Genomic DNA, 115,343 nt, shown 5'->3' with positions numbered 1-115,343 from the left:
CTAGCGTGCTGAGCAGCGTCGGGTCAAACGGTTTTCCAGCGGCGGCGTCATCGATTGCACGGCGATACACCTGTGCGGTACGGGCGCAGTAATAGAAGGATTTGGTGCGGCCTTCTATTTTCAGCGAATGCACGCCCATTTTTGTCAGGGTTTCCACGTGCTGAATGGCGCGGAGATCTTTGGAGTTCATGATATAGGTGCCGTGTTCATCTTCGAACGCACTCATATATTCGCCGGGGCGCAGCGCTTCTTCTAGCATAAAGACTTCGTCGGTCGGCTGGCCGATGCCCAGCGTGGGTTCAGGTGCTGCTTCTGCCGCGACCTGTTGCACGGGGATCGGTTCGTACTGATGCACGATATTACCAAGATCGTCCTCTTTACCCGGCTGCACTTTGTATTCCCAGCGACAGGCATTAGTACAGGTACCCTGATTCGGGTCGCGTTTATTAATATAACCGGAGAGCAGGCAGCGACCTGAATACGCCATGCACAGTGCGCCATGCACGAAGATTTCGATCTCCATGTCTGGCACCTGAGCACGGATCTCAGCGATCTCTTCGAGTGAGAGCTCGCGTGAAAGAATCACTCGCGTCAGCCCCATTTGCTGCCAGAATTTCACGGTGGCCCAGTTAACCGCATTCGCCTGCACCGAAAGATGTATATCCATCTGCGGGAAGGCTTCGCGGACCATCATAATCAGCCCAGGATCGGACATGATCAGCGCATCTGGCCCCATATCGATCACCGGTTTTAAATCACGCAAAAAGGTCTTTAGCTTGGCGTTATGTGGGGCAATGTTCACCACCACATAGAATTTTTTGCCCAGCTCATGAGCCTCATTGATGCCGATCGCTAAATTCTGATGGTTGAACTCATTATTGCGCACGCGCAGGCTGTAACGGGGCTGGCCGGCATAAACTGCGTCTGCACCGTAAGCAAAGGCGTAGCGCATGTTCTTAAGCGAACCGGCCGGAGAGAGTAATTCCGGAGTAAACATAGTCATTCTCAGTCTGATAGCAAGTCAGGGCCGCCCCTAAGGGACGACGAAAGGCCCGGATTGTAACGTCTGAAAAAGGAAAAAGCAGCCTGTTAGTGTGGGTATTTAAACGATCAAAGGCTTGGATCAATTTATACCCGTCATACATCAAGCTGCGTAGGTGTGTTGGCGGCCAATCTTACTATTTAGCCTATAGCCCTGGAATCGTTGCCTCGGGGAAGTAAAATCTCAATTAATGGGTGAGATCCCGGACCTCGGTCGAGGAGCCATTATTCATCACAGAGGCCATGCCTTTACGCGCCGCCGCGTCAGAGGTGTACATCTCGCTGATGCCAATGACCTGATAGTTTTTGGCCTTGAGGACAAAATAGTGTTGTCCGTTTTTGCCTGGTTTGACTTCAAATTGGCTTTCTTCGGTGCAATTGCTCTGTACGGAGGCGATGCCATTTTCTGTTGACGCCTTGCTGGCATACATCTCACTGGTGAGAATAATCTCGCCATTACCGGCCTTCAGGTTAAAGTGAAATTGTCCGTTCTTCGCTTTTTTAAGTTCATAGTGGCCTGTCGCCATACGATTTCTCCCATGAGTGATTTCATCCAGAGATAAGTGTAGTTAACGACAAGATTTTCGGTGGCGGGCGATCCTCTGGCTGTGGGATTTAGCTGCAAAACTGTGATGCAGCTTACAGACTTAAGCCAGATTTACATTTCTCAGCATATCAAGCCGATGTCACACTATCCTGCATGGCTCCGCTTCCCAGCGATAGCCCACGCCGTAAACTGCGCGAATAAAGGCCTTATCTCCGTCAATAGACTCTAACTTACGGCGTAAATTCTTAATGTGACTGTCGATGGTGCGATCGGTCACCACGCGATAATCGTCGTACAGATTATTCAGCAGGATTTCTCGGGTGAAGACATAGCCCGGTTTCACCGACAGTGTTTTCAGCAGCCGGAATTCTGCTGGCGTCAGATCTAATTCGTGACCCTTATAGCTGGCCTGAAAACAGGCTTCGTCAATGTGCAGACTGAAATCTTCTGCCGGGTTGTCGCTGGGACGCATGCAGCGGCGCAGGATCACTTTGACTCTGGCGACCACTTCACGCGGGCTGTAAGGTTTGCAGATGTAATCATCCGCGCCAATTTCAAGCCCCAGCAGTCGGTCGATCTCTTCAGTTTTGGCGGTAACCATCATGATCGGGATATCGGAAAACTGACGGATATCGCGACAAATACTGAGACCGCTGCTGCCCGGCAGCATCAAGTCCAGTAGGATCATGGCGGGCGGATTCGCTTTCACCAGCGGCACCACGTCACTGCCGTTGGACAACCATTGGGTGGCATAACCGGCGGCTTCGAGGTAGTCAACTAACAACTGGCCGAGTTTCGGCTCATCTTCAACAATCAAAATTTGCAGCGGCGCAGGGTCAGATATCGTAGAGGAATTCATTCAGTTTCTCGGTCCAAGTTGAATAGAAAGTGGCAGATTAATGGTCATACAGATGCCGCCGGAAGGTGACTTGCTGGCATTTATCCGTCCGCTGTGGGCTTCAACAATATTTTGGCAGATCGCCAGGCCCAAACCGGAACCGCCGCTGGCGCGGTTACGCGATCCTTCAGCACGGTAAAATCGTTCGAAAATATGCTGTAGTTGTTCGTCATTAATGCCCGGTGCAGTGTCCTGAAAAATAATACGCAGCGATTTATCCTGTTTGTTGGCAATAATTTCCAAACCGCCCCCGCCATCAGTATAGCGCAGGCTGTTTTCCAGCAAATTATTGAACAGCTGTGACAGGCGCTGCGGGTCACCAAACAGCATGACTTTCTCCGGTAGCGAACTCGAAAGCGTCAGTTGCTTCTGCCGGAAGCGATCACGATAACCGGCTTCCGCCAACTGAATCAGATGCACCGCATCGATCTCCTCTTTACGGTAGGCCAACGCACCCGCGTCAGAGAGCGAAAGCTGATGCAGATCATCCACGAGCTTGGTCAGAATGGAGACTTCTGACTGCAACGAACCCAGCGAGTCTAGCGTCATCTTTCGAACGCCGTCCTGCATGGCTTCCAGTTCGCCGCGCAGTACCGCCAGTGGCGTGCGTAGCTCATGAGAAATATCGGCCATAAAGGCACGCCGCATCTGCTCATTCTTTTCCAGCGTCATCGCCAACTGGTTGAAGTCCTGCGCCAGTTTTCCAAGCTCATCTTGACTGTCTACTTTGACCCGGCTGCTGAAATTTCCCGCTGCCAGTTGGTGCGTCCCCTGAACCAGCCGTTTGACCGGTGCCAGCATGCCGCGTGACAGCAGCCAAGTGACGGCGGCGGCTAACAGCGTGGTGAAACCGACAATGATCCAACTGGTGCGGTTTTGCTGACGGTCAAAGTTAATATCGGCGTTGCGCGTCAGGCGCTCGGCGGGCGTGGAGAGCACCGTACCGATGTTCATACCGTCAACGATCATAATGCGCCGGAGACCTCTCAGATCCGCCGGGATGGGCGCTTCGGAGCCGCCAATGCGTTGATTGTGGCTGTCGAGTATCCAGAATTTTGTCCGCCAGCCCTGAGGCGGTAGCATCTGACTGCTGGCGCTGTTCTGCTCAAACGAACGCATGATCTGATAGATCAACTTGTCATTTTTTTGCAAAAACTCCCAACTGCCGTGCTGTTTGTACTGTTCCTGCAAGGTATCGGCCAGCAGCTCCATCCGTTGCTCATTACTTTGACGAATATAGTCGATAAATCCGTGTTCAAAACTCATTCTCACGCCCCAGTTCATGGTGATTAACACCAGCCCGCAGGTGAAGAAAATGGCCATAAACAATTTGGCTGTAATTCCAGGTTTCATGATTTTCTCATTGGGTCGGATGAACCAGCCTGCGCGTGGCGGCGATCAGTTAGGGTTTGTTTTCGGCCATCTTCGGGGACGTGTAAGAACACCCAGGCAGGTAGGGCGATAACCAGGGATATACATAAATAAGAATAAATAAAGGTGTTGTGCATACCATTGCTACCTGCAATGACGTGTTGATGCGCAAACAGACCAAGAAAAATCCCCACAATGCTGACACCAAGACTCATCGACAGTTGCATCACCATCGACAGCAAACTGTTGCCGCTGCTTGCCAAACGTGATGGCAGATCTTTGAGCGTCAGCGTATTCATCGACGAGAAGCGCAGTGAGTTGACCATGCCCTGGAAGAACAGTATCACCGGGATCATCCAGAATGCGCCATAAATGGCAACGAATGGAAAGATCAGGGTGATCAGCGCCAGTAGCAATGTGGCTGTGACCAGCGCCTGGCGATAGCCGAGTTTATTCACCAGCCTGACCACGATGCGCTTCATGCCCATGCTGCCGAGCACCATCGGGACCATCATCAGGCCGGCATTGAACGGCGTAAACCCCATGCCGAGTTGCAGAAATACCGGCGTCATAAACGGCAACATACCGCTGCCGATACGGCCGAGGAAGCTGCCGATTAGACCTATTTTAAACGTTGGGGTATGAAACAAACGCAGTGAGAACAGCGCGGACAGATTGCCGCGTGCGTGCAGCCAGTAAACCCCCAGCGACGCGATACCCACCGCTACCAGCAACACCAACTGCCACGACGAAAGGCCGAGCCCACGGCTGCCGTCCAGCGCCAGCGTCAGGGTCGCCATGCCGACAGCCAGCATCACGAAACCGCGAATATCAAAGCGTCGGGTCTGCATCTGGTAATTGGGCATGATCATCAATGTGGCGATGCATCCGGCCAGGCCTACGGGCAGATTAATCAGGAAAATCCAGTGCCAACTGGCGTACTCCACCAGAAAACCGCCCAGCGCAGGACCCAGCAGCGGGCCGATCTGACCGGGCAGGGTCACCATGGTCATCGCGGCCATATATTCGCTGCGCGGTACGATTTTCAGCACGGTCAGCCGCCCGACCGGCACCATCATCGCGCCACCGATTCCCTGAACCACGCGGGACATCACCAGCGTCTGTAAACTGGACGATTGCGCGCACAGCAGCGAGCCAAGGGTAAATAGCACAATCGCCGAAAAGAACACCCATTTGACTCCGACGCGGTCCGCCAGCCAGCCGCTGGCGGGCAGCATCACCGCCACGGTCAGCACATAAGCCACTACCACGCTGTGCATATGCAGCGGATTTTCACCGAGGCTGGCCGCCATTGATGGCAGCGCCGTGTTGACGATGGTGGTGTCCAGTGCCTGCATGAAAAAGCCAAAAGCCACGATCCACAACTGCCAGCGCACTGAAGGTGGGAGCGGGGCAGGTGGCTTAGCGTCTGTTATCTCTGAGGGTGATGTCATCGATCTGTCTCAGCAAGTGATGTTAGCCGCGGCTGTCGACTGAGTCGGCCGCGTAACCGGTCAAAAAACAGATACACCACTGGCGTGGTGTAAAGCGTTAATAGCTGGCTCAGGACCAGACCGCCGACGATGGTAATGCCAAGCGGTTGGCGCAGCTCAGCGCCGTCGCCTGATGTCAGCACTAGCGGCAGTGCCCCAAACAACGCAGCCAGCGTGGTCATCATGATGGGCCGAAAACGCAGCAGGCAGGCCTGAAAGATCGCTTCCCGGGCGGTAAGGTGCCCGCGTCTCTGCGCGTCGAGGGCGAAATCCACCATCATGATGGCATTTTTTTTCACGATACCTATCAACAGCATGATGCCAATCAGGGCGATCAGGCTGAACGGCGCACTGAACAACTCCAGTGCCAGCAGCGCACCGACGCCCGCTGAAGGCAGAGTCGACAGAATGGTCAGTGGATGAATATAACTTTCGTACAATATGCCCAGCACAATATATACCGTAGCGATGGCGGCGATAATCAGCAGTAACTGAGATTTCAGCGTGTCTTGAAACACCTGTGCGGTACCGGCGTACTGTCCGTGGAGGGTTGCCGGTACGCCGAGTTGAGTCATGGTGCGATCAATGGCTGCGGATGCCACCGACAAGCTGCCGCCCTCCGGCAAGTTAAAGGAGATCGTTGCTGCCGCCGACATTCCCTGGTGGTTCACCTGCAACGGCGCGTTGGCAGGTCGCCATGTGGCGAACGAGGAGAGTGGCACCGACGCCCCTGCACTATTAATCATGAACATTTTACTGAGTGAACTGACATCCTGTGTATATTGCGGTGCGACTTCCATCACCACTTTGTACTGGTTTAGTGGCTGATAAATCGTAGAGATCTGCCGCTGGCCGAAGGCGTTATTGAGCAGCGCGTTGGCAGCGGAAATCGAAATGCCCAGGCGGGCCATCGTGGCGCGGTCGTAGGTCAGTTGCATCTCTGCACCGTGATTTTGTTGATCTGAACTGACATCCGCCAGTTCCGGTAGCGCGCCGAGCGCTGCGGTAACTTTCGGTTCCCACTGGCGTAAATCTTGCAAATTATCCGATAGCAACGTGTACTGATAACTGGCATTTCCCTGTCGCCCACCGACACGCACGTCCTGCACGGCCGAGAGATAGAGCCCGGCACCGGCTTCCTGAGATGCGGCGGTGCGGATACGTGCAATCACTTCCTGTGCATTACTTTTACGCACTGACAGTGGCTTGAGAGAAATAAACATCATTCCACTGTTCGTGCGTGAACCGCCGGTATAACCGGTGACATTGGCGACATCGCTATCCTGGCTGACTAAGCGGATAAAGTCAGACATTTTACTTTTCATCGCCTGAAACGAAATGCTCTGATCTGCCTGAATAAAGCCCATCAGGCGGCCAGTGTCTTGTTCAGGAAAGAACGTTTTCGGGATGGCAATATACAACCAGACATTAAGCGCGATGGTCGCCAGCAGCACCACGCCGACCCAGCGTGCATGATTGAGCACCCAGTTCAGCGAACGGCCATAACCTTGTTGCATGCGCAGCAGCAGTCGGCTGACACCGCGCTTTTTCGGCGGCGGAGGCAGGGCTGACGGTCGCAGTAGCCATGCACACATCATCGGCGTTAACGTCAGCGACACCAGCAGAGAAATACCTATCGCCACGGACAGCGTCACGGCAAACTCGCGAAACAGCCGCCCCGGTAAACCGTTCATCAGCAGCAGCGGAATAAACACTGCCACCAGTGACAGGCTCATTGACAACACGGTAAATCCGACCTCTCTGACACCCTGTAACGCGGCGTTCATCGGCTTCATTCCGGCTTCGATATGCCGTGAAATATTTTCCAGCACCACGATGGCGTCGTCGACGACAAAACCGGTGGCGATGGTCAGCGCCATCAGCGACAGGTTATTCAAGCTAAAGCCGCACAGATACATGGCGGCAAAGGTGCCGATCAGCGACACCGGCACGGCGACGGCTGGGATCAACGTCGCACGCCACGAGCGCAGGAACAGGAAAACCACCAGGATCACCAACGCCACCGCGATACTCAGCGAGATTTCCACCTCATTCAGTGAGGCGCGAATGGTGGGTGAACGGTCCTGCGCCACCTGCAAACTGATGGCAGCCGGAATAACCTCACGCAGCAGCGGTAATTCCGCCCGGATACCGTCCACGGTGGCGATAATATTGGCGTCTGCACTGCGGCGCACAACCAGCAGGATCGCCGGTCTCACGCCTCCTTTGCTCAGGCTGGTTTGCCCGGCGTTACGGTGATCCTGCACGTCGTCGCTGACGGTGGCGACATCACGCAGATGCACGGTATTACCGTTACTGACGTGAATCACCAGCGGTGCGTAATCTTTAGCGGTCTTGAGGGCATCATTGGTGCGGATCTGCCAGCGCTGGTTCTTATCTTCCAGCGCGCCTTGTGGCTTGCGTACGTTGGCAGCGGCTATTGCCTGACGCACGGCGTCCAGCGATACGCCCTGATTGAACAGCGCTTCAGGATTGAGATCAACCCTGACCGCAGGCAGGGAACTGCCGCCAACCGTGACATCACCCACGCCGTCCAACTGCGAAATAGTTTGCGCCAGTTGTGTTGAGGCGAAGTCATACAGCTGGCCCTGACTGTAGGTATCCGACGTCAGGGTTAAGATCATGATCGGCGCGTCGGAAGGGTTAGCTTTGCGATAGGTCGGGCGGTTTGGCATTCCCGTCGGTAACAGACTTTGCGCCGCATTGATCGCTGCCTGCACATCGCGCGCAGCACCGTTGATATCGCGGTCAAAATCAAATTCCAGCGTGATACGCGTGCTGCCGAGCGTACTGACGGAGGTCATCTCATTGATACCGGCAATACGGCCCAGAGTGCTTTCCAGCGGCGTCGCCACTGACGCTGCCATGGTCTCAGGGTCCGCACCGGGCAGTGTGGCGGTAACCGAAATCACCGGGTAATCCACCTGCGGTAGCGGTGCCACCGGCAGTAGACGGAAACCCAGTATGCCTGCCAGCACAATCGCCAGTGTCAGCAACATGGTGGCGACAGGTCGGTGGATGAACAGTGCGAAGACATTCATCGCGGCGGTCGCTCAGTGTCTGGCTGCGGTAGCCCGGTGTGAGGATAAGCATGTGGGCGTATGCAGCGAGCCAACCGGTCAAACAGCAGATAAATCACCGGTGTGGTGAACAGGGTCAGTACCTGACTGACCACCAACCCGCCGACCATACAAATCCCCAGCGGACGCCGCAGCTCTGCGCCAACGCCGGTACTGAGCATCAGCGGCAATGCGGCAAGCAGCGCCGCCAGCGTGGTCATCAGAATCGGTCTGAAACGCAACAGGCAGGCCTGATAAATAGCATCATACGGCGTCATACCCTGATCGCGCTCGGCGGCCAGCGCGAAGTCGATCATCATGATGGCGTTTTTCTTCACGATACCGATCAGCAAAATAATGCCGATGATGGCAATCACATCTAACTCGCTGCCTGCCAGCATCAGTGCCAGCAGTGCGCCCACGCCTGCCGTTGGCAGCGTCGACAGAATCGTGACCGGGTGAATAAAGCTTTCATAAAGCACGCCAAGCACGATGTACATTGCCACCACAGCGGCCAGAATAAGCCACAGCGTACTGCTGAGCGCAGCTTCAAATGCCAGCGTGGCACCCTGAAAATGCACGCTGATATCGGCGGGAAGATCCAACTGCTGTTGGGCCTGTTTTATGGCGTTAACCGCTTCGCCGAGGGAATAACCGGGGGACACGTTAAATGACACGCTGGCCGACAGGAACTGGTCGAGATGGTTGACCGAAAGCGGCGTTTTGCGCAGCTCAAACTGCGCGATGGCACTAAGCGGAATGCTGGTGCCATTGCTGCCAATCAAGCGGATATTCTGCAAGGCGCTCAGGCCGGGCGTTTGTGCCGTGTCCTGTTCCAATACCACGCGGTATTGGTTGGCCTGGGTATAAATGGTAGAGATCAGCCGTTGGGCGAATGCGTTGTACAACGCGTTGTCGACGTCAGTCATGCTGATGCCCAGACGGCTGGCACTGTCGCGATCGACCTTGATGTAGGCTTCCAGCCCCTGATCCTGCCAGTCGCTGCTCACATCCTGCAACTGTGGCAGGGCGCGCAAATTATCCAGCAATTGCGGCACCCAGCGACCGAGTGAATCGGCCGTTAGCGTCTGCAAGGTGAACTGGTATTGCGTGCGGGCCACCTGAGTATCGATGGTCAGATCCTGCACTGGCTGCAGATAAAGCGCGATCCCCGGTACTTTGGCGACGGCCTTCTGCAAACGCGGAATAATGGTGTCCACTCTGTCACTGCGGTCGCTCAGTGGTTTGAGGGCAATCTGTAAGCGGCCGGTATTGAGCGTCGGGTTGGTGCCGTCCACACCGATAAACGAGGTCAGACTTTCCACATCCTGATCCTGCAAAATAATGGCCGCCGCCTGCTGCTGACGGCTAGCCATATTACTGAATGACACCGACTGTGGCGCCACCAGTGTGCCCTGAATCAGCCCGTTATCTTGCACCGGGAAAAAACCTTTGGGGATCAAAATATAGAGCAGGGCGGTCAGCGCCAGAGTACCGAGCGCGACGCCGAGCGTCAGCCACTGATGGCGTAGCACCACCGTCAGGCCGCGACCATAAGTGGCAATAATGCGCTCAAACATCCGCTCGGAGGCGCGTGAAAAACGATTCTGTTTACGCAGCGATTCATGGCTGAGCATACGTGCGCACATCATGGGTGTCAGGGTGAGCGAGACGATGGCGGAAATCAGAATGGCTACCGCCAGCGTCACGGCAAATTCGCGAAATAAACGCCCGACGATATCACCCATAAATAGCAGCGGAATTAGCACGGCAATCAGCGAAAAAGTCAGAGAAATGATGGTAAAGCCGATTTCGCCCGCCCCTTTCAGCGCAGCATTGAGCGGTGTTTCGCCTTTCTCGATATAACGCGAAATATTTTCGATCACCACGATGGCGTCATCAACCACAAACCCGGTGGCGATGGTCAGCGCCATCAAGGTCAGGTTGTTGACCGAGAAGCCCAGAAAATACATGGCAGCAAAGGTGCCAATCAGCGACAGCGGTACGGCCACGCTGGGGATCAGCGTCGCGGCGACATTGCGTAAAAACAGATATATCACCATGACGACCAGCGCCACCGAGAGCAATAACTCGAACTGTACGTCGCTGACCGAGTGCCGGATGGTGACGGTGCGGTCGGTCATCCGTTCGATGTGGACAGATTTCGGCAGATTCTGTTGTAGCGATGGCAACATCGCCCGGATGCTGTCAGCGGTGGTGATCACATTGGCACCTGGCTGGCGTTGAATACTCAACACAATGGCCGGATGTGTGTCGGCCCATGCCGCCAGTTTATTGTTTTCGGCCCCTTGTTCGACGCTGGCAATATCGCTAAGCCGCACCGGTGCGTCGTTTTTATAACTGACCACTAGCGCGCGGTAATCGGCGGCGGTTTTCATCTGGTCATTGGCGGACAGCGTGACTGAGCGCTCCGGGCCGTCAAAGCTGCCCTTGGCTGAATTGACGTTAGCCGCCGCGATGGCTGCACGCACTTCTTCGCTGGTCAGCCCGAGGGCCGACATGGCCGGTGCATTGAGTTTCACTCGCACTGCCGGGCGCTGCCCACCGGAAATACTGACCCGTCCTACTCCGTTGACCTGGGCCAGCTTTTGCATCACGCGGGTTTCCACCAGATCTTCCACCGCCGTCATCGACAGGGCGCTTGATGTCACCGCCAGTGTCATGATGGGCGGATCGGCAGGATTAACTTTGCTATAAACCGGCGGATTTGGCAGATCGGTGGGCAGCAAATTGGTGGCGGAATTGATGGCCGCCTGCACTTCCTGCTCGGCGACATCCAGTGGCAGTTCCAGGGCGAACTGCAGCGTGATAACGGATGCGCCACCGGCGCTTTGCGACTGCATCTGCTTCAGGCCCGACATCTGCCCGAACTGGCGTTCCAGAGGCGCAGTAATCGCTGAAGTCGTGACATCTGGGCTGGCACCGGGATAGAGCGTAATCACCTGAATAGTCGGGTAATCAACCTCTGGCAACGCGGCAACCGGCAGGGCACGGTAGCCGATAATACCGGCCAGAAGAATGGCGATCATCAGCAGCGTGGTGGCCACCGGGCGCAGAATAAACAGCCGTGACGGCCCGCCCTGAGGTTTATCCGGCATCGCTTGCATTAGGACTTCCTTTGGCGGTGATGTTTTTCAGGCGCTTTATCGGCCACCGCTGCGGTTTCTGGCCGGATAACCTCGACGGTAGCGCCTTCGGTCAGACGGTCAATACCATCGGTCACCACGTTAACCCCGGCACTCAGCCCGGCGGTGACCACGGTTTGCTGACTGTCTTGTGTGCCGGTAGTCACTATGTGTTTACTGACTTTGTTATCGCTCCCCACCACCCAGACGAAGTGGCCATCGTTGCCCATTTGTACTGCGGCGGTAGGTACGACGACGGCGTTTTGCAGTGTGCCGATTTTCAGCCGTGCATTGACAAACTGGTTGGGGAACAGCGCGTTGTCCTGATTGCTGAAGCGCGCTTTCAACTTGATGGTGCCGGTAGTGACATCGATTTGGTTATCGAGGGTCAGCAAGGTGCCCTGCGTCAGCTGATGCTGATTGGTGCGGTCCCAGGCCTCCACCGTCAGCGGCTGGCCGCTTTTCTGCGACTGGAGGATGGCACCGATGGTGGCTTCGGGCAGGGTGAAAATCACGTCTATGGGCTGCGTTTGGGTCAAAACCACAATGCCTGTGGTGTCGCTGCTGGAGATGATATTACCGACATCCACCAGTTTGAGGCCTACACGGCCATCGATCGGCGAAGTGATTTTGCTGTAGGTCAGTTGCAGTTTGGCACTGTCAACCGCGCCCTGATCTACCGCCACCGCACCTTCACTCTGGCGCACCAGAGACTGCTGGGTGTCGAGATCCTGACGTGAAACCATGTTGGTTTTAACCAGTTGTTGGTAACGCGCCAGATCACGGCGGGCGTTATCGAGCGTGGCCTGATCTTTGTTGATCTGCCCCAGCGCCTCGGTAAGTTGGACCTGATACGGACGCGGGTCGATCTCTGCTAACAGGTCACCGGTTTTGACCTGCTGGCCCTCAGTGAAATGCAGCGACATCAGTTGACCGTCAACCCGGCTGCGTAACGTCACGGTATTGGACGCCGTCACGGTGCCAAGCCCGCTGAGATACTGTGGTACGGATTTCTCTATGGTCATCGCGGCTTGAACCGGCGGCAGCGGCATATTGCGGCGTCCCCCGGCATGCCGTGCAGCATTTTTCGCATCGGGAGTGTCAGCTTTTATGCTGTGTGAACCGGACTTATCCACATAGAAATACCAGATGCTTGTCGCCGCAATCACCAGAATCAGCAGGATAATTAAAAATCGCAGAGGGCTTTTTCGCACAATCTTACTCTTTATATTGATGACCAAGGCAACGGCATTTTGAGCCGAGTCGGAGGCGATAGTGTAGTCATTGCCAGCGCATGAAAAATGGAGGAAATAAGGAGTCACTTTTATCTTCTAACACATTAACATCTTCCCTAACCTGATATTACGAGCCGGAGTGCTACTGTTATTCTTTTTCCGTTAATGCATCACAGACAACGCCATTTTAATCTGTTCATAAAAAGGGAGTACGTCATGAGTAAATGAGAACTGGGCCGTTCCGGTATTCAGGTACCGACATTAACGTTCGGCGGTAATGTATTGGGTTGGACCGTTGATCAATCGACATCTTTTAGCCTTCTCGACGCCTTGCTTGAACATAAACTTAACTTTATTGATACCGCCGACATCTATTCTCGTTGGGCTGAGGGCAATAGCGGTGGTGAGTCTGAAACGATTATCGGCAACTGGTTTAAAAAAAGTGGCAAGCGCGACCAGATTATCCTGGCCACCAAGGTGGGTAAGCCAATGGGGGAAGGCAAAGTGGGGCTTTCCCCTCGTTACATTAAGCAAGCGGTTGAAGCCTCACTCATCCGTTTGCAAACGGACTATATCGATCTGTATCAGTCCCATGATGATGACGCCGATACGCCACTGGCGGAAACGATGGCAGCGTTTGATGCGCTGATTAAAGAGGGCAAAGTACGGGCTATTGGGGCCTCAAACTACAGCGCACCGCGTCTGAGTGAAGCGCTAAAAGTCAGCCAGGATAATGGTCTGGCACGGTATGAAACCCTTCAGCCACTCTACAATCTGTACGATCGCAACGTGTATGAAGACGATCTGGAGAAGGTGGTCTCGGACAATGGTCTGGGAGTTATCAACTTTTTCGCGCTGGCCAGCGGCTTCCTCACCGGCAAATACCGGACTCAAGCCGATGCCAGTAAAAGTCAGCGCGGCGGTCAAGTTGTCGAGAAGTATCTCAATGATCGCGGGCTGAAGATTCTTGCTGCGCTCGATCAGGTGGCGGAGAAACAGGGTGCTAAGCCGGGACAAATCGCGCTGGCATGGCAGATTGCCCGCCCGAGTGTGACCGCTCCTATTGTCAGTGCGACCTCGCTGCAACAGTTGGATGAACTGGCCAAAGCAGCTGATCTGACGCTGGACGATGCGGATATCCTCACGTTGAACGAGGCCAGCAACGAGTAATTCTCTCTCTGTGTTCAAAATAAAAACCGCCTGTGGCACGAGCACACAGGCGGTTTTTTACTTTCAGAGGATAGGCCGTTAACGGAACAGTGTTTGCGCCCAGCGGGCCAGCCCGGCAGTGACTGAGCCAAAATCATTACCCCCGACCAGCGGGATACCGGGTAGCTGCGCTTGTAATGCTGCACGCAGCAGCGGTGAACGTGCGCTGCCTCCAGTCAGGTAAATCAGGTCCGGCGTGATATTGCTGGTGGAGAGTGCCAGATTCACCTGCTCCTGAATGCGCGCCAGCGGTTGTGATATTGCATCACTTAACTGCTGCTGGCTGATATTTTCTGTCAGGCCGGCTTCGATAAAATCCAGAGCCGTTGTGACGTTTTCACGCTCAGACAGCGCGATTTTGCTCTCTTCCGCCATCCGTACCAGCCGGTAGCTCAGACGCTGTTGATGTACTTTCAGCAGGCGTTTTACCTGCTGTGGCTGGGCAGCATAGCGGATTAGATCCCGCAACATACGACCATTGGCTACGCTGTAGAAATCCAGCTGGGCAGGCACGTCGTTGGTCGCGACGGCGTTCCAGTAAGGCAGGGATGGAATAGCAATGCCCTTCGCCGTTTCGCTACCCATACCAAACAGCGGGGTCAGCTGCTTAAATGCGGTCATAATATCCAGATCGTTTCCGCCTACGCGGCAGCCGCTGTGGCCAAGCAAACTTTGCTGGCGTTCGGCTTTGTCGCGCCACTGTGGACCCATCAACAGCACTGAACAGTCGGTGGTTCCACCACCGATATCGACGACCAGTACGGTTTTTTCTTCGCTCAGCGTCGCTTCAAAATCAAGACCCGCGGCGACAGGCTCAAACTGGAAAGCGATATCGCGAAAACCGGCCCGCTCGGCAGCGCGTTGCAAAATTCCTTGCGCCTGGCGGTTGGCTTCTTCGCCGCCCATGCCCTGAAAGTTAATCGGACGGCCAATCACCGTCTGTTCGATGCTTTGTTGCAGAGCGTTTTCCGCCTGACGTTTGATATGAAACATCATGGCGCAGACCAGATCTTCAAACAGTGCAATCTGCTGTGGTTTCAACCCATTAGCACCCAGGAAGGATTTTGGCGAGCGCACAAAGTAGACTTCTTCCGGGTCTTCCATATAGGTCGAAAGAGCACGTAAACCAAAATTCACGCTGTTGGCATTAACCGGGATATCTTCCTCACGGTTGAAACTGATACTGCGGCGCAACAGCGCAATGTTTTCGTCACTGCCCGGTGGAACCTGCCCGTGACGGTTCAGCCATTCGCTGACCGCTTCACGCGTAGGCGCACACAGCATGGAGGGTAAATAAGGATCGTTGTTTTCTAACGCCAGTAGGTGGGCGTTATTATCGCGCATCACGGCGACTGAACAATTTGCGGTGCCGTAGTCAAATCCAATAAACATCACTGTTCCCCATGCCAAAGAAGGGGCAGGACTGTATGTGGTTTTGGTTTTAATTTCAAATTCAATTTTGAATTCAACTTCAACTTCAAGGTCGTGGGCGTCGGCCCACACCGACCAAAGGCCCGCAGTCGCTCGGGCCTTTGGAATCCGAGCTTTTTAAAAACAGCAGCTTCGCAAGTGGGGATGGCCGTGTTTCAGAAGCCTGCGTGATAGCCGCAAACTCCGCCGCTGCGCGGTGCTCTCTGTTCGGGCTTCAACCCGCGTAAAAACCCACGCGGTTTTACGCCTCTCCCTCGACGTCGTTTTGAACGCGGCCTCGGCTTCTTTAAATTCAAATTCAAAACCTGGTCTGCTTTTATCTTTAAAGAAGTTTTGTCTTTTAAAAAAGTGTCGGCCGCATTCAAAAATGACGCTGAACGAGAGGTGGAAAACCGCGGGTCTTTTTACGCGGTTGTAACCCGAAGTGAAGGGACCGCCTAAGCGGCGACATTTTGCGGCTATAACCGAGGTAACTGAAACACGGCCATTGTGACTCGCGCAGCTGCTGTTTTTAAAAAGCGGGGATTCCAAAGGGTCGAGCGACTGCGACCCTTTGGGCCAGTTTGGGTGGCAACCCAAGGTCTTGACCTTAAAGCCAGTTTGGGTGGCAACCCAAGGTCTTGACCTTAAAGCCAGTTTGGGTGGCAACCCAAGGTCTTGACCTTAAAGCCAGTTTGAGTGGCAACCCAAGGTCTTGAAGTTGAAGTTAAAGCATTAGCCGGTTTGGGCAGCAGCCCCCAGATCCTGCCCGCCATGGCTTGTCTCCACATACCCATATCTTTTCCCCTGCTGAATAATCCGGTGCGCCCAATTGACGTGTGTCGCGGGTTCACACATAGCGCCGTCGGATTTATAAACCGCGCTGTCTGCATTGAGGATGCGTAATGCTTCCTGATAGTCGCGGGGCGCCACGCGCAGGGCATGATGGATGACCGGGATCTGGCTGGGATGGATTGCCGTTTTCCCCACCAGCCCGTGCAGAACATCCTGTTTGAGTTCGCGTCTGAGTATGTCGTCGGGTTCGATTAACTCACACACCGGAGACGTCAGGGCAAAACCCTGTGCGCCGAACACACTCACCAGCATTTTGATCACATAGCCGAGTGGACCTTCGTACAAGGTATATTCTTTACTCCGGCGCAAACCCAATACACTCATCAGATCGTTACCCCCAATACGCAGCGCCAATACGCGGTCGGCGGCTTTGGCTTTCAGCGCTTCCGCCATCTGCTGCATTTTGGTGACGTCATACACTTCGGCATCTTCCAGTGTGGGCATCCATAGCAGATGAGTGCCAGCGGTAATACTCAGCCAGGTATCGAGTGAGGATAACCTAAACTTTGGCAACACCAGACCGTCAGCCGCATGCAATAAAAAGGTTTTATCAGCCACCAGTCTGGCGGCCATGGCAGTGCTTCGTGGTCGGATAAATACTAGCGGTCCATCGTTGAAATGACGCGGGCTTTTGAGCGCGAGCAGGGTATCCCGCAGATTATTCAACGCTTGCGGGATATCACGATCCAGCACGGCATCTTCCAGACAGATCACCATCGACAACAGTTCCGGATATTTTTCTCCGCAGGCAATGCGCGTCAGTTCTGGATGCGTGGCAGGAACATACATGGTGGCCCCGAGGTCATTGGGCGTGATTTTTTTCATCAATTTATCTCCGGCTCAAGGAATAGGCTTAATCAGGGTGACGGCGCGATATACCCCAATGTCAGATCCGACTTCTTCTACCGGGATCCCCAAACTTTCGGCCAGATGAACCAGCAGTGCGACGTCGGCATCTTGCTTACTGGTGACCAGAACATGATCCGGTACACGGCGCATTACCGCGCGGGTCGCTTCGGCGATACCGGGTTTTATATGGTTGATCGAACCAACATTAAAGCGTTCGGCAAGCCGGTTTATGACCTGCTCACTCAACCGTTGCAGGTCATTTTTTTCGTCCTCACGCGGATGGGCCGCGGGGATATTCCCGGTTTGCTGATGACGCAGGGAGTCGACCGCCGTGACAAAACTTGCGCTGAGATCGAAAGGCTGAAGATGTTGGCAGAACATCGAACCATGGAAACCGCTTTCACGCCAAAGTGAACGGCTGACCAGTCCGGAAACCGGTGCGCCGAGAATGCCGAAGGGCATCAACCAATCGTCCCCGCTCGCCGACAACCACGCACATCCTCCGGGATCAGCCAGCACGGCCAGCCTGGGCGGTGAGCCGAACTCAGGCCGGTTGGCCAGGGAGGCTGTGAGTTGGCGTGAAATGGCCCCTTTTCCGGTCCAGCCATCGATAAACACCACCCCCGCGCTGCCGTGTTGCCGGGTAATGTGCGTCAGCGCGGTTTCGTCCAGCCCGCGGTCGCGAATAATACTGATGCCGTAATGCACGGCCTCGACTTGCATATCGCGTAGAGCGTGCAGTAGGCAAACTCCCAGCGGTACACCGGCCCTTACCAGTGAGGTCAGCACAATCGGTCTGGCGGTCACTTGTGCCACCAGACCTTTCGCCAGCGCAGTGATCTCATGGGCCAGACGTGGGCCAAAATCTGTCATGGCATGCTGGTAGAGCGACAAATGTTTGTGAGAGGGTGACGGCTCTTGCGACAGCATCTCAGAATAGTGCTTTTCACCGCTCTGAATCAGGCGCTCTTTCTCTTCCACCGCGGTGAATGCAATCTGTACCGGAGCGAGCAAAAAGTGAATATCGCCAGGCGGGTAGGAACCCGAAAGCAGCGTTTGTGGCGTTGATTCAGGTTGCAGTATGTGGCTCTCCGATGAGAGGACGGCGGGCAGTGCTCTTTCCAGTGTATTAAGCAGCTGGCTACGCTGCGGTATTGCCAGAAAATCGCACTGCTGCATAAAACTCAAATCTGAAAGGCTGTCGCCAAAGCCCAGCGCCGGGCGGGCGGGGTTTTCTGCACGTAGTTTTTCCAGCAGGAATTTCACCGCATGGGCTTTCTCAATGCATTTCGGCAGCCAGGCGACGTTATTGCCATTGCGGTGCACATAAAACCCGTCGAGATCGAAGGTCTGACTCACCCAGTCGGCATAGTGATTCAGCGCGATAAGGTGCTGACTATCGTTAACCTTCATCACCAGATAGACCGGCATACCGTACTCTTCATTCATCCGGCACCATCCTGCTTCAACAGGTAAGTGCGGCGAGACCGCCTGCGGGTCCGAGAGCATTCGGCTGAGGTGCTGTTCTAACGCAAGCAACCTTGGCAGAAAACTGCGCATTTGCTCAGTGATCAACTGCTGCCACTGCGGGTCGGCTTGACCTGTAGGGGTGAGAATCACCGCGCCGTGGGTGGTGATTGCCCATGAATCAAAGGGAATACAAACACGGGCAATTTCCTCTGTGCCCCGTGCTGTCACCGGGATAGTTTCTGCACTGTCCAGCATCCACTGGACTAAGTTATGCTGACGAGGTGTCATGAAACTGCGTGGCGCAAGGCTTCTGTCGAGTGCGCCCGGCACGCTTAGCTGGCGTTCGCAGGCATCGGTGATTTTGCGGCCGGTCTGAAACAGTGTGTCATCAAGATCGGTGAAGATCAGCGGGCGCGTGGCGATGTTAGCAGTCATGATGAGCCTCGTTGATTTCCAGATTTTTAAATTGCGCCAGAAAAGCCGGATCCCACGCAGCGGCCGGTGTCTCTGAACATAGAATCACCCGATCCCACTGTGCGGGATCGACGTTATAGACATACATCGGCACGCCCAGGCCGTAGTTATCGGTAAAACTCATGGCACAGCCAATGGCGTTGCCGATGGCGACCGGTGAGCGAGTGGTCGAACTGAAACAGACCTCGGCTCCTTGCTCCTCCAGCCATTGCGCCAATAAATAGGGCTGCCAGACATATTCGCCGGAACCCAGTACCAGAATGCGCTGGCCTTCCTGCGGTGGCATGGTTGTCAATAATCGGGTATGAAATTCGACCCCTGTTCGTCCCCACCGATTCGCAATGGCGTTGAGTGGCTGTGATCCGCAGGCCGTGACATTGACGTCGGGCGTATTGATGGGCGGCGGACAGGCTGCCGGCTCCCACTGCCAACGGCCGCTGGCAAGCGAGACGGCGGTGACGGGCAGGTTGATTTGTCCTGACAAGGCGTTTTCCGACCAGTCGGTGAGCGTCGCGGTAACGACGTGTTCCAGCTTGCTCATTCCGGCTTCTTTCAACGCATTAAATAAATTGATAAAGGTTTTCCCGGTTGTCGCTTCATCATCCACCATGACCAGCGTGCGGGCCTGTAACAGCTTTTCCCGCAGTGCTGGGTCTGTTGGGAGATGAACTAAATGCGCGGTGGCATGGCTATGTTCCTCCTCGAAACGGCAGAACAAATCACTGCCGAGTGGATGGCGGGTGGTGGTCAGCAGAATGCAATCGGCATAGCGCTGTGAGAGGGCTGAGTGCACACCAGCAGCCAGCCCGACGGCGGTTTCTGCCATGCCGGTGACCAGAATCGGGCCGGGGAGTGCATCTGGAATACTGTCTGCAAGATCAGTAAAGGCCTGGCGGATGACCCTCGGAGAGCAGGGAATATGACGGCCTAAAATTTTACTGACGAATAAGAATGCCCGGCGCGGATTGCGGCGTTGGGCCATATCGAACAGCGTATTTGCGCTCCAGCCCGACTGGCTGCGCAGTTGCAATGACATCACACCCGCGCTGAGCACGGCCTGATAGTGTTCATCTATTCGGCGTTTATCCGGACAGATGTCGTCAATGACGGGTTTATTTTTCATGAGTTAACTCGTGGGCTGGGAATGTGGACGGCATGGTCGAGGATGCGGACGTTACAGTGATGGAGTTTCTGTGCAGACAGCGGTAAACCCAGACGCGAAGCCACCATGATGGCAGGTAAATTAATGCCACTTTCAAGCCCATAAGGCACACCGCCGCTCGGACGCAGATTGCATTCCAGCACGCGCGGTTTTCCCTCATGATCCGCTCGAGTTTGAACGTTAATCAGGCCGTCAGCATGCAAAAGTGCCGCGACCCGGCGGGCCAGTTCGACCTCTTCACCTTCGGTAAAAAACTGCTGCAGGGCATTATTTTTACGTCGGCCCAGTACAGCCAGCGTGTGGCCCTGTTCGGTGACCATATCGATGCTGCATTCCGGACCCGGCAGGTAAGGCATCACGAGCATGGGTTGTGACAGCCCACCGCTTTTCTCCACAATATCCAGATAAGTTTGGGTATTTATCCGCCGGGTTTCGGGTTTTCGCAGCACCAAATCTGCTGATGCATGATCATCCAGACGCCAGTAACCGCAGCCATAAATACCCTGATTGGGTTTGATACACAGCTCGGTAAAATCAGATTTAATGCTTTTTAGTGCTGCTTTCAGAGCGGGAAGAGAGTCCACCAGACAGGCAGGAGTATGGGCGATGCCGTGTTGCGCAAGTTGCAGGCTAAAACGGTATTTGTCGTCAGCCAGTAGCAGGTTCTCAAGGCTCCGCGTGCCGGTAATCAGGACTACGCCTTGGGCTTCTATCTGCGAACGATGCTCTTCGAACCACGGGTCCGCGCGGCCAGCATGGATCAGCGTGACCGAATAGCGGGCAATAGTGTCCAAAATAAATGCCAGTTTCTGGGTTGGATCCGCCGGTTCGCGTAGCTCAACATCGGCCAGGTGGGTAATTTCCGGCCGAAAATGCCGGTGTGATGCCATCAGTTGCAGAGGTGTTCCCTGACGGTTACACCACTTCTCTGCGGTAAGGGCACAACGTAACGCCTGGAGAATGCCGCGTTGTGAAGCAAAACCTTCCATAAGCCAAATCATTGGGCTATTTCTCCCGCCGGTTTTTCGCGATCAGCGCTGATAAATTCGGTTGAGGCTCAGGCAGATTCCCCAGGGAGTGCGCCACATAGCCGCGTAACCATAGCCCATTCTTTTTTACGCCCGACAGTTCCCCGAGCTGTTTAGCACTGTGCGTTTTCAGAGTATTAACCAGCATGGGAATCTCCATCTCTGGTGACATAGTTAGCTGAAGTTCTACCCCTTCGGAAAGCATGTTTATCTGTTCGATACTGAATGCCGAATTCTTACCGCATCGCGGGATTATCTCGCTCAGTAACTGGCGATCTTTTGCCTGTACACTAAGCGGAGAGCTAAAAGCGAAAATAAGCTGCATGCGAATGTTAAACAGGTTGTATCTATTAGAGTTTATCAATGAAAAAACCACCAAAATAACGTTACAACTACGCTGTCAGCCAGGTAAATTTATTGCACCAAAGGTCGCTGAGTAAAAAATAATATTCAGAGGAAAACATGGGCAATATTTTTATAAATTAACAGCGTGTTTTTATCATGAATTTTTCATAGTTGGCAGTAAATAAAATACTTTAAGCAATATTATTTACGTTTCTTTGCAATGCACCATCCTAAATCAAAGGTTACGTCAGTACAGCGCTGAATTGGGATTATTTATGTAATTTGGAATCCAGATTCACAAAAAACGCCAATGGTCATGGAATGTGTGTTATTTAAATTAAAACAGTATGTTATGATTTCAGGGTTTCACGTTTTATGAGCAGTGAAGTGAAAAATCATACAGGTTTTATGTATTGCATGACTTAAAAAATAATAAGCATGGTAATAGTTATGGCTATTGTAAATTTATCTATCAAAAGTGTGTTTCTGTGTAAAACAATAAACCTTCCCTAAACAAAGTGAATGAAAAGAGTGATACTGTCGCTCGCAGCACTAGGGAATATATCTCACCATCATGTGTATTTTGTATGCGTTGTTATTTATGCGTCGGTCGAGTTTATATTCCGTTAAATTTAAAAATAATTCGAGCTTTGCCATTATATATTTTGTGGTTATTGAATCGGCCGGCGATGAAACCGGTAATTATTTAAACTAATCGATGTTTAATCTGATTTTTCACAAAAGGAGCTTTCGTGGCTATTTCACTCAGTAAAAATCAATCCGTCTCCCTGGCAAAAGAGTCCGGCGCTTCCGTGACTGCTGTGCATATCGGTTTGGGATGGGATGCAGCGAAAAGCAAAGGGTTGTTTGGTCTGTTTGGCGGCGGCGGCGGTGAAATTGATCTGGATGCCTCCTGTGTGATGCTCGACAGCGACGGCGAAGCAGTCGATACCATTTGGTTTCGTAAGTTGCAATCCAGCTGCGGTTCAGTCAAACACAGCGGCGACAACCGTACCGGTGCTGGAGATGGCGACGACGAAGTGATCCTCATTGATTTGAGCCGCGTACCTTCCGACGTCGAACATTTGGCTTTCACGGTGAACAGTTTCACCGGCCAGAATTTCACCAAAGTTGAGAACGCCAGCGTGCGCATTCTTGACCAGCGCAGCAAAGAGTTGGCGAATTTCAATCTGTCGGAGAAGGGCGCTCACTCGGCGTTGTTTATTGCATCACTGTCCCGTAAGGGCAATGACTGGAGCTTCAAGGCTCACGGTCAGACTTCCGACGGACGAACGGTGGAAAGCATGCTGCCGCTGGTTATTCGTGAGCTGGTGGGGTAAGCATGGCAACTCAACTTATAGCGGGTGGCAACGGGCCTGTTCCTGAAACGACACTGATCATTCGGGTTAAAAGCGCCATTGCCGCCGATGTGTCAGCCTTTCGGTTAGACGCCAACGGTAAAACCCAATCCGATGATGATTTTATTTTCTACGGGCAGAAACAGAGCAATGACCGATCGGTTCTGTTGCTGACGGAAGGGGATAACAGTTCATTTTCTGTCAATCTTAGTGCGCTACCTGCCAGCGTGCAGAAGGTCGCTTTTACCATTACGCCGGAAGCAGGCCATAACATTCAGACGTTGCGTACGTTAGGCATCAGCGTGGAAGTTAATGGTAAGCCTCATCTGACCTGCCCGGTAGATTTAAACGGTCGCAACGAGGCCGCATTAATCCTTGGTGAACTATACCGGCGTAACAGTGAGTGGAAATTCCGCTTCGTTGCCCAGGGGTTCAACGGCGGTTTACAGCCGCTGGCTGAGCACTTTGGTGTGACCATCGATGCACCTACTGAAGAGGTGTCAAAACCAGCGCCGGTTCCCCCTCCGGCACCGGCAGCGAAACCGATCAATCTCAGTAAAGTCACCCTAACGAAAGAGCAGCCGAGCGTTAATTTAACCAAGCCGGTTAATCTCAGCAAAGGCCAGGGGTTTGGGCGTATTCGCGTCAATCTGAACTGGAACCAAGCGTCCGGCGGCGGCTTTTTCAGCAAGCTTAACGCCATCGATCTGGATTTGGGGGCCTACGTGCGCTTTAAAGATGGCCATCAGGATTTAGTACAAGCGTTAGGCAATCGCTTTGGCGATTATCAGAACGTTCCCTTTGTGCATCTTGAAGCTGACGACCGCTCCGGCTCAGCTTCAGAAGGTGAGTGGCTCAATATCAATGGCGCCAAGTGGGACGATATCGCAGAAGTGGTGATCTTCGCCTTTATCTACAAAGGCGTTCCTAACTGGGCGAAAACCGACGGCGTTGTGACGCTGCAATTACCTGAACAGCCACCGATTGAAACCCGCCTGAATGCGGACGGTGGCAGTCAGTCAATGTGCGCGATTGCTCGTCTTGAAAACATCAATAACACCTTAAAAGTCGAACGTCTGAATGCCTACTTTGGCGGCCATGAACCTATGGATAAAGCCTATGGTTGGGGTTTCAACTGGCGCGCAGGCAGCAAATAAATTTCACAGAGGAAAGCAATATGTTGGATTGGGCTAAAAACAAATTTAATCAGGGACGCGACACTCTGTTGTCGGAAGTCAGTCGTTATAAGGGCAAGGACTTCATGCAGGGATGTGTGGCTGTAGGCACTTACATTGCCTTCGCCGATGGCGTGGTCAGCCCGCAGGAAAAACAAAAACTGATTAAGTATTTTGAAATTAGCGACACCCTGAAAGTGTTCAGTACCGAAGAGGTGATCAGTGAGTTCCAAAAACTCTCTGCCAAGTTCGATTTCGATCTGGATATCGGGCGTTCCGAGTGCCTGAAGACCCTCGGTAAATTGCGTAAAAAACCGGAAGAGGCACGCGCCGCCGTTCGCCTGGGGGTAATGATTGCCAAGAGTGACGCCAATTTTGATGAAGATGAGAAGCGGGCGCTGCTGGAAGTGTGTAATGAGTTGGGCCTCAAGCCTGAAGAATTTTTCTGATTGTTCGTTTTGATTGAGAGTAATGATGGAATCTACCCTGATTGGTTTTCCGCCGGTAACTGTCGCCGTGTTTGTGGTACTGGCGATTGCTGCCTTATTGATCGACTTGTTGGCGCATCGTGGTGATAAAGCCATTGGGTTAAAAAATGCGGTGCTGTGGTCGTTGTTCTGGATTGTTACCGCGTTAGGTTTTGCCGGGTTCCTTTATGTCAGCCACGGCGCTGAAGTTGCCAGTCTGTTTGTTACCGGTTATGCCCTGGAAAAAGTGCTATCGGTGGATAATCTGTTTGTGATGATGGCTATTTTTGCCTGGTTCAACGTGCCAGATGGCTACCGTCACCGTGTGCTGTACTGGGGAATCATCGGCGCCATTGTGTTCCGCGCCATTTTTGTTGCCATCGGTTCCGGTTTATTGATGCTCGGCCCGTGGGTAGAGATGTTGTTCGCGGTGCTGGTGGCCTTGACGGCAGTGATGATGCTGCGCTCCGGCGATGATGATGGCGAGACGCAAGATTATTCAGATCACTTTGCAAACCGTCTGGTACGGCGCTTCTATCCGGTGTGGCCAAAGCTGGCGGGTAACCGCTTTATGCTCAGCGCCAAAGAAGTCAGCGCTGAGCTGGAAAAACCTGAAAACAAAGGCTTCAGCTTTGATGTCAAGAAAGGCGCGAAATACGCCACACCGTTACTGCTGTGCGTGGCCGTGGTTGAACTTTCAGACATCATGTTTGCCTTCGACAGCGTACCCGCCGTCATTGCGGTCAGTCGAGAACCGCTGATCGTCTACTCCGCCATGATGTTTGCCATCCTGGGCTTGCGCACCATGTATTTCGTACTGGAAGCACTACGCAAATATCTGGTGCATCTGGAGAAGGCTGTTATCGCACTGCTGTTCTTCATCGCCTTCAAGCTGGGCTTAAATGCCAGTGACCATCTATGGGGGCATGGCTTTGGTATCAGTGCGACTGCCAGCCTGTATGTGGTGTTGGTTGTACTGGCAATGGGTATTGTTGCCAGCGTGATGTTCCCGGCTAAAGACCAGCCAGCTCAGCCGTAATGTTGAGCCGTTGACAGTCCGGAGAGACGTTCACTTTTCGCTTAACGGTACTGCTGTGTAGTGCAGTGCCTTTCAAAAATGTAATTAAGGAGTCGAATTATGGCTGTATCTTTGAAAAAAGGTGGCAATGTTTCCCTGACTAAAGAAGCGCCGTCGATGAAATCGGTGATGTTTGGTTTAGGCTGGGACTCCCGTAAAACTGATGGCGCGGCTTTTGATCTCGATGCCTCGGCATTCATCGTTGGCGAGGATGACAAAGTTCTGTCTGACAGTAGCTTCATCTTCTTCAATAATATGACCAGTACTTGTGGTGGCGTTATACATCAGGGCGACAACCGCACTGGTGAAGGTGACGGCGATGATGAACAGGTGCTGATCCATCTCGATAAAGTCGATGCAAAGGCCAAGAAAATAGTTTTTGCCGTGACAATTTACGAAGCGGAAGAGCGCAAACAAAACTTCGGTATGGTCATCAATGGCTTCATCCGCGCGATGAACAACGATGACCAGAAGGAGTTGACCCGTTATGACCTTTCTGAAGATGCTGCAACGGAAACCGCGATGATTTTCGGCGAGCTTTACCGTCACAACGGTGAGTGGAAATTCAAAGCCGTAGGTCAGGGGTTTGAAGGTGGACTCTCCGCACTCGCGAAGAATTTTGGTGTAAATATCTGAGTGTGAGTTAACGTCACGCCTTGAGCCGGTGATTCAACCCGGCATCGCAAGCCCTCATCCCGACGGAAATCACGTTGGGATTTTTTTTATCTTTTATCCTACCTGCTACACTGCTGACAGCGTTGTACTCTCATTTATATTCTGTATTTCACTCCAGGAACCGCCATGTCTGCGAAAACATATCTCAATTACGCACCGCCCTATGACTGGCAGTGGATGATGGATTTTCTTGGTGCGCGCGTGTTGGCGGGTATCGAGCAGAAAGAGGGGGAGTTTTATCAACGTACGCTGGTGGTAGAGTCCGGCGCTGAAACGTATTCCGGCTGGTTAAGATTGAGACCAATAGCCGAGAGGAACTGCGTTGAGCTGCAGCTCTCACCCTCATTGCAGAGGGTGGCGGCCCAGGTTGAGCTGCAGGTCCGGCAGTTACTGGATTTGGACGCCGATCCTTTGCTTATCGCGGCCGAACTGGGGACGCTGGCAGACAATGCTGTCGGACTGCGACTACCGGGTTGCATTAACCGTTTTGAACTGACCGTCCGGGCGATTCTCGGGCAGTTAGTGAGCGTGAAAATGGCTGCCACGCTGGCCACCCGACTGACGCAGAAGTGGGGGCAACCCATCACCACGCCCTTCAGCGGGCTGACGCATTTGTTCCCTACGCCGGCGTGCATTGCCCGGCTGTGTGTCGATGACCTGCGCGGGATAGGCATTCAGGCCAAACGTGCAGCCTGTCTGATCGGTGTGGCACAAGCCGTTGAACAGGCTGCATTGCCGTTGGATGCGATAACGAATGTGCAACAGGGCATAAAAACATTGCTGGCGATGCCCGGTATTGGGCACTGGACTGCCTGCTACGTCGCCATGCGAGCGTGGTCAGCGCCGGATGTTTTCTTAAGCAGTGACTATTTGATTAAACAGCGTTTTCCGGGAATGACTCCAGCGAAAATTGCGCGTTATGCCGAAGTCTGGCAACCGTGGCGGACTTATGCCACGTTGCATTTGTGGTTTAATGACCGCTTCATACCAGAGTGACGGTTAACAGGCTACTGCGACGATCAGTGGATACCGAATCGGTATTGAGCAGGCCTGCATCATCAGTCATCAGATTGGCCGGGGAGAGAGGCGTTTTTGCTGCGCTTCATAGTTAAATACCTGGCCACGCCCGCTATTTTTGGCGGTATAACAAGCGACATCTGCCTGGGCCATATATTCGCTGCCGTTGACCGAGGTGTCGACGATTCGGGTGATCCCGGCGCTGGCACCGATGCGGTAAAGCTGATTATTCCACGTAAATTGAAACTCGTTTATTTTACGCACCAGCTGTCGTATGACCTGTAACCCCTGTTCTTGTGGGCAGTTGAAAAGAATCAGCGCGAACTCATCACCGCCCAGCCGTGCCAGCTTGTCGCTGTTACGAATCTGGTCTTGCATGAGATAGCTTAACTGACGCAATAACTCGTCGCCCGCCGCATGGCCTGCTGTGTCATTGATGGCTTTAAAGTAATCCAGATCGATAAAAGCTAAACTGTGATGCTGGTGTTTATCCGCGGTCAGTTGCAGCGCACTTTTTAAACTCTCTTCGAAACTGCCGCGGTTGGATAAGCCGGTGAGTAAATCATGGGATGCGGTATAACTGAGCTGACGCATCAGTTCCCGAGATTTACTGACATTCTGTATGACCAGCACGATGCCTATGGGGTCATCTTTAAGGGTGCGCAGCTGCGATACTGCCACTTGTACGTCAAACTGACCGGTGTGATGGCCATGCAAGATCAGTGATTGATCGACCGAAAGCGGCAGGTTTTTATTGATCTCGAACTGCATCAGATTGTCGACCCGTGGGCCGTCGCGGCCGACGCTGATATGCACAATGCTGCTGACGAGTTTGCCTTGCGCCTGTGGCTCTGCCCAGCCAGTCATCTTCTCCGCCACTGGATTCATGAAAGTGATATTCATGTGACGGTCAGTGGAGATCACGGCTTCGTTGATTGCATTCAGCGTGATATACAGTCGCTCTTTCTCTTCGTGTAATGCTTCTGAAAGGCGCTTATTGGTGATTTCGGTCCGTTTCAGCTCACTGATATCTTTGATTTGCGAGATGAAATAGAGCGGATTTTGATTGTCATCCCTGACCAGCGACATCGCCAGCAGTGCCCATACCCTCTCGCCGTTGCGGCACAGATACCGTTTTTCTATCTGGTAGCTTTGAATCTCGCCATCCAACAGTTGCTGTAACAGGGACTGGTCTTTGCTCAAATCTTCCGGATCAACAATTTCCTGGACAGTGAGTGTCTTGAAATCATTCGCCTCATAACCCAGCAAGTTACACAGTGATTTATTCACCTGCAGCCATTTACCCAGAGGCGAGACCAGCGCCATACCGATGGCCGAATACTCCATCGCATTACGAAAACGGCTTTCACTTTGGGTAATATAGGACTTCTCCACTCGCAGTGCATGCATTGCCATCGCCATGGCATTGGCGGGCAGCAGGATCAGGATAAGAGGCGTAAATAGCAAACTCTCGGGAAAGGGGGTGAAATGTAATTTCACTGAGATAGATCCCGTGCTTTGCAGCAGCGTAATCATCAGCGTCATACAGAGAAAGATGAAAAAAGCTTCAACGCGAGGCAAGCGGGCTGCAGTCCATAGCAGGGGAAGAATAATAAAAGCAAAAGGATAAGGCAGCCATTTCAGCGCCAGGAAACCGCTCAGTAGGGTAAGCACCAGCGTCAGCAGCAGCTTATACAGTCGTCGAGAATGACCTAACTGTTGCCAATAACCGCGTTGATAAATCAGACCGAACTGCGCCAATGATAAAACTCCCACGGCTTCTGAGATATACCAGGTGGCAAAATGCTGCTTCAGTTCCCGCGCCGAGTGTGAATGCATAATCAATAACGTAGAAATTGCTGAGCTAAGCAGCGGGGAAAATATAACGGCAACTGCCAGGAATTTTATCCAGTTTGTCGGCCCGGAGAGCGGGTCCTGAGCAGGTAGCAGTTTGCGGAGTAATAACACGCAAATACCGGCCTCAATGAAGTTGTTGAGGATATAAGGCCAGTAGGATAAAAACGGTGCGCCTGCTAAGGTTTGAGCGGCGGCAAGCCCCAGCGCGGCGGCACAAAACAACGGGATCCAGTCGCGGTAGCGATAATGGAAAAGCACCGTTATTAACAACGCGGTGGGCAACCAAACGGAGGCCAGATTTGACGTTTGCTGGACGAATTTCATACAGACAAGGGCCAGTACGCCAATACTAAAACCCAGTGCCAGCAACACTTTCCAGATATTCTGTGATGCTGAGAACAGACTAAGCATGTTTTTTTCCATGGTGAAAATCTTTCTCAGATTCATCCCGAAATAGATTGATAACCAAATGAATTACATATCTGTAATTTATTGATAATAAATGATCAGTAGGGACTGTTAAGCCGCATTTATTGCCTCTGTTATCTGAACGGCATAATGGTAAAGGTTTTCCCCCGCAGATGGGCGGGGAATGACATTCCGTCAAAAAAGCGAACTTAAAGAGTGTCTAATCAAAGATTAGCCCAATAAATAGCTTACAGCAGGAAGATGGTGGCCAGTCCGAGGAAAATGAAAAAACCACCGGTGTCGGTAATGGCAGTGATCATGACGCTGGCGCCGATCGCGGGATCACGTCCCATACGTACCATCGTTAAAGGAATGATGACGCCCATCATTGCTGCGACCAGCAGATTAAGGACCATTGCCAGCGTCATTACCGCACCCATTTCCCAGTCACCGTAAAGTAGCCAGGTCACCACGCCCATCAGGCCGCCCCACACCAAACCGTTGATCATTGCGACCCCCAGTTCTCTGAATACCAGGAATTTAAGGTTGCCGACTTGCAACTGGTGCAATGCCAGTGCGCGAACAATCATGGTAATGGTTTGATTGCCGGTATTCCCCCCAATACCCGCGACGATGGGCATCAGTGCGGCAAGCGCAACCAACTGCGAAATCGTTCCTTCAAAGAGACCGATCACCCTTGAGGCAACAAATGCTGTACAAAGATTAATGGCTAACCATGCCCAGCGATTGCGAACGGCTTTACCGACCGGGGAAAAAACGTCTTCCTCAGGGCTGAGTCCCCCCATACGGCGCAGATTGCTATCGGTATCGCTGTTAACGAAGTCGACAATTTCCTCGACTGTCAGACGCCCCATCAGCTTGCCTTTTTTATCGATAACGGGGGCAGTGATGAGGTCATAACGTTCGAAAGCGCTGGCTGCATCTTCAGCCTTATCATCAGCCTCAAAATAGGTTTGGTCTTCATTCATGACCTCTGACACCAAGCGATGTGGAGGATTGAGTAAAATCGTGGTCAGCGGTAGTTCACCAAGCAGGGTATTGTTACGATCGGTGATGAACAATTTGTCACTGGCTTCTGGAATATCTTTGCGATAGCGCAAGTACCGTTGAACCGTGCCCAAGGTGACATCCGGACGGACGGTCAACAGCTTGAAATCCATGATCCGCCCGACGGTATCCTTGCCAAATTTGATGACTTCACGCACCTTTTCCCGCTGGCGTGGGTCAAGTGATGTGAGAACGCGCCCCATAAGATCGCGCGGTAAGTATTCTGCGAGGTAAAGCTGATCATCCACATCAAGCAGTGACATGGTTTTCAGCAGATCTTTGTCACTCATTTCCTCAATGAGGCTGTCCCATACCGTTTCTGAGACTTCTACCAGCGCTTTACCCCGGTCGGCAGGGTTAACCAGTCGCCATAAGGCCAGGCGTTCATGGTTAGGTAAGGCCTCCAGGATATCTGCAAGGTCGGCGGCGTGCAGACCGGAAATCAACCGGCTGAGTTCTGCCGTCTGATCCATCAATAGCGCATGGGTCTCAGCGTCTATCTCTTTGGATTCGCCAAGAATACTGTCGGCAAGCTGATCACTGTCCAACAGTAGGTTGAGGATACGGCTACGTGTTTTCGCCAGTTTTTGTATATGGTATCGATGTTGAGTGGCAGACATGCTGAGTCGTTATCCTTTGAATTCTTAAGAGATCTTTCAGAGAGCAGGGGTTGTGGGTTGCTCCAACTGAGTCTGTTTCTGATTTTGGTGGTGGGACCAGGCGCCGAGCGCTGAGTAAACCAAGCGTCCGAACAGGATAACGAAACTGATCGTCAACACAATTTTTATCATCTTGATTTTTGTTTTTTTAGACATAATGATTTCAACTTATTAAGTCTTTGTTCCTAAGATTAAAATAATGAATTAAAACAATCCTATCGACGATAACAATATATCACATCAACTTTATCAGCCAGAAAAAGCCTGATTTGGCGGGAAAATCTTATGTTTGTATAAGAAACTACTGTTTTTTTAGTGCTGTTTGTCGCCGACAGAGTACGAAAGCCAAGTGAATGATAACCCTTTGAAATTGATAGGTAAGGATATTGACCTACAGAATAACTGACTTGGAATGCTTTTGTGAAAATTAACCAATTCGCAGTTTATTGATCACCATCAAATGGTTTAATATAGACCAAACTAGAATTTGGTGTTAATTACTCTGAAATGTAAAAAACACTTTTTTATCGCATTTGAGTCAAGTCCTGTGAGATCTTCCGAAACATATCTTTTATTGGGGCATCGGTGGGAATCGATGACTGATGACGGCTTTTCTCGATGTTCACCCGACTGCTCATCGACTAAGTTTGGCAGGTATTGCGTGAACTTCATCCGGGAAACATAATCGATTTTATGAATAAATTCTTTTCATGGCGTGAGTTTAGCCGTCAATATTGGGGGCTGCCCGTGCTTAGCGCGTTGGTATTGATTAACGCCGCCTCCTACTTATCACCGGTTATTTTATTGCCGCAAGGTCGTACTTATTTGATGTACATGCCGATAGCGGCATGTGTGGCACTGCTTATGGTCTTTGACTGGCGTGCCATGCCAGGTATCGTTTTGACACTATTCATTCGTTACGACATGCGTATTGACACAGCGATGGCGATAGTAATGACGCTGATTTGGCTGTTTTCGCTCACCGTTGCCTGGGCGGGTTATCGATGGCATGCGGGTAGGCGTTGGTCAGCGGGCTTCGGTTTACTGCGGATGCCTGGGCCGTACGTGCTGTGGCTGGTGTTAATATTGTCTGTGTTATTTGAATCGCTATTGCAGATCGTGGCGGATATGGGCTTGTTGCCTAATTACATGGGCCTGGTCACTCGTGAATTTATGAACCTGCGTACGCTGATCAACTTCCAGGCTACGATGTTAGGTATTTTGCTCAGCAGCCACGTGTGGTACCTGCTACTGCGTATTATCCGTAAGCCGCGCTATCTGCGGGTGATTCTGGCTAACATACGCAATGAACGAACTTCAGGACTGAAAACAGCAGAAGTTATTTTGTGGCTTATATTGTTGGCCTCGATGGTTTTCCTACTCTGTATGAAAGGGATTACTGGCCCGGTCGCGAAGATTATGCTCAGTGATTACACTTTGGCGCTAATGTTGCCTGTGATGCTGTTTGGCGCGATGCGCTACGGTTATCACACGGTCGTTATAGTATGGACGGTGGTGATCACGGTGTTGTTTACCCATCGCAGTGGCTTTATCAGTGAAAAAGGGTTTATCCACAATTTAGTCTTTGTTTCTACGCTCATGCTGGTATTTACGCTGAGCTTGCTGCTGATGTCGGCTATCTCCTCCCGCCAGCGGCGGTTACTGCAGAAAACCCGTTCCGCGTCTCTGCTGGACCCTATCTTTGGCTTGCCTAACCTGCGGGCATTCTCCCGTGATCTCTCTCTATACCCGCGCTCTTTACTCTGTTTCGTCCGTGTTTCGGAGATGGACGTGCTTAGCCGTAACTACGGCATGCAATTGCGCATCCAATTTAAGCAACAGCTGGCCATGGGTTTGAAGCTTTTGATGCAGCCTGGCGAAAGGGTTTACCATCTTCCCGGCTATGATTTGGCATTGCGCTTGAATTGTGATGATAGCGAACAAAAACTAGAGCGGATTCAGCATTATGTCGATAATTTTCGCTTGATTTGGAATGACTTACCGCTGCACCCAAATATCGGTTTAGCTTACTGTACCGTCTTCTCTCCGGTTGAACATCTGCATATGTTGCTGGGTGAGCTGAGTGGTATTGCTGAAATATCGTTGACTACTGGTAAACCGGAGTCAAATAAAAGCGATCATCGTCAGGTACAGAACGAGATCAAAAACAAAGTTGAGATGCTGCATAAAGTTCAGCGTGCATTAGATGAAGATCTATTCGTTCTTATGGCTCAGCCCATTGCGGGGATTCGGGGAGATAGCTATCACGAAGTGTTGATCCGTATGTTGGACGAAAGTGGTGAGCTGATGTCACCTGATAAATTCCTGCCTGTTGTCCATGAATTCGGTCTGGCCTATTTGCTGGATATGTGGGTGCTTAAGCACACGCTGATGTTTATTCATGAGCATCGCGAGAAAATGCCGAGCGTGCGCTTTGCGGTAAACTTCTCACCTTCAACCCTGTGCCGTCCAGCATTCAGCTCGGAGTTTAAAGCACTGATGGCTGAATACCAGGTAGAACCGTATCAGATTGTATTGGAGGTCACTGAGTCACACTTGCTGCATAATATAAAATATGCCGATTATTCGATGCGTGACTTGCGCAATTACGGTTGCCGTATTGCTATAGATGATTTTGGCACCGGCTACGCCAGCTATGATCGCCTTAAGCTGATTCAGGCCGATATTCTGAAAATTGATGGCAGCTTTGTGCGCAATATGTTGACCGAATCTTTGGACGCTTACATTGTACAGTCGATTTGTCAGGTTGCCCGAATGAAACATCTGTCAATAGTGGCCGAATATGTGGAGACCGAAGAGCAGCGTGACGCACTGCGTGCGCTGGGGGTTGATTACATGCAAGGGTATTTGATTGGTAAACCTGAGCCGCTGATAACCCTCATCTCGTGAGCTGTGTGAAGTCAGTCATTTTCATCCTTCCTGGATAGCGACAATGGCGCACATTAACAACCCTCAAAAAGAGGGTTTTTAATGTGCTGCCTGAACTAAGCTTTCACCGACTCATTCGGCTGAGTCTTCCTGATTGGGATCCTCTTCTTCAATCATCAACTTCCAGCCAGTGACATCATCCCAATAACTCTGCTCACGTTCGAAATCCAATTGAACCAGATTATTTTGTGTCAGATATCCGGCCGGGAAGCACAGCGTCCAGTGACTGTCGTCAGTATGCAGGCGCAGAGTTTCTGGCTTGGTGGTTGACTGACGCTGGTTGTTCAATAAGGCGCCCAGACGTAATAGTTGGATCAACGGCAGATAATGTTTTTTCTTGAACAAGTTCAGTCGTGGTAACTCTTCCAGTTTCACCGCTTTGCGATGGAACCGTACCAGCGTCGCCAACAGCGTTTGTTGCTCCTGATTGAATCCTGGAAGATTGGTGTTTTGCAGGATATAGGCTGAATGTCGATGCATGCCGGTATGATTAATGCTCAGACCGACTTCATGCAGCATAGAGCCAAACTTCAGCAGAGATTCAAGTTGAGGCTGAACCAGTTTGCTGTTTTGTGCCAGCCACTGTGCGTACAACAGCTCAGTGGTCTCCAGCACTCGGCGAGCCTGTTCGCGGTCAATATTATAGTGTTCAGCCAGACTTTTCGCCGTGCGAGTGCGGATATCCTGATGACGGAACCTGCCTTCCATTTCATACAGCACGCCCTCGCGCAGCGCGCCGTCTGAAAGGCGCAACTCTTTAATGGCCAGGGCGTCGAAAACCCCGCAGAGAATCGCGAGTCCTGGCACAAATACTGATTGTCGGTCTTCAGACAAACCCGGTAAATTCAGTGATGAGAAGCTTTTAAAATTCAACACCTCTTCGGTGAGCATTTTCAGTCGCTCAGGGGTGATTAGGCCGTCTTTTTCACCCATTTCCACCAGTACTTCGTAGGTGGCTTTGATGGTTCCCGAGGCCCCAAGCGCATATTGCCAGCCCTGCAGGCGATACTGCCAGGCGAGGGTTTCGAGCTTTTGCGCAGCGGCCAGTTGGGCTCGCTTGAAATTGGCGCGGCTGATTTCACCCTCAGGGAAGAATTGCTGTGCGAAGCTGACGCAACCCATGCGGCGGCTTTCTGCCAGCAGAGGTTCGAAATCTTCGCCAATCACCATTTCGGTTGAGCCACCACCGATGTCGATAACCAGTTTACGGCCTTTCTCCGGCTGTGTGTGCTCGACGCCCATGAAGATCAGGCGCGCCTCTTCCTGTCCGGAGATTATCTCAATCGGGTAGGGGATGACTGCGGCCGCGCGTTTTAAGAACTCTTCTGTATTCACCGCCTGCCGCAGGGTGTGGGTACCGACGATGGTGACGTTCTCATCGGCGAAGCCCTGCAGACGCTCTGCAAACAGTGCCAGGCAGTCCAGCCCGCGCTGAATGGCCTCTTCGCTGAGAACATTATTACTGTCGAGGCCGTCGGCCAGATGGACTCGCTGTTTCAGACGGCCTAACACCTGCAACGCGCCATTGACGACGCGGGCGATCACCATATGGAAACTATTCGACCCAAGGTCGATAGCGGCAATTTCCTGTGGTTTGGCATTCATGGTGTTTTTCAGGGGCATAATAGGTGGTGCTCCAAAGTGTCAGGCCTGATCTTTCTGTTGTTTATTATTCCCGTGCTCAAACGCTTTCAGGTATTCATAGATAGCGGATTGCGCGCGCACCTTACGACGATTTCCGCGAGGAACATAACGATTACTGAGATCTTTATCAAGATATCTGGCTTTAACCGTGTCGCTGAACAATAGCTCAAGGATATCCAGTACCCGTTGCTTGATTTTCGGATCCAGCAGCGCTACCGCGACTTCAATACGATAATCAATATTACGCGTCATCCAGTCAGCCGAGGAGAGATACACCTTCTTGTCGCCACCGTTTTCAAAAACATATACCCGGTCGTGTTCTAAAAAGCGGTCAACAATACTGGTCACCTGAATATTTTCACTCACACCCGGTAACTCGGAGACCAGCGAACACATACCGCGGATCAGCAGGCGGATTTTTACCCCAACATTCGACGCAGCGTAAAGCCGATCAATCAAGCCTTTATCCACCAGATTATTGATTTTTAGAACAATAGCGGCTTTCAAACCGGCCTGCGCGTTGGCGATCTCCTGATCGATCAGTGCATATAACATGCTTCTGGAGTTTTGCGGCGATACCATCAGATGCTCGAAGGTAACCGGTCGGTAGGGGTTTTCGATAAAGTTAAATACCCGGCGAACTTCATTGGTGATACGGCTGTCCGCGGTCAGCAAAGAATAGTCAGTATAAAGACGCGCGGTTTTTTCGTTGAAATTGCCGGTACCTATATGAGCATAGCGGACAATTTCATCGCCTTCGCGGCGTGAGATAAGAAACAGCTTAGCGTGAATCTTCAGACCCGGAGCAGAGAAGATAACGTGAACGCCCGCTTCGGTCAGACGTTTGGCCCAGTGAATATTGGCCTCTTCATCGAAGCGCGCCTGCAGTTCGACCACCACTGTAACTTTTTTACCGTTGTGCGCGGCGTGGATCATCGATTCAATAATGCGCGAATCTTTTGCCACGCGGTAAATATTGATTTTGATCGACAGTACGTTCGGATCAAATGCCGCCTGGCGCAGCAGTTCAAGCACATGCTCAAAGGTATAGTACGGATAATAGAGCAGCACATCTTGCTCGCGGATCGCGGCAAAGCCATTGCGGAATTTATTGAACCACAGATGGTGCAAGCGTGGCAGCGGGCGGTTGACCAGATTGGCTTTTCCTACATTCGGGAAGCCGATGAAGTCTTTAAAGTTATGGTAGCGACCGCCAGGGATCACGGAATCATAGTTGGAAATACCGAGTTTCTCGCGCAGCAGTTCCACCATGTCATCTGGCATATCGCGCTGATAAACAAACCGTACCGGTTCTGCGGTCAGACGCTGTTTAAGACTGGAAGACATCAGTTCCAGCAGGCTAGACTCCATCTCCGTGACCAGATCGTATTCGGCATCACGGGTCATTTTCATCGAATAGGCGTTGAGCGTATCGTAATCGAAGAAGCCTTTGAAAATATCATCCAGACAGTAACGTAGGATATTATCAAGTAATATCATTGGCTTGCGGCGTCGCGGGGCTTCCGGTGGCAGATTGACAAAACGTGGAACTTTGTCTGAAGGAATTTCCAGCAGCGCGTACTGCACCTCTTTGCCACGGAGAATCTCGACGGCAAGATAGGTGTAGTCGTCCTTGAGGAACTGTACCAGGTTGGTATCGCGGTTAATCAGAATTGGGGTGATGAACTGGCGTAAATGATGCTTGAAGTACTGACGAAGCCAGTTTTGTTGGTTTTCAGAAACCTGACGCTCATTGATCAGGAAAATCTGATTGCGGGCCATCTCCAGTAGCAAGTCGTTGTACAGACTGTCAAATTCCTGGTCAATACTCAGTACTTTAGCCTGGATCTTTTTCAGCAGATGGCGAGATGCACCAATAAAACCTTGTTCCTCGCTGATCAATATCCGACGCTTGAGGTCAGCAAAACGGACTTTGTAAAATTCATCCAGATTGTTGGAGTAGATGCCCAAAAATCGCATGCGCTCAATCAGTGGGTTACTTTTATCTGCTGCTTCCTGCAGAACACGTTCATTAAAAGACAGCCAGCTTAGCTCTTTTTCTATGTAAAGTTTTTCCTGACCCATTTAAACCCCATTCAGTAAACTTGAAACTTGGCCCAACATTCAGCGTTATCGCTACAACAGCAGGGAAAACTCTCGTCATTTCCAGCTCACACCCGAGGGTGCTCGACATATCTCTGATGAAAATCCGAAGAGAGAGGGGCCTAGTGTCTATGAACAATATTGCGAAAGATTGACAGGAATGTCCAACATAAAGCGGAGGTTTAACCAGATAGAGTGATAACGGCAGAAAAGACGATAAGAAAAAGAGAGAAAAGTCTTACTGGTGAACAAGATATCCTTTTTTCTTCAGCTCACCTTCGAATTCAAATCCTAATTTGCTGTCATGATGAATCGCCTTTTTATTTTCCTTATTGACGATGAAATACAGTTTGTTGAGGCTGAGCACGGAGAAGGCGTAATCCATCGCCAGACGCTCTACCTCGTCAGCAAATCCCTTACTCGGATGTAAACACGCGTCAAAAGAGCGAAAACAAAAAAACCGGCAGGTGGCCGGTTTTTAGTGAAACAATCTCGTTAAGTCGTTTAATCTGCGGCGTAACCCTGCTGCGGCAAAGGGTTGCCGTCGAGAAAGGCCTGACCCTTTTTGAGCTGTAACCGGCCATCAACAAACCAACTGATCACCAGCGGATAGATGCTGTGTTCCTGCGTTTGCACGCGTTCTATCAGGTCTTGCTCGGTGTCATCGCTGAATACCGGTACTTTGGCCTGTAAAATGACCGGTCCGCCATCCAACTGTTCAGTCACAAAATGAACTGAGGTGCCATGTGTTTCATCTTGGTTTTCAATCGCCTGACGGTGAGTGTGTAAACCTGGATATTTTGGCAACAGGGAAGGGTGGATATTCAGCATCCGTCCAGCAAAGCGCTGGACAAATTTGGCATCCAGAACCCGCATATAACCCGCAAGAACCACCAGATCGGGGTTGTAAGCATCGATGGCGTCGGCCAATGCGGCATCAAATGCCGCACGGTCAGCATAAGATTTCACGTCCAACGCATGAGCAGGAATACCTGCCGATTGTGCCCGTTCCAGCCCGAACGCGGACGCCTTATTACTGAAGACGGCGCTGAGTTTCGCGTACACTCGTCCCTGTTGGCTGGCATCAATCAGCGCCTGGAGATTACTCCCTTCGCCGGACACCAAAACCACAATCCTTTTCATCTCAACACCCATCTTTAGTCAAAGTTATTTAATGATAACGCGTTCTGAGGAGTCAGACTCTTTAATCCTGCCGATTTTCCACGCTTTCTCACCATTATCATTCAACAGGGCAACCGCCTCGTCAGCCCGTTCAGCAGGCAGTGCGACCAGCATACCGACGCCACAGTTGAAGGTACGGTACATCTCATGGCGGGTGACGTTACCGGCAGTTTGCAGCCAGGTAAAGACGTCAGGCCACTGCCAGCTGGCTTCATCAATGATGACTTGAGTATTTTCCGGCAGGACGCGCGGAATATTTTCCCAGAAGCCGCCGCCAGTCAGGTGAACGATGCCGTGAACTTCGACGTTTTCGATCAATTTCAGGATCGATTTTACGTAGATTTTGGTCGGCGCTAGCAGGTGATCGGCCAGGGATTTACCTACCAGATCAGTGGCTTCCGGATTGGTGTTGCTGACTTCAAGAATTTTGCGTACCAGGGAGTAACCGTTAGAGTGCGGGCCGCTGGCGGCCAGAGCAATCACAACGTCGCCGTCAGCGACTTTGCTGCCGTCGATAATTTCTGACTTTTCCACTACACCGACGCAAAAACCGGCCACGTCGTAATCTTCACCGTGATACATGCCCGGCATTTCAGCCGTTTCACCACCGACCAGCGCACAGCCAGACTGCTTACAGCCTTCGGCAATCCCCGTAATCACACTGGCGGCGATATCGACGTCCAGTTTACCGGTGGCGTAATAGTCAAGGAAGAACAGGGGTTCAGCACCCTGAACAATCAGATCATTGACACACATGGCGACCAGGTCAATGCCGATGGTGTCGTGGCGTTTCAGGTCCATAGCCAGACGCAGCTTGGTGCCAACGCCGTCGGTCCCTGAAACCAGCACAGGTTCACGATATTTTTGCGGTAGCGCACACAGGGCACCAAAACCACCCAATCCGCCCATGACTTCAGGACGACGAGTCTGTTTTACTACGTTTTTGATGCGATCTACCAACGCGTTACCAGCATCGATATCTACGCCTGCGTCTTTATAGCTGAGAGAGGTTTTGTCGGTCACTGCGGAGTCCCCACGGCGGTTTGGGTTAGTGGTTGAAATGAAGCGCCGCAATTCTAACAGCCCATGCAAACGTTTGCGAGGGGCATGTGCGGTGTGAGGATAAATCTCCTGTCTATACTGTTTATCAGAATTCTATTGGTGCTTATGAGGATTCTATTGATACCGATCAAGCTAATGGCTGTGGTGTTCAAAATAAAAGGCGTTATAATCTCGCGATTTTTTTGCAGCTCAACCACCTTAGGAGAATTAAAAATGAAGATTGTCGAGGTGAAACACCCGCTGGTGAAACACAAGCTGGGCCTGATGCGTGAAAATGACATCAGCACGAAACGTTTTCGCGAACTGGCTTCTGAGGTGGGAAGTTTACTAACGTATGAAGCGACCGCTGATTTAGAAACTGAAAAAGTGACTATCGAAGGATGGTGCGGCCCGGTTGAAATCGACCAGATTAAGGGCAAGAAAATTACCGTAGTCCCTATTCTGCGAGCGGGTCTCGGCATGATGGAAGGCGTGTTGGAAAACGTGCCAAGCGCGCGTATCAGCGTGGTCGGAATCTATCGCGATGAAGAAACACTGAAGCCTGTGCCATATTTCCAGAAGCTGGTTTCCAATATTGAAGAACGTCTGGCGCTGGTGGTTGACCCCATGCTGGCAACGGGCGGCTCAATGATTGCCACTATCGACTTGCTGAAAAAAGCGGGCTGTCAAAGCATTAAAGTGCTGGTGCTGGTTGCGGCACCAGAAGGTATTGCTGCATTGGAGAAAGCCCATCCTGATGTTGAGCTTTACACCGCTTCAATCGACCAGGGCCTCAACGAGCATGGTTACATCATCCCGGGGCTAGGGGATGCAGGCGATAAAATATTTGGTACTAAGTAAAGCAATGGGCCGACTAATGAGTCGGCTTTTTTTTGATTATTTTACTCATCATGACTTCAAGCTGCAGATACGCAGGCTGCGCCTGATCACCCCGGTTACATCGTTATCTATGCTCCCGGGACTCACGGACTTGCCGCCTTTTTACCACTCGAAGTAGGTCGAGTAAAAACTGCGATTTAATTATTTCACAAAGGATCAATCCATGACCCGTCGTGTCATCGGGGTAAGTGAACGTTTGCCGATTTTGCAGACTATCCCCTTGAGCTTACAGCACCTGTTTGCCATGTTCGGTGCTACCGTACTGGTGCCGATATTATTCAAAATTAATCCGGCGACGGTACTGCTGTTCAACGGTATTGGCACCTTGTTATACCTCTACATCTGTAAAGGTAAAATCCCGGCCTACCTTGGCTCAAGCTTCGCTTTTATTTCGCCGGTTCTTTTGCTATTACCGATGGGCTATGAAGCTGCGCTGGGCGGGTTTATCGTCTGCGGGCTGCTGTTTTGTCTGGTGGCGCTGATTGTGAAAAAAGCCGGGATCGGCTGGATCAACGTGGTCTTTCCTCCGGCGGCGATGGGGGCGATCGTGGCTGTCATCGGACTAGAGTTGGCAGGCGTGGCAGCCAATATGGCGGGGTTATTACCGGCTGAGGGTGTGGCGGTGGATTCCACCACCATTATCATTTCGATGGTGACCTTGGGTGTGACCGTACTGGGTTCTGTGCTGTTTCGCGGCTTTCTGGCGATCATCCCGATCCTGATCGGCGTATTGGTTGGCTATCTGTTGTCGTTCTTTATGGGCGTGGTCGATACTTCAGCGATTGCAGAGGCGCACTGGTTTGCTTTGCCGACGTTTTACACTCCGCGTTTTGAATGGGTGGCGATCCTGACGATTCTGCCTGCCGCGTTGGTGGTGATCGCTGAGCACGTTGGGCATCTCGTGGTAACAGCCAATATCGTGAAAAAAGACCTGCTGCGCGATCCAGGCCTGCACCGCTCCATGCTGGCGAACGGGTTGTCCACGGTATTATCCGGTTGCTTCGGTTCTACGCCGAACACCACTTACGGCGAGAATATTGGTGTGATGGCGATCACCAAGGTTTACAGCACTTGGGTGATCGGCGGAGCGGCAATCCTGGCGATTATGCTCTCGTGCGTCGGTAAGCTGGCGGCCGCGATTCAGGCCGTTCCGGTGCCTGTGATGGGGGGCGTTTCCCTGCTGCTTTATGGTGTGATTGCCGCTTCGGGTATCCGCGTATTGATTGAGTCCAAAGTGGATTACAACAAAGCGAAGAACCTGATCCTGACGGCTGTGATTCTAATTATCGGCGTCAGCGGTGCAAAAATTCACATTGGTGCGGCTGAACTGAAAGGTATGGCACTGGCGACCATTGTCGGTATTTTCCTCAGCCTGCTGTTTAAGGTGATTGAAATGGTGCGCGGTGAAGAAGAAATCATCGACATTGAAGATGAGCGGGAAAATCCACCGGCGTGATCCCAGGCGCGAAACGATCGCCGGAGAAGATCATTGCTCCGGCGGTTGTTATTGTTCGCAAGGGGTTGTGCGGCATACAGTTCAACTCCGGGCGGATCCTATGCTAGAATTCTGCCCGTACATATCCGTCTGGTTAACAGTTGAGATAACAACTTTTTGTTGATGATAATATTCGCGGTTTTCAGACCGCATTGGTTGAGGTGCTTCTGAATACGCCGGCACAGCTTTCCCTGCCACTTTATCTTCCCGATGATGAAACTTTTGCCAGTTTTTATCCGGGCGAGAACCCCTCTCTGCTCTCAGCCATTCAAACCGCGCTGCAACAGGAGCATGGCTCTTATATCTACTTCTGGTCACGTGAAGGTGGCGGCCGCAGTCATTTGCTGCATGCGGCCTGCGCTGAGCTTTCTCAGCGAGGTGAAGCGGTAGGCTACGTGCCGCTTGATAAGCGAGCTTATTTTGTTCCGGAAGTGCTGGACGGGATGGAACATCTGGCGTTGGTATGTATAGATAATATTGAAGGCATTGCCGGGGATGACGAGTGGGAAGCTGCGGTATTTCATCTATACAATCGTATTTTGGAAACTGGCCGCACAAGACTGTTTATTACCGGGGACCGTCCGCCGCGGCAGCTCAATCTCAGCCTGCCTGATTTAGCCTCTCGGCTGGATTGGGGGCAAATTTATAAGCTCCAGCCGTTGTCCGATGAAGAGAAACTTCAGGCATTGCAACTGCGCTCGAAACTGCGGGGCTTTGAACTGCCCGAAGATGTCGGGCGTTTCCTGTTGAAGCGTTTGGATCGCGAGATGCGCACGTTATTTACCACGCTGGATCAGCTTGACCGTGCGTCTATCACCGCCCAGCGCAAACTCACGATCCCTTTCGTGAAAGATATTCTGAGCCTGTAGAAACAAGCCTTCACCAGTTTATAGGATCTCCAGTACTTTCTCCGGCGGACGCCCGATCCGTGCCTGGCCATTTGCCAGCACGATGGGCCGTTCTATCAGCCGGGGATGGTCGGCCAGCGCCTGGATCAGTTGCTGCTCGTTAATTGCCGGATCCGCCAAATTCAGCTCTTTATATATCTCCTCACCTTTACGCATCAGTTCGCGCGCAGAGCTGAACCCGAGCTTACTGATCAGCGCTTTCAGCGTATCGGTTGACGGCGGCGTTTCCAGATACAAAATCACGTCCGGGTTCAGGTCTTTCTCTTCCAGTAATTTCAACGTTTCACGGCTCTTGCTACAGTGTGGGTTGTGATAAATGGTGACATCATGGTGTGGCATGGTCATAACCTCATATTTAGGGTGAACTTAGCCTCTCTGATATTGACGGAAACGCCGTTGCAACTGGCGCAACTGGTCAATACGGGCGTCGTAACGTGCCTGCTCCAGACTTCCCAGTTTTTGCAACGCACTGGCGTTACTTAATAACTCTATCGCCTGATCAAAACGCCCAACCAGCGCCATACTTTCTGCTCTGGCTGCCAGTTCTTGCGCGCGTAAACCTTGCGCGGCGGCGGCCTGTGAGAGTAAATCCCAACCATTCGGGTCATTAGGGTAGTTAAACGTATAGCGGTTGAGAATGCGGCTGGCGTTAGCGGGCTGGCCACCTTCCACGTAAGCATTGGCCAGGTTCAGTAACAGTACCGGGTTTTTACTGGTTTCGGCGTTGGCTTTTTCCAGTCGTGCAATGGCCTGTGGAGCATGTTTTTGATCAATATCGACGTCGGTAGATAAATCCAGGAACCAGTCGTTGCCCGGATTCTGAGCCAGCAACGCGTCCAGAATGGAGCGCGCTTGATCGTATTTCTTCGCTTTGTAGAATTGCAGAGCCTTCCCGTAACGGGCGGCCAGCTGCTCACGCACGTTGCCGTTGCTCAATTTGTGTAGGTAGTCATCGCTCAGCGGATAGGATTCTGAACCGTACATACCCAGTATTCGCACTTTGGCTAACAGGAAACTTTGTGACGAGTGGATCGTTGGATGTGACATTTGATTGGCGCGGTTACGAATATCCGCCAGGCGACTGTCAGGTAAGGGATGCGTTAGCAGCATTTCCGGTGGTTTGCTCGAATAGCTTGACTGATCGGCTAGTTTTTGCAGAAAAGCGGGCATCGCCTGTGGGTCAAATCCGGCGCGTTGCAACACCTGAATACCGATGCGGTCAGCCTCTTGCTCATTCCCCTGAGTGAAGCTGATCATACTTTGTTGTGTTCCGGCGAGGGTTCCGGTCAGCGCGGCCATCCCGGCTTGCGGGCTGGCCATCGCCAGCAGAATTGAGCCGAGTGCACCAACCCAGGTCAGCGGGGCGTTTTTTTGCTGATCTTCCATCGCACGCGCAAGGTGGCGCTGAGTCACGTGAGATATTTCGTGCGCCATCACTGAAGCCAATTGGCTTTCATTGTCGGTATAACGGAATAGCGCAGAGTGCAGCACGACATTGCCACCAAAGAAGGCGAAGGCGTTCAATTCATCATTATTGACGATATAAAAATGGAAAGGGGTTCGCACCGAGTAGGCGCTGGCAACCAGACGCAGTCCCAGTTCATTGATGTACTGATTGAGCAGCGGATCGTTAATCAGCGGGGTACTGGCACGCATCTGGCGAGCATAGAAATCGCCCATTTGCAGTTCCTGATCGATACTCAGGATACCCCCGGCAGTGGTGCCCATGTCCGGCAGTTGATCAGCGACAGAGGGTTTGTTTGGGTTAGTTGACGGGATGGGCGTCGTCCAGAATGAACTGTCATCTGCGAGAGCGGGTGCTATTGCTCCTGCCAGCAGGGTGCCCATCAAAAGGGCGGTCACCGTTTTGTTAAACCGCATTGCCATAATTAAACCATTCCTAATGAATAATTGATCGCTCTGACGTAAACAGCGATAAGAGCTCTTCTTCCGTGAAACGGACTCCAGTACACTCTTTCACTGGCACATTCTTGGCTATTTTTCTGACACTTAATAGTAGTCTCATCAGAAACTTTTGAAGCGACTCACCGTTACTCTCTGTGACAACATATTCAGCATAACATTACATTAAGGCTGAATCAGGGACAGGGATGCAGACAGACTGTTTGCTGGCCCGTTATACCAGGATCTTACAGGAGCGATATCCGATGTTAGAGATGTTATTACAATGGTACCGCCGACGATTCACCGATCCTCAGGCCATTGCCTTATTGGCTATTTTGGTCGCAGGGTTTTGTATTCTCTATTTTTTTAACGGTATTCTTGCCCCGTTACTCGTGGCGATTGTGCTGGCGTATCTACTCGAGTGGCCGGTGGCTAGGCTGCAATATCTTGGGCTTTCCCGCACGCTGTCTACCAGTGTTGTGTTACTGATTTTCGCGGGTGTGGTGATGCTGGCGGTATTTGTTATCGCGCCGGTCACCTGGCAGCAGAGTATCAATCTGATGGCTGACTTGCCCAGTATGCTCAACCGCTTTTACGATTTCGCCGCAACCTTACCTAAACGCTACCCGGCGCTGGTTGATGCGGGCATCATCGACATGATGGCTGAAAACTTGCGCGCCAAACTGTCGGGCGTTGGTGATAATTTAGTAAAATTCTCCCTGGCATCACTGGTCGGTTTACTGACGTTGGCGATTTATCTGATTCTGGTGCCGATGATGGTGTTTTTCCTGCTCAAAGATAAAGAACAGATGGTCAGCGCAGTACGCCGCGTGCTGCCACGTGATCGTGGTCTGGCGGGGCAAGTCTGGCTGGAGATGAACCAGCAAATCACGAATTATATCCGTGGAAAAGTACTGGAGATGATCATCGTCGGCGTGGCGACCTATCTGGTGTTCTTCATCATGGGCATGCGCTATTCGTTGCTGTTGGCCGTGCTGGTCGGCCTCTCGGTCCTCATCCCTTACATTGGTGCCATGCTGGTGACTATTCCGGTGGTGGTGGTGGCGCTGTTCCAGTGGGGCATGGGGGCGGACTTCTGGACACTGTTTGTGGCATACCTGGTGGTGCAAGGGCTGGATGGCAACGTCATTGTGCCGCTGCTGTTCTCCGAAGCGGTGAATCTGCATCCGTTGGTGATTATTCTGTCTGTGGTGATCTTCGGTGGGCTATGGGGGTTCTGGGGCGTGTTCTTCGCCATTCCGCTGGCAACGCTGGTCAAAGCCGTGGTACACGCCTGGCCAGATGAATTGCTCAATGAGGCCCCCTAGGGCTGCGTCGTTGATGGGGTGGTTTATATCAGTCGAAAAAAGAAAATAAAAAAAGCGCGTCTGCGCTTTTTTGTCGGTTTCATCCGTCGCTGAGGCTTATTTCTCGTTGATATAAGCCATTACGATGTCGTGATGGTTGCTGGTTTTGAAATCATCGAACACTTTTTCAACCTTGCCGTTACCGTCGAGCAGGAAGCTGATGCGATGGATGCCGTCATAGGTTTTGCCCATGAAGCTTTTCTCGCCCCAGACACCAAACTGTTCACAGACCTGGTGATCTTCATCAGACAGCAGCGTGAAATTCAGCAGCTCTTTATCAACAAAGCGTGAAAGTTTTTCGGGTTTATCGGTGCTGATCCCCAGCACTTCGACACCGGCTTCTTTCAATTGATCCATATTGTCACGCAGGCCGCAGGCCTGAACGGTACAACCCGGTGTCATGGCCTTGGGGTAGAAATAGACCAGGACCTTCTGTCCCTGGAAGTCGGCCAGATTAATCTGTTCACCGTCTTGGTCGGGCAAACTAAATTGCGGCGCAGGATCACCGGCTTTCAGTGGGCTCATTTTCATATCTCCGTCAATTGTCTTCATGCTGAGTGTTGCTAACGACGTTAATACTGCCTTGCGCATTCAATTCTGTACATAGCTGATAAAAAGCTTGTTCAATAATTGTCGCATCGGTGTTTGCCGCGCTGTGAGCCGTCATCTGTATCGACAACTGAGCGGGATTAGTCCCCTCTGCCGGATGGGTCTTGGATGCCAACTCTGCAATGTTCATTTGATGGGTATCGAATAAATCGGTAAAGCGCTCGATCAAGTGCGGGGAATCTTTGACGTCGACTTTAACCCACACGGTGGCAGGCATCGGTGGGCGTTCGTGGGCGCGGGTGCGTTTCATTACAATCAGAAGCTCCAGCTCTGCCCCTTTTTGCGACAACGTGGACTCAATCAGAGTAATGGCATTCCAACTGCCGGAAAGAAGCATGATAAAGGTGAACTCGTCACCGAGCATCGCCAGACGGCTGTCTTCGATATTACAATCGCAACTGCTGACCTGACGGGTAATGGTGTTTACGATACCTGGGCGGTCAGCACCTAATGCGGTGATAACAAGATAGTGTTGTTGTGGCTGCGGCAAAGTTGCTCTTCCTGTCATGCTTGGGAGTATTCCCAAGGAAAACATAAAAAAAACCGCCGGACAAGCGCTTACAACACGTTGATTGCTTGCTTTTGCAGTGGTGTCAAAAGTACCATGAGTGACCTGTTTGTGGAGGGGAAGGTCAATGTTTACGGGAAGTATTGTTGCACTGGTTACGCCGATGGACGACAAAGGTGCCGTCGATCGCGCGAGTTTAAAAAAACTGATTGATTATCATGTGTCCAGTGGTACTGCGGCGATCGTTTCCGTAGGCACAACCGGTGAGTCAGCGACCTTAACGCATGACGAACACGGTGACGTGGTCATGCAAACGCTGGAACTGTCCGATGGGCGCATCCCGATTATCGCCGGAACGGGCGCTAATTCCACCGCGGAAGCGATTTCTCTTACTCAACGCTTTGAAAATACAGGCATTGTTGGCTGTTTGACCGTCACGCCTTATTATAACCGCCCGACTCAGGAAGGTCTGTTCCAGCATTTTAAAGCCATCGCTGAGCATACGTCCCTGCCGCAAATTCTCTATAACGTGCCTTCACGTACTGGCTGCGACATGTTGCCGCCAACCGTGGCGCGTTTAGCAAAAATAAAGAATATTGTTGCTCTTAAAGAAGCCACAGGGAACTTAAGTCGTGTTAGCCAGATCCAAGTGCTGGTTGATGATGAAGACTTCATTCTGCTGAGCGGCGATGACGCCAGTGGTCTGGACTTCATGCAACTCGGTGGCAAAGGTGTTATTTCCGTGACAGCCAACGTGGCAGCACGTGAAATGGCACAACTTTGTGAGCTGGCCGCGCAGGGCAATTTTGCCGAAGCGCGTCGCTTAAATCAGCGCTTGATGCCGTTGCATCAGCATTTGTTTGTAGAAGCAAACCCGATCCCGGTGAAATGGGCCTGTAAGGCACTGGGATTGATGGCAACCGATACACTGCGTCTGCCTATGACGCCGTTAACAGATGCTGCCCGTCCGGTAGTGGAAAACGCATTAAAAAGCGCCGGTTTGCTGTAACTCTTAGGGAGATTTGATGGCCTGTTCATTAGTTCAAAAAACCAGATTACAAAAGTCTATGGTTGCGAAAGTGGTGGGGGTATCCCTCATTATGCTGTTGGCAGCATGTTCCAGCGATCAGCGCTACAAACGTCAGGTAAACGGCGATGAAGCCTACCTGGAAGCACCGCCAGTCAGTGAGCTGAAAGCACCCGCAGGAATGATTCTGCCACTGCAAAATGGCACTTATGACATTCCTCGCGGCGAGCTTAACGGCAACATTGGCAAACAACTGGATATCCGTCCGCCAATGCAGCCGCTGGCGCTGTTCAATGGTTCACGTACCCAATTTACCGGCGACAGCGGTACCGTGTTGTTGGAAAAAACGCCGCAAAACAGTGACCTATGGAACAACGTAGTTAAAGCGGTTCAACAAAATAACTTCAAAATCGCCAGCCGCGATGATGCTAACCAGACGTTGTCTACCGACATGGTTGACTGGAATCGTGCTGATGAAGACTTCCAGTATCAAGGTCGTTACCAGATCAGCGTTCAGCAGCAGAACTACCAGTTAGCCCTGACGGTGAAAACACTCGAGCTGAAACAGCAAAATAAAGTCATTACTTCACCGGCTGAGATCCAGCGTTATAACAGCCAGATGCTGAACGTCATCACCGCAAGTCTTGATAAAGTGCAGCAGGATGCGCAAGCCCGTCTGGATAACCGCAAAGTCGGTGAAATCGACGTGCAGAGCGGCGCTGATGACACCGGTTTACCTGTGCTGATCGTACGTACAACCTACGGCGTTGTGTGGGATCGCCTGCCGAATGCCTTGGCTAAAGCGGGTATGAAGGTGACCGACAGCAGCCGCCCTCAAGGTACGCTGTCTGTGACTTACAAACCATTGAGTGATGGTGAGTGGGATACCTTAGGTGCGAAAGATCCGGGACTGACCTCCGGGGATTACAAACTTCAGGTCGGCGACCTCGAAAACCGCAGTAGCTTGCAATTCCTTGATCCTAAGGGGCATGCCCTCAGCCAGTCGCAGAACGACGCGATGGTAGCGGTGATGCAGGCCGCGTTTAACCAGAGCAGCGCGACGAAGTAAGACATGATCAGAAAGGGGCTTCGGCCCCTTTTTACCTCCTTTTATTTTATCGAGTGATGTTACAAGTATTACCACTACATATTGGAGTAACTTAAGATGCAAAAGTTAGCTGAGTTGTATCGCGGAAAGGCGAAAACCGTCTTCACCACCGAAAACCCAGACCTGCTGGTGTTGGAGTTTCGCAATGATACGTCAGCACTGGATGGTCAGCGCATTGAGCAGTTCGACCGTAAGGGTATGGTTAACAACAAGTTTAACCACTTCATCATGAGCAAGCTGGAAGAAGCCGGTATTCCGACCCAAATGGAACGCCTGTTGTCTGACACCGAAGTGCTGGTGAAAAAGCTGGATATGGTCCCGGTTGAATGCGTGATCCGTAACCGTGCGGCGGGGTCGCTGGTAAAACGTCTGGGCATTGAAGAAGGTCTGGAACTGAATCCACCGTTGTTCGATTTGTTCCTGAAAAACGATGCGATGCATGATCCGATGATCAACGAGTCTTACTGCAAAACTTTCGGTTGGGTTAACGAAACGCATCTGGCGCGTATGAAAGAGCTGAGCTACCAGGCTAACGATGTGCTGAGCAAACTGTTTGATGATGCCGGTCTGATTCTGGTCGACTTCAAACTGGAATTCGGTCTGTTCAATGGTGAAGTCGTGCTGGGTGATGAGTTCTCTCCTGATGGCAGCCGTCTGTGGGATAAGAAAACCCTCAATAAGATGGACAAAGATCGCTACCGCCAGAGTCTGGGTGGCCTGATCGAAGCTTACGAAGAAGTTGCTCACCGCATCGGTGTTAAACTGGATTGATCGGCAACGATTTTTCAGCCTGACAACGCAATCGTTTACGCAGCGGTAATATGCATGTTGTCAGTGAGAAGGGCGGTCATTTGGCCGCTTTTTTATTCTCCGCATCACCTGGTTCAACGCATTTTTGATACCGGTAATCCGGATCACTGCAACACTTTTGCCAGTCGTTAATCCTGCGACACGGCCGTGATTGAGTTCTGGTTTACCTGCAAAAACTGTTCAATAATCAATGGCCGATCCAGAGAGGCCCCACGGAGTCTCTTTTTCTTTCTTATATTGAATCGCAGGGAATGCTATGGTCTTTCTCGACCCAACCCTTTTGATCTTACTGGTCTTTGCCGGGCTGGGCATCATCAGCCACAACAGTGCTGTCACTATCGCAATGTTTTTCCTCGTGACGGTACGTATTACACCGCTTAACAGCTTCTTTCCATGGATTGAAAAATACGGCCTGACCATCGGTATTATTATTCTGACCATTGGTGTGATGGCACCGATTGCCAGCGGAAAAATCAGCGCCAGTACCGTGGTGCACTCCTTCCTGCATTGGAAATCCATTGTCGCCATTATGGTGGGTGTGCTGGTGTCATGGCTTGGCGGGCGCGGTCTGGTCTTGATGGGCTCTCAGCCTCATCTGGTGGCTGGCCTGTTGGTCGGAACGGTGCTTGGCGTGGCGCTGTTTAAAGGTGTGCCTGTCGGACCGCTGATTGCCGCTGGCCTATTATCTATGCTGGTGGGGAAAACCTGAACGCAATGGATATGGCGCTGAAACTTACCTTGCAACAGCAGATGCATAAACAAGGTGTCCGCCGTTTACTGATCATCAGCGGAACGGCCGACTGGTGTGTTGAACAGGCGATGCAGTTCAGCGCAGGGCAGCCCGGTGATTGGCTCTGGATAGGCGAGAGCCCACCGCCGGAAGTGCAGTCCGTGAGTTTTTCTGCGACGCAAACGCTGCTTGGACAGGAAAAAATGCACGGCGTATTTGATGCGCGCTTCGGGCTGAACGTCGACGCGTTGGCGGCATTCTCCGGTACGCTGAAAGCCGGAAGCTGGCTGGTGCTGATGATTCCACAATGGCATCTCTGGGCGCAACAGCCGGATGCCGACAGTCTCCGCTGGAGCGAGCAATCACAGGCGATCCCCACTCCCCGTTTTATTCATCGTTTTAGGTCTTTATTGCCAGACCATCCGCATATTGCGATACACCGGCAGAATCATCCTTTTGAACTTTTGCCTTTACCCTATGCCGCAGACTGGCTGCCGCCTGACGGCCAGCCGACGCCGGAACAGCATCAGATCCTGCAACGGCTGAAGCAGGCCAAATCCGGCGTATGGGTACTGACCGCGCCGCGTGGGCGGGGAAAATCGACGCTGGCGGGAATGCTGACACAGCAAACGTCAGGCACCTGCTGGGTAACCGCGCCGGGTAAAGCATCGGCCAGTCAAATCCTTAACCCGCTCGCAGATTGCGTGCGCTTTATCGCGCCGGATGCCTTGCAGGTACTGTGTCGCGAAAAGCCGGTCACCGGTGTGGATTGGCTGATCATCGACGAAGCCGCAGCGATCCCGGCACCGGTGCTGGCAGAGCTGATTGCCGCTTTTCCTCGCGTTCTCCTGACCACAACGGTTCAGGGCTACGAAGGCACCGGGCGTGGATTTTTGTTGAAGTTCTGCGCCTCATTGCCGCAGTGGCACGACCTGCGCTTGTCCGCCCCGATACGCTGGTCAGCACAGGATCCACTGGAGCCGTTTATCAGCGAGTTGTTGCTGTTTGGTGACGATCTGCCGGAGATAAGCGCCGTGGGCGGAACGTCGGAAATATTCTCGATCCACGCCGATGACTGGTTGCGCGATTTGGCGTTGTTAAAGGGTTTCTACGGCTTACTGACCAGCGCGCATTACCGCACATCGCCACTCGATTTACGTCGTTTACTGGATGCGCCGGGTATGACGTTTACCGCAGCACGACAGGAAACAATGCTGACGGGAGCACTCTGGCTGGTTGACGAAGGGGGATTATCCCCGGAACTTGCACATGAAGTCTGGGCAGGACGCCGCCGCCCGCGCGGCAATCTGGTGGCACAGTCCCTGGCAGCACACGCCGGTTTCCCGCAGGCTGCGGTGCTACGTTCACGCCGCGTCAGCCGTATTGCGGTGCATCCGGCGTTCAGACGCCTCGGCATTGCCCGGGAATTACTGGCGCAGCAAAAGCTGTTCACGCGAAAGCAAGGGCTGGATTTCCTGTCGGTGAGTTTTGGCTACACGGAAGCATTGGCAGCACTGTGGCAGCAGGCCGGATTCCGGCTGGTGCGCGTCAGTACGCAAAAAGAAGCCAGTAGCGGATGTTATGCCGCGATGGCCATATTACCGCTCAGCGATGCAGGGCTGGAACTGGCGGATACGGCAGAACGACAGCTCCACCGCGACTGGCGCTGGCAGGCCGCGCAGGTGGATGTCACGCTGCCACTCCCGCTAACTGGCGACACGCAGCCTGATGAGGCCGACTGGCGCGAACTGGCCGGATTTGCCTTTGCACATCGTCCGCTGGAAAGCAGCTTGCCTGCTTTGAACCGCCTGCTGCTGTACAGTCAACTGCCGCTGGTAGCCCTGCGAGCCTCGCTGCAACAGGGAAAAAATACCGCTGAAGTCATACAGACGTTGCAACTTCCCAGCCGGAAAGCGCTGATCACGCTCTGGCGGCAGGAAACTCAGCAGGTGCTGAAAGCGAGCCATCCTGTCGCCTGGGAACGCTGGCGGCAGTTTGCGGCAGCGCCTTTACGGTAAAGGATCCAATGGTTTCATTGCAAAAAATGAAAAGACTCGTTCAATAAAACCCGGCTATCACTGACCGTCGGGCGGCGTATAGTGACCGGATTAACCTAAAACGGGAGAAACCTATGAGCTCAGAGCAGGTCATCGTGCAGCAGCCGGAACAAAGAGCGAACCAACTGATTTTACTATTTCACGGCGTGGGTGATAACCCGATCTCCATGGGCGAAGTAGGGAAGTTTTTCGCGATTTCCTTTCCGCAGGCGCAGGTTATCAGTGTCGGCAGCCCTGATGTCTGTGATTTTGGCCGTGGCTTCCAGTGGTTTTCCGTGCAGGGTGTGACTGAGCAAAATCGTCAGTCGCGTATCGACGCCGCGATGCCAGCGTTTATTGAGATTGTGCGTGACTGGCAGCAAAAAACCGGTGTGTCACCGGAACACACGACACTGGTGGGTTTCTCGCAGGGTACAATCATGTCGCTGGAATCGACCAAAGTGGAAGAACATCTGGCCTCGCGGATTATCGCCTTCAGCGGGCGTTTCGCAAACCTGCCGGAAAAACCGATTGCCACAGGCACCGTGGTGCATTTCATTCATGGCGAACAGGATCCTGTGATCAACCCGTTCCAGTCGAAAAGTGCTGCTGAACGTCTGAAATCACTGGGCTGCGACTGTACACTCAATATTCAGGCGGGAATGGCCCACGGTCTGGATTCGCATATGATCAACACTGCGATTGCCCATTTACAGAACGACGAGTTGCAATCGCAGCAACACTGATCTTGCTCTCTGGTTTAAACAACAAAGCCCCCGAACGAGAGATCGTCGGGGGCTTTTCATGGCAAGTGAAGCCGATTACTTGGATGACTTGCGATTGTTACGCATGAAGTCGTCCATGAAGTTGGTCAGCTTTTCAGCCGCCGGCAGTGAAAGCGCGTTGTAGATAGACGCACGGATCCCACCAATCGCGCGATGCCCGGCCAGACCGGAGAAACCGGCCTTCTGGCTTTCGGCCAGGAATTTCTTCTCCAGTTGTTCATCAGGCAGTGTAAATGCCACGTTCATTTGTGAGCGGTCTTCCTTGCTGCTCCAGCCGTTATAGAAACCGTCACTGTTATCAAGCATGGCATAAAGCAGCTCGGCTTTGTGGCGGTTGGTTTGCGCCATATTATCCAGTCCGCCGACATCATTGAGCAACCAGCGGGTGACCAGCAGTACGACGTAAATCGCGAAGACCGGCGGCGTATTCAGGTTGGAATGAGATTCAACCTGACGGCGGTAATTCAGAAACGACGGCAGTTCCTCTGGTGAGGCTTTTACCACGGTGTCGTGAACCAGCACAATAGTGACGCCTGCCGGACCGATGTTTTTCTGTGCGTGGGCGTAAATCACCGAGAATTTATTGGCATCGCAAGGTTTTGACAGGAAATCCGAGGACATATCACAGACGCGCGGCACATCGTCGCGGCCGAGTACGCGCTGAAACTGTAACCCTTCAACGGTTTCATTCGACACGTAATGCAGATACGGGGCATCCGGTGAAAACGCCAGTTCGTCATCTGCAGGCAGACGGTTAAAGTGGCAGGACTCTCCGCTCCAGAGCACTTTGACTGGACCTTCGCGGCGTGCTTCGGTGATCACTTTGCTGCTCCAGTAACCGGTATCGAGATACTCCGCCGCCTGTGTTTTACCACGCAGTAGGGTCATGGGCACCATAGAGAACTGCTGAGTCGCTCCGCCCTGCAAGAACAAAATGTGGAAATCTTTCGACAACCCGAGCAGGGTGCGGATATTGTTTTCCGTTTCTTCAACAACCGAGGCAAACCAGTCGGATCGATGGCTGATGCCGAGGATGGAAAGCCCCACTTCCGGCACGTCGTTAATGGCGGCTTCAACCTGCGCCAGAACCACTTCTGGCAATGCGCCGGGACCCCCAGAGAAATTCAGAGCGTTACGTGAAATCATACTAATTCTTGTCCTTTTAACACATCAGCGGATGCGTTGGCGTGCGCGAATGCACGGGATAACAGCAAATCGCGGCATGCTGTTTTAACTTTATTCATGTGAATTTGTTTGTGCGGGAACATGACTTCGAGATCCATCGCGTGGATCACCATCGCCGGGTCGATCTCGAAGACCAGCAAGGTACCTTCCGGCGTCTCGCTGCAATCAATACCCAGATAATCAAGCTGTGTGATGTCGAAAATTGCTTTCAGCGCGTCCCGGTGGCGGGCGGCAAACTCACTGAAACCCGTGAGGAAAGCGGCTTCTTCTTCACGCTTTTTCGGATCTTCGTACATGAAAGCATTGACGTAATGCACCATCCAGTGCGACGAAATCGCCATATGGCAGGCATAAGGTACGCCGTCGATCAGTGAAATACGGTACTTACGAAACTGGCCGTCTTCGTTGCTATAGTCGATAAATTTCGAGAGGAAATACTCTTCGACCTGAACACGGGTTAGATAACTGGCCAGCTCGGCCTGAGAAGTCACCCTTTCCAGACCGTGACCGCCGTGCGAACCGGCAGGCCGCAGAATCACCGGGAAATCGCTGTCAGGCAACGCGTCATTCAGCGTGATTTGCCCGGCAACAACCGCCGATAGGGTCGCCAGTGTCACAGGATAGGCTTGCGCAATGGTTAAACCCGGTTGATTTTGTAGCACGCGGCTGGCGATATGGCGCTCAGAGTTCGGGATGTGCTGTGGTGCATTGATCACCGGTACCGGCCATTGGCGGGTGACACTTGCCAGTTGCTGTAGCAAGAACAGATTTTCGGTGGTGGCACTGATGCCAATCATCAGCACATCGTGTTCAGGGATCGGCGCGTCAAACGGGGCTTCCGGCGTGATGTAGTAATAAATCAATTCGATGTCGCTGTTTTCCAGCAGGCAGTCGAGCGGCACGTTGGCAGACAGTGTGCCGGGCACCATTAGCATCAGCAAACGCAGTTTCGCGGGCGGGTGTGCAGCCTTAAGGGTGTATACCTGCTGCATCGCCAGCGCCTGATTCTGAATCGTTAGGCCAAGCTCGGTGCGTTGCAGGCACAGCATCACCGTGGAGAGGTTCATCCACAGTACGGCATCATCAGGGTTTTGTTGCGCGCGCGTGATCAGTTCCTGCGCAAGGGCCGTACATTCGTCACCGGCAATACTCATGCGTAAAAAAGGAGCCAGCCCCAGAAATTGCGTCGCGTCGAAAGTCTCAGGCGTTAGATTCTGATCCGGCGAAAGCGGATTTAATGTTTGCAAGGGGGTCATCTCTCCGGGCATCGGTTTCACGTCATATCATAACGACCGGAGAGCGGGGCAATCGGCAGAGAATCGCTACATAACCCGCCGACTAATAGTGATTAGATAAGTTATTACCTTTGTGGCTGGCGTTACTTCTTCTTCGGCCAGTCATCATCTTCGTCCCATTCGGCATTATTATCGCGATGCGGCGGGACTTCAGGTTTGTCGTTCAGGTATTTCTTAACATCAACGCGGCTCAGTTCTTTGACACCGCTGATAATGATCCCGGCCAGAATGATCAGAATGATCCACCAATAATCTTTAATCCACTCCATGGCTGACTCCTTAATTAATTGCGATAAAACGCGGGAAGATCGTTGCCAGATGGGCGACTACCCAGTCGGCACCTGCAACATCTTTTCCTTGCCATGAATTGATAAGAACCTCCGGGGTGAGCTGCGCTGCGCACAGTTCTGCCAGAGGACGATAACTCAAGTGCCAGGGTTCGACGGCGACACCGCCTCGGTCCACGGCAAAGGGCCGGTAAAAACAGAACTCTGTCATATTAGCCGTAATCCACTGATTCAGCGCAGCGAAATAACCATCGGTTTCATATTCCCATGGTTCCAACTGAAGTTTACTGCCCGCCGGTAGCAAGGTCGGATCATAGATATCCAGATCGCTGCCCCAGTGGTGGCGGCTGGCACCTGGCAAGGCTGACCAGCGCAAGATCAGCTCACACCGCGCCGAAACCGGGAGCGCACTGACCTCAACCGGTTGACTCTGCTGATCTAATACTGGCCGCTCACCGCGAAATTTGCCATTCCAGATGGCCTGTTGCCGATCAAAATCACGAAAGGTACTGGCGGGCTGTAAATCAAACCCCGCTGCGCGCGCGGCCTGCTGCATGTTGCTAAAGGCCTCTGCCGCTTGTTGTTGCAAACGATGCGGGCTGCCATGTAATTTCACCAGATGTGCGTCTGAGCGGCCGGTTAGCATTTCGTCGGTGATCATGCGACTAACTGTTCCATGATGCGCTGATACATGCGGCTGAGGACCTGTAAATCGGCAGCATGAACGCACTCATTTATTTTGTGAATAGTGGCATTGACTGGCCCCAGTTCCACCACCTGTGCGCCCATCAGTGCGATAAAACGCCCGTCAGAGGTGCCACCGGTAGTTTGTAGCTCAGGTGTGATTTCGCTGTAATGGCGCACCGCGTTAACCACCGCGTCGACCAGTTCACCGCGTGACGTCAGGAACGGTTGTCCGGATACCACCCAGCTTAACGTGTATTGCAGATTATGCCGGTCAAGCAGTTCGGCCACGCGCTGTTTGATTAGGTTGTCGGTTAACTCAGTGCTGAAGCGGAAATTGAACTGGACATACAATTCGCCTGGGATCACGTTATTGCTGCCGGTACCGGCGTTGATGTTGGCAATCTGCATGCTGGTCGGCGGAAAGAACTCATTGCCCCGATCCCACTCGGTTGCCACCAGTTCATTTAGGGCTGGCATCGCGCGATGTACTGGGTTGTCCGCCAGATGCGGATAGGCGACATGGCCCTGAACGCCATGAACATGAAGATTGGCTGTCATGGAGCCACGGCGTCCATTTTTGACGATATCGCCGACGCGGCTGGTGCTGGAAGGTTCACCGACCAGACAGAAGTCCAGTCGTTCGCGGCGTTCCATCAATGTATTAACCACTTTCACCGTACCATTGACTGCGCTGGCTTCTTCATCAGAGGTGATAAGAAATGCTAAGCGCCCTTTGTGGTTTGGGTTATGTGCAACAAAACGTTCTGCAGCGACCACCATGGCGGCCAGAGAACCTTTCATATCTGCTGCCCCGCGGCCGTATAACATCCCGTCGCGCAGTGCCGGTTCGAACGGGCCAGTAACCCACAGTTTATGGTCGCCGGTCGGCACCACGTCGGTATGTCCGGCAAAAGCCAGTGTTTTCCCTTCACCCCGCGTGGCCCAGAAGTTCAGGGTATCGCCAAAATTCATCGGCTCAATATGAAAGCCGATAGCTTTTAACCGGGCGATTAAGATCTCCTGGCAGCCTGCGTCATCAGGGCTAAGGGAAGGACGGCGGATTAACTGTTGTGCTAAATCGAGAACCGGGCAACTCATGTTACTTAATCTCCGCGAGGAATTGCTGATAGCTTTCAGGCTTGAAACCCAAGAGAGACTTGCCGCTGGCGGCGAGTAGCAAAGGGCGTTTAATGATGGCCGGATGCTCCAGCATCAGGTTTTTGGCCGCCGCCTGATTATCGCAGGCGGTACGTATTGTCTCATCGAGCTTGCGCCAGGTGGTGCCTTTCGTGTTGAGCATCGCCTCCCAGCCCTGTTGGTCGATAAGTTGCTGCAAGAGCGCGTCATCCAGGCCGTCGGCCCGGTAATCATGGAAGCGATAGCCCGTACCGTTCTCGTCCAGCCAGCGGCGGGCTTTTTTGACGGTGTCGCAATTTTTGATGCCATAAAGGGTGAAGGGAACCGCTGAGGATATCTCTGCCATGGAAAATGTTACCTGTGATCATCATGTATCGCCGGGCTAGTTTGACTGCCCAATGTTATTAACAATAATGCGGGAAAAGTGACACAGGGTCCAGACAGAGAAGGAGGGAAAACGCGAGTAACCTGTGTAGGTTCAACTGTTCAGTCGCGATCGCAAAAATGCTGTTTCAATCAGGAGGCTCTTAGAAGTGCCGAAGGTCATGCCAAACAGTCATTCTGTATCATTCATTCCCTGATCCGTTTCTTTGGGAAACAGGGCAGTCAGATGAGATGAAATGATTCTAACGGTTAATTTATTGCGGAATCAATTCATTGGCGCAGCGCCAGTCAGCCTTTGTTTAGCATGAAAATAATCATAGGTATTATTTGAAATAGGGACTGTACAGTTTTACTAATCAATTTGGTGGCCGGGCAAGTAGGAAATTCACAATCTATAGCCGTGATAAATAAGAAACTATGACGTCTTTTATTCAATGCGATCGAGGTCATCACAATAATAAGCAATGACTTTTTTATAACGATTTATTTCCTGCGGTGCACTGTTTTCCGTCATCAATAATAATAATTGCGATATCGCTTGTTTGGCATGGCCTAGATTATAAAGCGTCATGGTACGGAACACGCGTATATCATTGGCCTCGGGGAAATGGCGCAACCCTTCATCGAAGGCATCCAGCGACTCCTGATAGCGCCCCAGCGCGCGGTACGTACTGCCAAGGCCAAGATAAGCATCGCGTAAATCCTGGCCGCAAAGATGGTGTTTTATGGCCGCCAAATAGAAAGGAATGGCCTGTTGTTCCAGCCCGAGAATGTCGTACAAAGAGGCCACTTTGTAAAGTAGCTGCGGGTTCTGCGTTTTCGAAGACAGCATGTTCAGCGCGTTTTGCAGAGCATCTTCATAACGGCCTTGACGGCTCAGTTTCTCAATGGTTTGTAGCATATACACTGACCTTACTTTTTCTTTTTAGCTGGAAGCAGGAATGATTAAAGAAATGCTGCTTAATTGCCGATAATAACTAAAGTCAAATAAAATAGCGCGTCATGGACGGCAGGGCAATAACTCCCAGATTTTTAGGATTAGTGCTAACATTTTGATTTGGCTGATTACCGGTTTTCCAACTGTGATCTCGATTAAAATATCGATAATTAGAATTGGTATGGTTAAATTTTCGCTGTATGATTGCCTTCGTTAAATTTAAGGGGAGTATTATGCTCGAGCAAGAGTTAGGTAACTGGAAAGACTTTATCGATGCCATGCTGCGCGGTTAAACGTCCAGAGGCTTAGAAAGATAAAGAGTATTCAATATTGCGTTTATTGTGTCCGTTGTCATTGTCTTATTTAGTTTTTTATTAATATGGCACCCGTGGGAACCCATATAAACATCCTTATCCTAGAGTCACATACGCAGTAATATAAAAATTTATGTCAAGATGATACAAAGCGAAACGCTTATTACAACGCAGTTTAATGTTCCGTTTTACATAACGCGGCACAGAAATTGCGGTTTAAATGACAGTAACTAAAAAGGCGCTAACCAAAATTAGCGCCTTTTTTATCGATCTTTTTCGTCTTTATTTATGCGGATCCTTCAGGGTTTCGACGCTATCACCCATCAGCGGTGTCACCGAGTTTTTTGCCGGGAAGCGGCGTCGCACCAGTACAAAGAACAGTGGAACGAAGAATATCGCCAGTACAGTAGCGGAAATCATCCCACCAATAACACCGGTCCCCACGGCGTGCTGACTGGCTGAGCCTGCGCCCTGGCTGGTTGCCATCGGCAGTACGCCGAAAATAAAGGCCAGTGATGTCATCAGGATAGGGCGTAAACGCTGGCGTGATGCCTCGAGTGTGGCTTCCATCAATGTCTTGCCTTTCAGGTTGAGATCATTGGCAAATTCGACGATCAGAATAGCGTTTTTTGCCGACAGTCCGATGATGGTCAACATGCCGACCTGGAAGTAAACGTCATTTTCCAGTCCGCGCAGCCAGGTAGCGATCAGCGCGCCGACCACGCCAAGTGGGACGACCATCATCACCGAGAAGGGAATTGACCAGCTTTCATACAGCGCCGCCAGGCACAGGAAGACCACCAGCAGGGAAATGGCATAGAGCGCCGGAGCCTGTGCACCGGATAAGCGTTCCTGATAGGAGAGGCCAGTCCATTCCAGGCCAAAACCGCTCGGCAGTTTAGCGACCAGCTTCTCCATGTCATCCATTGCTGTACCGCTGCTGACGCCTACGGCAGCTTCCCCCACAATTTCTAACGACGAGTAACCGTTATAACGCTCAAGACGTGGCGACCCGGTTTGCCAATGAGAAGTTGTGAATGCTGAGAAGGGAACCATGGTCCCTGCGGTATTACGCACAAACCATTTGTTCACGTCATCAGGCATCATGCGGAACGGGGCTTGCGCCTGTACATAAACTTTTTTCACCCGACCACGGTCAACAAAGTCGTTTACATAAGTCGAACCCCATGCAGTACTGAGCGTACTATTTATATTCGTGATCGAGACGCCGAGTGCCTGTGCTTTGGTTTGATCGATGTCGATCTGCAACTGTGGGCTGTCGTCCAGACCGTTATGGCGAACACGGCTCAAATTGCTGTCTTTAGCAGCCATTTCCAGCAACTGATCGCGTGCTGCCATCAGCGCGTCATGGCCTTTACCGGCATGATCTTGCAATTCCATATCGAAACCGGCTGAAGTCCCCAGACCATTGATCGCCGGTGGGCCGCTGGCAATAACCCGCGCTTCATTAATGTGCTTAAATTCTTTGGTTGCCCGTTCGATGATATCAAACACCGAGTTTTTACCTGAGGTGCGTGAGTCCCAGTCTGTCAGCCTGATAAAAAGCCTGGCAACGTTCTGACCGTTACCACCAGGACCAGCACCCAGCGTGGAGAATACTGAGACAACGTCTTTTTTCTCATCCGTCAGGAAGTAGTGTTCGATTTTCTCGACCACTTTCTGCGTTTGTTGCAGGGTGGAACCCGGTGGCAACTGGACCTGTACCGTCAAAACGCCCCGATCTTCCTGCGGCAGAAAAGAGGTCGGCAATTTGACGAACAGGAAAGCCAGGATACCCAGGATCAGCAGATAGCCCAACATGTAGCGGATACTGTGCTTAAGAACGCTGCCGACGCCTCTTTCATAACGATTTGCGTTGCGGTCAAACATGCGGTTAAACCAGCCGAAGAAACCGGTTTTACCGTGGTGATGCCCTTGGGCGATAGGTTTTAATAACGTAGAACACAGGGCTGGAGTCAACGTCAGGGCCACAAACACGGAAAGCACCATAGCGGCAACAATGGTGATTGAAAATTGTCGGTAAATGGCACCAGTCGTCCCGCCAAAGAAGGCCATCGGAATAAATACCGCCGACAACACCATAGTGATACCGACCAACGCACTCTGAATTTGACCCATCGATTTACGCGTGGCTTCTCTGGGGCTGAGTCCCTCTTCGCTCATCACACGTTCGACATTCTCCACCACTACGATGGCGTCATCCACCAGCAGTCCGATGGCGAGTACCATGGCAAACATCGTCAGGGTGTTAATCGTGTAACCGAACTGATGCAGCACCACAAAAGTACCGAGCAACACCACTGGCACGGCGATCGTCGGGATAAGCGTGGCACGGAAGTTTTGCAGGAACAGGTACATCACCAGGAATACCAGCACGATCGCTTCAAACAGCGTTTTAACCACGTCGGTGATGGCCGCTTTAACGAAAGGAGTGGTTTCGTAGGCAATGCGGGTTTCCAGACCGTGTGGGAAATATTGCTCCAGTTCGCTAAGCCGTGCGCGAACCAGTTTATCGGTTTCCAGCTCATTGGCGCCGGAAGCCAGTTGTACCCCCATTCCAGAGGCTGCTTGCCCGTTGTAACGACTCAAAATGCTGTAGTCTTCAGCACCCAATCCAATAACCGAAACATCACCGAGCTTTACCTGCGAACCATCCTGATTCACCCGCAGGGTAATATCGCGGAACTGTTGGGGTGTTTGCAGCATAGACTGGGCGTTAACGGTGGCATTCAGCGCCTGAAAATCAACGGACGGCGCACCGCCCAATTGACCGACGGCGACCTGGCTGTTCTGCTCCTGAATTGCCGAGACCACATCGCTGGTTGTCAGTTGGTAGTTATTGAGTTTGTTAGGATCGAGCCAGATTCGCATAGCATATTGCGAGCCGTAGGCGGTAATACTGCCTACCCCGTCGATGCGGCTTAGTGGATCTTGAATATTGGAGGCTACATAGTCAGCAATATCCTGCTTATCCATACTGCCGTCCGTTGAGACGAACGCGACGGTCATCAGGTTGGTATCACCGGTTTTCGACACGGTCACGCCCTGGGTTTGTACCGCTTGTGGCAAACGTTTGAGAGCCTGTTGCAGCTGATTTTGCACCTGTTGCAACGCTTCGTTCGGGTCAGTGCCTGCCACAAAACTCAGGGTTATCTGAGATTTACCGTTGCTGCTACTCTGCGAGGACATGTACATCAGGTTATCCAACCCGGTCATGTTCTGCTCAATAATTTGAGTGACGGTATTTTCCAGCGTCTGGGCTGAAGCGCCAGGATAAGTTGCTGTAATGCGTACGTTTGGCGGAGCCAGATCGGGATATTGCTCAATAGGTAAAGAGTGAATAGCCAGCACACCGGACAAGGAGATGATGATCGCCAAAACCCAGGCAAAAATGGGGCGATCAATGAAAAAGTTGGCCATGTGTCAAAAACCTCGTTATCACTCGAATAGAGTGGCAAACATCAGTAAATAAACAGAATTCCTGTCACCGACTCTGTGACTTGAATTATTTAGGGTATAAACGCTGGAAGGAGAGATTCCTCGCTGCGCCGATGTCTTCGCATCGAAAAAGAGTTCCGCAAGCCAAAGTGATGCTACATCAAGCTTGATATGGTGCCACAACATTGTGCATTAGCACTTTACCTGCAGGTCAGGAATAAAACGTGGAGAAATAAAGGAGATAATGTAAAAAAGAACCTAACTAACACATTACCCTACCGGAAAAGTACTGACTATCAGGCTACTATTTGACCAGCGGGTCATGAAGCAAAACAATAATGCGATTAAAAATTAGAGCAAAGGAGCTATTCATGGGGCTGAATTCGGTATTTGCCCGCCGGTTGTATATATGCTGGTTATTGAAAAATGAACAGCGGCCAAACGTACCCAAATTAATGGTGCTTACCGGTTGGCCAAGACGGACCTTGCAGGACGTTTTGAAGGCGTTGCCAGGTATGGGCGTTGAGCTGGAATTCATTCAGCAAGGTGTCCGCAATAATGACGGGTATTATCAGCTTATCGACTGGGGTCCACTGGACGCGAAGTGGATTGATCTCAATCGCGAGCAGATCCTCAACACCATTACGCAGGGATAACCTACGTCGCCATACCGCAGGATAAAACAGAATATTTACATTGTTATGCTTTATGGAAGGGACCTATTATGACGGGCTTCTCTCATCCACCTTTTGAGCGGGGACGCAGTATGTCATCGAAGATTGAAAACATAAAAAACCAGCTACTTTCTGATAACTGGTATGTTCTGCGCAAATACACCTATGATTTGATCAAACGAAACGGTGAGCGACAGCCCCAGGTTCGTGAAGTCTACGACCGTGGCAATGGTGCGACCATTTTACTTTATAACCGCAGTAAAAAAACCGTCCTGCTGATAAATCAATTCCGCATGCCGACGTATGTCAACGGCAATACCAGCGGTATGCTCCTGGAGACCTGCGCCGGCCTGCTGGATAACGACTCGCCAGAAGATTGCATTCGTAAAGAAGCCATTGAAGAAACCGGTTATGCGATCAGTAAGGTGAAAAAACTGTTTGAGGCTTACATGTCTCCTGGCAGTGTTACTGAAGTCGTGCATTTCTTTGCCGCCGAATATGACGACTCTCAACGTGTAACTGCTGGTGGGGGTATCGATGATGAAGACATCGAAGTCCTTGAGCTGCCTTTTATTTTGGCCCTTGAGATGATACGAGACGGCCGCATCAAAGATGGCAAAACCATCATGCTGTTACATTACGCACAAATTCAGGGCTGGATGGCATAAAGCATCTGGCAGAAATTCTCCATGGGTATAAAAAAGGGCCAATGGCCCTTTTTCGATATCAAATGCCATTGTATAGGGCCCACTGTGGCCGTATTAATCCCCTTTCGGTAATTTCAGCATCAATCTGCCGGTATGCCCTGTCATGGCAGACCAGGGCAATATTGACCAGTCGGGGCTTTCGCATGTGCGCATAACACGCGGGAATGTAGGTCCGAAATAGATCCCTTTCGCTGTAAAGTACCAGGTAGGAAAGTGCCAGATTTGAGCGTCGGAGTAATCACAGTCATCGTCGCTATCCTCGCTAGGTTTGACCATCTCCTGCGGATGGGCGAGCGTCATCTGTTTTACCAGCCAAAGGGCAAAAAACTTTTCACGATAGGCTGCGAAGGTATCGAAATCGACATCAGGGTTTCCAGCCGATGTACGATCTTCAGTCTCGACATAGTGCAGGGGTTTACCTTCGCCGACCCAAAGCACATCTTCGAGTGTTAATGGCTCAGCCGATTTAGCATCGAGATTGATCGGCATTTCGCCGAAATCAGGATGAGCACCGCCGCAGTCATAGTGGGTAAAAATACTGATACTTACCACATCCGCACTCAGGAAGGTTGGGGTCACAGTCTGGCTGTACTCGCCCTGACCAAACCGGCTGGCACTTAGCATACAGGCATGCCAGCTAACGACTTCTTGCCAGAGGCGGGCGCGAAGTTTTTGATTGATGGCTGCGCGTTTTTTCTCCGGGTAGCCCGCAACAATCTCGAACAAGGAAATGTGCGATTGGGGTTCAGTCCACCATTGCAGGGTATATCCCATGAACGCCTGACTTTTCCCTTCCACCAGACTCAGACCCGATAAGCGTAGATATTCGTAAGGTTCACTGTGCACCAGTGATCCGGGATAACTTTGCTCAGGAGGATCAGGTAACACTGCCGGCGTCAGCACCAGTGGTAGCGATTTACCCGCCGTGTCAGTCCAGGTTCCCTGCCAGTTTCCCTGCTCATCATGATCCAGCGTCAGCGTCGGACGGGGCGTATCATCGAAGTCATCGGCTCCTTCATTCAGACTCAATTCGTTATCCTTCAGCGTCCCGTTGAGCGGTAAGTCCAGACGGTACTTTTGATAAAAATAGCGGCCAGTAACTTCATCGGGTTTATTCAGATCCAGTTCCATCACAATGTTGGATTTGCCCAACGTGCCTGTGAATACTGAAAGTGGCTCTTCGGCAAAAGCAGATAATGAAAAAAGTGCCAGCGATACTATCCAAAACTTCATCCGTTTCTCCTGAAAAAGGCGTTTTATTATTTTGGTGATTTTTTATACTTTCGAGGTAAAGAGGAGCCGATACAAGATACCAGTCTAGCGGCAGCCTTAATGTGTCATTGCCTATTTTTTTGTTGGGGATTTGATTATTGTGCAATTTATGCCATTGGCTTCATCCGCATACGCTATCATCAAGACGATAAATTCGAAAATGAGTTGAACGTGATGATATCTAATTGGCTAACCGCCCCACTATTTTTGCTGATGTGCCTGCTGGCCTTAAATGTGCAGGCCGAACCGATGCAGGCTATCCACAATGACTGGCAGGTGAGTTGCGACAACCTGAATAATTGTTCCACGCGCAATTCGCAGGATGGCCAGGATCTGGTGTTGAACATCACCCGAGCAGCCGGTGCAGAAGGTCACTCATCAGTTAACATTGAGTATCAGCGCAATGGTGACGAACAAAGCATCGGGCAACCTATCGTGAATCGTTTACAACTTGATGGCAAAACGTTGACGTTTAATCATCGAGAATGGGATGTCAGTAAAAGACAACTTTCCACCACCAATCGTTTGGTGGTTAATGAGTTCATCAACATTATTCGCGAAGGAAAAGCGATTCAGTTGGGTGGGAAATCGGTGTCATCCCAAACTGCGCATCCCACGATCTCGCTGAAAGGACTTAAAGCTGCATTGCTTGCGATTGATGCCCAGCAAGGGCGGGTTGGCACAAAATCTGCATGGGTCAGCCGGGGTTCTAAACCTCAGAGTGCAGTTCCTGCTGCTCCGGGAGCACCGGTTAAACCGCGCTTTAGCGAGCCACATCCTCTGAGTGACAGCGAAATTTCTGGTATAACCCAAAACGCCGCCGCCACCATCAATAACAATGATTGCAGCCTTGAACCTTCGGAGCGGGAAGTGCATCTGTTTGCGCTGAGCAATGACAAAGCGCTGATGACAGTCAATTGTGATATGGGCGCCTATAACCTGTTTGTGCTTGGTTTTACCGTTTCGCGTCAGGCGCCTTATAAAACGGAAGATTTGGTGTTGAACATGCCTTTCAAGCTGGGGGAGGGCGAACAGTCCCCGGAGCTCATTAATGCTGATTTCGACCAGAAAAACGGCGAACTTTCAACCTTTGATAAAGGGCGTGGAATTGGCGACTGCGGCGTTTCTTCTCGCTGGATTTATGATGGCAGGCAGTTCCAGCTGATTTCATTTGCTTCGGAACCTAGCTGCGATGGCTACAATAGCAGCGGCGAATGGCCGGTGCTATGGAGAACGCAATAGTACGGAGAGTCGCGCCTTCCAGAGATAAAAAAAAGCACCTATCGAGGTGCTTAGTAGGGTGAATATGACGTTAACGGTAGAGATGTCGCATTATGCGCCTCTACCGTTAATGATTAAGCCAGCAAACTTTTTGCTTTGGCCACGACATTTTCCACAGTAAAGCCAAACTCTTTGAACAGCTCTTCCGCCGGAGCAGATTCGCCGAAGCGGGTCATGCCGACGATGGCGCCGTTCAGACCAACATATTTGTACCAGTAGTCAGCAATGCCCGCTTCTACTGCAACGCGTGCGCTCACGGCTTTCGGCAACACGGATTCACGGTACGCGGCGTCCTGCTTGTCGAAGGCGTCCGTTGACGGCATGGACACGACGCGCACTTTGGTGCCCGCTGCGGCCAGTTTATCGGCAGCTTCTACCGTAATACCGACTTCAGAACCAGTGGCGATCAGGATCACTTCAGGTGTGCCGTCGCAATCTTTCAGCACGTAACCACCGCGCGCCACGTTAGCCAATTGTTCGGCAGTACGCGGTTGCTGGGTCAGGTTCTGACGAGAGAAGATCAGCGTAACCGGACCGTCGTTACGTTCGATAGCGTATTTCCATGCCACCGCAGACTCAACCTGATCCGCAGGACGCCAGGTGCTCATGTTTGGCGTCACGCGCAAGCTGGCCATTTGCTCAACCGGCTGGTGGGTCGGACCGTCTTCGCCCAGACCGATGGAATCATGGGTGTAAACGAACACGTTACGGATTTTCATCAGCGCAGCCATACGCACCGCGTTACGGGCATATTCCACAAACATCAGGAAGGTCGCCGAGTACGGCAGGAAACCGCCGTGCAGCGCGATGCCGTTGGTGATCGCGGTCATACCGAATTCGCGTACACCGTAGTGAATGTAGTTACCGGCGACATCGTCGCTCAGTGATGTCGAGCCAGACCACATCGTCAGGTTGCTTGGCGCGAGGTCAGCGGAGCCGCCGAGGAATTCTGGTAACACTTTACCGAAGGCTTCCAGCGTATTTTGTGACGCTTTACGGCTGGCAATATTGGCAGGCTTAGCCTGCAATTCTTCGATAAATTTCTGTGAATCGGCTTGCCAGTTAGCAGGCAGTTCACCGTTAACACGGCGTTTGAACTCTTTTGCCAGCTCAGGGTGCGCCTTCGCATAGGCCGCGAACTTCTCATCCCATGCGGCTTCTTTGGCCTTACCGGCTTCTTTCGCATCCCACTGAGCATAAATGTCCTGCGGAATTTCAAACGGAGGATAATTCCAGCCCAGTTGTTTGCGGGTTGCCGCCACTTCGTCATCACCCAGTGCTGCACCGTGTGCACCGTGAGTACCGGCTTTATTCGGTGAACCGAAGGCGATCACTGTCTTACATAGCAGCAATGACGGCTTGTCTTTCACGCTGTGCGCGTCATCGATAGCTTTTTTTATAGCGGCAGAATCATGGCCATCAATACCCCGGATGACGTGCCAGCCGTAAGCTTCGAAACGTGCGGCGGTGTCATCGGTAAACCAGCCTTCAACGTGGCCATCGATAGAGATGCCGTTGTCATCATAAAACGCGGTCAGTTTGCCGAGCTTCATGGTGCCCGCCAGCGAGCAGACCTCGTGGGAGATCCCTTCCATCATGCAACCGTCGCCCATAAAGGCGTAAGTGTGATGGTCGACAATGTCGTGACCCGGTTGATTGAACTGTGCAGCCAGCGTCCGTTCAGCAATAGCGAAACCGACGGCGTTGGCGATACCCTGACCGAGCGGGCCGGTGGTGGTTTCAACGCCAGCCGTGTAGCCGTATTCCGGATGGCCTGGGGTTTTAGAATGCAGTTGACGGAAGTTCTTTAGCTCTTCCATCGGTAAATCATAACCCGTGAGGTGCAACAGGCTATAAATCAGCATTGAACCATGACCATTTGACAACACGAAGCGGTCGCGGTCAGCCCAGTGCGGGTTAGTGGGGTTGTGGTTCATATAGTCACGCCACAGAACTTCGGCAATGTCTGCCATGCCCATCGGGGCGCCAGGGTGGCCGGAATTGGCTTTCTGCACGGCGTCCATACTTAAGGCGCGGATAGCGTTTGCTAACTCGTTACGAGAGGGCATTTTTTACTCCCAAATTAAAGTTCGGCGGACAGCATGTCTTCCAGCTTCTGCTGGTCAACGGCGAAGGCGCGGATACCCTCGGCCAGCTTTTCAACGGCCATAGGGTCCTGATTATGCTCCCAGCGAAACTCTGCTTCAGTCAGTGAGGCAGGCTTATGCAGGCCTTTCGCTGAGGGTTGCAGTTTACGTTCTACGGGTTGATTGCTGGCTTTCAGCTCTTCGAGCAGGTTCGGCGAGATAGTCAGGCGGTCACAACCTGCCAGGGCCAGGATTTGTTCCACTTTACGGAAACTGGCACCCATGATCACCGTCTGATAACCGTGAGATTTGTAGTATTCATAGATATCGCGGACAGATTTCACGCCTGGATCTTTTTCCACGTTATATTCTGCGTCGGGCTCTCTGGCTTTGTACCAATCGTAAATACGACCCACGAATGGAGAGATAAGATAGACGTCAGCTTCGGCGCAGGCACGGGCTTGCGCAAAGGAGAACAGCAGCGTCAGGTTACAGTTAATTCCTTCCTTCTCCAGTTGCTCCGCTGCTTTGATGCCTTCCCAGGTAGAGGCTAGCTTAATCAGAATGCGTGATTTATCTACGCCTTTTTCCTTATACATCCCTATCAGTTTGCGAGCTTTGTCGACGCATAGTTTGCTGTCAAACGACATCCGGGCATCCACTTCAGTCGAGATGCGGCCGGGGACGCTTTTAAGGATTTCCAGACCAATATTGACCGCCAAACGATCGCTGGCATTAACCACCTGCACCTCTTTATTGCCGCCTTGTTTGCGGGCGTAATCCAGCGCGTCTTTGATCAGTCCCTGATACTGAGACAAACTGGCGGCTTTGAGGATAAGGGAGGGGTTGGTGGTGGCATCCTGAGGCTCGAAATGACGTATGGATTCAATATCGCCACTGTCTGCAACTACGGTGGTCAGCTTTTTAAGGGCGTCTAACTGGTTCATCTCTTACTCCTTTAAATACTCTCATGTTCCGCGCTGCGAGTACGTTCACTTACCGCCTCCTGCTGCTTGAAATCTATCGAGTATCATTATCAAAAAATACTGAATGTCATTGCGTCACTGTTTTCATAGGGCTACTACCCTGCATCATTCTGTTAACAAATTGAATGCGCTTTTTCTGATTGCTGTAATGGGGCAGAGCAATGAGAACGCAAAAGCCTACGCAAGACTGAGTTTTCAGCCTGAGTTGCGCAAGAGGGAACCTTAAGCTTAGTCAATATTTGCGAGACGTCTTCCGTGAATAAAAATTAATCGAAGTAACGTGCGAGTTTTGGTCGTGCTTCATAGTTTGACGTGGCAGGTTATCTATACTGAATAGCGTGAAAGGTGACTAACAACCTTCCCTGATGCCCTACAAAAACAAAAAAGGATTCAACGATGGACGAACAACTCAAGCAAAGCGCGCTCGACTTCCATGAGTTCCCAGTACCGGGAAAAATTCAGGTTTCCCCGACCAAACCGCTCGCCACCCAGCGCGATCTGGCGCTGGCATATTCACCTGGCGTCGCGGCACCCTGTCTGGAAATTCAGAAAGACCCACTGGCAGCCTATCGATACACCGCAAAGGGTAATCTCGTCGCGGTGATTTCCAACGGCACCGCAGTGCTTGGTCTTGGCAACATTGGCGCGCTGGCGGGCAAACCGGTGATGGAAGGCAAGGGCGTACTGTTTAAGAAATTCGCGGGTATCGATGTGTTTGATATCGAAATCGATGAGCTGGATCCCGATAAGCTGATTGATATTATTGCCTCGCTGGAGCCAACGTTTGGCGGCGTTAATCTTGAAGACATCAAAGCGCCAGAGTGTTTCTATATCGAAAAGAAACTGCGCGAACGTATGAAGATCCCTGTATTTCATGATGACCAACATGGTACGGCGATCATCTGTACGGCGGCGGTTCTCAACGGTTTACGCGTGGTAGAAAAGAGTATTTCCGACGTTCGGCTGGTGGTGTCAGGTGCCGGTGCCGCCGCGATTGCCTGTCTGAATTTGCTGGTGGCCCTGGGATTGAAGGCGCATAACATCACTGCCTGTGATTCACGCGGTGTGATTTACAAAGGCCGGGAAGAGAATATGGCAGAAACCAAGGCTGCCTACGCGATTGATGATAATGGTAAGAGAACCCTGGCGGACGTGATCCCTGAGGCGGATATTTTCCTCGGTTGCTCCGGTCCTGGTGTACTGACCCAGGATATGGTGAAACTCATGGCGAAAAGCCCGCTGATCCTGGCATTGGCTAATCCAGAGCCGGAAATTTTGCCGCCGCTGGCTAAAGCCGTTCGTCCTGACGCCATTATCTGTACTGGTCGTTCTGATTATCCAAATCAGGTCAACAATGTACTGTGCTTCCCGTTCCTATTCCGCGGGGCGCTGGATGTGGGGGCGACGGTGATCAACGAAGAGATGAAACTTGCCTGCGTTCATGCGATCGCCGATCTGGCGATGGCCGAACAGAGCGATGTGGTGGCTTCTGCGTATGGCGAAGAAGCGCTGTCTTTCGGGCCGGAATATCTGATCCCTAAACCGTTTGATCCGCGTTTGATCGTCAAAATTGCCCCCGCGGTAGCCAAAGCAGCCATGGACTCTGGCGTCGCGACGCGGCCTATCAAAGACTTTGACGCTTATGTCGAGAAACTGTCGGAATTTGTCTACAAAACCAACTTGTTTATGAAGCCTATTTTTTCTCAGGCGAAGCAAAACCCTCGGCGAGTCGTTATGGCGGAAGGGGAAGAGGAACGTGTTTTGCAAGCTACGCAGGAACTGGTCACGATAGGTCTGGCGAAACCTATCCTGGTCGGGCGTCCGAGCGTTATCGATATGCGGCTTAAAAAGTTGGGTCTGCAAATTCAGGCGGGCAAGGATTTTGAGGTCGTGAACAATGAATCAGATCCACGTTTCAATGAGTACTGGAGCGAATATTATCAGTTGATGAAGCGACGCGGTGTGTCGCAGGAACAGGCGCGCAGGGCGGTGATTGGTAACCCGACATTGATTGCAGCCATTATGCTGTTACGTGGCGAGGCCGATGCGATGATTTGCGGCACCATCGGTACTTACCATGAACATTATGACGTAGTGGAAAAGGTGTTTGGTTTTCGCGAAGGGGTAAACGTCGCCGGCGCCATGAACGCCTTGCTGTTGCCAAGCGGAAATACCTTTATTGCTGATACCTATGTCAATGACGATCCAACACCAGAGCAACTGGCTGAGATCACTATTATGGCAGCAGAGACGGTACGGCGCTTTGGTATCGAGCCGAAAGTCGCACTGTTATCTCACTCCAGTTTTGGTACCTCGGACTGCGCAGCTGCGGGCAAAATGCGCAGAACGCTTGAGTTGGTGAATCAAAGGGCTCCTGAGTTGGAGATCGACGGTGAGATGCACGGTGACGCTGCATTGGTGGAAAGTATTCGTCATGACGTTATGCCTGACAGCCCGCTGAAAGGGGCGGCGAATATTCTTATCATGCCAAACATGGAGGCGGCGCGGATCAGTTACAACCTGTTGCGGGTGTCCTGCTCAGAAGGCGTCACCGTCGGACCCGTATTGATGGGGGTAGCAAAACCGGTGCATATTTTAACCCCGATTGCTTCGGTACGGCGCATTGTGAATATGGTGGCGTTAGCGGTGGTAGAAGCGCAAACAGAACCATTGTGATGCTCCCTTCATCGGTTAGGTGGCCGATGGGGCCTGCAACTCAAAGGATACTGGGTATACACCATGGATAAAGTAAACGGGCGTCGATGGTGACGCCCTTTTCAATGACTGTTAATTCAATATGTTACTTCACCGATGTGCTCAAGGGCATCAACAATTAAGTCCCAGAACCGCTGATGATCGAGTTTTACGCCGACTTGGGTATGGCAATCTGGCGGTGGTGGGGAGCGGAAATCAGCGACGGTCATACCCAGGGTGATGGTGCCCGTCAGTTCAATATCCACCGGTACTTTGCGCACGGTCATGACGTTGGGATCAATAACATAAGCGACGGCACAAGGGTCATGGACTGGCGGAGAATCAAATCCCTGACGGGCTTTGTAGCTGAGACTGAAGAAATCCAGCAACTCCGAGACGAATTTTGCCGGGCCCGTACCGATGGCGGCAATTCTGGCTACCACATCGGGTGTGGCCAGTGCCTGATGAGTGAGGTCGAGACCGACCATGGTCAGCGGCCACTTTTCATTGAACACGATGTGCGCAGCTTCCGGGTCAATCTTGATATTAAATTCGGCGACAGCACTCCAATTTCCGACATGATAACCCCCGCCCATTAACACCACTTCTTTAACCCGCTCAACAATTCGTGGCTCTTTACGCACGGCCAGTGCGATGTTGGTCAGGCCGCCGGTCGGAACCAGAGTGATCGTTTTCGGTGGGTGCGACATGATTAAATCAATAATCAGATCAATGGCGTGAATGGGTTCCAACGTCAGCGTTGGCTGAGGTAATTCCGGTCCATCCAGACCTGAGTCACCGTGAATCTTATCGGCGATCTCAATCTGGCGGACCAATGGACGGGTGGCACCAGCGGCAAAAGGCACGCCGGTAATGTTCGCCACTCGGGCAACGGCCAGAGCGTTACGGGTCACTTTTTCCAGAGTCTGATTGCCCACCACTGTGGTCACCGCCAGTAATTCGATATTGGGATTTCCATGGGCCAGCAGCATAGCGATGGCATCGTCGTGCCCGGGATCGCAGTCCAGAATGATTTTTTTGATCATTTCATACTCCTTTAAATAGATACCCAACATAATTCGAGCTGTAGCCGGCACCTGTGCAACGTGGAAATATGCCGGGTATTATCGTTTGGCCTGTTGTAGCCATTTGTCCAGCTCATTGGCAAATTGCTGGCGATCGCGCTGGTTCAACGTCGGTGGCCCGCCGGTCTGCACACCGCTGGCGCGCATGGTATCCATGAAATCACGCATATTTAGGCGCTCTTTGATCGTCTCCGTAGTGTAGCGCTCGCCGCGTGGATTAAGCGCTACGCCGCCTTTTTCAATCACTTCAGCCGCCAGCGGAATATCAGCGGTGATCACTAAGTCCCCAGGTTCAGTGCGCCTGACAATTTCGTTATCCGCCACGTCAAAACCCGCCTCTACCCGCAGTGTGCGCAGGTATTTAGACGGTGGCGTGTGAATGATCTGATTTGCCACCAGTGTGACCATCATGCCTGTGCGTTCAGCGGCGCGGAACAGCACTTCTTTAATTACGTTAGGGCAGGCATCGGCATCGACCCAAATTTGCATCAGCGTTTCTCCCCGTTTGCCAGCCAATCACGTACCGGCAGGAAGTCGCGGTAGAGTGCCGCTTCCGGACTGTCATTTTCGGGCTGAAAATTGTATTCCCAGCGCACCAGCGGCGGCATTGACATTAGGATTGATTCAGTGCGTCCACCGGTTTGCAGGCCAAACAGCGTGCCGCGATCCCACACCAGATTGAATTCGACATAACGCCCGCGTCGGTAAAGCTGGAATTGCCGCTCACGCTCGCTCCAGGGCAGGGTTTTACGCTTTTCAACAATAGGTAGGTAGGCGTCGGTAAAACCGTTACCGACTGCCTGCATGAACGTGAAGCAGGTGGTGAAATCTGGTGTGTTTAGATCGTCAAAGAACAACCCGCCGATACCGCGAGCTTCATTACGGTGTTTAATAAAGAAGTAGTCGTCACACCATTTTTTGTATTTTGGATAAACATCGTCACCAAACGGCTGGCAAAGCTGTTGCGCTGTGAGGTGCCAGTGGTGTGCATCTTCCTCGAAACCGTAAAACGGCGTCAGGTCAAACCCGCCACCAAACCACCACACCGGTTTTTCACCCGGTTTTTCAGCAATAAAAAAGCGCACGTTGGCATGGCTGGTGGGAATGTAAGGACTCTGCGGATGAATAACCAGCGAGACGCCCATGGCCTGGAAGCTGCGGCCTGCCAACTCGGGGCGATGTGCAGTGGCTGAGGCCGGCAGCATTGCGCCGGAAACATGAGAGAAATTAACGCCTGCCTGTTCGAAAACTGCACCGTGGGTCAGCACCCGGCTGCGACCGCCGCCGCCTTCTTCTCGCACCCACTGATCTTCAGCGAATGATGCTTTGCCGTCAGCGGCCGCCAGTTTTAGGCAGATTTGATCCTGCAATGACAGCAGGAAGGTTTTGACTTGCTGGATGTCGGGAATTGATTGGCTCACGGGCAAACTCACAGAGGTTGACTGAAAAGACATTCAGCGCTTTGCAGGCGCTGAAGCAAATTAGGGACATCATTATAGCGTGAATTGAGTTCGGCTTGGCAGCGCTTATCGAGGTTTGCGCTCTGTGGCGTCGAAGTAGCTGAAGAAGTTGACGATCCCTTGCGAAATGGCTTGTGCAATCTCTTTGCGAAACGCGGTGGTACTGAGCAATTGCTCTTCCTGATGATTAGTGATGAAGGAGGTTTCTACCAGAATCGAGGGTATGGAAGGGGATTTTAGGACAGCAAAAGCCGCCTGCTCGGTTTGTTCGCTATGTAGATGATGAATAGGGCGAATACGGTCCAGTACGTGGTGACCCAGCGTCAGACTGTTTTTGATGGTATCGGTCTGGACCAGGTCGAACAGTACCTGTTGCAGATAATTATTGTCTTCCTGAGTGACTTTCTTGCCTGCAACCAGATCGGCATCGTTCTCTTTTTTCGACATGTAGCGTGCCATGGCGCTGCTGGCACCGCGATTAGAGAGCGCAAAAACCGAAGCACCTGATGCGGCCGGGCTGGTATAGCCATCAGCATGAATTGATACAAATAGATCGGCTTGATGCTGATGGGCGATTTCAACGCGTTGATATAGGGGGATGAAATGGTCTGTATCGCGGGTGAGTTTTACTTCTATATTGCTGTGCGAGCCAAGGATGTCGCGAACATAATTGGCGATTTCCAGCACCACGTGTTTCTCTTGCGATCCCTCATGGCCTACCGCGCCGGAGTCAATACCGCCGTGGCCTGGATCAATCATCACCAGTTTTTTCGAACCTGGTGGCTTAGGTGCCGGAGTGGATTTTGTGATGTGTTCCTGTCGTGCGGCATTGGCTGAGCGGGAACCAAAAGCGGCAATCGCCAAACCCAGCCCTGAAAGCAATAATTGGCGGCGAGTCGCTGAGGCAGGAAGCGGTTGGAAATGAAGAAATTTATTCAAAGGGTTTAACATCAGTCCAATACCGTCAGAAAGAAAAAGTGCAGAATGCTGTCTGTTATAGAGTATCTTTTTTATAGTTTCGACCTTAGAACTATTACGGTTTATGAATTTTGTGTCGTAAATGAATAATTCACCGCATAAACATTGGTTAGCTTCAGCGCTTAACCCTTCATCCATCGCTAATAATGAGTGGGAAACCCGGGTCATAAATGACGCAATGTTCAATTTTGATGTTGCGTATCAAGCCGATCACGCGATAATTAAATGAACTCCTATTATCCCATTAACAGAACCGCGGTGATCAGTGATGGAAATTCGCCTATACAGTCAAGAAGATTTCGAAGAAGTGCTGACCCTATGGGAGCGCTGCGATCTGCTGCGCCCGTGGAATGATCCTGAACTGGATATTGAGCGCAAAATTAACCATAGCCCGGAGTTATTTCTGGTTGCTGAAGTGGGTGGGGAAGTGGTTGGCTCGCTGATGGGCGGTTACGATGGTCATCGCGGCTCGGTGGGGTATCTGGGTGTACACCCGGATTATCGCGGACGGGGTATCGCCAATGCACTGATTAACCGTTTGGAAAAGAAGTTAATTGCGCGTGGATGCCCGAAAATTAATTTGATGGTGCGCGCCGAAAACGACGCGGTAGTCAGCATGTATGAAAAGCTGGGCTATGAAATTTCAGATACATTGTCATTGGGTAAGCGGTTGATCGAAGATCAGGAATACTAAGTTTTTAGAAACCCTTCGCCAATTCAAAGAAAAGCCCCAATGCAGTCAATCTCGGGGCTTTTTCTTTGGTGACTCGGTGGCAGCAGCAGATTACTTAATGACGCTGACTGATTTCACGTCCACTTCTACCGAGTTCCAGTCTTTATCTATTTTCCCTTCAATGCGGATCTTATCTTTTGGTGATACGCTTTGGCCTTGCCAGCGTTTACCGTCGATTTCGACGTTGAGGGTACCGGTGTTATCGCGGAAAATGTATTTATCGTGATCGATACGCTGATCGATAAAACCTTCCAGCATAACCCACTGGTCGTCTTGCATGGTCTGCACGTCTTTTACTGTACTCAACGCGGTCGTTCCAGTGAATCCTCCCTGTGGCGTTGCCGCCTGAGTTGGCTGCTCCTGAGCTGATGGGCCGGAGAAACCGCCGCTCTGTTGCGCGAAAGCGGGCAAAGTACAAACTGCAATGAGGGTTGCCAGAGTGATCTTCTTCATCATAATAGGTCGTCTTTAAACTTGAATGGTTGGTCTGGATAATTTAGCAACTATGGCACCATTTTGACTGGTTGCCGCGTTGAGAGATATTAAAACAGACTGTTCTTAACGGTTTCTTAAGGCTGATTAGTTAAGTTTGTGCGTAACACCGAATCGAAGGATATTTTCTGAGGCTATGAACCCGGATGACTATAACAGCCACGGCATGTTGCGTTTGCCGCTGTGGTTCTGGACCATTTTGATTTTACAGGCTCGAACCTGGTTGCTGTTTGTGATGGCAAGTGCTTCACGTCAGCAAGGCTCTGATTTACTAAAGCTATTTTACCCTGACCCACAAAGTTTTTGGCGTGGCATTATTCTGGGTCTGCCTCCAGCGCTTATCTTTTTGCTTAGCGGACGTCGATATCTTTGGCCACGCCTTTGGAAGGGCGCTTACTGGCTATTGCTGGCCGGGATGTTCGTCACCTTTTCCCTACAGGGCTTAGGCTTATGGCAAAGTATCGATCCGCCGTCACTGATTGATCTGGTGCTGGCGTTACTTGATGCCACCGCGCTGGCCTATTGGTTGCTCAGTCGTCGTTTACGCGCCTGTTTTGATACCGGGCAGCATCTGCCTGAGAGCTAATTCAGCCTGGACGCTGAACTTTCCCAGGTTATATGGACTCGAACTGCCGCTGACACATAAGTTAGTGCTGTTCTGAGCTTTTCTCAAAACCTGAACAGCAGCCTGATGGCAGACTGACATGGACATTAAAGGAGTGAAACGAATGAGGATCCGCCCAGTATTGCTGGTTTTGCCGTTGCTGCTTACCGGCTGTTCGACGATGTCAAATATGTCCTGGCCCAGCGTACATTGGTCAAGTATGAACCCGATGAACTGGTTTAGTAGCAGCGCACAAGTGACCGACCAAGGTGTCGGGGATATTAACGCCAGCACTCCACTGACAGAAGACAGTGTGAAAAACGCAGTCGGCGGAGATTATCGTCTGCGCAGCGGCATGTCGATGCATGACGGCAAAATGCTGGCGTTCTATCAGGCCATGGACGAAAAAGAGGTCAAAATGACCATCAGCGGCGAGCCGAAAGGCAACGTCCAGCGTGTTGATGTGATGGACAGTCACGTCGAAAGCGAGTGGGGTGTGAAAATCGGCACGCCATTCAGTGATATCTATACCAAAGCTTTTGATGTCTGCCATAAGGGCAAAGGTGACGACGCGCAAAATATAGAATGTAAAGCGCCACAGAGCCAGCATGTCAGCTACGTCTTCAGCGGTATTTGGCACGGTCCTGAAGAACTGATGCCTTCAGATGATGCACTCAAAGAGTGGAAAGTCAGTAAAATAATCTGGCGTGCTGATCCGGTACAGTGATCCTGATGCGTGAATAGGCTTGACCCCCAATGATAATTCTTCAATGCCTTGCGTCCGCGCAAGGCATTTTTATTGACTTCAGTTATGATAGCGCCGTCAAACAATAAGGAATAAAAAAGGAACAAAAAATGAATCAGGTTCAGAGCGGCATTCTGCTCGAGCATTGCCGTTTTGGCATTTTCATCGAGGCTAACGTTCAAGGTGAACGGGATAATCTGCGGCAGGGCTGTCGTCAGTTTGCCGCCGCATTAAATGAAATGCAGCAGCAATTCCCGCAGGAAAACCTCGGTGCAGTGCTGGCTTTTGGTCACGACGTCTGGCGCGAACTCTCGGGAGGTCAAGGGGCTGATGAACTAAAACCTTTTGTGCCTTTGGGGAAAGGACTGGCACCTGCAACCCAACGCGACATGCTGTTGCATATTCAATCCTTGCGTCATGATATTAACTTCGCCGTTGCTCAGGCAGCACTCGATGCTTTCGGCACCTCAATTATCGTGGAAGAAGAGACCCACGGTTTCCGCAGCATTGAAGAGCGTGATCTGAGCGGTTTTGTTGATGGCACTGAAAACCCGAAGGCCGAGGCCCGCGCCCAAGTGGCGATTATCCCTGAAGGTCAGGCAGATGCTGGCGGCAGTTATGTGATGGTGCAGCGCTGGAAGCATAATCTGACACAGTGGAACCGTTTTTCTGTGCAACAGCAGGAAGAGGTGATTGGCCGTACTAAGCAGACTGATGAAGAGTTGGATTCTGACACCCGCCCTGACACGTCACACGTAAGCCGCGTTGACCTCAAAGAAGAGGGCAAAGGCCTGAAAATTCTTCGCCAGAGCTTGCCATACGGTACCGCCAGCGGCGAGCATGGCTTGTACTTTATCTCTTATTGCGCCCGTTTGTGGAACATTGAGAAGCAACTGCTCAGTATGTTTGGCGACCTGGATGGTAAACGCGACGCCATGCTGCGCTTCACTCGTCCGGTCACCGGCAGCTACTATTTTGCGCCGTCGTTAACGCAGTTGCTGACGCTGTAGTCTTTTGATTTATCTCTTCAGCGCATCCGTTGCGGGGTGCGCTGAAGAATTTCCTATCGCTTTTTCCTGCCGGTATTCATGCCTTATAGCTTTTCATGCTTGAAAATCACCAAACGGTATATAAAACCGTTACAGCCTAACCGCCAGTTATAAATACACTGTGTGATATCACGTGGATGAATTTTGCCATGTCGGATCTCCTCACACTTAAGGCTGCGCATGAAAATGGTCGGGATGAAAAGCGTATTACTGAAGGGTTCTCTTGCTGCGCTGGTGCTGGCGAGCGGTGCCGCCTCTGCTACCGAATTGCTCAATAGTTCCTATGATGTCTCGCGTGAGCTTTTTGCTGCGCTCAACCCGCCGTTCCAGAAACAGTGGGCAGAGAAGAACGGCGGCGACAAGCTGGAGATCAAACAGTCACATGCCGGTTCCTCTAAGCAAGCGCTGGCTATTCTACAAGGCCTAAAGGCTGACGTGGTGACCTATAATCAGGTAACCGACGTGCAGATCCTGCATGACCGCGGCAATCTCATTCCTGCCAACTGGCAGAGCCGTTTGCCAAATAACAGTTCGCCTTTCTATTCGACGATGGCTTTTCTGGTACGCAAAGGTAATCCGAAGAACATTCATCGTTGGGACGATTTAACGCGTCCTGACGTCAAACTCGTTTTCCCTAATCCTAAAACATCAGGTAATGGCCGTTATACCTATCTGGCTGCTTGGGGGGCATTTAACCAGCAGGATGGTAACAACCAGGATAAAACCCGCGCGAAAATGGCCAGTTTGTTGAAAAATGTTGAAGTGTTCGACACCGGCGGCCGTGGCGCGACCACCACGTTTGTGGACCGTGGTCTGGGTGATGTGCTGATCAGTTTTGAATCTGAAGTGAATAACATCCGTAAACAGTACGGTGATGACAAGTACGACGTGATCGTCCCACCGGTTGATATCCTGGCAGAATTCCCGGTGGCATGGGTCGACAAAAATGTCGAAAAGAACGGCACTGAGAAAGCCGCCAAGGATTACCTGAACTATTTATGGAGCCCGCAGGCACAACAAATTATCACCAGTTTCAACTACCGCGTATATGACAAAAATGCCATGGCGGCGGCAAAACAGCAGTTTCCTGACACCAAATTATTCAAAGTAGAAGATGAGTTTGGCGGCTGGCAACAAGTGATGAAAACCCATTTCAGTACCGGCGGTGAGCTGGACAAACTGTTAGAGCAAGGTCACCAGTAATGTTGTTGTCGAGCAAACGCGTACTTCCCGGGTTTACCCTGAGCCTCGGCAGCAGCTTGCTGTTTGTCTGCTTGGTTCTTTTACTGCCGCTCAGTGCGCTGGTGATGCAACTGTCGCAAATGACGCTGGCTGAGTATTGGGCGGTGATCACCAACGATCAGGTGATTGCAGCTTATAAGGTGACACTGCTTTCTGCCGGGGTCGCCAGTCTGTTTAACTGTTTCTTCGGCATGTTGATGGCGTGGATCCTGACTCGCTATGAATTTCCGGGCAAAAGTTTGCTCGACGGGCTGATGGATTTACCTTTTGCTTTGCCAACCGCGGTGGCCGGCTTGACGCTGGCCGGTTTGTTCTCCGTCAACGGCTTTTACGGCCAGTGGCTGGCGCATTTTGATATCAAAGTTGCTTATACCTGGCTGGGGATTGCGGTGGCGATGGCCTTCACGAGTATCCCGTTTGTGGTGCGCACGGTGCAGCCCGTGTTGGAAGAGTTGGGGCCGGAATATGAAGAAGCTGCTGAAACCCTCGGTGCAACGCGCTGGCAGAGTTTTCGCCGTGTGGTGTTGCCAGAAGTGATGCCGTCGTTGATGGCGGGAACGGCACTCTCCTTTACACGAAGCTTGGGTGAGTTTGGCGCCGTGATTTTTATTGCGGGCAACATCGCCTGGAAAACTGAAGTGACCTCGCTGATGATTTTTATCCGGCTGCAGGAGTTTGATTACCCCGCCGCCAGCGCCATCGCCTCAGTGATTCTGGCAGCGTCACTGTTGTTGCTGTTTGCGATTAATACCTTACAAAGCCGTTATGGTCGTCGCCTGGGAGGTCACTGATGTCTGATATTCCCGCTTTTGCCAGTAAAATTCGTCAACGCATCGATTGGGTGAAATGGTTATTAATCGGTAGCGGAATGTTGCTTTGCCTGCTGTTGCTGGTGGTGCCGATGATCAGCATCTTTGTGCTGGCGCTCTCCGATGGCATTGCGGCGGTGTGGAAGAATCTGTCTGATTCCGACATGCTGCATTCGATCTGGCTGACCGTTTTGATAGCGCTTATCACCGTACCAGTAAATCTTATTTTCGGCACTCTGTTGGCCTGGCTCGTCGCGCGCTTTGATTTTCGTGGACGTCAACTGTTGCTGACGCTGATCGATATCCCGTTTGCGGTGTCGCCCGTCGTTGCGGGTTTGTTGTATCTGTTGTTCTACGGCACGAATGGTCCGCTGGGCGGCTGGCTGGATGCCCACAACATCCAGTTCATGTTTGCCTGGCCCGGTATGGTGATGGTGACCGTCTTTGTTACCTGCCCGTTTGTTATCCGTGAACTGGTACCGGTGATGTTGAGCCAGGGAAGCCACGAAGATGAAGCGGCTGTTCTGCTCGGTGCGTCCGGCTGGCAGATGTTTCGCCGCGTAACGTTGCCAAATATCCGCTGGGCATTGCTGTACGGCGTGGTGTTGACCAACGCCCGCGCCATCGGCGAATTCGGTGCGGTGTCTGTAGTGTCCGGCGCTATTCGTGGTGAAACCTACACGCTACCGCTGCAAGTTGAATTACTGCATCAGGATTACAACACCGCTGGTGCGTTTACTGCCGCCGCGTTGTTAACCCTGATGGCTATCGTCACACTGTTTCTGAAAAGCGGCCTGCAATGGCGTCTGAAGCGCTACAACGACCGTCTCGAGCGGGAGGAAAGCAATGAGCATTGAAATTAACGGTATCAACAAATATTTCGGCCGCACCAAGGTACTGAACGATATATCGCTCGATATTGCTTCCGGAGAGATGGTGGCGTTGCTCGGGCCTTCGGGTTCAGGCAAAACCACGCTGCTACGTATTATTGCCGGACTTGAAAACCAGAACTCTGGACGCCTGAGTTTCCACGGCAAAGACGTCACACGGCTGCATGCCCGCGATCGTCAGGTCGGTTTTGTGTTCCAGCATTACGCGCTGTTCCGCCATATGACGGTATTTGACAACATCGCTTTCGGTTTGACGGTGCTGCCGCGTCGTGAGCGTCCTAATACTGAAACTATTAGACAAAAAGTCACCAAACTGCTGGAGATGGTCCAACTGGCTCATCTCGCTAACCGCTTTCCTGCTCAGCTTTCCGGTGGTCAGAAACAGCGGGTAGCGCTGGCGCGGGCGTTAGCCGTTGAGCCGCAAATCCTGCTGCTGGATGAGCCCTTTGGTGCGTTGGATGCCCAGGTGCGTAAAGAGCTACGCCGTTGGCTGCGTCAACTGCACGAAGAACTCAAATTCACTAGCGTGTTCGTGACCCATGATCAGGAAGAGGCGATGGAAGTTGCTGATCGCGTGGTGGTGATGAGCCAGGGGAATATTGAGCAAGTCGGTACGCCGCAGGAAATTTGGCGAGATCCGGCGACCCGATTTGTACTGGAGTTTATGGGTGAAGTGAATAAAATTGGCGGCGAGATCCGTGGTACCCAGCTTTATGTGGGGGCCTACCATTGGCCTCTGGATAATCCGCCGCTGCATCAGGGAACGGCTGATCTGTTTTTGCGTCCGTGGGAAATGGAGATCACGGCCCAAAGTACGGCGCGCTGCCCGCTGCCAGTGAAGGTGCTTGAAGTCAGCCCACGTGGTCACTTTTGGCAGTTAATCGTGCAGGCCGAAGGTTGGCATAATGAACCGTTATCGGTGGTGTTGTCTGACGCCAACGGCCAGTCAACCCCTGTTCGCGGTGATCGTTTTTACGTCGGTGTGCTCAATGGGCGTCTATATTCCGGCGACGAACAGTTACAACCCGTTGCATTGGCGAAAAGTGCCTGATATTTTTTAACCAAAATAGGCTGTTAACTGTTACATTTTTAACCAAGGCATTTTCTAACGCATAAAGAAAAAGGGCAGTCCGCGAGCTGCCCTTTTTATCGTTTGATACTCATTTATTCAATTTTGATTGGTCTTTATAATCATAAGAAATAAGGCAACCACAGTGAGCACGCTCGAACATTACATTGGTAATACGCCTCTGGTGAAATTACAGCGTCTGTCAAAAGGTCTGGACAGCGAGATTTGGGTCAAACTGGAAGGGAATAATCCAGCGGGGTCGGTCAAGGATCGCGCGGCACTGTTTATGATTGAACAGGCTGAAAAACGGGGCGAGATCCAACCAGGCGATACGTTGATCGAAGCCACCAGCGGCAATACCGGTATTGCGCTGGCGATGATTGCTGCATTGAAAGGCTACAAGCTTAAATTATTGATGCCGGAAAATATGAGTTTGGAACGCCAGGCGTCAATGCGCGCTTACGGGGCAGAACTGTTGCTGATCAGCCGTGCACAGGGTATGGAAGGCGCCCGTGACCAGGCTCTGGAAATGCAACAACAGGGGCAGGGTAAAGTACTAGACCAGTTCAACAATCCGGATAACCCTTTGGCACATTTCAAAACTACCGGCCCGGAAATTTGGCAACAGACACAAGGGCGCATCACCCACTTTGTCTCCAGCATGGGAACCACAGGCACCATCACAGGCGTCAGCCGCTTCCTGCGTACACAAAATGCTGCAGTAAAAATTATTGGTCTGCAACCTTCTGAAGGTAGCAGCATTCCAGGCATCCGCCGCTGGCCGCAGGAGTATCTGCCGGGTATTTTCCAACCAGAGTTGGTGGATGAGGTTATCGATATGGGTCAGAATGAAGCCGAAGAGACGATGCGTGCACTGGCGCGACAAGAGGGGATTTTCTGCGGTGTTAGTTCCGGTGGAGCGGTCGCGGGTGCGATTCGCGTCGCACGGAATAATCCGGGCTGTGTGGTGGTGGCCATTATCTGCGACCGTGGTGACCGCTACTTGTCCACCGGTGTTTTTTCCCTCTGAATTTTGGCCATCAACTACGCTTTACTGACCGAGTGTAAAATTAGAGTAAAAGCGGCTGCATGTAACTGCGTAAGGGGTAAAAATGACCAGAATTCAGTTAGGCGGAAGTAAATGATGAAAATTTTATTAGTCGATGACGATCTCGAACTGGGTACGATGCTCAGTGAATACCTGATAGGCGAAGGTTTCAATGCTTCGCTGGTACTGACCGGTAAAGCCGGTGTGGACGGTGCAATGTCCGGTGAATATTCTGCGATGATCCTCGACATTATGCTGCCTGATATGAGCGGTATCGATGTGCTGCGTCAGGTACGTAAAAACAGCCGTATGCCGATCATCATGCTGACGGCCAAAGGCGATAATATTGATCGGGTGATTGGCCTGGAAATGGGCGCGGATGATTATATGCCGAAGCCTTGCTACCCCCGAGAATTGGTGGCGCGCTTGCGCGCGGTGTTACGCCGAGTGGAAGAGCAGCAGCAAGCTCCGTCTGATACTTCAACGATTAACTATGGCGACCTGACGCTTAACCCGGCGACGCGTAGCAGCGAATGGCGCGGCGCACTGTTTGATCTTACGGCGTCTGAATTCAATCTGCTCGAGCTTTTATTGCGCGCGCCTGAGCGCGTGGTCTCAAAAGATGAACTGTCGGAAAAGGCCCTGGGCCGCCCGCGCGAAGCTTATGACCGTAGTATCGATGTACACATCAGCAACATCCGCCAGAAACTGGCGTCGCTGGAAGGCGGCGATATCCTGACAATTGAAACGGTAAGAAGTATTGGCTATCGCATCAGGTAAACGCCTTCGCGGAAGGTTATTCTGGAAAATCCTGTTCGGATTCTGGTTCACGTTCATCGCTATCACTCAGGTTCTCTGGGTGGTATTTACTTTCATCAATCATCATGAGCCCCCTGAAAGCGGCATCGCACGGCGTTTTGTTAAACTGCAAGTCACCTCTGCGGTTTCTACGCTGCATTTTGGCGGTATGCCTGCGTTGAATGCGATGATGGCCGACTGGCCTGACGGTGATCGTCAGTATTTTTCCGTGACCACCTCAATGGTGCCCGCGGAAGGCGAAACCATGCAAGCCCTCGAACCCGGTAACACGCCTAAAGAAATTATCGAATTTGTTCAGGGACCGAACGGGCAGGGTTATCGACTGCGTTATAACGTTGAAGGCCTGATGAATGAATATCGCCCTAAGAGTAGGGAGCATATGTTTAACGTGCCGACACCGTTGCTGTGGATTGGTGGTTTAGGGGGGCTTTTATTCAGCGCGGTTCTTGCCTGGAACCTGACGCGCCCCATGTTGCAGATGCGCAGGGCCTTTGGCCGGGTGGCACAGGGGGATTTATCCGTGCGGTTGTTTGACAGCATGGGCAAGCGGCATGATGAGTTATCTGAAGTCGCGCGCGATTTTGACTCCATGGCAGAACGTCTGCAGGTGCTGGTCAAAGCCCGTGAGGAGCTACTACACGACGTCTCACATGAGTTACGTTCACCTCTTGCCCGATTGCAGCTGGCAATTGGTTTAGCGCGTCAGAACCCGCTTAACGTTGAAACCTCCCTGCAGCGTATTGAGCACGAGGCAGGTCGCCTCGATAAAATGATCGGCGAGTTGCTGGCGTTGTCGCGAACGGAAAGCCGCGAAATACCGGACGAAGAATATTTCGATCTGCATGGATTGGTGCAAGCTGTCGTTAATGATGCGCGTTATGAAGCACAATTGCCGGGCGTGGAAATTACTATGCATTCTGAAACGTCTGATGACTCGGATTACACAGTGAAAGGCAATGCTGAATTGATGCGTCGTGCGGTCGATAACGTGGTACGTAACGCGCTGCGCTTCTCGGCACGTGGACAAACCATTAATGTGTCGCTGGCGCATCTCGATGAGTATCTGCAGATTGAGGTGGCCGATCAGGGGCCGGGTGTTGAAGAGGACAAGCTGTCGAGCATTTTCGACCCGTTCGTGCGGGTGAAATCTCCGCTCTCAGGTAAAGGCTACGGTTTAGGATTGGCGATCACTCGTAAGGTCATGGTGGCACATGACGGTAAGGTCGATGCTCGCAACGCCACGCCACACGGTTTAATAATAAGCTTGCAGGTACCTCACTGGAAAATTTAAGGCCTAAAATCTCATACTTATCTGCAACTGGAAGTATGAAAGGGTTATAGCAGGCAATAAAAAACGGCGCATTGAGCGCCGTTTTTTATGTCATCGAATCGCTTACTTTCTGATACGAATAATCGGTGTTTCGCCGACAATCACGCTACCCGTCAGTTTAATCAGCTCTTTGATCTCATCCATGTTAGAGATAACCACCGGAGTCAGGGTAGACTTGGCTTTCTCTTCCAGCAGGGCCAGATCAAATTCGATAATCAGATCGCCTTTCTTGACGCGTTGACCTTCTTCTGCGATGCGTTTGAAGCCTTCGCCTTTCAGTTCAACGGTATCAATACCGAAGTGGACAAATAGCTCAATGCCGCTGTCAGATTCGATTGAGAAAGCATGGTTAGTTTCAAAGATTTTACCGATAGTACCATCAACCGGAGCAACCATTTTATTGCCAGATGGTTTGATGGCAATGCCATCACCAACGATTTTCTCAGCGAAAACGACATCAGGAACATCTTCAATGTTGACAATTTCACCAGAAATTGGCGCTACAATTTCAATAGTACCAACGTCTTTTTTATCATCAGAAACTAATGACTTCAGTTTATCGAACAAACCCATGATCTTCTCCTAAGCATTAATTTGGGCAGCTTTACAGCATCGCGCAATTAGCAGAGTGTTTTTTCTTCAATGAACTTGTTAACCAGGTTCATCAACTCTTGCGCCGTAGCTTGAGCCAGAGCTTCATCTGCCAGCGCTTTCACATCTTCGAAGTTTGTATTACGAATAATTTTCTTGATGCGTGGGATAGAGATAGAACTCATGCTGAACTCATCTAAACCCATGCCCAATAGAAGAAGTGTAGCACGTTCGTCACCAGCTAGCTCACCACACATCCCTGTCCATTTTCCTGCAGCATGAGATGCGTCAATGACTTGCTTAATTAAAGCCAGTACAGAAGGCGACATAGGGTTGTAGAGATGAGATATCAGCTCGTTACCGCGATCCACTGCCAAAGTATACTGTGTAAGATCGTTAGTACCAATACTGAAGAAATCGACTTCTTTTGCCAGATGGTGGGCAATAACGGCTGCTGCCGGAGTCTCAACCATTACGCCGACTTCGATGGTTTCATCGAATGCCTGACCTTTTTCACGAAGTTGCGCTTTCAGCATTTCGAGTTCAGCTTTCAGTTCACGCACTTCTTCAACCGAAATGATCATCGGGAACATGATGCGCAGTTTACCGAAAGCAGAAGCACGCAGAATACCCTTCAACTGGTCGTGAAGAATTTCTTTACGATCCAGACAGATGCGGATTGCGCGCCAGCCCAGGAATGGGTTCTCTTCTTTTGGCAGGTTCATGTAAGGCAGGTCTTTATCACCGCCAATGTCCATGGTGCGGACGATAACCGCCTGTGAACCCATGGCTTCAGCCACTGCTTTATAAGCCTGGAATTGCTCTTCTTCGGTAGGCAGGCTATCGCGATCCATGAACAGGAATTCTGTGCGATACAGGCCGACGCCTTCAGCCCCATTGCGCTCTGCACCGGCAACGTCACGCACGGTACCGATGTTGGCACAGACTTCAACCTGATGACCATCCAGCGTAATAGCTGGTAAGTCTTTCAGCTTGGCTAGATCGTCTTTCTCAGTAATGTATTGATTCTGAACGGCTTTCAGCTCGTCAATAATATCAGCTGTCGGATTAACATAGATTTTATTGTTAACGGCATCAAGGATCAGATAGTCGCCGTTTTTCACCTGTTTCGTCACATCGCTGGTGCCAACAATTGCCGGTAATTCCAGGGAGCGCGCCATGATGGAAGTGTGAGAAGTCCGGCCGCCCAAATCAGTGATAAAGCCCAGTACCTTGTTCAGGTTTAGCTGCGCAGTCTCTGATGGGGTCAAATCGGTTGCAACCAGAATAACTTCATCCTGAATGGAGCTCAGATCGATAATCGCCAGATTCAGGATATTGCGCATAAGACGTTTACCGATGTCACGTACGTCAGCCGCACGTTCTTTCAGATATTCATCATCCAGCTCTTCCAATGCCTTCGCTTGCCCTTCAATGACAGAATAGGCCGCCGCATCGGCAGAAGCGTGGTCGTCTTTGATTAGGGCTATGATTTCCTGCTCAAGCTCTTCATCTTCCAACAACATGATGTGGCCTTCGAAGATGGCTTCTTTCTCTTCACCGAAGGTTTCGCCTGCTTTGGTTTTGATCGTCTCTAACTGTGCAGAAGCTTTAGCACGGCCTGACAGGAAACGTTTTACTTCCTGATCAACTTCTTCAGAAGATATTTTTTTCCGGTTGATGACAATCTCATCTTCTTTCAACAGAAGCGCTTTGCCGAAAGCGATACCGGGAGATACTAAAATGCCTGAAATCATAACCCTACCTTTCTCTTGACTGGTTTAAACGATAAAGATCGGGCTAATTACTCTAGCTCTGCCATCAGTTTTACCAAGTGTTCAACGGCTTTCTGCTCGTCTTCACCTTCTGCAGAGAGGGTTACCACTGTGCCTTGGGTCAGACCCAGAGTTTGCAGTTTGAAAAGACTTTTTGCACTGGCGCTTTTACCGTTTGATGCCACAGTGATGTCAGAAGTAAAACCTTTAGCTTCTTTCACGAATTGAGCCGCAGGGCGCGTGTGCAGACCATTTGGTGCAGTGATAGTAACTTCTTGCTGGAACATTGTTGTTTCCCCAACTTATTAAAGTAATGTTGTGGAGCTAAAGTTTAGCGTAGTGACGCCACTTTAGCCTGTAGATATTAGCGCCTGACTATGGTTCAGGGGCAGGTTCGGATGCAACAGAAAAGAGAAAATAGCGCACTCAGCGATAAAACTCTTTGCCCTAGATCTAAGCATTTCTGTTATCTCCCCATTATGCCGTCTTTTCCCCCCATGTAACAAATCGGTAAATCGATTCATTGGAAGGCAGCATTGATGCGATTAATTTCGCGCATCGAAATAATTGAACGGTTAAATACTAAACCTGGTGGGTAAAATCAATCATAGAGTGGTGTAAAGTTTGACGTAGCCCACAAAAAAGCACCCTATTGGGTGCTTTTTTGACCAAATCAATACTATTTTGAGATATGTATCATTATTGTTGCAATTCTTTTTCAGTAAACAAATCTGCAAACAATGCCGTACTCAGATAGCGTTCTGCCGATGAAGGCAGGATAACAACGATATTTTTATTGGCAAACTCCGCTTCTTCGGAAAGTTTCACGGCCGCGGCCACCGCAGCACCTGAGGAAATCCCAGCCAGAATCCCTTCTTCTTCCATCAGACGTCGCGCCATGCTGATAGATTCATCATTGGTGATAAGGGAAACGCGATCAATCAACGTGAGATCCAGATTACCTGGAATGAAGCCCGCACCGATGCCCTGGATTTTGTGTGGACCCGGTTTCAATTCTTCGCCGTTTAACGCTTGGGTAATGACTGGAGAATCAGTAGGTTCAACGGCCACTAGCGTGATGCTGTTTTTTTTGCTTTTTAGATAACGGCCAACACCTGTGAGAGTGCCGCCTGTTCCAACGCCTGCAACGAACACATCCACTTCGCCATCGGTATCTTCCCAGATCTCTGGGCCGGTGGTTCTCTCGTGGATAGCTGGGTTTGCCGGATTACTGAACTGCTGAAGGATAAGATAACGCTGCGGATCGCTGGCCTGAATTTCTTCGGCTTTGGCAATTGCGCCTTTCATGCCTTTGGCGCCTTCGGTCAGCACCAGATTGGCACCGAGGGCTTTGAGCAGTTTACGGCGTTCAACGCTCATGGTTTCAGGCATGGTCAGGGTTAATTTGTATCCTCGTGCTGCCGCTACATAGGCTAAAGCAATACCGGTGTTACCGCTGGTTGGTTCAACCAATTCTATGTCTTTAGTCAGAATGCCGCTTTTCTCAGCTTCCCAAATCATATTGGCACCGATACGGCATTTAACGCTGAAGCTCGGGTTACGGGATTCGACCTTAGCCAGAATACGACCATTGCCAATACGGTTCAGGCGAACCAGCGGCGTGTGGCCGATTGTTAATGAATTGTCTTCGTAGATCTTGCTCATAACCCGTCCTTTGACTGTAGGCCTTTGACTGTAGGGAAGTTCGTGGTGTGAAACGTTTCGCTTTCTTGAAACTTTTAACACGTTGAAAATAGTGAGGATAACAAAAGCATACGCGATCGGTTTTTCCAGTGAAGTAAGAAATTGATATATTATATGTTTTTAAGAAATATAACTTAATATTCATCACCTTACGCTCATGCTAACCGTTTAATGATGCTCTCCTGCTGCACTTCGCATGGTTGGGTATCGATAAAATCGCAATGTAGTCAATATTGATTAAGCATAGACATGCCTGCTTCTCACCTCTCGCCTAAAGTCTGAGTACGCGGCCGCGTTTTGTCGTGGAATATTTTCTGCTTGTCGTGTTCTTTATAGACAGTCTCAGCGTATGTAAGCGACGATCACGGTGAGTTAAAATAACGGGCATTCACCCAGATGATGACGCCATTGTGATGATTCAATTTACTGTTAAGAAAGAGTAGCGTTTTAGTCTTGGCTAGACGCGTCAGCTTAGGGGGCTGGTTTGGTGGCAAAATAGAGGCGAAAAAACATCAGCATTGCTTTGGTGTATGAGGTCATACAGCGGCACTGTAGCTAGAATGAAATTTATGAGTAAGCTATATGCTAGGAGAACACCGCAAAATTAAGAATCATACAACTAGCTGTTTACATTAACTGTGCATTATTTCACACCAATCATATATTTAACTTATGTATATACATCGCCATTCCAAATAGAAGGACATTAAAAGTGAACCTGTATCTTTCATGATGTGGTGACTATTTACCACTTGGGTAACCTTTTCCAGGCGACAAGAATGGAGCAAAAAAATGGAGTGTTATGAGATTCAGATATAGATTTAATAATCTATTTTTTGATTTGGTGCAATGAAATTATTTTTTTACACTAGTAGTAACTTGTAAGAATCGTTTGTTTAGAGTTTGTTTTAAAATTGTTTGGTTTGTGTAATGTCTAATAGTGGCATCGATAAATCAACGTGACGTTAAATTATTTACTGGATAAGTATCTAACGGCGCTTTAACCACTCTGTTCCTGCTTGATGTTAATAAATATTAGTGAGTTATTAGATATACTTAACGTATTCCATAGTGGTTGTGGTTTGGATGATGTTTTAGTCGTTGACAGTTTATCTTTTCCTAAAGACTAACCGTAACCCATATAAAAATCTAAAAATCACGAAAATAAAAAGCAAAATATTGAGTGATTCTTTGTGAGTGAACCTTATGGTAACTGGCATTTATTGTTGCTGCGATGTTAAAGGAAATGTGTATAAATGATTTATTGGTTTTTTCTTCCAATATCTTGGAAAAATATGACTAAAAATTTCATGGTTTTAAGAATTATCTTGCTGCTACTATTTTTCTTAATTAATCGGTAAAGTTGCCAGTCGTAGCATTTCTCCGGTAAAGTTGGCAGGCGGAGCATTTATGGGTTTTCTGATTCATGGAGGATTATATGGAAAACGTCATTGTTGGGTATTATATCGGTCACCATGTACAGTTCGATTTCATCCATCGTAGGTTAGTCAATATCGATAAAAGAAAACGTGGGTTTATAAAAGAGCACATGTTACGTGACACCATGAATCGGTTACTTTTATTCTTATTGCAAAATGCAAATAACCAGACCGTTCTGACAAGTGATGTTCTATATCACGTTTGGGACGTACATGGCCTTAGTTCGTCAAATCAACGCTTATGGCAGGTCATACAATCATTACAGTTTCGCTTATTGTCACTGAATGTGCCTCATGATTTTGTCAGTTTCCAGCAAACCATTAAAGGGAAAGGGATTTATCTTAATGGCGATATGATAAAACCTTATTACTTTCATTTCGATGAAAATCTAATCTATAGCTGATTGATTTTTGCTTGGCTACTACTATTTTATTTAAATCCAAAGTTTATATGACGCCTTTGTATTAAAGATGCCGTGGCGTTTTCTAAAGAGGATAATGCTGATTGATTTAGAAATAATGGATAGCAAGTAATATGGGAAAGGAATCACTCCTTTTTAAAGATAAACTACTTTATAATACATTGGTGAAAAATGAATTTTCAATTAATAATCAAGGACTTTAAGGGGAATGTTATTTCTAAACATTCCTTGAATGCCAATCAATCTATCTCACTGAAGGCACCGCAACAGGCGGTATCCTTTGAAGTTCACAGTAATAAAGGCCTACCACCTAAAAAGATCGTAGCCACTAAAGTTAACGATACTCTGAATCTTGAGTTAGTCGATGAGGTGACGGGTGAACATTATATTATTGTTCTTGAAAACTATTCCACAAGCGAACCTCTTGCTATCGTTGCCTCTGGTCCTGATGGGGTCATGTACACCTACGAGTATAATATTGAGAATGGGCTTTACGATCTGACAAGTACTCAGGTCGAGTCACTTACTGCAGACAATATGCTTGCCCTGGGTGGTGCCTTTGCAGCTGCGGCTGCACTGATTGGCGTAGCCACTGCGGCTAGTTCACAGCACCACCGCTCCAACACATCCTCTTCCTCAGCAGCAGCGGGAGGTAGCGATCTTGTCAATGATTCTGGCTTATCTCCAGTGATGACCGATCAGGCCGGTAATATCATCAATAATGGAAGTACTATTTCGGAAAGTACGCCAACCTTCAACGGTAACAATATGACCCCGGGCTCGACCGTGGTGATCAGCGACGGCGGCGTGGTGATGGGGGAAGCGACCGTAGACCCGGACGGCCGCTGGACGTTTACACCAGAGACACCTCTGGCCGACGGTAAACACAGTCTTACTGTGGCAATAACCGATCCTGATGGCAATACGGGCAGCGATACCGTCACGCTTATTGTTGATACCGTTGCTCCGGAACTCATTGATACTGCCGATATCACCTTAACGAATGATATCGGTGACACCCTTGCCGTTGGTGGCATGATTTCCGACACAACGCCAACGTTTACAGCAGAAGGCCTTGAGGCCGGAACGACAGTAACCGTCAGCGATGATGGTGTGGTAATGGGGAGTGCAACGGTAAATGAGGACGGTAGCTGGTCATTCACACCGGATAAACCTTTAGCAGAGGGTGAGCATAGGTTCACCTTTGAAGCAACGGATGCTGCGGGTAACAGCAGTGGCGAGTCTAAAGCAATTAGCTATACGGTTGATTCCGTAGCTCCGAAAGGTGTTGATATCAGCACTGTGATCATCACGGATGAAGCCGGTAAGATCGTTAGTGCTGCGGATACCCTGAATGATAGCAAACTGACATTCAGCGGCAGCGATTTAGAAGCCGGCACGACGGTGACTATTTACGATAAAGGTGAAGTTGTTGGCAAAACCATCGTTGCTGCAGATGGTTCCTGGACCTATACCGATAAAGCCGGATTGTATGACGGTAGCCATGAGATCACCTTTACGGTGACGGATGCAGTGGGTAATAGCAGTGATCCGTCTGCTTCTCTGAATTTCAACCTAGCGGCTATCGTCCTGACGGCGGTAGATAATATCAGCTCAGATGCAACAGTTGGATTTGATTATCCAATTGATATTAAAGAAAATCTAGGGGTACTGTTAAGTGATAGTGGCTTAATTGCCTTAAACAACACCATTACTAGTGATCCTATTGTGGTGGCGGATGGCACCTTCATTAGTTTAGACGTGGTCGCGAAATCTTCCGCATTTGTCAACGTAGCCAATAACTCGACCCTTGTTCTGCAGAAGTACGACTCCTCAACCGGTGAGTGGGTCAATGTGAGAGCGGAGGAGTCTGGAAATCTGTTTGGTATGTTTGGCCTGGGAGCTTCTTCCTCGTCCATCGAACTTACAGGATTAACAGCGGGAACCTATCAGCTGGTTTATACCAGCTCAGGGCTCAACCTTGGCGTTAGCTTTAGCCTGGACGCGACCAAAACGGTTTACACGCTCGCCGAACAGGGTACGCCAACCAATTACACCACGGCGACGGGTAACGTAATAACAGATACGGACAGTGTCTACGGTTCTGATGGTATTCCGCATAGTCCCTATACCTCGGTTACGTCGATTAACATCACGAATAGTGACGGTAGTGTTTCAACGGCCACGTTTGACACCACCACAACAAAAGCAACCTTAGTCGGACAGTATGGAACTCTGACTATTAGCGCTGATGGCAGCTATGAGTACGTGCCTGTGACGTTGATGAACAGTATCGGTAAAGTGGATACCTTCACTTATACCCTCACTGATTCCGCCACCGGAGAAACCTCTTCCGCACAACTGTATGTGCAAATTGGCAGCACTAATGATGGATTGATGCTGAGCTGGGATGCCACAAATCCGAGTGCGGAAGCCGTTACAGATATTGCATCCAATAACGAAGCGAATGCCAGCGTGACGGTGACGTATGACTCATCAAGTGCCAGCAACAGCGACGTTAAGCTGACGGCAGGGAACACGGAGAACTATACCTCCGCGTTTACTCTGACAGGGAATGACGACCTGGTCACGGGTTCACTGACGCTCTCGACAGAGTGGGGTCCGTTTGGCAACATCTTCTCCAAGAACACCAACATCACTTATACGCTACAAATGCTGAACAGTGATGGGACGTGGTCAACGGTAAATACCTATGCTGCGGTTGTTCTTGCTGGAAACCATAATGACGAAACTGTTCTGACAGTAGATATGTCGACTCTGGTCTCAGAAGCTGGCACCTATCGTGTGGTGATTTCGACCAACGGGGCAACCAATGTCCTGAAATTCGACATGAATGTCGATATTGTCAGCACCACCGATTACGTGATTACTGCCAATGAAATCGCGACCGGTAACGTACTTACGGACGAAGGGACTGACGGAAGCGTCGATAAGCTGAGTTCGATCTACACCAAAATGTACGTCAAAGCGGGGGACAGTGCGGATGATAAAACAGTTGACAACACCTACACCCATGTTACCGAAAGCGGCATCACAATTATCGGCGCGTACGGTACGCTAGTGATTTATAGCAACGGTGCTTACACCTACACCCCAAGCACTACGTCACTACCGACCGGTTCTGAAGATATCTTCACCTACGCATTGCAAGGTGCTAATGGTGAGGTTGTGATGGCAACAGTGACGATCAATCTGGGTGTTGAAGTCGATGGTAGCAACGGTGGCGCATTGGTCTTTGACGGTACGGCCGCTAATGATGTTTTCGCAATCTATGACACCGATTTTGCCTCGGTTGATGGCAAAGAGGGCAGTGATACGCTCTCTTGGCATGGTAATGATGAGTTAGTACTGAGTAGCATTGCGGATAAGGTCAGTAATATTGAGTCGATTGCACTCGCATCTGATGGTGGAAAAGACAATCTTGTCCTGACTGCGCAAAGTGTGGCTGATGTCACTAATGAAGGCAACTCGCTGTATATCAAGGGAGAAACTGGCGATACCGTGACGATGGAAGGCACCTGGATCAATGGCGGCACTGTCGTTGTGGATAGCGTGGTGTTTACACACTACACCGGGACCGCAGTTGATGGCAGCGCCGTGAATATCTATGTACAAAGTGGTTTACTGCTTTCCGCGACCGACTATTCTGACAGCACTACGGGCACGAAGTATGACGTAACCTCTACCACAGAGGTCGTGGGTACGGTTAATGACGATACGTTCAACGTCAGTAACACTAATTTCTCCAGCATTGACGGTGGTGAAGGGTTTGATACGTTGGTCTGGAACGGCACCGGTACACTGACAGTCAGTGATATTGCCAGTAAAATCAGCAATATTGAGGAAATTGACCTGTTGAACGATACGGGTGTGGATAATCTGCTGATCTCTGCGCAAAACGTCGCGGATATCACGGATGGCAACAATACTCTGTTCGTTAAAGGATCAACCACCGATACCCTGACGCTGAGTGGAAGCTGGCAGCTTGTCGGTAGTGAAGTCGTTAATAACGTTGACTATATTCACTACGCCAGCACAACAGCAAGCGGAAACTCGGTGGAGTTGTATGTCGATAGTGACATTAAATCCAGTAGCACTGAAACCGCTTCTGAAACCAATGCGTCAGGGGTTACGGGGCAGGTACAGTTGGTCAGTGAGCACATTGATCAGACCACGACAATCAAAGGGGCAAGCGGCAGCTTTACCAGCGAGAGCTTTACCGTGAACAATATCACCGACCTGCAGACCATTCACGTCAATGCCTATACGACAGTGTTGATGAATGCGAACAACAACGTGTCGGTGAACTGGTCACTCCAGGTTTACAACTCGCAGACCTATTCCTGGGATACCGTCACCAGTGGCTTACAGTCCTTTACTCGCGAAGCCTCTTCACTGGATGTGACTTTGCCAGGCCAGCAGGCGGGGACGTATCGTGTTGTGGTTGAGAATATCCAATCCGGTTACTCCGGTGCGTTATGGGCTACCAGGTACGATGAGCTGACAGTGAAAGTTTCGGCAGATATTGTCAGTACTACCGATTACAAAGTAAGTACCAGCTCAAGTATCACGAGTTCAGTCTTTACCAGTGATACGACCAGCGATGGCAGTACTCTGGTGAAATCAATTGCGGCAGGTATTGTTACAGGCACGGCGAGTTACACGTTGGTTGCCGCGGCGGGTACCACTATCGAAGGGACTTACGGTACTCTGACCATCCACACAGATGGCAGTTATACCTATACGCTTAACAGCGATTCGGTGATTAAGCTGTCCGGAAGCGAAGATTCGTTTACTTACGTTCTGGCTGATGGTACTACCAAAAATCTGATTATGACTCTGGGGGTGTCGGTTGACGGATCCGAAGGGGGCGCGCTGATCTTTGTGGGTACCATTGGTGATGACAGCTTCTCTATCCATGACACCAGTTTCGCGTCGGTTGATGGTAAATCCGGGCATGATACGCTGGTCTGGAGTGGAAAAGGTGACCTGCAACTTAGCGCCATCGCTGACAAGGTTCACAATATCGAAGTTATTGATCTTAAAGATAACGGTGCTGCCGCGGTGTTGACGTTGTCTGCCGACGATATTGAGAAAGTTACTGATGACAACAATGTGCTTTACGTACGTGGCGGCAGTGAAGATTCCCTTTCATTACAGGGAGTGTGGGAAGTTAGCGGTGTGGAAATACTGAATAACATCGCCTACACGCTTTATACCGGTAATGCTCTGGACGGCAAGGCAGTTAAGCTCTATGTGCAAGACGGGTTAACCTTCAATGAAGTCGCAGAAAGCATCACCGGTTCACTGCCTTCAGATGAAGCACCGGATCTGTCGGTAGTTTCGGTCAGCCAGAATGGTGAGGTGGTTGACATCACTGGGGGGGAGGTGAGCTTTAAAGGCGCTTACGGCACACTGTTAATCGATGGTAACGGCCACTATAGCTATCTGGTGAATGAAGCCTCAGAACACAGCGGCAACATCGATACATTTACCTACACCCTCTCTGACGGCAGCAGTGAGTCACTGAGTTTCAATCTGGGTATGAATATTGATGGTAGCGAAGGCGGAGCAATCACCTTTAGCGGTACCAGTGGCGGAGATGTTTTCCAGGTTTACGATACTGATTTTATCTCCATTAACGGTGCCGACAGTAACGATACGCTGGCCTGGCACGGTACTGGTACGCTGAAACTCAGTGATATCTCTTCAAAGGTCGATAATATCGAGAAGATTGACCTGTTGAATGATAGTCAAAATGACAACCTGGTAATTAGCTCAGAAAGTTTGCTGAAAGTCACTGATGACAATAATACGTTATATGTCAGAGGAGCTGACGGTGATACTGTGACGCTGAATGGCACATGGGACGATTCGGGATCATTATTGGTCAATGGTGTTACCTATAACCATTACACCAGTACTACTACAGATAGTTCCGTGGTTCAGTTATATGTTGAGGATGATGTCACTATTGGCTAATAAACAATAATGCAGAAGTAATAACAGGCTGGCACTCTGGTGCTGGCCTGTTATTTGCCATTGTTGTAGGTATTTAATTTAACTAATATCGACATCAGGATGTCTTAATTAATTATGAAGCAACTATTTATTACCTTATGCTGTGTAATCAGCATTCCTTACGCTTGTGCAGCTGAAAAAAACACGCTCACTTCGCCGCAAACAGATATAAGTGAAGCGCCTGGTGGTTTTTGGGGTGTTTTTTCTAAAACGCCTGAGCCAGGAAGTTTTCCAGCCGGTGGATCCGCACTGGCAGATAAACTCCGGATTAAACCCGCGGAAATTGAAATGCAGCCTGCAGAGCAAGACCCGGTCAGTCAGGGAAAAACCTTTCCTGCCGACTGGCAGGCGGCTATTCACCTTGCAGTCAGTTATCATCCATCCATTAGCAGCAGTATTGCCACGCTTGAGTCGGCCGGATTCGGTATTGACGCTGCCAGCGCTGGCTATCTTCCTACCATCAAGGCGGGCATTACGTCAGGTCGTCAGCAAGATGAAGGAAGCGGACAAATTGCCACGGTCGGTCTTTCGCAGATGCTGTATGACTTTGGTAAAACCGGGAGCGCGGTTGATCAGTCCAGTGCAAAATATATGCGTCAACAAGCTACCGTGCTCTTGCAAATCGACACCATTATTCAGCAGACGGCATTGGCACTTAACGAAGTTTATCGTTACTCACAACTTATTGATAATAACAAAAAAAATATCAAATCCCTTCGTGATATTTTAAAATTGACGCAGATGCGTGCCGATGCGGGTGCCAGTACCCGTGTAGATCCTGTTCAGGCCCTGGCACGTATTGAGGCTGCCGAAGCACTGCAGCAGGAAATGGAGATCAAACTGCAGCAGAATAAAGATCATCTGCAGTTGCTGCTTGGACAACCCGTTGCGGAAAGACATTTGTCGGCGCTGATGGATCTACAGCCCTTAATTGAACGGCAGAGTAAGCGTATCGACTTAAACAGAAATCCGACCATTTTGGTTGCTCAGGCTGATCTTGCTATCGCTCAGGCTGAGTTACGAAGCTATAAAGCACAGCGTTATCCAACGCTTTCTCTTGAAGCGAATACTAATAAATATGTTGGTGACATTGCTAATTATCAGACTCGCAGTCAGTACCAGAATGTTTATTTGTCACTGAACAGTACCCTTTATCAGGGCGGAGCACTGATGGCGCAAGAAAGTGCCAGTGCAAGAGCATTGGAAGCAGCCAGGGCAACTATTGCCAGTAAGAAATTAGAATTAACCGTTCAGCAAAGAAACTATTTTCAGAGTGTAAATGGTCTGAACGGTAATATTTCTTTATTGACGAAGAGGATGAAAAGCATTACGGAAACTCGCGTTTTATATCGTGAGCAATACTTATCTCTTGGTAACAGGAATGCGCTTGATTTATTAAATGCTGAGCAGGAAATTAGTCGTGCAGAGCAAGACCTTATAAATGCGCGTCGCGATTTATGGGCATCGGCATTGAATTATATTGTGTTAGCCGGCATGGCCAGAGATACATTTGATTTTAATAACCAAGTTGTCCAGGGATTACGCATTACACCGTAACGCTATTCAAATTGAGTAAAAGGTTATAACTATGGAAAGTACAGATAAAAAGGATCAAGCGTTCGTTCCCCCACAAACAAAAAAAAACTGGGAACCTTGGCTTGAAGCATTATTACTTGTCGCAAAACATTATCGCCTTGATGGCTCTCCTGAGCGCGTAAGAGGGGAGGCTGAGTGGCATGTTGAGCAGCTTTCACAGGATGTGCTCATTGAAAATATGGCTCGTCAGTTGGGGCTATTAGTCATTTTTGATGAATTCCATCCCGCGATGTTGGATCCCTGGCGTCTTCCACTGGTCGTCGATTTTGGCGAACGCGGTATTGGTGTGGTTATCACTTTGGGAGAGGAAAATAAAGTCAGCGTGATACTCAGTGGTGAAAAACAGTTGCAAACGTTGATGACCGTGGAAGCGCTTTCTGAGCATGCTCGTCGTGTACTGTTAGTTAAACCTGAGACGTCGGTACCCGACGCCCGTGTTGATGACTATATTAAACCGCATCAGGAAGACTGGCTGTGGAAAACCATAATAAAAGAGTGGCCATCCTATGTGAACGTGATGTTTGCATCGCTGATCGCCAACGTGCTTGGTCTGTCAGCCATGCTGTTTACTATGCAGGTTTATGACCGCGTGATCCCCTCGCAATCTATCCCTTCACTCTGGGTGTTGTTTGGTGGAGTGATGATTGCTCTGACATTTGTTTTTGTCATGCGTGTTACACGGACTCATATTTCAGATATGGCCGGTAAACGTGCCGATCTGCGCATTTCCGATAGGGTTTTTGGACATGCGTTGCGTATTCGCAATGATGTCAGACCAAAGTCTACCGGCTCGTTTATTGCTCAGATCCGTGAGCTGGAGCAGATTCGGGAACTGATCACCTCAACGACCATTTCGGCCATTGCCGATTTGCCATTCCTGATCATTTTCCTGTTCATTCTCTGGTTACTGGGCGGGTGGCTGGTACTGGTGCCACTGGTTGCAATCCCGCTGATTATCATTCCTGGCCTGTTGGCACAACGTTCTTTAGCGGTATTGTCCAGAGACACTATGCGTGAGTCTGCGTTGCGCAATGCCGTGTTGGTTGAGACGGTGCAGGGCATGGATGACATTAAATTGCTGCGTGCTGAACCTTACTTTCAGAATCAGTGGAATCATCTGAATGAAGCCATCAGCAAATCATCGAAAAAGCAGCGTTTCATTAGCGGGCTACTGATGAGTTGGACCAGTGAAGTGCAGACGGTCGCCTATATCGGGGTGGTTCTGGTGGGCGCATTTTTCGCCATGAACGGCGATTTATCAACTGGCGTGCTGATTGGTTGTTCAATGTTGGCTTCAAGGATGATGGCTCCGCTGGGCCAGATGGCGATGATTTTTGGCCGTTGGCAGCAGGCTAAAGTGGCAAGGGAAGGACTGGAAAACTTGTTGCGCAGCGAGGTTGATCAACCCGAGCGCAGTGTTCAGATTCATCGCCCAAGAATTTATGGCGAATATAATATTTCGGGAGTCAGCTACCGTTATGATCCTAACTCACCGAAACCGGTGCTGGCAGTGAAGCAACTGACGATTAAACAGGGCGAGAAGATAGCAATCCTTGGCCGAAATGGTTCTGGGAAATCTACCCTGTTACAAATGTTGGCTGGCTTACTGCAACCTAATGAAGGGGTACTATTACTTGATGGGGTCCGTCTTTCTTCAATCGATCCGCTCGACGTGCGTCGTGATGTGGGGCTTCTGGGGCAAACTTCTGCTCTGTTTTTTGGCACTGTGCGTGAGAATTTGCGATTAGGGATGCCACTGGCAACAGAGGAAGAAATGTTCCAGGCGCTTGATATCAGCGGAGCCATTAACTTTATTCAACAGCTTCCTGAAGGCATGGACTATCAGTTGCAGGAGGGAGGGAAAGGACTATCCGGAGGCCAGAGACAGCAATTGCTGTTGGCTCGCGCCATATTGCGCCAGCCGAGTGTACTGTTGCTGGATGAGCCCACTGCATGGCTGGATGATGGCGTCGAGAAGCACCTGATTGAGAAATTAAAGGTCTGGATGGGCAATCGTACGCTCATCATCGCCACACATCGTCCTGCAGTTATGCAACTTGTAGAGCGTATTTTGTTCATTGAGAACGGTCAAATCATGCGTGATGGAAGTAAGGAAGAGATGCTGGTATCACCACCTAAAGTGAGAACCAGCCCTCATGAAGGGAAAGTTAACGTTAGAACGCAGGGAGCATCTTCATGATTCGGCAATTCTTTTCATGGTTTAAAAAAATGAAGTTTCAACGCCCGCGGCGACTGTTTTCTTCAGGGGCATTCCTCGTCTGGTCAGTGATGGCCATGATGATGATGTTTTTTGTCTGGGCGAGTCATTTTGATCTGGATGAGGTTGTCATCGGCGTGGGCAAGGTTGTACCCAGTTCTCACGAACAAATCATTCAGTCTTTGGAAGGTGGGATCCTTAAGGAACTGAAGGTTCGTGAGGGGGATGTCGTTGAAGTCGGCCAGGTATTGGCGTTGCTGGATCCAACGCAGATCGATTCCAGTGTGCAGGAGAGTACTGGCCGCATGCGGGCGGCGCTAGCAACCTCTGCGCGTTTACAGGCGGAAACCGAAGGCCGAGAGCTGACGTTTCCACCGGAAGTTCTGCAAGACACTTCTCTGGTCGCTGCGGAAACAGCCCTTTATAAATCTCGCAGGGAAAACCTTGAAAAGACGCTGAGTGGGCTACGCAAAGCGCTAGGTCTTATCAACAGTGAATTGAAACTGACCTCATCCCTTGTCGCAAAAGGAGCCGCTAGCAATGTGGAAGTTCTCCGCCTGAAAAGACAGGCCAACGATTTAGAGAGCAAACTTAATGATACCGAAAATCAGTATATGGTTCGTGCTCGTGAAGATTTGGCCAAAGCTAATGCGGAAGTTTCTTACAATCGCTCAATTATTATTGGGCGTGCCGATGCTCTAAAAAGGACGGTTATTGTTGCCCCGGTCAGGGGGATTGTTAAAGACATTGAGGTGAACACTGTTGGAGGGGTGATCCCACTGCGAGGCAACCTGATGGAGATCGTCCCGCTGGATGATCAACTGATGGTTGAGGTCCAGATTGCGCCTCGCGACGTTGCGTTTATTACGCCCGGGCAGCGAGCTGTGGTGAAACTGACGGCTTATGACTTCAACATCTATGGAGCGCTGGAAGGCTCAGTCTCCTTTATTTCACCAGATACTATCCAGGATGAGGTTCATCGGGATAAGTATTATTATCGCGTCTATGTGCGCACTGATAAGGACTATCTGGTAAACAAAAATGATAAGCATTTTCCAGCCTACCCGGGGATGATCGCTATGGCAGAGATTCATGCTGGTAGTAAAACGATTATGGCCTACCTGATGAAGCCACTGAACCGTGCGAAAGAAGCACTTCGCGAAAGATAGTAAAACAGGACGTTTTAGCGCTGATGCCGGTTATGTAAGTGACTGGCATTATTTTCAAGGCAAGGGTAAAGCGCTGATCATGTTTGAATTTAAGGGAAATAAAGAAGGCTGCTAGCAAAAATTTTTAGTATTTTTTGGCTTTCGAATAATCTTTAACATAAAAAAGGGAAGTTGCTTCTTACTGTATTAGAGCTACTCATGATGAACTATTTCGAGGGGAGCGGAGATATAACTTTAAGCAAGATATTGAAAAATTGACTATGGGTAAATCAGTACAATTTTACATGAAACACCTGTTAATGGCGAGTCCACTGATTGCGAGTTTGAGCACTTTCCCCATTTCTAAGCATCATATGAGCAGGGGGAATGAATGAGAGCAATACAGGTTTCTGTACCCGTTAATTCAAGTGAAATTGCACTTAGAATAGTGTCATAAGAAGATTCAATCTGCTATCAGCAGGATGATCAGCTACCGACAACAAGGCGCTCATCCATCGGGGCTCACTGACATTCTGGCTTGATGAGTCGGCCATTCAGGCCTGGTATGACGAGCCCAACACGTCTTCACGTGGTCGTCCTCAACGTTATTCTGAGCTCGCTATTTCTACCGTACTGATGCTCAAACACGTTTTTCGCCGCATGCTGCGCGCCGCGCAGGGATTTATTGACTCCATTTTTACCCTGATGAAGCTCCCGCTCAGGTGCCCGGATCACTCCTGCGTCAGCAGGCGGGCTAAGTCCGTCAACATCCCGTTTAAAACCCCCACGCGCGGCGAAATTGCCCATCTGGTTATCGACTCCACCGGATTAAAAGTCTTCGATGAAGGGGAGTGGAAGGTGAAAAAACACGGTCAGGAAAAGCGCCGCGTCTGGCGGAAACTTCACCTGGCGGTGGACGCCGGTACTCATGAGGTTATCCGCTGAAGATGCGAATGGATAATGGGCCAGAACGGGTGTCGCTGGCATCACACCATGGGCTGAAGACCATTGTGTGATACTGGAATTTATCAAACCAGGTAAGCCGACATAGAATGCGTATATCGAACGTTTTAACAAGACATAGCGGACAGAAATCCTGGCGTTTTACCTATCCAGAACGCTGAACCAAGCACGGGAAATCACAGAACGCTGGCTGAATGAATACAACAGTGAGCGACCCCATGAATCCCTGAATAACCTGACACCGGAAGAATACCGGTTGATGGCTGAGAAACCGGAAATCTCAAAAAGTGTGTAGAACTAAGGCTTGGGATACTTACAACGAGATTAAATGCAACACAAACCATCTTATTCAAATTATTGATACGAAAACGTAATGCTCGCCAGCGCATTGGCTGTACCGGGGACCAGTTCTCCCGTGCGCAGAAAACGTGCCTGGAAGGGCAGTGATAACGTTTGGGCCTGACTGGTACTCTGGATAAAGAATTGATTCAGTGCCCCCGATGATGAACTGTCCGGGCCAAGCATCAACGGGCCGGTGTTGTTATAGAAGAACTCAACGCCGACGCCAGACGCTGTAGAATCGCCGGTCAGTGAGACGGCGGATGACGTATTCGACGGATCTGTCTGGTCGGTTATTACCGCGCTGACGGAGATTTTTTCATCGCAGACCAGTTCAATATTGAATGCCCCTGACGGTGATGTACTGCCTACTGACGGTAACGTACGGACATCAATGTTGCCCAGATCTACACTCGCTGCTTTTGTCATCACGGTACATCCGGTCGCCGTCACAGTGATGGAGGTCGGATTGATGATCACGCTGCCGGTTTTTGTTTCATTATTGTACGCTGTCAGCGTCGCGGCTCTAATGGTGGATGTTTGATAAACCCCGGAAGCCATTGCCTGACCGGTTTTCACGAAAGTGACCTTAGCTGACCAACCTAAACTTTGAGCTACTGCAGAGGTGCCACTGGCCGGATATGTCCGCGTTTGACCGTTCTGCATCGGGACATAGGTCGTCCCGTTAAAATCTTTTAGCCCCAGAATAAAACCTACGCCGGGTACGCCGGATTCAAAAATAGCGTAGCTGGCACCATCGACGATTACGGTCGCGCCGGTAGAAATTGCATCGATGCCCGGCTCCATCGTGCCCCGTGTGCAGGAATAGAGGAAGCCGCACCAGAAGACTTCCTTAACGTCTGCCGTGCTGCTCCAGGTCGAACCGATGATCTTGCCGGGGACAACGGAGTCTGCCGGGCCGGAATAGGTCATCGCTTTTGGTGAAAGCACGATGTCGGACTTTAGGTCTAGCGCCAGGGCGCTGCTGGCTGAACACAGCCATACAATAAAAATCAGTGATAAGCGCATTATTGGTACTCCATTACCCAGGTGGCAATTGCTGAAACATCACCCGCAGTGACTGGCACACTGGTCGCCGCGAGGCGGGCATAAAATTTCATTTGAATCGAGTTTGCGCCTGCACTGCCATAGACTTCAGTTTGTTTACCCACTGGTATCAGCTCGCTGTTCGCGTCGAGTAATTGCACAGCAACGCCCGTGGCACCACCGTCTTCAGTTTTCAGAAGCTGCGGATTGAGAGTATCCTGCGTGCCGATGAAGCTGATTTTAAGGCCGGAAAACCCCTCGTGGCACTCTTCCAGATTGATAAAAAATGGTGTTTTGATGCTGCTGACTGCGCCGGATTCACCAAATTGGCGGATGCTGACATTACCCAGCGGAACATTAATTTCTTTTGAATCCGCTGACACGGTACAAGTGTTACCGATAAGCCGCCCCGTTACCGACACCAGCACGTCATAAGCGCTGGTGGGTGCGGAGATAAAAAGCATCAGCAGAGCGCAGCCTGAAATCCCTGAAGTTAGTGACATTTCACCTCCTGTGAATAAAGTCCGGTCTGGGCGTTGTAATAGCGCTTATCTAACTGGTAACTCACTTTGCAGGTTTTTCCGCTGCCTGTTCCCCAGACCGCCTGCAATTCACCTTGCATGGGCAGACCCGATAAATACAGGCTGCCGTTGTCGCCGACGATGCTGCTGCTGTTGTTCTTACTGTCCTGCAAGGAAACCACCGTGCCGAATGGCAGGACGGCGTCCTTATAGCGAACCACCAACATCGCTTTTAACCCTACGCGAGTCGAAATTGTCGCCCGTACCATCGCGCCGGCGGTCGGGATTTTGTTAATAATAGCGTTATCCAACTCGACATCATTACCTGCCGTCGTCACATCCAACTCAACCCGATTGACGCGGTAAGGTGTGGCATAAGGAATAACCGCATAACCTCGGCTGTCCGTTGTAATGCCTTTGTGATTACGGATGGCGATGTTGCTGGCGCCGGGTGCTTTAACCAGAATGTTGGTATTGCCCAGCGGCTGGCTTAATGTCAGTCCATCTTCATGCAGCACCGCGCCTCCGCTCATGCCATAGGTGACATTACGTGACGCGTTGGAGTAGCTGTAACCCAGGTTATAATTTCCACGCTGACCCTGGTATTGCAGCGCCGTATCGCCGCCGTACTGCTGTTGCTCGCTGTAACGCTGGTTAACGCTGTAGAACAGATTATCCTTGCCTGGCACGTAACCGCTCAGCCCGACGCTGTTGGTCGCACCGGTGGAATCCGCGTGGGTGGCGGAATAACGCACCCGTGTGGACAGCGACGGATTGCCCAGTGGAACGGATAAGGACAACGACACAATATTGTCCTTTTTGTTGTCGTACAGGCTGGTACTACGCTGGAGATTAACCCCGACAGATACGTTTCGGACCGTATTGTTCCAGGCAAGCTGTAATCCCTGCGTAGACTTCGGCGTATTCCAATAGGTTTGTTGATCCCATGACAATGACAGCGAACCCAGTTCTTCCATCGGTTGCAAAACCAACACCTGATTTTTGGATTTACGCGACATTCTCAGGTCGTACACATTCTCATAACTGGTGGTAACGGTGCCGTCTGCTTCGCTCACCTGAGTGCTACTGCCGCCGTTCATGCCTTTGTAGGCGGTATCGCTGAGGGTATAAAAACCTTCCGTCGAGAAGCGCCATGAATAAAAATTCAGCCGGGTACCTGCGTTGTTAATCAGCTTGCTATAGCGCAGCCGAATAGAATCACCGTTGTAGTTGTCGCCATCTGCCAGCACACTACGCGCGTGGATAACATCCAGTGAGTACGCGCCCAGACTGCCTATATTTTGGCCGACACCGAATGATAGCCCGGTGTAATCCTGTGAAAATTGTGCGCCTCCGTAGAATGTCAGACCGTATTTCCAGCCCCAGAACATCTCGGTTTGCATAAATGCAGGTGAATTCTGGTTCGTTCCCGGGCGGAATTTCCCTGCACCCAGTGAATATTTAAACTGTCCGGCACGCACCAGATTGGGCACGCTGGCAAAAGGCACGGAATACTGCGTTTTACTGCCGTCACTTTCCTGGATCGTGACCGATAAATCACCGCCGGAGGAGGTCGGATACAGATCCTTCAACACAAATTCTCCTGGCGACACCGAGGTCTGATAAATGACGTTGCCGTTCTGTCGCACGGTCACGGTGGCGTTGCTGCGGGCAATGCCGCGCACTTCCGGGGCATAACCGCTCAGACTGGCCGGCAGCATGTTGTCATCCGTACTAAGGGCGACACCCCGCAGGCCGACTGAATCAAAAACCTGCGAAGAGGTGTAGGTTTCACCCACATAAAACTGGGAGCGAAACGACGGGATATCGCGTTGTAACCATGTCTGCACGTGCGTCAGGTCGTTATTCTCTTTGGTCCAGGTGCTGAAGTCGCGCAGACGCCATGCTCCCAGATTCACACCGCTGTTCAGGCTGGCAAAAAGCTGATCCTGACGCGTCCGGCTCTCACCCATATAGGTATTATTAGAGCCGTTAATCACATAATTAAACCAGGCTGAATTAATTCCGGATTCCCAGCTTTCCGGGCTGACATAGCCACGGGGTAAATTCAGCATAAAGTGTTGAGGTACACTGATATTGGCCGTCAACGTTTTCTGAACGAAATCAATGTCGGTGCCTGGGAAAGCGTTCTTCAAGTAGTAGCATTGTTTCGTCAGCACTAATATTCCATTCTGTGCCTGCTTGACATCAATACCCATTGCCGTGATTTGTTCAAGGGTTAAACAAGGTGCTACCGCAGAATCAGTACTTTCTTTATCAACATCAAATTTAATATTTCCAGTGAATACATAGTCATTATTAACGTAAATATTAATATTATATTCACCAGGAGGTAATTCTCCTCCTGCATTTACCCAGGAAAGATCTGCAATATTAGAACCTTCACCATTCAGAAATGCCGGATTAAATTGCAAATCGTTTCCTGCGTAAGCAGTACTCCACATCAGGTTTAAAGAAACCAGAGCACAAACGATTTTTACCTTCACAATGCGACGCCTTAATTTACTGACATAGTTTTTTTAGGGGGGGTTACTTCACCAGTTTGTACGTCGTGGATGGTGTCCAGGCACCATAATCATTGATGGTCTGGAAGCTAAACTTGGTCGCGTTATTAAAATAGCCTTCCAGCGTGACGCTTGATTTCGGTGGGACCATTACCGGATTAACGGCTTTGCCCTCGACGTTCAGATTGATGGTGGTCAGGTAATAAGGTGTCGGATTTTTTAATGTGATTTTGCCCTGACGGACCTCGCCACTGAGCTTTTTCCATGCCTCATTGACGTTTTCATTTAGGCCTTGCGGACGGTAAAACAATTTAATTCGGTTGGCAGATGCAAACTGCAATGTATTTTCTGCCGATTTATCCGCTTGCTGAGGGATCGCTTTCACGGTGACCCAGTACAGAGTTTCCCGATCCTGCTGCGGCTGCTTGCCATTAAACATCACCTTAACCACGCTTTCTGTCGCTGGCTTCAGAACAAACAACGGTGGCGTAATGACAAAATCATTTGAACGACTGCCTTTTCCATTTTCAATCCAGGACTGAATAAGAAAAGAGGAATCCTTACTGGTGTTTCTGATATCCAACGCAGACTGCGTTGTGGAGGAAGAATAAATCATCCGTGTTGCGCCTAAGCCCACGCCGCCGGCATAAACGGCGGAACTGCTTAATCCGATGGCCAATAGAATAAAAGCAGGTAAGTTGCGCATAATAATCCCTTATGTGGAGAGTAAAGTCCGGCCATCCAGCCGGACTTGTGTATTACGAGTAGGTCAAGGTGTAGGTTGCTACTGCGCTGGCGTCACCGGCTGTCGCTTGACCTGCTGGCGAGTAATATTTCGCGCTGAAGTTCAGGGTGTTTACGCCGTTGCGCAGAGTAGTAATGCTTGAAGCTTCACCCAATTTGACAACGGAACCCTGTTCGTCATAAAGGCGGATGGCGACGTTCTGTGCGGTGCCGGTGCCACCGTTAGAGCCGACAGCCAGGCTGCCTGGGTCTTTAACATCCGGCGTACCGCTGAAGGTGAGAGCGACACCTGTAGAAACAGTGGTATCGCAGTCCTCAAGTACGACGGAGAAGCTTTTCGCCGTACTCGCTTCGCTGCCGGCAACTGCCAGGGATGCGGTACGAACCTGGCCCAGGTTCACATCGACATTGCTGCTGCTGCTGCCGATGGCGCAGGCTGAAGTCACCACGCTGCCGCTGAAGTTAACGGTACCGCCGGCTATTTCTGCAGCCATTGCGGTGCCCGCCATTGGCAGTAGTGCTGCGAGAGAGACGGCAAGCAGTGATTTGGTGATGAGGGTTTTATTTAAACGTGATTTCATTTTTAAAGTTTCCATTTTTTGAACTTTCCATTGCTTATTGTTGCGTAGTATTGCTCTCAATAGGCAGAACTGGCTGGTTAAAAAATCAGCAGGCCTTTCTATTTCTGAGCCATGGTTTTCATGTCGCTGGGTTTTTAATGTATTGACCCGGCGATAAGAGAACTCATCCATTGCTGCAAGTGACGCAGGTTCTATCTTTTTATCCCGAGGCAGCTATAGTTGAGTGCTGGAATACTGTTAATTCACTCACATTACAAGGGTTTATTGATGAAATTTAAAAGTGTAAGTTTTTCATGTTGGCCGTGGGCATTACATGATAATCATTATCTTTTTTATTTTTCGTGTCGCTGTTCTTATTTTTGTTAACCAAATAAGCATCTTGATTACAGTTCACTAACAAATTTCCATCATCCTTTTCTTGCTGGGTAATTTACATTATGAATCCTAAATGAAAATTAAACGGCAGATTGGTTCTATAAGCGAATGGTTTATCGATGTTAGTTATTTAAAAATGTCGGATATTTTTTTTGCTTAAAAAACTTTAACTTCAAATGGTTAATGGTCGTCGGGTGTTGTGTTTGCCATTAATATATTATCGAGTACTACTATTCTGATTATATTTGTATGCCATCTAACCAAGTGCTTTAAATATGGTTCTATAATTTAATATGTTAATATTATATATTAATAGGTCACATGTAATTAACAATGGGGTCACATTTTTATTGAGCGCTATTGCGGTTATTGACCACTTTATTAAAAAACAAAATTAACATCATCAGTCGATGGGTATTATTAAGGGGGGTGAACCTGAGACTCTCACCAATGTTGTATTAACGGGGCTGTTGCGCACGTGAAAAGTATGTCGTAAAAATGCTGACTAAAAAATAGTCAGTCAGCACCTGACGAGCAGCTTCTCAGCCGCTGCTTAATCTGAAGGTCCAATTTTGGCTTACCGGTCTGGTGGGGTGGTAATCACAACGGAAAAAGTCGAGTCTGGTTTGCTGGACAAGGATTAAAGAAAAGCTGAGAAGTGAAACAACAGGTGCTTTCACCCGCATGTATTAATCGGTTCAGGGATTGGATGCGGGTGAAGGTTTAGGCGTTGGGTTGATTAACTCAGTTAAACACCATGCCGCCGTCGATTAATAATGACTGGCCGGTCATATAATCAGAATCTGGGCCGGCGAGATATGAAACGCAACCAGCCACATCTTCCGGCTCGGACAGGCGCTTCAACGTGATACTTTTTGCAAACTCGGCGGTACCGTAACCATCGGGTTTACCTGCTGCTTTGGAAACCTGATGATCAATCTCTTCCCACATTGGCGTTTTCACGATGCCCGGACAGTAGGCGTTAACTGTGATACCCAGTGGCGCGAGATCGCGTGCAGCGGTTTGAGTCAGTCCGCGAACGGCAAATTTGCTTGAGCTGTAGATCGCCAGTTCCGGGTTCCCGACATGCCCGGCCTGCGAACAGGCATTAATAATTTTCCCACCGTGATTGAGAGATTTAAAGGCTTTGATCGCCGCCTGAATGCCCCAAATAACACCTTTCACATTGATATTGTATACGCGGTCTACTATTTCCGGCGTAATATCCTCAATCAATGTGGTGGGTGCAATACCGGCGTTATTGACGATAACGTCAAATCCGCCGAGCTGATTTTTCGCTGCTTCTACGGCGGCAAACACCTGGTCGCGGTCCGACACATCTGCCAGCAGGGCAATGGCCCGCCCGTCTGTCTTATTGATCTCTTCCGCCACTTTTTTTGCCGTTTCCGCGTTAAAATCGACTACGGCGACGGCAAAACCGTCTTTTGCCAGACGCAGCGCAATCGCTCTGCCAATCCCTTGTCCAGCACCTGTTACTAACGCCACTTTTCCATGATCAGACATACATCTTATCCTCTATGTATTGGGTTTCAGGTACTTCTCATAACAAACAGGGCAGATCGCCCGACTATCCTTTATTGAGAAGTTAGGATTATTGTTACCCCCAAAAGGAGGTCGCGCAAATATTAGTCACGGGAAGTAACTATCTTTAAAGCGCTGAAAGGAAAAAACGTAGCGCAGGCGTGTAGCAATGTGAAGTGGTCAGCCACTCCGGTTTGATAGCATCAATCACAGTGGGAGGGGGAAAAGTGGCGAGTGACGTCTACAAGTCTGGTGACAAAAGACAGGCAAAAAAATGCCCGCTGATCGCGGGCGAAAAAAACATCAGTATTGCTTTGGTGTATGAGGTCATACGCCATCATTGTAGCCAGGTCGTTAGAATGCAATTCATTAGTAAGCTATACAATCAACACTCTGTTTGAGTCATAGCGTTTGGGCAGGACACAAAAAACCGGCTCGAGAGCCGGCCTGCATCTTTGCAGAATCATCAGTACTTACTAGCGAGTATTAACATATCGCTAACTCAATAGTAGTCTTCTGAGTTCAAATAGATACTTAAACAGAAATTAAGTTTGAGTTATGTACTTTTTCAATTTGCATTAGACACGGAGCCAAATAGCGGGAGTGGTTCGCCCTCAGTACATGGCTGTCCGGAGCCAATGTATTATGGACGGCGGCTGATTGTAATGTCTTCATCACCCACCACGTGAAGCGTGCGGTAGCGGTCAACCCACATTGCTGTCGCTCCGCAGACTGCGACCGGGAGAATGATCAGATTGAGCACTGGCACCATAGTGAAGAGACTGACCAGAGCACCAAACTGTAAGTTATCAACCTTGTGCCGCCCAAGCGAACGACGCATGTCGATGAAACCCACCTTATGGTTATCAAATGGATAGTCGCAGTATTGAATCGACAACATCCAGGCACTGAACAGGAACCAGAGAAGCGGAGCCACAGTCTGTCCAATGCCAGGGATAAAGAACAATACCAGTATCACGATGGCGCGCGGCAGATAGTAGGCCAGTTTCTGCCACTCACGTTTCATTATACGGGGTAGGTCTTTCATGATGCCCCAGATGCCGCTGTCTGGCAGTGTTTTCCCTGTTAGCTTCGCTTCGAGTTGCTCAGCGAGCAGGCCACTGAACGGTGCAGCAATGATGTTAGCAAGGGTGCTGAATAAATAGCTGAACACCAGTAACACGGAGAGCACGGCTATCGGCCACAGTAAGTAATCAAGCCAGCTCAGCCAGGCCGGAATTTTACTCATCATTGCCGGGATCCATTCACCCAGCTTCGCGAACAACCACCAGAATGCGCCACCCATTAAGATAATATTGACCAGCAGCGGTAAAACGACAAAGCGTCGGATGCCGGGTAGGGAGATCAGTGACCAACCATGGCTGAAATAGTGCACACCATTGAGCCGATGAGCGCGTTGCGAAGATGTCATAAATGAAATTTTCTCTCTAAGTTAAAATCCGTGAGCTATCATATCGGTATGATTTAACACTGGCTAGCCGGTTGCTGGCTGAAAAAACAGCAAAAAAGCTGCCGCAATCATGTTTATT

The 115,343-nt window shown here is 50.6% G+C and carries 90 protein-coding genes and 3 pseudogenes (1 of these 93 cut by a window edge); 41 read left to right on the top strand and 52 right to left on the bottom strand.

The features are described from left to right. The 8 genes from trhP to IEV89_RS16645 form a co-directional block, all read right to left on the bottom strand. A protein-coding gene (gene trhP, locus IEV89_RS16680) for a prephenate-dependent tRNA uridine(34) hydroxylase TrhP (protein ID WP_188474645.1) crosses the window boundary here: on the bottom strand, window positions 1–997 show its 5' portion. Its footprint begins 386 nt before the window's first position; only the first 997 of its 1,383 coding nucleotides appear in the window; it begins with the start codon at window positions 995–997; its stop codon lies off the left edge, out of view. 232 nt (window positions 998–1,229) lie between these two features. Beyond that, window positions 1,230–1,568, bottom strand: a complete 339-nt coding sequence (locus IEV89_RS16675) for a YegP family protein (protein WP_188474644.1) — start codon at window positions 1,566–1,568, stop codon at window positions 1,230–1,232. Between the two features lie 159 nt (window positions 1,569–1,727). Continuing rightward, window positions 1,728–2,447, bottom strand: coding sequence for an envelope stress response regulator BaeR (baeR, locus tag IEV89_RS16670; RefSeq protein ID WP_188474643.1), 720 nt, complete (start codon window positions 2,445–2,447; stop codon window positions 1,728–1,730). Further along, the gene (gene baeS / locus IEV89_RS16665; RefSeq protein WP_188474642.1) at window positions 2,448–3,839 is read right to left on the bottom strand and encodes an envelope stress sensor histidine kinase BaeS; all 1,392 of its coding nucleotides are present in this window, start codon (window positions 3,837–3,839) and stop codon (window positions 2,448–2,450) included. It lies immediately after the preceding gene. Beyond that, on the bottom strand, window positions 3,836–5,311 hold the full coding sequence (gene mdtD / locus IEV89_RS16660; RefSeq protein WP_188474641.1) for a multidrug transporter subunit MdtD: 1,476 nt from the start codon (window positions 5,309–5,311) through the stop codon (window positions 3,836–3,838). The genes baeS and mdtD overlap by 4 nt, the downstream gene beginning before the upstream one ends. Beyond that, window positions 5,308–8,412: a multidrug efflux RND transporter permease subunit MdtC gene (mdtC, locus tag IEV89_RS16655; protein ID WP_188474640.1), complete on the bottom strand. Its 3,105-nt coding sequence runs from the start codon at window positions 8,410–8,412 to the stop codon at window positions 5,308–5,310. The genes mdtD and mdtC overlap by 4 nt, the downstream gene beginning before the upstream one ends. Then, on the bottom strand, window positions 8,409–11,558 hold the full coding sequence (locus IEV89_RS16650; RefSeq protein WP_188474639.1) for an MdtB/MuxB family multidrug efflux RND transporter permease subunit: 3,150 nt from the start codon (window positions 11,556–11,558) through the stop codon (window positions 8,409–8,411). The genes mdtC and IEV89_RS16650 overlap by 4 nt, the downstream gene beginning before the upstream one ends. After that, window positions 11,558–12,805, bottom strand: coding sequence for an MdtA/MuxA family multidrug efflux RND transporter periplasmic adaptor subunit (locus tag IEV89_RS16645; RefSeq protein ID WP_188474689.1), 1,248 nt, complete (start codon window positions 12,803–12,805; stop codon window positions 11,558–11,560). Before IEV89_RS16645 ends, IEV89_RS16650 begins: the two co-directional genes overlap by 1 nt. Before the next feature lie 237 nt (window positions 12,806–13,042). On the opposite strand from IEV89_RS16645, the gene IEV89_RS16640 reads away from it, so the two are divergent. After that, complete coding sequence (locus tag IEV89_RS16640; protein WP_229746507.1) at window positions 13,043–13,981, top strand: aldo/keto reductase; 939 nt, start codon at window positions 13,043–13,045, stop codon at window positions 13,979–13,981. 78 nt (window positions 13,982–14,059) lie between these two features. Here the strand turns inward: IEV89_RS16640 and yegD are convergent, their stop codons facing one another. The 6 genes from yegD to IEV89_RS16610 form a co-directional block, all read right to left on the bottom strand. Further along, the gene (gene yegD, locus IEV89_RS16635; RefSeq protein WP_188474638.1) at window positions 14,060–15,412 is read right to left on the bottom strand and encodes a molecular chaperone; all 1,353 of its coding nucleotides are present in this window, start codon (window positions 15,410–15,412) and stop codon (window positions 14,060–14,062) included. Between the two features lie 753 nt (window positions 15,413–16,165). Then, window positions 16,166–17,113, bottom strand: coding sequence for an HpcH/HpaI aldolase/citrate lyase family protein (locus tag IEV89_RS16630; RefSeq protein ID WP_188474637.1), 948 nt, complete (start codon window positions 17,111–17,113; stop codon window positions 16,166–16,168). A 12-nt stretch (window positions 17,114–17,125) separates the two neighbouring features. Next, entirely contained in the window at window positions 17,126–18,214 is a 1,089-nt protein-coding gene (locus IEV89_RS16625) for a cysteine protease StiP family protein (RefSeq protein ID WP_373283406.1), read from the bottom strand. A gap of 814 nt (window positions 18,215–19,028) precedes the next feature. Next, window positions 19,029–20,201 carry a phosphoribosyltransferase domain-containing protein gene (locus IEV89_RS16620; RefSeq protein WP_188474636.1) on the bottom strand — a complete coding sequence of 391 codons (1,173 nt, stop codon included), beginning with the start codon at window positions 20,199–20,201 and terminating at the stop codon, window positions 19,029–19,031. Then, window positions 20,198–21,241: an ATP-grasp domain-containing protein gene (locus IEV89_RS16615; protein ID WP_188474635.1), complete on the bottom strand. Its 1,044-nt coding sequence runs from the start codon at window positions 21,239–21,241 to the stop codon at window positions 20,198–20,200. The genes IEV89_RS16620 and IEV89_RS16615 overlap by 4 nt, the downstream gene beginning before the upstream one ends. A 4-nt stretch (window positions 21,242–21,245) precedes the next feature. Beyond that, complete coding sequence (locus IEV89_RS16610; RefSeq protein ID WP_188474634.1) at window positions 21,246–21,593, bottom strand: transposase; 348 nt, start codon at window positions 21,591–21,593, stop codon at window positions 21,246–21,248. A 772-nt stretch (window positions 21,594–22,365) separates the two neighbouring features. On the opposite strand from IEV89_RS16610, the gene IEV89_RS16605 reads away from it, so the two are divergent. The 6 genes from IEV89_RS16605 (at window position 22,366) to alkA (ending at window position 27,362) form a co-directional block, all read left to right on the top strand. After that, window positions 22,366–22,953 carry a TerD family protein gene (locus tag IEV89_RS16605; RefSeq protein WP_188474633.1) on the top strand — a complete coding sequence of 196 codons (588 nt, stop codon included), beginning with the start codon at window positions 22,366–22,368 and terminating at the stop codon, window positions 22,951–22,953. Window positions 22,954–22,955: 2 nt separating this feature from the next. After that, window positions 22,956–24,128 (top strand): TerD family protein, encoded by a 1,173-nt coding sequence (locus IEV89_RS16600; RefSeq protein ID WP_188474632.1) that lies wholly within the window; start codon window positions 22,956–22,958, stop codon window positions 24,126–24,128. A gap of 20 nt (window positions 24,129–24,148) precedes the next feature. Then, the gene (locus tag IEV89_RS16595; RefSeq protein ID WP_188474631.1) at window positions 24,149–24,595 is read left to right on the top strand and encodes a tellurite resistance TerB family protein; all 447 of its coding nucleotides are present in this window, start codon (window positions 24,149–24,151) and stop codon (window positions 24,593–24,595) included. Window positions 24,596–24,620: 25 nt separating this feature from the next. Then, a complete protein-coding gene (locus IEV89_RS16590; RefSeq protein WP_188474687.1) occupies window positions 24,621–25,652 on the top strand; it encodes a TerC/Alx family metal homeostasis membrane protein in 1,032 nt (343 codons plus the stop codon). 99 nt (window positions 25,653–25,751) lie between these two features. Then, window positions 25,752–26,327 (top strand): TerD family protein, encoded by a 576-nt coding sequence (locus IEV89_RS16585; RefSeq protein WP_188474630.1) that lies wholly within the window; start codon window positions 25,752–25,754, stop codon window positions 26,325–26,327. Window positions 26,328–26,492: 165 nt separating this feature from the next. Continuing rightward, window positions 26,493–27,362, top strand: coding sequence for a DNA-3-methyladenine glycosylase 2 (alkA, locus tag IEV89_RS16580; protein WP_188474629.1), 870 nt, complete (start codon window positions 26,493–26,495; stop codon window positions 27,360–27,362). 69 nt (window positions 27,363–27,431) lie between these two features. Here the strand turns inward: alkA and IEV89_RS16575 are convergent, their stop codons facing one another. Then, window positions 27,432–29,663 (bottom strand): diguanylate cyclase domain-containing protein, encoded by a 2,232-nt coding sequence (locus tag IEV89_RS16575; protein ID WP_188474628.1) that lies wholly within the window; start codon window positions 29,661–29,663, stop codon window positions 27,432–27,434. 233 nt (window positions 29,664–29,896) lie between these two features. After that, window positions 29,897–31,336, bottom strand: coding sequence for a magnesium transporter (gene mgtE / locus IEV89_RS16570; protein WP_188474627.1), 1,440 nt, complete (start codon window positions 31,334–31,336; stop codon window positions 29,897–29,899). 732 nt (window positions 31,337–32,068) lie between these two features. Here mgtE and IEV89_RS16565 point away from each other — a divergent pair. Then, window positions 32,069–34,285: a bifunctional diguanylate cyclase/phosphodiesterase gene (locus IEV89_RS16565; RefSeq protein ID WP_188474626.1), complete on the top strand. Its 2,217-nt coding sequence runs from the start codon at window positions 32,069–32,071 to the stop codon at window positions 34,283–34,285. Window positions 34,286–34,396: 111 nt separating this feature from the next. Here the strand turns inward: IEV89_RS16565 and ppx are convergent, their stop codons facing one another. The 5 genes and pseudogenes from ppx to purM form a co-directional block, all read right to left on the bottom strand. Then, window positions 34,397–35,947 (bottom strand): exopolyphosphatase, encoded by a 1,551-nt coding sequence (gene ppx / locus IEV89_RS16560; RefSeq protein ID WP_188474625.1) that lies wholly within the window; start codon window positions 35,945–35,947, stop codon window positions 34,397–34,399. A gap of 21 nt (window positions 35,948–35,968) precedes the next feature. Then, the gene (ppk1, locus tag IEV89_RS16555) at window positions 35,969–38,053 is read right to left on the bottom strand and encodes a polyphosphate kinase 1 (protein ID WP_188474624.1); all 2,085 of its coding nucleotides are present in this window, start codon (window positions 38,051–38,053) and stop codon (window positions 35,969–35,971) included. 286 nt (window positions 38,054–38,339) lie between these two features. Beyond that, window positions 38,340–38,498, bottom strand: a pseudogene (locus IEV89_RS21790) (spermidine acetyltransferase); the annotation flags it as partial. Window positions 38,499–38,575: 77 nt separating this feature from the next. After that, entirely contained in the window at window positions 38,576–39,214 is a 639-nt protein-coding gene (gene purN, locus IEV89_RS16550) for a phosphoribosylglycinamide formyltransferase (RefSeq protein WP_188474623.1), read from the bottom strand. 24 nt (window positions 39,215–39,238) lie between these two features. Continuing rightward, on the bottom strand, window positions 39,239–40,276 hold the full coding sequence (purM, locus tag IEV89_RS16545; RefSeq protein ID WP_188474622.1) for a phosphoribosylformylglycinamidine cyclo-ligase: 1,038 nt from the start codon (window positions 40,274–40,276) through the stop codon (window positions 39,239–39,241). 252 nt (window positions 40,277–40,528) lie between these two features. Between purM and upp the strand changes: the two genes are divergently transcribed. The 3 genes from upp (at window position 40,529) to hda (ending at window position 43,558) form a co-directional block, all read left to right on the top strand. After that, on the top strand, window positions 40,529–41,155 hold the full coding sequence (gene upp / locus IEV89_RS16540; protein ID WP_188474621.1) for a uracil phosphoribosyltransferase: 627 nt from the start codon (window positions 40,529–40,531) through the stop codon (window positions 41,153–41,155). 202 nt (window positions 41,156–41,357) lie between these two features. Continuing rightward, on the top strand, window positions 41,358–42,650 hold the full coding sequence (gene uraA / locus IEV89_RS16535) for a uracil permease (protein ID WP_188474620.1): 1,293 nt from the start codon (window positions 41,358–41,360) through the stop codon (window positions 42,648–42,650). 200 nt (window positions 42,651–42,850) lie between these two features. Beyond that, window positions 42,851–43,558: a DnaA inactivator Hda gene (hda, locus tag IEV89_RS16530; protein WP_188474619.1), complete on the top strand. Its 708-nt coding sequence runs from the start codon at window positions 42,851–42,853 to the stop codon at window positions 43,556–43,558. An 18-nt stretch (window positions 43,559–43,576) separates the two neighbouring features. On the opposite strand, the gene arsC is transcribed toward hda, so the two are convergent. Together arsC and bepA are read right to left on the bottom strand one after the other, a co-directional pair. Then, the gene (arsC, locus tag IEV89_RS16525; protein WP_188474618.1) at window positions 43,577–43,936 is read right to left on the bottom strand and encodes an arsenate reductase (glutaredoxin); all 360 of its coding nucleotides are present in this window, start codon (window positions 43,934–43,936) and stop codon (window positions 43,577–43,579) included. A 27-nt stretch (window positions 43,937–43,963) separates the two neighbouring features. Then, entirely contained in the window at window positions 43,964–45,484 is a 1,521-nt protein-coding gene (gene bepA, locus IEV89_RS16520; RefSeq protein ID WP_188474617.1) for a beta-barrel assembly-enhancing protease, read from the bottom strand. A 281-nt stretch (window positions 45,485–45,765) separates the two neighbouring features. On the opposite strand from bepA, the gene IEV89_RS16515 reads away from it, so the two are divergent. Beyond that, window positions 45,766–46,830, top strand: coding sequence for an AI-2E family transporter (locus tag IEV89_RS16515; RefSeq protein WP_188474616.1), 1,065 nt, complete (start codon window positions 45,766–45,768; stop codon window positions 46,828–46,830). 96 nt (window positions 46,831–46,926) lie between these two features. Here IEV89_RS16515 and bcp read toward each other — a convergent pair whose 3' ends face one another. Continuing rightward, a complete protein-coding gene (bcp, locus tag IEV89_RS16510; protein WP_188474615.1) occupies window positions 46,927–47,394 on the bottom strand; it encodes a thioredoxin-dependent thiol peroxidase in 468 nt (155 codons plus the stop codon). 13 nt (window positions 47,395–47,407) lie between these two features. Further along, window positions 47,408–47,986: a glycine cleavage system transcriptional repressor gene (locus IEV89_RS16505; protein WP_195826136.1), complete on the bottom strand. Its 579-nt coding sequence runs from the start codon at window positions 47,984–47,986 to the stop codon at window positions 47,408–47,410. 127 nt (window positions 47,987–48,113) lie between these two features. Between IEV89_RS16505 and dapA the strand changes: the two genes are divergently transcribed. The 6 genes from dapA to ypfH all read left to right on the top strand — a co-directional run bounded on the left by dapA (window position 48,114) and on the right by ypfH (window position 54,443). Then, complete coding sequence (dapA, locus tag IEV89_RS16500) at window positions 48,114–48,995, top strand: 4-hydroxy-tetrahydrodipicolinate synthase (RefSeq protein WP_188474613.1); 882 nt, start codon at window positions 48,114–48,116, stop codon at window positions 48,993–48,995. Between the two features lie 16 nt (window positions 48,996–49,011). Then, window positions 49,012–50,082, top strand: a complete 1,071-nt coding sequence (gene bamC / locus IEV89_RS16495; RefSeq protein ID WP_188474612.1) for an outer membrane protein assembly factor BamC — start codon at window positions 49,012–49,014, stop codon at window positions 50,080–50,082. Between the two features lie 96 nt (window positions 50,083–50,178). Further along, a complete protein-coding gene (gene purC, locus IEV89_RS16490; RefSeq protein WP_188474611.1) occupies window positions 50,179–50,892 on the top strand; it encodes a phosphoribosylaminoimidazolesuccinocarboxamide synthase in 714 nt (237 codons plus the stop codon). A 295-nt stretch (window positions 50,893–51,187) separates the two neighbouring features. Then, on the top strand, window positions 51,188–51,640 hold the full coding sequence (locus IEV89_RS16485) for a DUF441 domain-containing protein (protein ID WP_188474610.1): 453 nt from the start codon (window positions 51,188–51,190) through the stop codon (window positions 51,638–51,640). 11 nt (window positions 51,641–51,651) lie between these two features. Then, window positions 51,652–53,679 carry a tRNA(Met) cytidine acetyltransferase TmcA gene (locus IEV89_RS16480; RefSeq protein ID WP_188474609.1) on the top strand — a complete coding sequence of 676 codons (2,028 nt, stop codon included), beginning with the start codon at window positions 51,652–51,654 and terminating at the stop codon, window positions 53,677–53,679. 113 nt (window positions 53,680–53,792) lie between these two features. Then, window positions 53,793–54,443: an esterase gene (gene ypfH, locus IEV89_RS16475; RefSeq protein WP_188474608.1), complete on the top strand. Its 651-nt coding sequence runs from the start codon at window positions 53,793–53,795 to the stop codon at window positions 54,441–54,443. A 75-nt stretch (window positions 54,444–54,518) separates the two neighbouring features. Here the strand turns inward: ypfH and IEV89_RS16470 are convergent, their stop codons facing one another. The 7 genes from IEV89_RS16470 to IEV89_RS16440 all read right to left on the bottom strand — a co-directional run bounded on the left by IEV89_RS16470 (window position 54,519) and on the right by IEV89_RS16440 (window position 60,358). Then, on the bottom strand, window positions 54,519–55,628 hold the full coding sequence (locus IEV89_RS16470; RefSeq protein WP_188474607.1) for a phosphoserine transaminase: 1,110 nt from the start codon (window positions 55,626–55,628) through the stop codon (window positions 54,519–54,521). Further along, window positions 55,625–56,923, bottom strand: coding sequence for an ATP-grasp domain-containing protein (locus IEV89_RS16465; protein WP_188474606.1), 1,299 nt, complete (start codon window positions 56,921–56,923; stop codon window positions 55,625–55,627). The genes IEV89_RS16470 and IEV89_RS16465 overlap by 4 nt, the downstream gene beginning before the upstream one ends. Window positions 56,924–57,045: 122 nt before the next feature. Continuing rightward, window positions 57,046–57,231, bottom strand: coding sequence for a YpfN family protein (locus IEV89_RS16460; RefSeq protein WP_188474605.1), 186 nt, complete (start codon window positions 57,229–57,231; stop codon window positions 57,046–57,048). A 10-nt stretch (window positions 57,232–57,241) separates the two neighbouring features. Continuing rightward, a complete protein-coding gene (locus IEV89_RS16455; protein WP_188474604.1) occupies window positions 57,242–57,910 on the bottom strand; it encodes a M15 family metallopeptidase in 669 nt (222 codons plus the stop codon). Beyond that, on the bottom strand, window positions 57,907–59,034 hold the full coding sequence (gene dapE / locus IEV89_RS16450) for a succinyl-diaminopimelate desuccinylase (protein WP_188474603.1): 1,128 nt from the start codon (window positions 59,032–59,034) through the stop codon (window positions 57,907–57,909). Before dapE ends, IEV89_RS16455 begins: the two co-directional genes overlap by 4 nt. Window position 59,035: 1 nt before the next feature. Further along, a complete protein-coding gene (locus IEV89_RS16445; protein ID WP_188474602.1) occupies window positions 59,036–59,419 on the bottom strand; it encodes an ArsC family reductase in 384 nt (127 codons plus the stop codon). Window positions 59,420–59,884: 465 nt separating this feature from the next. After that, window positions 59,885–60,358, bottom strand: coding sequence for a tetratricopeptide repeat protein (locus IEV89_RS16440; protein ID WP_188474601.1), 474 nt, complete (start codon window positions 60,356–60,358; stop codon window positions 59,885–59,887). Window positions 60,359–60,594: 236 nt separating this feature from the next. On the opposite strand from IEV89_RS16440, the gene ypfM reads away from it, so the two are divergent. Beyond that, a complete protein-coding gene (gene ypfM / locus IEV89_RS22045) occupies window positions 60,595–60,687 on the top strand; it encodes a protein YpfM (RefSeq protein ID WP_194434410.1) in 93 nt (30 codons plus the stop codon). A gap of 303 nt (window positions 60,688–60,990) precedes the next feature. Here the strand turns inward: ypfM and acrD are convergent, their stop codons facing one another. Further along, window positions 60,991–64,149, bottom strand: coding sequence for a multidrug efflux RND transporter permease AcrD (acrD, locus tag IEV89_RS16430; protein WP_188474600.1), 3,159 nt, complete (start codon window positions 64,147–64,149; stop codon window positions 60,991–60,993). 389 nt (window positions 64,150–64,538) lie between these two features. Here acrD and IEV89_RS16425 point away from each other — a divergent pair, with 389 nt between their 5' ends. Together IEV89_RS16425 and nudK are read left to right on the top strand one after the other, a co-directional pair. Continuing rightward, window positions 64,539–64,823 carry a winged helix-turn-helix domain-containing protein gene (locus IEV89_RS16425; RefSeq protein ID WP_188474599.1) on the top strand — a complete coding sequence of 95 codons (285 nt, stop codon included), beginning with the start codon at window positions 64,539–64,541 and terminating at the stop codon, window positions 64,821–64,823. 110 nt (window positions 64,824–64,933) lie between these two features. Beyond that, a complete protein-coding gene (gene nudK / locus IEV89_RS16420) occupies window positions 64,934–65,509 on the top strand; it encodes a GDP-mannose pyrophosphatase NudK (RefSeq protein WP_188474598.1) in 576 nt (191 codons plus the stop codon). 93 nt (window positions 65,510–65,602) lie between these two features. On the opposite strand, the gene IEV89_RS16415 is transcribed toward nudK, so the two are convergent. Next, window positions 65,603–66,781, bottom strand: a complete 1,179-nt coding sequence (locus IEV89_RS16415; RefSeq protein ID WP_188474597.1) for a hypothetical protein — start codon at window positions 66,779–66,781, stop codon at window positions 65,603–65,605. Between the two features lie 213 nt (window positions 66,782–66,994). On the opposite strand from IEV89_RS16415, the gene IEV89_RS16410 reads away from it, so the two are divergent. Further along, window positions 66,995–68,062, top strand: coding sequence for a DUF1176 domain-containing protein (locus IEV89_RS16410; RefSeq protein WP_229746505.1), 1,068 nt, complete (start codon window positions 66,995–66,997; stop codon window positions 68,060–68,062). Window positions 68,063–68,175: 113 nt separating this feature from the next. On the opposite strand, the gene tkt is transcribed toward IEV89_RS16410, so the two are convergent. Then, window positions 68,176–70,170, bottom strand: coding sequence for a transketolase (gene tkt, locus IEV89_RS16405; RefSeq protein ID WP_188474596.1), 1,995 nt, complete (start codon window positions 70,168–70,170; stop codon window positions 68,176–68,178). A gap of 14 nt (window positions 70,171–70,184) precedes the next feature. Then, window positions 70,185–71,135: a transaldolase gene (gene tal / locus IEV89_RS16400; protein ID WP_188474595.1), complete on the bottom strand. Its 951-nt coding sequence runs from the start codon at window positions 71,133–71,135 to the stop codon at window positions 70,185–70,187. Between the two features lie 435 nt (window positions 71,136–71,570). On the opposite strand from tal, the gene maeB reads away from it, so the two are divergent. Then, complete coding sequence (maeB, locus tag IEV89_RS16395) at window positions 71,571–73,850, top strand: NADP-dependent oxaloacetate-decarboxylating malate dehydrogenase (protein ID WP_188474594.1); 2,280 nt, start codon at window positions 71,571–71,573, stop codon at window positions 73,848–73,850. Window positions 73,851–73,966: 116 nt separating this feature from the next. Here maeB and uriH read toward each other — a convergent pair whose 3' ends face one another. The 4 genes from uriH to amiA form a co-directional block, all read right to left on the bottom strand. Next, on the bottom strand, window positions 73,967–74,914 hold the full coding sequence (gene uriH / locus IEV89_RS16390) for a uridine-preferring nucleoside hydrolase UriH (protein ID WP_188474593.1): 948 nt from the start codon (window positions 74,912–74,914) through the stop codon (window positions 73,967–73,969). A 78-nt stretch (window positions 74,915–74,992) separates the two neighbouring features. Beyond that, window positions 74,993–75,442, bottom strand: a complete 450-nt coding sequence (locus IEV89_RS16385) for a YaiI/YqxD family protein (RefSeq protein ID WP_188474592.1) — start codon at window positions 75,440–75,442, stop codon at window positions 74,993–74,995. After that, window positions 75,442–76,407, bottom strand: a complete 966-nt coding sequence (gene hemF / locus IEV89_RS16380; RefSeq protein WP_188474591.1) for an oxygen-dependent coproporphyrinogen oxidase — start codon at window positions 76,405–76,407, stop codon at window positions 75,442–75,444. The genes IEV89_RS16385 and hemF overlap by 1 nt, the downstream gene beginning before the upstream one ends. A gap of 72 nt (window positions 76,408–76,479) precedes the next feature. Next, on the bottom strand, window positions 76,480–77,364 hold the full coding sequence (gene amiA / locus IEV89_RS16375; RefSeq protein WP_188474590.1) for an N-acetylmuramoyl-L-alanine amidase AmiA: 885 nt from the start codon (window positions 77,362–77,364) through the stop codon (window positions 76,480–76,482). Between the two features lie 295 nt (window positions 77,365–77,659). Here amiA and IEV89_RS16370 point away from each other — a divergent pair, with 295 nt between their 5' ends. Then, window positions 77,660–78,085, top strand: coding sequence for a GNAT family acetyltransferase (locus IEV89_RS16370; RefSeq protein WP_188474589.1), 426 nt, complete (start codon window positions 77,660–77,662; stop codon window positions 78,083–78,085). A 90-nt stretch (window positions 78,086–78,175) separates the two neighbouring features. Here the strand turns inward: IEV89_RS16370 and IEV89_RS16365 are convergent, their stop codons facing one another. After that, complete coding sequence (locus tag IEV89_RS16365) at window positions 78,176–78,577, bottom strand: YgiW/YdeI family stress tolerance OB fold protein (RefSeq protein ID WP_188474684.1); 402 nt, start codon at window positions 78,575–78,577, stop codon at window positions 78,176–78,178. Between the two features lie 175 nt (window positions 78,578–78,752). Here IEV89_RS16365 and IEV89_RS16360 point away from each other — a divergent pair, with 175 nt between their 5' ends. The 10 genes from IEV89_RS16360 (at window position 78,753) to IEV89_RS16315 (ending at window position 88,182) form a co-directional block, all read left to right on the top strand. Then, window positions 78,753–79,202, top strand: a complete 450-nt coding sequence (locus IEV89_RS16360; RefSeq protein ID WP_188474588.1) for a DUF2919 domain-containing protein — start codon at window positions 78,753–78,755, stop codon at window positions 79,200–79,202. A 142-nt stretch (window positions 79,203–79,344) separates the two neighbouring features. Next, window positions 79,345–79,947 carry an RpoE-regulated lipoprotein gene (locus tag IEV89_RS16355; protein WP_188474587.1) on the top strand — a complete coding sequence of 201 codons (603 nt, stop codon included), beginning with the start codon at window positions 79,345–79,347 and terminating at the stop codon, window positions 79,945–79,947. 128 nt (window positions 79,948–80,075) lie between these two features. After that, window positions 80,076–80,975, top strand: coding sequence for a Dyp-type peroxidase (locus IEV89_RS16350; RefSeq protein ID WP_188474586.1), 900 nt, complete (start codon window positions 80,076–80,078; stop codon window positions 80,973–80,975). Window positions 80,976–81,194: 219 nt separating this feature from the next. After that, window positions 81,195–82,217 carry a sulfate ABC transporter substrate-binding protein gene (locus IEV89_RS16345; RefSeq protein WP_308420884.1) on the top strand — a complete coding sequence of 341 codons (1,023 nt, stop codon included), beginning with the start codon at window positions 81,195–81,197 and terminating at the stop codon, window positions 82,215–82,217. After that, complete coding sequence (gene cysT / locus IEV89_RS16340; protein ID WP_188474584.1) at window positions 82,217–83,047, top strand: sulfate/thiosulfate ABC transporter permease CysT; 831 nt, start codon at window positions 82,217–82,219, stop codon at window positions 83,045–83,047. Before IEV89_RS16345 ends, cysT begins: the two co-directional genes overlap by 1 nt. Next, on the top strand, window positions 83,047–83,922 hold the full coding sequence (gene cysW / locus IEV89_RS16335; protein ID WP_188474583.1) for a sulfate/thiosulfate ABC transporter permease CysW: 876 nt from the start codon (window positions 83,047–83,049) through the stop codon (window positions 83,920–83,922). Before cysT ends, cysW begins: the two co-directional genes overlap by 1 nt. Further along, the gene (gene cysA, locus IEV89_RS16330) at window positions 83,912–85,006 is read left to right on the top strand and encodes a sulfate/thiosulfate ABC transporter ATP-binding protein CysA (RefSeq protein WP_188474582.1); all 1,095 of its coding nucleotides are present in this window, start codon (window positions 83,912–83,914) and stop codon (window positions 85,004–85,006) included. Before cysW ends, cysA begins: the two co-directional genes overlap by 11 nt. A gap of 163 nt (window positions 85,007–85,169) precedes the next feature. Beyond that, the gene (gene cysM / locus IEV89_RS16325; protein ID WP_188474581.1) at window positions 85,170–86,054 is read left to right on the top strand and encodes a cysteine synthase CysM; all 885 of its coding nucleotides are present in this window, start codon (window positions 85,170–85,172) and stop codon (window positions 86,052–86,054) included. Window positions 86,055–86,168: 114 nt separating this feature from the next. Next, window positions 86,169–86,852: a response regulator transcription factor gene (locus tag IEV89_RS16320; RefSeq protein ID WP_188474683.1), complete on the top strand. Its 684-nt coding sequence runs from the start codon at window positions 86,169–86,171 to the stop codon at window positions 86,850–86,852. Next, window positions 86,833–88,182, top strand: coding sequence for a HAMP domain-containing sensor histidine kinase (locus IEV89_RS16315; protein WP_188474580.1), 1,350 nt, complete (start codon window positions 86,833–86,835; stop codon window positions 88,180–88,182). The genes IEV89_RS16320 and IEV89_RS16315 overlap by 20 nt, the downstream gene beginning before the upstream one ends. Window positions 88,183–88,284: 102 nt before the next feature. Here IEV89_RS16315 and crr read toward each other — a convergent pair whose 3' ends face one another. The 4 genes from crr to cysK form a co-directional block, all read right to left on the bottom strand. Then, window positions 88,285–88,794, bottom strand: coding sequence for a PTS glucose transporter subunit IIA (crr, locus tag IEV89_RS16310; RefSeq protein ID WP_188474579.1), 510 nt, complete (start codon window positions 88,792–88,794; stop codon window positions 88,285–88,287). Between the two features lie 47 nt (window positions 88,795–88,841). Next, on the bottom strand, window positions 88,842–90,569 hold the full coding sequence (ptsI, locus tag IEV89_RS16305; RefSeq protein WP_188474578.1) for a phosphoenolpyruvate-protein phosphotransferase PtsI: 1,728 nt from the start codon (window positions 90,567–90,569) through the stop codon (window positions 88,842–88,844). Between the two features lie 47 nt (window positions 90,570–90,616). Then, window positions 90,617–90,874 carry a phosphocarrier protein Hpr gene (gene ptsH / locus IEV89_RS16300; protein WP_188474577.1) on the bottom strand — a complete coding sequence of 86 codons (258 nt, stop codon included), beginning with the start codon at window positions 90,872–90,874 and terminating at the stop codon, window positions 90,617–90,619. Between the two features lie 412 nt (window positions 90,875–91,286). Beyond that, window positions 91,287–92,252, bottom strand: a complete 966-nt coding sequence (gene cysK, locus IEV89_RS16295; RefSeq protein ID WP_188474576.1) for a cysteine synthase A — start codon at window positions 92,250–92,252, stop codon at window positions 91,287–91,289. Window positions 92,253–93,729: 1,477 nt separating this feature from the next. Between cysK and IEV89_RS16290 the strand changes: the two genes are divergently transcribed. The 7 genes and pseudogenes from IEV89_RS16290 to IEV89_RS16260 form a co-directional block, all read left to right on the top strand. Then, window positions 93,730–94,134: a winged helix-turn-helix domain-containing protein gene (locus IEV89_RS16290; RefSeq protein ID WP_188474575.1), complete on the top strand. Its 405-nt coding sequence runs from the start codon at window positions 93,730–93,732 to the stop codon at window positions 94,132–94,134. 246 nt (window positions 94,135–94,380) lie between these two features. Further along, a complete protein-coding gene (locus tag IEV89_RS16285) occupies window positions 94,381–100,155 on the top strand; it encodes a BapA/Bap/LapF family large adhesin (RefSeq protein ID WP_229746500.1) in 5,775 nt (1,924 codons plus the stop codon). A gap of 114 nt (window positions 100,156–100,269) precedes the next feature. After that, on the top strand, window positions 100,270–101,751 hold the full coding sequence (locus tag IEV89_RS16280; RefSeq protein WP_188474573.1) for a TolC family protein: 1,482 nt from the start codon (window positions 100,270–100,272) through the stop codon (window positions 101,749–101,751). A 31-nt stretch (window positions 101,752–101,782) separates the two neighbouring features. Beyond that, window positions 101,783–103,990: a type I secretion system permease/ATPase gene (locus IEV89_RS16275; RefSeq protein WP_188474572.1), complete on the top strand. Its 2,208-nt coding sequence runs from the start codon at window positions 101,783–101,785 to the stop codon at window positions 103,988–103,990. Between the two features lie 29 nt (window positions 103,991–104,019). Further along, window positions 104,020–105,177, top strand: coding sequence for a beta-barrel domain-containing protein (locus IEV89_RS16270; protein ID WP_188474571.1), 1,158 nt, complete (start codon window positions 104,020–104,022; stop codon window positions 105,175–105,177). Between the two features lie 489 nt (window positions 105,178–105,666). Next, a pseudogene (locus tag IEV89_RS16265) lies at window positions 105,667–106,095 on the top strand (IS5 family transposase); the annotation flags it as partial. Beyond that, a pseudogene (locus IEV89_RS16260) lies at window positions 106,089–106,414 on the top strand (integrase core domain-containing protein); the annotation flags it as partial. The pseudogenes IEV89_RS16265 and IEV89_RS16260, both read left to right, overlap by 7 nt. A gap of 59 nt (window positions 106,415–106,473) precedes the next feature. Here the strand turns inward: IEV89_RS16260 and IEV89_RS16255 are convergent. The 7 genes from IEV89_RS16255 to cysZ form a co-directional block, all read right to left on the bottom strand. Beyond that, window positions 106,474–107,487, bottom strand: a complete 1,014-nt coding sequence (locus IEV89_RS16255; protein ID WP_188474570.1) for a fimbrial protein — start codon at window positions 107,485–107,487, stop codon at window positions 106,474–106,476. Beyond that, window positions 107,487–108,008 carry a fimbrial protein gene (locus tag IEV89_RS16250; protein WP_188474569.1) on the bottom strand — a complete coding sequence of 174 codons (522 nt, stop codon included), beginning with the start codon at window positions 108,006–108,008 and terminating at the stop codon, window positions 107,487–107,489. Before IEV89_RS16250 ends, IEV89_RS16255 begins: the two co-directional genes overlap by 1 nt. Beyond that, window positions 107,999–110,533: a fimbria/pilus outer membrane usher protein gene (locus tag IEV89_RS16245; protein ID WP_188474568.1), complete on the bottom strand. Its 2,535-nt coding sequence runs from the start codon at window positions 110,531–110,533 to the stop codon at window positions 107,999–108,001. The genes IEV89_RS16250 and IEV89_RS16245 overlap by 10 nt, the downstream gene beginning before the upstream one ends. A 43-nt stretch (window positions 110,534–110,576) precedes the next feature. Next, entirely contained in the window at window positions 110,577–111,257 is a 681-nt protein-coding gene (locus tag IEV89_RS16240; protein WP_188474567.1) for a fimbrial biogenesis chaperone, read from the bottom strand. A 52-nt stretch (window positions 111,258–111,309) separates the two neighbouring features. Further along, the gene (locus IEV89_RS16235; protein WP_188474566.1) at window positions 111,310–111,876 is read right to left on the bottom strand and encodes a fimbrial protein; all 567 of its coding nucleotides are present in this window, start codon (window positions 111,874–111,876) and stop codon (window positions 111,310–111,312) included. A 1,119-nt stretch (window positions 111,877–112,995) separates the two neighbouring features. Beyond that, the gene (locus IEV89_RS16230) at window positions 112,996–113,775 is read right to left on the bottom strand and encodes a (S)-acetoin forming diacetyl reductase (RefSeq protein WP_188474565.1); all 780 of its coding nucleotides are present in this window, start codon (window positions 113,773–113,775) and stop codon (window positions 112,996–112,998) included. A gap of 661 nt (window positions 113,776–114,436) precedes the next feature. Beyond that, window positions 114,437–115,225, bottom strand: coding sequence for a sulfate transporter CysZ (gene cysZ / locus IEV89_RS16225; protein ID WP_188474564.1), 789 nt, complete (start codon window positions 115,223–115,225; stop codon window positions 114,437–114,439). Between the last annotated feature and the right edge of the window lie 118 nt (window positions 115,226–115,343).

Source organism: Hafnia psychrotolerans, from assembly GCF_014639435.1.
Taxonomy (GTDB): Bacteria; Pseudomonadota; Gammaproteobacteria; order Enterobacterales; family Enterobacteriaceae; genus Ewingella; species Ewingella psychrotolerans.
The sequence above is the reverse complement of the archived record's forward strand: the minus strand, read 5'-3'. Positions and strand labels throughout refer to the sequence as shown.

Excerpts from the sequence above, each read along its gene's own strand:
- hemF (WP_188474591.1), bottom strand. The coding sequence starts at position 76,407 with ATGTCTTTTCAGTCAACCTCTGTGAGTTTGCCCGTGAGCCAATCAATT.
- ypfM (WP_194434410.1), top strand. The coding sequence starts at position 60,595 with ATGATTGCCTTCGTTAAATTTAAGGGGAGTATTATGCTCGAGCAAGAG.
- IEV89_RS16455 (WP_188474604.1), bottom strand. The coding sequence starts at position 57,910 with ATGATCACCGACGAAATGCTAACCGGCCGCTCAGACGCACATCTGGTG.
- ypfH (WP_188474608.1), top strand. The coding sequence starts at position 53,793 with ATGAGCTCAGAGCAGGTCATCGTGCAGCAGCCGGAACAAAGAGCGAAC.
- IEV89_RS16425 (WP_188474599.1), top strand. The coding sequence starts at position 64,539 with ATGGGGCTGAATTCGGTATTTGCCCGCCGGTTGTATATATGCTGGTTA.
- baeR (WP_188474643.1), bottom strand. The coding sequence starts at position 2,447 with ATGAATTCCTCTACGATATCTGACCCTGCGCCGCTGCAAATTTTGATT.
- IEV89_RS16515 (WP_188474616.1), top strand. The coding sequence starts at position 45,766 with ATGTTAGAGATGTTATTACAATGGTACCGCCGACGATTCACCGATCCT.
- bamC (WP_188474612.1), top strand. The coding sequence starts at position 49,012 with ATGGCCTGTTCATTAGTTCAAAAAACCAGATTACAAAAGTCTATGGTT.
- IEV89_RS16410 (WP_229746505.1), top strand. The coding sequence starts at position 66,995 with ATGATATCTAATTGGCTAACCGCCCCACTATTTTTGCTGATGTGCCTG.
- purN (WP_188474623.1), bottom strand. The coding sequence starts at position 39,214 with ATGAAAAGGATTGTGGTTTTGGTGTCCGGCGAAGGGAGTAATCTCCAG.
- IEV89_RS16650 (WP_188474639.1), bottom strand. The coding sequence starts at position 11,558 with ATGCAAGCGATGCCGGATAAACCTCAGGGCGGGCCGTCACGGCTGTTT.
- IEV89_RS16320 (WP_188474683.1), top strand. The coding sequence starts at position 86,169 with ATGAAAATTTTATTAGTCGATGACGATCTCGAACTGGGTACGATGCTC.
- IEV89_RS16585 (WP_188474630.1), top strand. The coding sequence starts at position 25,752 with ATGGCTGTATCTTTGAAAAAAGGTGGCAATGTTTCCCTGACTAAAGAA.
- IEV89_RS16465 (WP_188474606.1), bottom strand. The coding sequence starts at position 56,923 with ATGACCCCCTTGCAAACATTAAATCCGCTTTCGCCGGATCAGAATCTA.
- IEV89_RS16360 (WP_188474588.1), top strand. The coding sequence starts at position 78,753 with ATGAACCCGGATGACTATAACAGCCACGGCATGTTGCGTTTGCCGCTG.
- crr (WP_188474579.1), bottom strand. The coding sequence starts at position 88,794 with ATGGGTTTGTTCGATAAACTGAAGTCATTAGTTTCTGATGATAAAAAA.
- mdtC (WP_188474640.1), bottom strand. The coding sequence starts at position 8,412 with ATGAATGTCTTCGCACTGTTCATCCACCGACCTGTCGCCACCATGTTG.
- cysA (WP_188474582.1), top strand. The coding sequence starts at position 83,912 with ATGAGCATTGAAATTAACGGTATCAACAAATATTTCGGCCGCACCAAG.
- cysK (WP_188474576.1), bottom strand. The coding sequence starts at position 92,252 with ATGAGCAAGATCTACGAAGACAATTCATTAACAATCGGCCACACGCCG.
- IEV89_RS16290 (WP_188474575.1), top strand. The coding sequence starts at position 93,730 with ATGGAAAACGTCATTGTTGGGTATTATATCGGTCACCATGTACAGTTC.
- IEV89_RS16370 (WP_188474589.1), top strand. The coding sequence starts at position 77,660 with ATGGAAATTCGCCTATACAGTCAAGAAGATTTCGAAGAAGTGCTGACC.
- IEV89_RS16610 (WP_188474634.1), bottom strand. The coding sequence starts at position 21,593 with ATGCAGCTTATTTTCGCTTTTAGCTCTCCGCTTAGTGTACAGGCAAAA.
- IEV89_RS16255 (WP_188474570.1), bottom strand. The coding sequence starts at position 107,487 with ATGCGCTTATCACTGATTTTTATTGTATGGCTGTGTTCAGCCAGCAGC.
- baeS (WP_188474642.1), bottom strand. The coding sequence starts at position 3,839 with ATGAAACCTGGAATTACAGCCAAATTGTTTATGGCCATTTTCTTCACC.
- ppk1 (WP_188474624.1), bottom strand. The coding sequence starts at position 38,053 with ATGGGTCAGGAAAAACTTTACATAGAAAAAGAGCTAAGCTGGCTGTCT.
- IEV89_RS16235 (WP_188474566.1), bottom strand. The coding sequence starts at position 111,876 with ATGAAATCACGTTTAAATAAAACCCTCATCACCAAATCACTGCTTGCC.
- acrD (WP_188474600.1), bottom strand. The coding sequence starts at position 64,149 with ATGGCCAACTTTTTCATTGATCGCCCCATTTTTGCCTGGGTTTTGGCG.
- IEV89_RS16440 (WP_188474601.1), bottom strand. The coding sequence starts at position 60,358 with ATGCTACAAACCATTGAGAAACTGAGCCGTCAAGGCCGTTATGAAGAT.
- IEV89_RS16590 (WP_188474687.1), top strand. The coding sequence starts at position 24,621 with ATGGAATCTACCCTGATTGGTTTTCCGCCGGTAACTGTCGCCGTGTTT.
- cysZ (WP_188474564.1), bottom strand. The coding sequence starts at position 115,225 with ATGACATCTTCGCAACGCGCTCATCGGCTCAATGGTGTGCACTATTTC.
- purC (WP_188474611.1), top strand. The coding sequence starts at position 50,179 with ATGCAAAAGTTAGCTGAGTTGTATCGCGGAAAGGCGAAAACCGTCTTC.
- amiA (WP_188474590.1), bottom strand. The coding sequence starts at position 77,364 with ATGTTAAACCCTTTGAATAAATTTCTTCATTTCCAACCGCTTCCTGCC.
- tkt (WP_188474596.1), bottom strand. The coding sequence starts at position 70,170 with ATGCCCTCTCGTAACGAGTTAGCAAACGCTATCCGCGCCTTAAGTATG.
- mdtD (WP_188474641.1), bottom strand. The coding sequence starts at position 5,311 with ATGACATCACCCTCAGAGATAACAGACGCTAAGCCACCTGCCCCGCTC.
- IEV89_RS16575 (WP_188474628.1), bottom strand. The coding sequence starts at position 29,663 with ATGGAAAAAAACATGCTTAGTCTGTTCTCAGCATCACAGAATATCTGG.
- ppx (WP_188474625.1), bottom strand. The coding sequence starts at position 35,947 with ATGCCCCTGAAAAACACCATGAATGCCAAACCACAGGAAATTGCCGCT.
- IEV89_RS16460 (WP_188474605.1), bottom strand. The coding sequence starts at position 57,231 with ATGGAGTGGATTAAAGATTATTGGTGGATCATTCTGATCATTCTGGCC.
- IEV89_RS16350 (WP_188474586.1), top strand. The coding sequence starts at position 80,076 with ATGAATCAGGTTCAGAGCGGCATTCTGCTCGAGCATTGCCGTTTTGGC.
- IEV89_RS16250 (WP_188474569.1), bottom strand. The coding sequence starts at position 108,008 with ATGTCACTAACTTCAGGGATTTCAGGCTGCGCTCTGCTGATGCTTTTT.
- IEV89_RS16280 (WP_188474573.1), top strand. The coding sequence starts at position 100,270 with ATGAAGCAACTATTTATTACCTTATGCTGTGTAATCAGCATTCCTTAC.
- IEV89_RS16505 (WP_195826136.1), bottom strand. The coding sequence starts at position 47,986 with ATGACAGGAAGAGCAACTTTGCCGCAGCCACAACAACACTATCTTGTT.
- mgtE (WP_188474627.1), bottom strand. The coding sequence starts at position 31,336 with ATGTCTGCCACTCAACATCGATACCATATACAAAAACTGGCGAAAACA.
- IEV89_RS16565 (WP_188474626.1), top strand. The coding sequence starts at position 32,069 with ATGAATAAATTCTTTTCATGGCGTGAGTTTAGCCGTCAATATTGGGGG.
- cysW (WP_188474583.1), top strand. The coding sequence starts at position 83,047 with ATGTCTGATATTCCCGCTTTTGCCAGTAAAATTCGTCAACGCATCGAT.
- IEV89_RS16595 (WP_188474631.1), top strand. The coding sequence starts at position 24,149 with ATGTTGGATTGGGCTAAAAACAAATTTAATCAGGGACGCGACACTCTG.
- nudK (WP_188474598.1), top strand. The coding sequence starts at position 64,934 with ATGTCATCGAAGATTGAAAACATAAAAAACCAGCTACTTTCTGATAAC.
- dapA (WP_188474613.1), top strand. The coding sequence starts at position 48,114 with ATGTTTACGGGAAGTATTGTTGCACTGGTTACGCCGATGGACGACAAA.
- bepA (WP_188474617.1), bottom strand. The coding sequence starts at position 45,484 with ATGGCAATGCGGTTTAACAAAACGGTGACCGCCCTTTTGATGGGCACC.
- IEV89_RS16470 (WP_188474607.1), bottom strand. The coding sequence starts at position 55,628 with ATGATTTCACGTAACGCTCTGAATTTCTCTGGGGGTCCCGGCGCATTG.
- cysT (WP_188474584.1), top strand. The coding sequence starts at position 82,217 with ATGTTGTTGTCGAGCAAACGCGTACTTCCCGGGTTTACCCTGAGCCTC.
- dapE (WP_188474603.1), bottom strand. The coding sequence starts at position 59,034 with ATGAGTTGCCCGGTTCTCGATTTAGCACAACAGTTAATCCGCCGTCCT.
- IEV89_RS16675 (WP_188474644.1), bottom strand. The coding sequence starts at position 1,568 with ATGGCGACAGGCCACTATGAACTTAAAAAAGCGAAGAACGGACAATTT.
- IEV89_RS16600 (WP_188474632.1), top strand. The coding sequence starts at position 22,956 with ATGGCAACTCAACTTATAGCGGGTGGCAACGGGCCTGTTCCTGAAACG.
- IEV89_RS16275 (WP_188474572.1), top strand. The coding sequence starts at position 101,783 with ATGGAAAGTACAGATAAAAAGGATCAAGCGTTCGTTCCCCCACAAACA.
- IEV89_RS16365 (WP_188474684.1), bottom strand. The coding sequence starts at position 78,577 with ATGAAGAAGATCACTCTGGCAACCCTCATTGCAGTTTGTACTTTGCCC.
- uraA (WP_188474620.1), top strand. The coding sequence starts at position 41,358 with ATGACCCGTCGTGTCATCGGGGTAAGTGAACGTTTGCCGATTTTGCAG.
- IEV89_RS16355 (WP_188474587.1), top strand. The coding sequence starts at position 79,345 with ATGAGGATCCGCCCAGTATTGCTGGTTTTGCCGTTGCTGCTTACCGGC.
- IEV89_RS16615 (WP_188474635.1), bottom strand. The coding sequence starts at position 21,241 with ATGATTTGGCTTATGGAAGGTTTTGCTTCACAACGCGGCATTCTCCAG.
- IEV89_RS16385 (WP_188474592.1), bottom strand. The coding sequence starts at position 75,442 with ATGCAAATTTGGGTCGATGCCGATGCCTGCCCTAACGTAATTAAAGAA.
- maeB (WP_188474594.1), top strand. The coding sequence starts at position 71,571 with ATGGACGAACAACTCAAGCAAAGCGCGCTCGACTTCCATGAGTTCCCA.
- IEV89_RS16480 (WP_188474609.1), top strand. The coding sequence starts at position 51,652 with ATGGCGCTGAAACTTACCTTGCAACAGCAGATGCATAAACAAGGTGTC.
- IEV89_RS16485 (WP_188474610.1), top strand. The coding sequence starts at position 51,188 with ATGGTCTTTCTCGACCCAACCCTTTTGATCTTACTGGTCTTTGCCGGG.
- bcp (WP_188474615.1), bottom strand. The coding sequence starts at position 47,394 with ATGAGCCCACTGAAAGCCGGTGATCCTGCGCCGCAATTTAGTTTGCCC.
- ptsH (WP_188474577.1), bottom strand. The coding sequence starts at position 90,874 with ATGTTCCAGCAAGAAGTTACTATCACTGCACCAAATGGTCTGCACACG.
- alkA (WP_188474629.1), top strand. The coding sequence starts at position 26,493 with ATGTCTGCGAAAACATATCTCAATTACGCACCGCCCTATGACTGGCAG.
- uriH (WP_188474593.1), bottom strand. The coding sequence starts at position 74,914 with ATGATCAAAAAAATCATTCTGGACTGCGATCCCGGGCACGACGATGCC.
- ptsI (WP_188474578.1), bottom strand. The coding sequence starts at position 90,569 with ATGATTTCAGGCATTTTAGTATCTCCCGGTATCGCTTTCGGCAAAGCG.
- tal (WP_188474595.1), bottom strand. The coding sequence starts at position 71,135 with ATGAACCAGTTAGACGCCCTTAAAAAGCTGACCACCGTAGTTGCAGAC.
- arsC (WP_188474618.1), bottom strand. The coding sequence starts at position 43,936 with ATGCCACACCATGATGTCACCATTTATCACAACCCACACTGTAGCAAG.
- IEV89_RS16240 (WP_188474567.1), bottom strand. The coding sequence starts at position 111,257 with ATGCGCAACTTACCTGCTTTTATTCTATTGGCCATCGGATTAAGCAGT.
- upp (WP_188474621.1), top strand. The coding sequence starts at position 40,529 with ATGAAGATTGTCGAGGTGAAACACCCGCTGGTGAAACACAAGCTGGGC.
- IEV89_RS16415 (WP_188474597.1), bottom strand. The coding sequence starts at position 66,781 with ATGAAGTTTTGGATAGTATCGCTGGCACTTTTTTCATTATCTGCTTTT.
- IEV89_RS16230 (WP_188474565.1), bottom strand. The coding sequence starts at position 113,775 with ATGTCTGATCATGGAAAAGTGGCGTTAGTAACAGGTGCTGGACAAGGG.
- IEV89_RS16270 (WP_188474571.1), top strand. The coding sequence starts at position 104,020 with ATGAAGTTTCAACGCCCGCGGCGACTGTTTTCTTCAGGGGCATTCCTC.
- IEV89_RS16345 (WP_308420884.1), top strand. The coding sequence starts at position 81,195 with ATGAAAATGGTCGGGATGAAAAGCGTATTACTGAAGGGTTCTCTTGCT.
- IEV89_RS16620 (WP_188474636.1), bottom strand. The coding sequence starts at position 20,201 with ATGAAAAATAAACCCGTCATTGACGACATCTGTCCGGATAAACGCCGA.
- IEV89_RS16445 (WP_188474602.1), bottom strand. The coding sequence starts at position 59,419 with ATGGCAGAGATATCCTCAGCGGTTCCCTTCACCCTTTATGGCATCAAA.
- yegD (WP_188474638.1), bottom strand. The coding sequence starts at position 15,412 with ATGTTTATTGGATTTGACTACGGCACCGCAAATTGTTCAGTCGCCGTG.